The organism is Streptomyces antnestii (assembly GCF_004005495.1).
GTDB lineage: Bacteria > Actinomycetota > Actinomycetes > Streptomycetales > Streptomycetaceae > Streptomyces > Streptomyces antnestii.
In genome coordinates, this window is record NZ_RZYA01000007.1 from 113,529 (window position 1) to 226,755 (window position 113,227).

Annotated in this window: 98 protein-coding genes, 3 pseudogenes and 1 riboswitch (2 of these 102 only partly in view); of the genes and pseudogenes, 56 read left to right on the top strand and 45 right to left on the bottom strand. The window is 70.5% G+C overall.

What is annotated here, in order from left to right:
- The 4 genes from EOT10_RS16840 to EOT10_RS16855 form a co-directional block, all read right to left on the bottom strand.
- Positions 1–164 carry the start of a purine-cytosine permease family protein gene (locus EOT10_RS16840; RefSeq protein WP_127829034.1) on the bottom strand. Its footprint begins 1,282 nt before the window's first position, so only the first 164 of its 1,446 coding nucleotides appear in the window; it begins with the start codon at positions 162–164; the stop codon falls past the left edge of the window.
- Positions 161–1,666 (bottom strand): aminobutyraldehyde dehydrogenase, encoded by a 1,506-nt coding sequence (locus EOT10_RS16845; RefSeq protein ID WP_223281013.1) that lies wholly within the window; start codon positions 1,664–1,666, stop codon positions 161–163. Before EOT10_RS16845 ends, EOT10_RS16840 begins: the two co-directional genes overlap by 4 nt.
- 64 nt (positions 1,667–1,730) lie before the next feature.
- On the bottom strand, positions 1,731–2,123 hold the full coding sequence (locus EOT10_RS16850; RefSeq protein ID WP_223281014.1) for a gluconate 2-dehydrogenase subunit 3 family protein: 393 nt from the start codon (positions 2,121–2,123) through the stop codon (positions 1,731–1,733).
- Between the two features lie 19 nt (positions 2,124–2,142).
- Positions 2,143–3,738 carry a GMC family oxidoreductase gene (locus EOT10_RS16855; protein ID WP_262985415.1) on the bottom strand — a complete coding sequence of 532 codons (1,596 nt, stop codon included), beginning with the start codon at positions 3,736–3,738 and terminating at the stop codon, positions 2,143–2,145.
- A gap of 585 nt (positions 3,739–4,323) precedes the next feature.
- On the opposite strand from EOT10_RS16855, the gene EOT10_RS16860 reads away from it, so the two are divergent.
- Complete coding sequence (locus EOT10_RS16860) at positions 4,324–7,641, top strand: outer membrane protein assembly factor BamB family protein (RefSeq protein WP_223281016.1); 3,318 nt, start codon at positions 4,324–4,326, stop codon at positions 7,639–7,641.
- Between the two features lie 71 nt (positions 7,642–7,712).
- The gene (locus tag EOT10_RS16865; RefSeq protein ID WP_223281017.1) at positions 7,713–9,029 is read left to right on the top strand and encodes a hypothetical protein; all 1,317 of its coding nucleotides are present in this window, start codon (positions 7,713–7,715) and stop codon (positions 9,027–9,029) included.
- A gap of 281 nt (positions 9,030–9,310) precedes the next feature.
- On the opposite strand, the gene EOT10_RS16870 is transcribed toward EOT10_RS16865, so the two are convergent.
- Positions 9,311–9,733 carry a YjbQ family protein gene (locus EOT10_RS16870; RefSeq protein WP_127829038.1) on the bottom strand — a complete coding sequence of 141 codons (423 nt, stop codon included), beginning with the start codon at positions 9,731–9,733 and terminating at the stop codon, positions 9,311–9,313.
- 121 nt (positions 9,734–9,854) lie between these two features.
- Between EOT10_RS16870 and EOT10_RS43140 the strand changes: the two genes are divergently transcribed.
- The 5 genes from EOT10_RS43140 (at position 9,855) to EOT10_RS16890 (ending at position 14,150) form a co-directional block, all read left to right on the top strand.
- A complete protein-coding gene (locus EOT10_RS43140; protein ID WP_350495123.1) occupies positions 9,855–9,938 on the top strand; it encodes a putative leader peptide in 84 nt (27 codons plus the stop codon).
- A gap of 177 nt (positions 9,939–10,115) precedes the next feature.
- Complete coding sequence (locus tag EOT10_RS16875; protein ID WP_127829039.1) at positions 10,116–11,042, top strand: ABC transporter permease; 927 nt, start codon at positions 10,116–10,118, stop codon at positions 11,040–11,042.
- Positions 11,015–11,836, top strand: a complete 822-nt coding sequence (locus EOT10_RS16880) for an ABC transporter ATP-binding protein (RefSeq protein ID WP_127829040.1) — start codon at positions 11,015–11,017, stop codon at positions 11,834–11,836. The genes EOT10_RS16875 and EOT10_RS16880 overlap by 28 nt, the downstream gene beginning before the upstream one ends.
- 69 nt (positions 11,837–11,905) lie before the next feature.
- The gene (locus EOT10_RS16885; RefSeq protein ID WP_127829041.1) at positions 11,906–12,949 is read left to right on the top strand and encodes an ABC transporter substrate-binding protein; all 1,044 of its coding nucleotides are present in this window, start codon (positions 11,906–11,908) and stop codon (positions 12,947–12,949) included.
- A gap of 115 nt (positions 12,950–13,064) precedes the next feature.
- On the top strand, positions 13,065–14,150 hold the full coding sequence (locus tag EOT10_RS16890; protein WP_223281018.1) for an NAD(P)-binding domain-containing protein: 1,086 nt from the start codon (positions 13,065–13,067) through the stop codon (positions 14,148–14,150).
- A 58-nt stretch (positions 14,151–14,208) separates the two neighbouring features.
- Here EOT10_RS16890 and mltG read toward each other — a convergent pair whose 3' ends face one another.
- Positions 14,209–15,051: an endolytic transglycosylase MltG gene (gene mltG, locus EOT10_RS16895; RefSeq protein WP_127829043.1), complete on the bottom strand. Its 843-nt coding sequence runs from the start codon at positions 15,049–15,051 to the stop codon at positions 14,209–14,211.
- Positions 15,052–15,119: 68 nt separating this feature from the next.
- The gene (locus EOT10_RS16900) at positions 15,120–16,973 is read right to left on the bottom strand and encodes an ABC transporter ATP-binding protein (RefSeq protein ID WP_127829044.1); all 1,854 of its coding nucleotides are present in this window, start codon (positions 16,971–16,973) and stop codon (positions 15,120–15,122) included.
- Between the two features lie 108 nt (positions 16,974–17,081).
- Here EOT10_RS16900 and EOT10_RS16905 point away from each other — a divergent pair, with 108 nt between their 5' ends.
- From EOT10_RS16905 to EOT10_RS16915, 3 genes are all read left to right on the top strand, one after another.
- Positions 17,082–17,525, top strand: a complete 444-nt coding sequence (locus EOT10_RS16905) for a MarR family winged helix-turn-helix transcriptional regulator (RefSeq protein ID WP_127829045.1) — start codon at positions 17,082–17,084, stop codon at positions 17,523–17,525.
- Positions 17,526–17,565: 40 nt separating this feature from the next.
- Positions 17,566–20,502: an FAD-binding and (Fe-S)-binding domain-containing protein gene (locus EOT10_RS16910; protein WP_127829046.1), complete on the top strand. Its 2,937-nt coding sequence runs from the start codon at positions 17,566–17,568 to the stop codon at positions 20,500–20,502.
- A 272-nt stretch (positions 20,503–20,774) separates the two neighbouring features.
- Positions 20,775–22,259 carry a Gfo/Idh/MocA family protein gene (locus EOT10_RS16915; RefSeq protein ID WP_127829047.1) on the top strand — a complete coding sequence of 495 codons (1,485 nt, stop codon included), beginning with the start codon at positions 20,775–20,777 and terminating at the stop codon, positions 22,257–22,259.
- Positions 22,260–22,333: 74 nt separating this feature from the next.
- Here the strand turns inward: EOT10_RS16915 and EOT10_RS16920 are convergent, their stop codons facing one another.
- Positions 22,334–23,992 (bottom strand): peptide-N4-asparagine amidase, encoded by a 1,659-nt coding sequence (locus EOT10_RS16920; protein ID WP_223281019.1) that lies wholly within the window; start codon positions 23,990–23,992, stop codon positions 22,334–22,336.
- Positions 23,993–24,058: 66 nt separating this feature from the next.
- Positions 24,059–24,805 (bottom strand): L,D-transpeptidase family protein, encoded by a 747-nt coding sequence (locus EOT10_RS16925; RefSeq protein ID WP_127829048.1) that lies wholly within the window; start codon positions 24,803–24,805, stop codon positions 24,059–24,061.
- Positions 24,806–25,108: 303 nt separating this feature from the next.
- Here EOT10_RS16925 and EOT10_RS16930 point away from each other — a divergent pair, with 303 nt between their 5' ends.
- Positions 25,109–26,995 carry an ABC transporter transmembrane domain-containing protein gene (locus tag EOT10_RS16930; protein WP_127829049.1) on the top strand — a complete coding sequence of 629 codons (1,887 nt, stop codon included), beginning with the start codon at positions 25,109–25,111 and terminating at the stop codon, positions 26,993–26,995.
- Entirely contained in the window at positions 26,992–28,782 is a 1,791-nt protein-coding gene (locus EOT10_RS16935; RefSeq protein WP_127829050.1) for an ABC transporter ATP-binding protein, read from the top strand. The genes EOT10_RS16930 and EOT10_RS16935 overlap by 4 nt, the downstream gene beginning before the upstream one ends.
- A gap of 35 nt (positions 28,783–28,817) precedes the next feature.
- Here EOT10_RS16935 and EOT10_RS16940 read toward each other — a convergent pair whose 3' ends face one another.
- Entirely contained in the window at positions 28,818–29,612 is a 795-nt protein-coding gene (locus EOT10_RS16940) for a metal-dependent hydrolase (protein ID WP_127829051.1), read from the bottom strand.
- 157 nt (positions 29,613–29,769) lie between these two features.
- On the opposite strand from EOT10_RS16940, the gene EOT10_RS16945 reads away from it, so the two are divergent.
- From EOT10_RS16945 to EOT10_RS16960, 4 genes and pseudogenes are all read left to right on the top strand, one after another.
- A complete protein-coding gene (locus tag EOT10_RS16945; RefSeq protein ID WP_127829052.1) occupies positions 29,770–32,283 on the top strand; it encodes a DEAD/DEAH box helicase in 2,514 nt (837 codons plus the stop codon).
- A gap of 67 nt (positions 32,284–32,350) precedes the next feature.
- The gene (locus EOT10_RS16950) at positions 32,351–33,220 is read left to right on the top strand and encodes an acyl-CoA thioesterase (protein ID WP_127829053.1); all 870 of its coding nucleotides are present in this window, start codon (positions 32,351–32,353) and stop codon (positions 33,218–33,220) included.
- A 323-nt stretch (positions 33,221–33,543) separates the two neighbouring features.
- Positions 33,544–33,786: pseudogene (locus EOT10_RS41975) on the top strand (DUF4440 domain-containing protein); the annotation flags it as partial.
- A gap of 410 nt (positions 33,787–34,196) precedes the next feature.
- Positions 34,197–34,865 (top strand): protein-tyrosine phosphatase family protein, encoded by a 669-nt coding sequence (locus EOT10_RS16960; RefSeq protein WP_127829054.1) that lies wholly within the window; start codon positions 34,197–34,199, stop codon positions 34,863–34,865.
- A 70-nt stretch (positions 34,866–34,935) separates the two neighbouring features.
- Here EOT10_RS16960 and EOT10_RS16965 read toward each other — a convergent pair whose 3' ends face one another.
- From EOT10_RS16965 to EOT10_RS43145, 3 genes and pseudogenes are all read right to left on the bottom strand, one after another.
- Positions 34,936–35,667, bottom strand: coding sequence for a hypothetical protein (locus EOT10_RS16965; RefSeq protein WP_127829055.1), 732 nt, complete (start codon positions 35,665–35,667; stop codon positions 34,936–34,938).
- Positions 35,664–36,437: a hypothetical protein gene (locus EOT10_RS16970; protein ID WP_189491728.1), complete on the bottom strand. Its 774-nt coding sequence runs from the start codon at positions 36,435–36,437 to the stop codon at positions 35,664–35,666. Before EOT10_RS16970 ends, EOT10_RS16965 begins: the two co-directional genes overlap by 4 nt.
- Positions 36,407–37,331, bottom strand: a pseudogene (locus EOT10_RS43145) (IS701 family transposase); the annotation flags it as partial. The gene EOT10_RS16970 and the pseudogene EOT10_RS43145, both read right to left, overlap by 31 nt.
- A 173-nt stretch (positions 37,332–37,504) precedes the next feature.
- Here EOT10_RS43145 and EOT10_RS41325 point away from each other — a divergent pair.
- Positions 37,505–37,669: a hypothetical protein gene (locus tag EOT10_RS41325; protein WP_189491679.1), complete on the top strand. Its 165-nt coding sequence runs from the start codon at positions 37,505–37,507 to the stop codon at positions 37,667–37,669.
- 36 nt (positions 37,670–37,705) lie between these two features.
- Here the strand turns inward: EOT10_RS41325 and EOT10_RS16980 are convergent, their stop codons facing one another.
- The 4 genes from EOT10_RS16980 to EOT10_RS16995 form a co-directional block, all read right to left on the bottom strand.
- Positions 37,706–38,683, bottom strand: coding sequence for a LacI family DNA-binding transcriptional regulator (locus tag EOT10_RS16980; RefSeq protein ID WP_127829057.1), 978 nt, complete (start codon positions 38,681–38,683; stop codon positions 37,706–37,708).
- A gap of 116 nt (positions 38,684–38,799) precedes the next feature.
- Positions 38,800–39,714 carry an ROK family protein gene (locus tag EOT10_RS16985; RefSeq protein ID WP_127829058.1) on the bottom strand — a complete coding sequence of 305 codons (915 nt, stop codon included), beginning with the start codon at positions 39,712–39,714 and terminating at the stop codon, positions 38,800–38,802.
- 380 nt (positions 39,715–40,094) lie between these two features.
- Complete coding sequence (locus tag EOT10_RS16990) at positions 40,095–41,489, bottom strand: sugar porter family MFS transporter (protein WP_127829059.1); 1,395 nt, start codon at positions 41,487–41,489, stop codon at positions 40,095–40,097.
- Positions 41,490–41,618: 129 nt separating this feature from the next.
- The gene (locus EOT10_RS16995) at positions 41,619–43,343 is read right to left on the bottom strand and encodes a class I mannose-6-phosphate isomerase (protein ID WP_127829060.1); all 1,725 of its coding nucleotides are present in this window, start codon (positions 43,341–43,343) and stop codon (positions 41,619–41,621) included.
- Positions 43,344–43,986: 643 nt separating this feature from the next.
- On the opposite strand from EOT10_RS16995, the gene EOT10_RS17000 reads away from it, so the two are divergent.
- Genes EOT10_RS17000 through EOT10_RS17015 form a run of 4 tightly spaced genes read left to right on the top strand, consistent with a single transcriptional unit; the run spans position 43,987 to position 49,578 of the window.
- Positions 43,987–44,481, top strand: coding sequence for a YncE family protein (locus tag EOT10_RS17000; RefSeq protein ID WP_127829061.1), 495 nt, complete (start codon positions 43,987–43,989; stop codon positions 44,479–44,481).
- A gap of 21 nt (positions 44,482–44,502) precedes the next feature.
- Positions 44,503–45,444, top strand: a complete 942-nt coding sequence (locus EOT10_RS17005; protein ID WP_127829062.1) for an ABC transporter ATP-binding protein — start codon at positions 44,503–44,505, stop codon at positions 45,442–45,444.
- A complete protein-coding gene (locus EOT10_RS17010) occupies positions 45,441–46,817 on the top strand; it encodes an ABC transporter permease (protein WP_127829063.1) in 1,377 nt (458 codons plus the stop codon). Before EOT10_RS17005 ends, EOT10_RS17010 begins: the two co-directional genes overlap by 4 nt.
- 7 nt (positions 46,818–46,824) lie before the next feature.
- On the top strand, positions 46,825–49,578 hold the full coding sequence (locus tag EOT10_RS17015; protein WP_127829064.1) for an alkaline phosphatase family protein: 2,754 nt from the start codon (positions 46,825–46,827) through the stop codon (positions 49,576–49,578).
- A gap of 93 nt (positions 49,579–49,671) precedes the next feature.
- Here EOT10_RS17015 and EOT10_RS43150 read toward each other — a convergent pair.
- Positions 49,672–49,986: pseudogene (locus EOT10_RS43150) on the bottom strand (IS110 family transposase); the annotation flags it as partial.
- A 685-nt stretch (positions 49,987–50,671) separates the two neighbouring features.
- Here EOT10_RS43150 and EOT10_RS17025 point away from each other — a divergent pair.
- The gene (locus EOT10_RS17025) at positions 50,672–50,959 is read left to right on the top strand and encodes a helix-turn-helix transcriptional regulator (protein ID WP_223281020.1); all 288 of its coding nucleotides are present in this window, start codon (positions 50,672–50,674) and stop codon (positions 50,957–50,959) included.
- Between the two features lie 460 nt (positions 50,960–51,419).
- Here EOT10_RS17025 and EOT10_RS17030 read toward each other — a convergent pair whose 3' ends face one another.
- The 3 genes from EOT10_RS17030 to EOT10_RS17040 all read right to left on the bottom strand — a co-directional run bounded on the left by EOT10_RS17030 (position 51,420) and on the right by EOT10_RS17040 (position 58,342).
- Positions 51,420–54,962, bottom strand: a complete 3,543-nt coding sequence (locus EOT10_RS17030) for a discoidin domain-containing protein (RefSeq protein WP_127829065.1) — start codon at positions 54,960–54,962, stop codon at positions 51,420–51,422.
- A gap of 80 nt (positions 54,963–55,042) precedes the next feature.
- The gene (locus tag EOT10_RS17035; protein WP_127829066.1) at positions 55,043–55,624 is read right to left on the bottom strand and encodes a hypothetical protein; all 582 of its coding nucleotides are present in this window, start codon (positions 55,622–55,624) and stop codon (positions 55,043–55,045) included.
- A 321-nt stretch (positions 55,625–55,945) separates the two neighbouring features.
- Entirely contained in the window at positions 55,946–58,342 is a 2,397-nt protein-coding gene (locus tag EOT10_RS17040) for a ricin-type beta-trefoil lectin domain protein (protein ID WP_127829067.1), read from the bottom strand.
- Between the two features lie 494 nt (positions 58,343–58,836).
- Here EOT10_RS17040 and EOT10_RS17045 point away from each other — a divergent pair, with 494 nt between their 5' ends.
- From EOT10_RS17045 to EOT10_RS17060, 4 genes are all read left to right on the top strand, one after another.
- The gene (locus EOT10_RS17045; RefSeq protein WP_127829068.1) at positions 58,837–60,147 is read left to right on the top strand and encodes an ABC transporter substrate-binding protein; all 1,311 of its coding nucleotides are present in this window, start codon (positions 58,837–58,839) and stop codon (positions 60,145–60,147) included.
- Positions 60,147–61,169 carry a carbohydrate ABC transporter permease gene (locus tag EOT10_RS17050; RefSeq protein ID WP_127829069.1) on the top strand — a complete coding sequence of 341 codons (1,023 nt, stop codon included), beginning with the start codon at positions 60,147–60,149 and terminating at the stop codon, positions 61,167–61,169. Before EOT10_RS17045 ends, EOT10_RS17050 begins: the two co-directional genes overlap by 1 nt.
- The gene (locus EOT10_RS17055) at positions 61,166–62,050 is read left to right on the top strand and encodes a carbohydrate ABC transporter permease (RefSeq protein WP_127829070.1); all 885 of its coding nucleotides are present in this window, start codon (positions 61,166–61,168) and stop codon (positions 62,048–62,050) included. Before EOT10_RS17050 ends, EOT10_RS17055 begins: the two co-directional genes overlap by 4 nt.
- Before the next feature lie 336 nt (positions 62,051–62,386).
- The gene (locus EOT10_RS17060; RefSeq protein ID WP_262985416.1) at positions 62,387–62,578 is read left to right on the top strand and encodes an acyl-CoA thioesterase; all 192 of its coding nucleotides are present in this window, start codon (positions 62,387–62,389) and stop codon (positions 62,576–62,578) included.
- 70 nt (positions 62,579–62,648) lie between these two features.
- On the opposite strand, the gene EOT10_RS17065 is transcribed toward EOT10_RS17060, so the two are convergent.
- The 7 genes from EOT10_RS17065 to EOT10_RS17095 all read right to left on the bottom strand — a co-directional run bounded on the left by EOT10_RS17065 (position 62,649) and on the right by EOT10_RS17095 (position 69,413).
- Complete coding sequence (locus tag EOT10_RS17065) at positions 62,649–63,644, bottom strand: DUF6397 family protein (protein ID WP_127829071.1); 996 nt, start codon at positions 63,642–63,644, stop codon at positions 62,649–62,651.
- A gap of 111 nt (positions 63,645–63,755) precedes the next feature.
- Positions 63,756–64,154 (bottom strand): roadblock/LC7 domain-containing protein, encoded by a 399-nt coding sequence (locus EOT10_RS17070; RefSeq protein ID WP_127829072.1) that lies wholly within the window; start codon positions 64,152–64,154, stop codon positions 63,756–63,758.
- Between the two features lie 152 nt (positions 64,155–64,306).
- Entirely contained in the window at positions 64,307–64,912 is a 606-nt protein-coding gene (locus EOT10_RS17075; protein ID WP_127829073.1) for a GTP-binding protein, read from the bottom strand.
- Positions 64,893–65,372 carry a DUF742 domain-containing protein gene (locus EOT10_RS17080; protein WP_127829074.1) on the bottom strand — a complete coding sequence of 160 codons (480 nt, stop codon included), beginning with the start codon at positions 65,370–65,372 and terminating at the stop codon, positions 64,893–64,895. The genes EOT10_RS17075 and EOT10_RS17080 overlap by 20 nt, the downstream gene beginning before the upstream one ends.
- 16 nt (positions 65,373–65,388) lie before the next feature.
- Positions 65,389–65,826 carry a roadblock/LC7 domain-containing protein gene (locus tag EOT10_RS17085; protein WP_127829075.1) on the bottom strand — a complete coding sequence of 146 codons (438 nt, stop codon included), beginning with the start codon at positions 65,824–65,826 and terminating at the stop codon, positions 65,389–65,391.
- The gene (locus EOT10_RS17090) at positions 65,823–68,483 is read right to left on the bottom strand and encodes a sensor histidine kinase (RefSeq protein ID WP_127829076.1); all 2,661 of its coding nucleotides are present in this window, start codon (positions 68,481–68,483) and stop codon (positions 65,823–65,825) included. The genes EOT10_RS17085 and EOT10_RS17090 overlap by 4 nt, the downstream gene beginning before the upstream one ends.
- A gap of 156 nt (positions 68,484–68,639) precedes the next feature.
- A complete protein-coding gene (locus EOT10_RS17095; protein WP_127829077.1) occupies positions 68,640–69,413 on the bottom strand; it encodes an MHYT domain-containing protein in 774 nt (257 codons plus the stop codon).
- Positions 69,414–69,693: 280 nt separating this feature from the next.
- Here EOT10_RS17095 and EOT10_RS17100 point away from each other — a divergent pair, with 280 nt between their 5' ends.
- The 3 genes from EOT10_RS17100 to EOT10_RS17110 all read left to right on the top strand — a co-directional run bounded on the left by EOT10_RS17100 (position 69,694) and on the right by EOT10_RS17110 (position 71,874).
- Positions 69,694–70,293, top strand: a complete 600-nt coding sequence (locus EOT10_RS17100) for a class I SAM-dependent methyltransferase (RefSeq protein WP_127829078.1) — start codon at positions 69,694–69,696, stop codon at positions 70,291–70,293.
- A gap of 154 nt (positions 70,294–70,447) precedes the next feature.
- Positions 70,448–70,753, top strand: a complete 306-nt coding sequence (locus EOT10_RS17105; RefSeq protein WP_431313297.1) for a hypothetical protein — start codon at positions 70,448–70,450, stop codon at positions 70,751–70,753.
- A 179-nt stretch (positions 70,754–70,932) separates the two neighbouring features.
- Entirely contained in the window at positions 70,933–71,874 is a 942-nt protein-coding gene (locus EOT10_RS17110) for a hypothetical protein (protein ID WP_127829080.1), read from the top strand.
- 154 nt (positions 71,875–72,028) lie between these two features.
- Here the strand turns inward: EOT10_RS17110 and EOT10_RS17115 are convergent, their stop codons facing one another.
- The gene (locus EOT10_RS17115) at positions 72,029–72,211 is read right to left on the bottom strand and encodes a hypothetical protein (protein ID WP_127829081.1); all 183 of its coding nucleotides are present in this window, start codon (positions 72,209–72,211) and stop codon (positions 72,029–72,031) included.
- A gap of 167 nt (positions 72,212–72,378) precedes the next feature.
- Positions 72,379–73,434 (bottom strand): fatty acid desaturase family protein, encoded by a 1,056-nt coding sequence (locus EOT10_RS17120; protein WP_127829082.1) that lies wholly within the window; start codon positions 73,432–73,434, stop codon positions 72,379–72,381.
- A 214-nt stretch (positions 73,435–73,648) separates the two neighbouring features.
- Here EOT10_RS17120 and EOT10_RS17125 point away from each other — a divergent pair, with 214 nt between their 5' ends.
- The 4 genes from EOT10_RS17125 (at position 73,649) to EOT10_RS17140 (ending at position 81,516) form a co-directional block, all read left to right on the top strand.
- Entirely contained in the window at positions 73,649–76,822 is a 3,174-nt protein-coding gene (locus tag EOT10_RS17125; protein ID WP_127829083.1) for a DEAD/DEAH box helicase, read from the top strand.
- Complete coding sequence (locus EOT10_RS17130; RefSeq protein WP_223281021.1) at positions 76,819–78,234, top strand: SWIM zinc finger family protein; 1,416 nt, start codon at positions 76,819–76,821, stop codon at positions 78,232–78,234. The genes EOT10_RS17125 and EOT10_RS17130 overlap by 4 nt, the downstream gene beginning before the upstream one ends.
- 194 nt (positions 78,235–78,428) lie before the next feature.
- A complete protein-coding gene (locus EOT10_RS17135; protein WP_127829084.1) occupies positions 78,429–80,660 on the top strand; it encodes an alpha-N-acetylglucosaminidase in 2,232 nt (743 codons plus the stop codon).
- A gap of 106 nt (positions 80,661–80,766) precedes the next feature.
- Positions 80,767–81,516, top strand: coding sequence for an SDR family NAD(P)-dependent oxidoreductase (locus EOT10_RS17140; protein ID WP_127829085.1), 750 nt, complete (start codon positions 80,767–80,769; stop codon positions 81,514–81,516).
- A gap of 57 nt (positions 81,517–81,573) precedes the next feature.
- On the opposite strand, the gene EOT10_RS17145 is transcribed toward EOT10_RS17140, so the two are convergent.
- On the bottom strand, positions 81,574–82,803 hold the full coding sequence (locus tag EOT10_RS17145; protein WP_127829086.1) for an acyl-CoA dehydrogenase family protein: 1,230 nt from the start codon (positions 82,801–82,803) through the stop codon (positions 81,574–81,576).
- A 174-nt stretch (positions 82,804–82,977) separates the two neighbouring features.
- Between EOT10_RS17145 and EOT10_RS17150 the strand changes: the two genes are divergently transcribed.
- The gene (locus EOT10_RS17150; protein ID WP_127829087.1) at positions 82,978–83,646 is read left to right on the top strand and encodes a TetR/AcrR family transcriptional regulator; all 669 of its coding nucleotides are present in this window, start codon (positions 82,978–82,980) and stop codon (positions 83,644–83,646) included.
- A gap of 19 nt (positions 83,647–83,665) precedes the next feature.
- Here EOT10_RS17150 and def read toward each other — a convergent pair whose 3' ends face one another.
- A complete protein-coding gene (def, locus tag EOT10_RS17155) occupies positions 83,666–84,220 on the bottom strand; it encodes a peptide deformylase (RefSeq protein WP_127829088.1) in 555 nt (184 codons plus the stop codon).
- A gap of 141 nt (positions 84,221–84,361) precedes the next feature.
- Between def and EOT10_RS17160 the strand changes: the two genes are divergently transcribed.
- From EOT10_RS17160 to EOT10_RS17180, 5 genes are all read left to right on the top strand, one after another.
- A complete protein-coding gene (locus EOT10_RS17160) occupies positions 84,362–85,600 on the top strand; it encodes a Mur ligase family protein (RefSeq protein ID WP_127829089.1) in 1,239 nt (412 codons plus the stop codon).
- 23 nt (positions 85,601–85,623) lie between these two features.
- Complete coding sequence (locus tag EOT10_RS17165; protein WP_127829090.1) at positions 85,624–86,355, top strand: type 1 glutamine amidotransferase; 732 nt, start codon at positions 85,624–85,626, stop codon at positions 86,353–86,355.
- Positions 86,356–86,572: 217 nt separating this feature from the next.
- A complete protein-coding gene (locus tag EOT10_RS17170) occupies positions 86,573–87,598 on the top strand; it encodes a 6-phosphofructokinase (RefSeq protein WP_127829091.1) in 1,026 nt (341 codons plus the stop codon).
- Between the two features lie 166 nt (positions 87,599–87,764).
- Entirely contained in the window at positions 87,765–88,715 is a 951-nt protein-coding gene (locus tag EOT10_RS17175; RefSeq protein ID WP_127829092.1) for a cytochrome c oxidase assembly protein, read from the top strand.
- 84 nt (positions 88,716–88,799) lie between these two features.
- A complete protein-coding gene (locus tag EOT10_RS17180; protein ID WP_100597532.1) occupies positions 88,800–88,958 on the top strand; it encodes a hypothetical protein in 159 nt (52 codons plus the stop codon).
- Between the two features lie 65 nt (positions 88,959–89,023).
- On the opposite strand, the gene EOT10_RS17185 is transcribed toward EOT10_RS17180, so the two are convergent.
- Positions 89,024–89,413, bottom strand: coding sequence for an SSI family serine proteinase inhibitor (locus EOT10_RS17185; protein WP_127829093.1), 390 nt, complete (start codon positions 89,411–89,413; stop codon positions 89,024–89,026).
- 192 nt (positions 89,414–89,605) lie between these two features.
- On the opposite strand from EOT10_RS17185, the gene EOT10_RS17190 reads away from it, so the two are divergent.
- Complete coding sequence (locus EOT10_RS17190) at positions 89,606–90,343, top strand: lysophospholipid acyltransferase family protein (protein WP_127829094.1); 738 nt, start codon at positions 89,606–89,608, stop codon at positions 90,341–90,343.
- 94 nt (positions 90,344–90,437) lie between these two features.
- On the top strand, positions 90,438–91,463 hold the full coding sequence (locus tag EOT10_RS17195) for an NAD-dependent epimerase/dehydratase family protein (protein WP_127829273.1): 1,026 nt from the start codon (positions 90,438–90,440) through the stop codon (positions 91,461–91,463).
- 60 nt (positions 91,464–91,523) lie between these two features.
- Here EOT10_RS17195 and EOT10_RS17200 read toward each other — a convergent pair whose 3' ends face one another.
- From EOT10_RS17200 to EOT10_RS17235, 8 genes are all read right to left on the bottom strand, one after another.
- Positions 91,524–93,035 (bottom strand): alpha/beta hydrolase, encoded by a 1,512-nt coding sequence (locus EOT10_RS17200; protein ID WP_127829274.1) that lies wholly within the window; start codon positions 93,033–93,035, stop codon positions 91,524–91,526.
- Positions 93,036–93,321: 286 nt separating this feature from the next.
- A complete protein-coding gene (locus tag EOT10_RS17205; protein ID WP_127829095.1) occupies positions 93,322–94,077 on the bottom strand; it encodes an urease accessory protein UreD in 756 nt (251 codons plus the stop codon).
- Positions 94,074–94,751: an urease accessory protein UreG gene (ureG, locus tag EOT10_RS17210; protein ID WP_127829096.1), complete on the bottom strand. Its 678-nt coding sequence runs from the start codon at positions 94,749–94,751 to the stop codon at positions 94,074–94,076. The genes EOT10_RS17205 and ureG overlap by 4 nt, the downstream gene beginning before the upstream one ends.
- Before the next feature lie 40 nt (positions 94,752–94,791).
- A complete protein-coding gene (locus EOT10_RS17215) occupies positions 94,792–95,466 on the bottom strand; it encodes an urease accessory protein UreF (protein ID WP_127829097.1) in 675 nt (224 codons plus the stop codon).
- Positions 95,467–95,537: 71 nt separating this feature from the next.
- On the bottom strand, positions 95,538–97,259 hold the full coding sequence (locus EOT10_RS17220; protein ID WP_127829098.1) for an urease subunit alpha: 1,722 nt from the start codon (positions 97,257–97,259) through the stop codon (positions 95,538–95,540).
- Positions 97,252–97,563, bottom strand: a complete 312-nt coding sequence (locus tag EOT10_RS17225) for an urease subunit beta (RefSeq protein WP_127829099.1) — start codon at positions 97,561–97,563, stop codon at positions 97,252–97,254. The genes EOT10_RS17220 and EOT10_RS17225 overlap by 8 nt, the downstream gene beginning before the upstream one ends.
- A gap of 16 nt (positions 97,564–97,579) precedes the next feature.
- On the bottom strand, positions 97,580–97,882 hold the full coding sequence (locus EOT10_RS17230) for an urease subunit gamma (protein ID WP_127829275.1): 303 nt from the start codon (positions 97,880–97,882) through the stop codon (positions 97,580–97,582).
- A 400-nt stretch (positions 97,883–98,282) separates the two neighbouring features.
- A complete protein-coding gene (locus EOT10_RS17235; protein ID WP_127829100.1) occupies positions 98,283–98,561 on the bottom strand; it encodes a type II toxin-antitoxin system Phd/YefM family antitoxin in 279 nt (92 codons plus the stop codon).
- A gap of 284 nt (positions 98,562–98,845) precedes the next feature.
- On the opposite strand from EOT10_RS17235, the gene EOT10_RS17240 reads away from it, so the two are divergent.
- From EOT10_RS17240 to EOT10_RS17260, 5 genes are all read left to right on the top strand, one after another.
- Positions 98,846–99,205: a hypothetical protein gene (locus EOT10_RS17240; RefSeq protein WP_127829101.1), complete on the top strand. Its 360-nt coding sequence runs from the start codon at positions 98,846–98,848 to the stop codon at positions 99,203–99,205.
- Positions 99,206–99,388: 183 nt separating this feature from the next.
- Entirely contained in the window at positions 99,389–100,024 is a 636-nt protein-coding gene (locus EOT10_RS17245) for an ATP-dependent Clp protease proteolytic subunit (protein WP_127829102.1), read from the top strand.
- A gap of 7 nt (positions 100,025–100,031) precedes the next feature.
- A complete protein-coding gene (locus tag EOT10_RS17250) occupies positions 100,032–100,340 on the top strand; it encodes a hypothetical protein (protein WP_127829103.1) in 309 nt (102 codons plus the stop codon).
- A 350-nt stretch (positions 100,341–100,690) separates the two neighbouring features.
- Positions 100,691–100,867: riboswitch (cyclic di-AMP (ydaO/yuaA leader) on the top strand.
- A gap of 3 nt (positions 100,868–100,870) precedes the next feature.
- Positions 100,871–101,344 carry a C40 family peptidase gene (locus EOT10_RS17255; protein ID WP_127829104.1) on the top strand — a complete coding sequence of 158 codons (474 nt, stop codon included), beginning with the start codon at positions 100,871–100,873 and terminating at the stop codon, positions 101,342–101,344.
- An 85-nt stretch (positions 101,345–101,429) separates the two neighbouring features.
- Positions 101,430–102,008, top strand: a complete 579-nt coding sequence (locus EOT10_RS17260; RefSeq protein WP_223281022.1) for a DUF6328 family protein — start codon at positions 101,430–101,432, stop codon at positions 102,006–102,008.
- Between the two features lie 21 nt (positions 102,009–102,029).
- Here EOT10_RS17260 and EOT10_RS17265 read toward each other — a convergent pair whose 3' ends face one another.
- Entirely contained in the window at positions 102,030–102,464 is a 435-nt protein-coding gene (locus EOT10_RS17265) for an ATP-binding protein (RefSeq protein WP_127829105.1), read from the bottom strand.
- A 273-nt stretch (positions 102,465–102,737) separates the two neighbouring features.
- Here EOT10_RS17265 and EOT10_RS17270 point away from each other — a divergent pair, with 273 nt between their 5' ends.
- The gene (locus EOT10_RS17270) at positions 102,738–103,619 is read left to right on the top strand and encodes a helix-turn-helix domain-containing protein (protein ID WP_127829106.1); all 882 of its coding nucleotides are present in this window, start codon (positions 102,738–102,740) and stop codon (positions 103,617–103,619) included.
- 9 nt (positions 103,620–103,628) lie between these two features.
- On the top strand, positions 103,629–103,862 hold the full coding sequence (locus EOT10_RS17275; protein ID WP_127829107.1) for a DUF397 domain-containing protein: 234 nt from the start codon (positions 103,629–103,631) through the stop codon (positions 103,860–103,862).
- On the opposite strand, the gene EOT10_RS17280 is transcribed toward EOT10_RS17275, so the two are convergent.
- A complete protein-coding gene (locus EOT10_RS17280; protein ID WP_127829108.1) occupies positions 103,849–105,009 on the bottom strand; it encodes an 8-amino-7-oxononanoate synthase in 1,161 nt (386 codons plus the stop codon). The two genes, EOT10_RS17275 and EOT10_RS17280, sit on opposite strands and share 14 nt — an antisense overlap.
- Positions 105,010–105,209: 200 nt before the next feature.
- Here EOT10_RS17280 and bioB point away from each other — a divergent pair, with 200 nt between their 5' ends.
- The 4 genes from bioB to EOT10_RS17300 all read left to right on the top strand — a co-directional run bounded on the left by bioB (position 105,210) and on the right by EOT10_RS17300 (position 109,277).
- Positions 105,210–106,412: a biotin synthase BioB gene (gene bioB / locus EOT10_RS17285; RefSeq protein WP_127829109.1), complete on the top strand. Its 1,203-nt coding sequence runs from the start codon at positions 105,210–105,212 to the stop codon at positions 106,410–106,412.
- Positions 106,405–107,709: an adenosylmethionine--8-amino-7-oxononanoate transaminase gene (locus tag EOT10_RS17290; RefSeq protein WP_127829110.1), complete on the top strand. Its 1,305-nt coding sequence runs from the start codon at positions 106,405–106,407 to the stop codon at positions 107,707–107,709. Before bioB ends, EOT10_RS17290 begins: the two co-directional genes overlap by 8 nt.
- Before the next feature lie 6 nt (positions 107,710–107,715).
- The gene (gene bioD / locus EOT10_RS17295; protein WP_127829111.1) at positions 107,716–108,438 is read left to right on the top strand and encodes a dethiobiotin synthase; all 723 of its coding nucleotides are present in this window, start codon (positions 107,716–107,718) and stop codon (positions 108,436–108,438) included.
- A gap of 140 nt (positions 108,439–108,578) precedes the next feature.
- Positions 108,579–109,277 (top strand): class I SAM-dependent methyltransferase, encoded by a 699-nt coding sequence (locus EOT10_RS17300; protein WP_127829112.1) that lies wholly within the window; start codon positions 108,579–108,581, stop codon positions 109,275–109,277.
- 12 nt (positions 109,278–109,289) lie between these two features.
- Here the strand turns inward: EOT10_RS17300 and EOT10_RS17305 are convergent, their stop codons facing one another.
- Both EOT10_RS17305 and EOT10_RS17310 read right to left on the bottom strand, forming a co-directional pair.
- Positions 109,290–109,628 (bottom strand): fic family toxin-antitoxin system, toxin component, encoded by a 339-nt coding sequence (locus EOT10_RS17305; protein ID WP_127829277.1) that lies wholly within the window; start codon positions 109,626–109,628, stop codon positions 109,290–109,292.
- Between the two features lie 49 nt (positions 109,629–109,677).
- Positions 109,678–109,905 (bottom strand): toxin-antitoxin system HicB family antitoxin, encoded by a 228-nt coding sequence (locus tag EOT10_RS17310; RefSeq protein WP_127829113.1) that lies wholly within the window; start codon positions 109,903–109,905, stop codon positions 109,678–109,680.
- A gap of 93 nt (positions 109,906–109,998) precedes the next feature.
- On the opposite strand from EOT10_RS17310, the gene EOT10_RS17315 reads away from it, so the two are divergent.
- The 4 genes from EOT10_RS17315 to EOT10_RS17330 form a co-directional block, all read left to right on the top strand.
- A complete protein-coding gene (locus EOT10_RS17315) occupies positions 109,999–110,880 on the top strand; it encodes an LLM class F420-dependent oxidoreductase (RefSeq protein ID WP_127829114.1) in 882 nt (293 codons plus the stop codon).
- A 105-nt stretch (positions 110,881–110,985) separates the two neighbouring features.
- Entirely contained in the window at positions 110,986–111,411 is a 426-nt protein-coding gene (locus EOT10_RS17320) for a GNAT family N-acetyltransferase (RefSeq protein ID WP_127829115.1), read from the top strand.
- Between the two features lie 185 nt (positions 111,412–111,596).
- Complete coding sequence (locus tag EOT10_RS17325) at positions 111,597–112,937, top strand: hemolysin family protein (RefSeq protein WP_127829116.1); 1,341 nt, start codon at positions 111,597–111,599, stop codon at positions 112,935–112,937.
- Positions 112,934–113,227 carry the beginning of a hemolysin family protein gene (locus EOT10_RS17330; RefSeq protein WP_127829117.1) on the top strand. The gene runs 720 nt beyond the window's last position, so only the first 294 of its 1,014 coding nucleotides appear in the window; the start codon lies at positions 112,934–112,936; the stop codon falls past the right edge of the window. The genes EOT10_RS17325 and EOT10_RS17330 overlap by 4 nt, the downstream gene beginning before the upstream one ends.

Below are 113,227 nucleotides of genomic sequence, written 5' to 3' on the forward strand. Positions count from 1 at the left end.
GCGAGTCCTCCGGTGACGACGGAAAGGATCATGATGTTCGTGCCGAACCAGATCGTGAACATGTCCCGGTTCGTGCCGTGCCGCTCGTCGGGCGGGATCGGCTGGATCGTGGCCGACTCGACGCCGGCGGCGGACTCGCGCCGCCCGGCGGGTTGTTCACTCATGACTGCCCGCTCCCGTCAGCGTCCGCGGGCCGAACACGGTTGAACATGACGTGCTTGGTGCGCGAGTAGTCGTCCAGCGCGTACGCCGACAGGTCGCGGCCGTAGCCGGAGGACTTGAACCCGCCCCACGGCATTTCCGTGGCGAACGCGAGATGGTCGTTGACCCACACGGTGCCGAAGTCCAGCCGTCCGGGCAGGTCGGCGGCGCGCCGGGCGTCCTCGGTCCATACCGAGGCGGAAAGGCCGTAGGCGGTGCTGTTGGCCGCTTCGACCGCGGCGTCCTCGTCGGTGAAGGTCTCCACCGTGACCACGGGCCCGAAGATCTCCTCACGCGTGGCCTCGGCACCGTCCGGGAGGTCCACGAGGACCGTCGGGAGCACGAAGTAGCCGTCGCCTTCCGGGGCCTTCCCGCCCGTCACCGCCCGCGCTCCTTCCGCGATGGCACGGTCGAGGAAGCTGAGCACACTGTCGCGGTGGGCCTGCGAGACGACCGGCCCCATCTCGATGTGGTCCCCGGCCGCCGGGTCGCCCACGGCCAGCGACTCCACCCGGGACACGAGACGCTTCACCAACTCGTCGTGCACGGACCGCTCCACGAGGATCCGGCAGGCCGCGCCGCAGTCCTGGCCCGAGTTGCCGAAGCCGGCGAACCGGATTCCTTCCGCGACAGCGTCGAGGTCGGCGTCCGCGAACACCAACACCGGTGCCTTGCCGCCGAGTTCAAGGTGTACGCGCTTGAGCGTGGTCGCGGCCGCGCCGGCTACCGCCTGTCCGCTCCGCACGCTGCCCGTCACCGAGACCAGGGCCACGTCCGGGTGCGTCGCGAGCGCCTCGCCGACCACCGGTCCGGTACCGGTGACGACGTTGAGCACCCCTGCGGGCAGCACGTCGGCAAGGAGTTCGGCCATGCGCAGGGCTGTCAGCGGTGTCTGCTCCGAGGGCTTCAGTACGCACGTGTTGCCGGCCGCCAGGATCGGCGCGATCTTCCAGGCCGCCGTGAGCAGAGGGTAGTTCCACGGGGTGATGGCGCCCACCACCCCGACCGGCTCCCGCACGATCATCGACGTGCGGCCGGACACGTACTCCCCGGCGCTCAGACTCAGCTGCGCGCGGACCGCACCCGCCATGAACCGGAGGGTGTCGATCGTCCCGGCGACATCGTCACGGGCCAGCGGCATCGGCTTGCCGGTGTTGACCGACTCCAGGTGCGCCAGGTTCTCGGCGTTGGCTTCCAGCACGGCCGCGGCCCTGAGCAGCACGTCGGCTCGGTCCTTCGGCGTCCGCTGCCGCCAGCCGGGCAACGCCGCCTTCGCGGCAGCCACCGCCGTGTCGACATCGGCCGGCGTGCCGCACCGGGCCTGGGCGATCGGCTGTCCCGTCGCGGGATTGAACACCGGTTGCGTCTCCGTCCCGGTGCCCTCCCCGCCGGCGCCGTCGACGAAGTGCGTCAACACCGCTGTATTCGCGCCGACTTGCGCGAGGTCGCCTTCCAGGTGAGCCACTGGGACATGCGGGACATGCTTTTGCGCATCCATCATCTTGAAGTCCTTCGTTCGGGCCGCGAGCTCAACGGATCGCGAAACCGCGATCGACGACGGTGGACAGCATGTCGATGTAGGAGTCGACATCGTCGAGAGCGGAGCGCGGCGGAGGGTCGTAGGCGAGCGCGGCCTTTGTCCGGGGGCTCAGGAAATAGGCGCCGGCGGTCAGCAGGGTGAGGGCCTGGAACTGCTCGGGCTGCTGCGCGGCGAGCGTGTCCAGAGCGGCTTCCGGGTCCTTGCCCGTGCATCGGGCGACCGCCTCGGCAAACAGTTCGGCCAGGTCCGGCCGGTAGCCGAGCGCTTGGTCGAGCAGCGCATCGGGCACACCTGCGGCGGTGGCCGAGGGCATCGGACCGGACGCGGGAATCAGTACGTCGGCGAGTGCGGCGAAGGTACGCCGCTGATCGGCATCGAGCATCACGGGGTCCTTGGGGTCCTCAGTCGGCGGCGGGCTGGTTGCGGCGGTGGTCGGCAAGGTGGCGCATCGCCCGCAGCGCGACGGCCATGATGGTCGCGGTCGGGTTGACGCCGGTCGAGGTGACGAAGACGCTCCCGTCGATGACGAAGAGGTTCGGCACGTCGTGCGCGCGGCCGTACTCGTCGACGACGGAGGTGGCGGGGTCGGTGCCCATGCGCGCGGTGCCCAGGAGGTGCCAGCCGCTGTCCCGGACGACGGGGACGGTGAGCACCGAGGTCGCGCCCGCGGCCCGGTGGGCCTCGGCCGCCCGCTCGACGTGGAACTTGAGCATGCGGTCGGTGTTCTCGCTGATGGTGTAGCGCATCCTGGGCACCGGGAGACCGTCGGAGTCCGTGACGTCCGGGTCGAGTACGACCTCGTTGTGGTCCTCGGGCAGGTCCTCGGTGGTGATCCCCCACTCGGTGTACCGGCCGAAGGTCGTGCGCAGCCGGGTGTGGAAGGCAGGACCGAAGCCTGCGCGCCAATCGTCGCCCGGCTCCCACAAGGTGTGGGTGAGCGGGCCGCCGGTCGGCATCAGGTTCCATTTCGCGCCGCGCACGAACCCGCGGCTCGTGTCGGTCTCGTAGAACTGCATCGACTGCAGTGCCTGCCCGGAAGGGCCGAGCCAGGTCTCCAGTTCGTCCTCGTACGTCCCGTACACCGAGGCGTAGGGATGCACCATGAGCCGCTTGCCGACCAGGCCCGAGGAGTTCCCCAGACCGTCGGGGAACTGCTCGGAGGCCGAGTTGAGCAACAGCCGTGGTGTGCCTATCCCGTTGGCGGCCAGCACGGTCACGCCGGCGGTCTGGTGGCGCACGACTCCATCGCGGTCGACGTACTCGGCGCCGGTCACCAGGCCCCGGTTGTCGACCGTGAGCTGTCGCACCCGGGCCCCGGTCACCAGCACGGCGCCGGCGGCGATCGCGTCGCGCCAGTGCGTGAAGTCGGTGCTCGCCTTCGCTCCGGTCGGACATCCCGACTCGCAGGCGCCGTACCGCTGGCACGCGGGCCGGTTCTTGAACTTGCGCGACGCGATGGCGTTCGGGGCGGGCCACCAATGCCAGCCGAGCTTGTCCATGCCCTTCGCCGCGGCGAGGCCGTACTTGCCGATCGGCAGCGGCGGCAGCGGGAACGTGTGCGGGTCCGGGTACGCCGGGTCGCCGTCGAGTCCGGACGCGCCGATGTGGTGGGTGACCTCGTCGTAGAACGGCCGCAGGTCCTCGTAGGTGAACGGCCAGTCGTCCGCGACCCCGTCGAGGGTCCGGACCCGGAAGTCGGAGGGCAGTGCCCGGACCCAGTGTCCGGAGAACAGGATGGTGCTGCCGCCCACGCCGTTGAACATCAACGGCTCGATCGGGCTCTCCTCGGTGCCGACCGGGTAGTCGCTCTGCCGCCCGCGCACATTCGGGCTGGGGTGCCACTGCTTGAGGCGGGTCAGCTCCCACGCGGGCTTGCCGCCCGTGAAGTCATCGGGGAGAGCCCAGTCGCCCTGCTCCAGGCAGACCACGCGAAACCCACGGGTGGCCAACTCCAGGGCCGCCACCCCACCCGAGGCGCCGGCACCTACGATGAGCACATCCGCATCCCCGTGATCATGCTGCGTGTTCACCAGAAACTCTCCCGCTCGCTCAGACGACTGTGGGCACGTTCGCGCCCACATCGGGGGACTTTTCCGGTCCGGTCGCCCTCAGACGCCCACCGGACCAGGGGATCGAATGACCCGCACCCAGAATGCTTCGGCCCACCACCGACGGCACCGGGTTCATCCGCCACAAGTGCGATGGTTCGTCTTGAGCAAATGCACAACCTTCCACATCCGGGACCGTGCCCCCCCCTGGCCGGTGAAGAGCGAGTTGCGGGGACGGCGTCCATGACGAGCGCCGTGACACCTCAGGCGGCGAGGCCTTTGACGAGGTCGGGCGTGCGGGCTTTTGGCTCCTGCTGGACGCAGGCGCTGCCGAACCGGCGGGTCCAGGGCGCCCCTTGTGGCCTCGCGTGAATTCTCGCGGACCGCTCGATGACGATCACTCGGTCCTGATCGGTAACGTGTCCGATCAAGCTAGCTTCCGGGCCTATGAGATTCCTTCGCAGAGCAGCAGGTCTCGGGCTTGCGCTGCTCTCCTTGATCCTGTGCTTCTGTGCACAGCCCGCTGCGGCGCATGTGTCACCGCAGCATGCCGAACTCGTCATCGCGACCGAGGACGACGTCACCAGTGGGCGGCTGATCGTCCATCGTGACGTGGTGTCACCTCAGAAGGCAGGTGCCTGGGCGTCGCACCTGCTGAGCGCGGGCTGCCCTGCCACCGGTTCCGGGGTCGCCGGGGACAGCGGCGGCGTTCCCGGTGGTGTGGTGATCGAGCTCGCGTGGGGCTGCCACGTCGACAAGCTCGACCTGAGCGCGATGCTGCAGCAGGGCGGCCTTGTCAAGGTCGTCGTCGAGTTCGACGGCACCACGGTCAACGCCAACGCGCAGACCCCCGTCGTCGACGCGGCAGGTGCCCACGCGCTTCCCGTCTTCCCGTGGGCGACGGTGGCCCTCGGCATCGTGCTGGCCGCCACGCTGCTCCTCGCGGTGTGGCAGATCCGCACCGGGCGGCTCCGACTCGCCCGGCTGGTCGCCGGCCGCGGGCGGATCAGGCTGGCCGTCGCGGGTGCGGTGATGTTGTCCTTCCTGGCTCCCGAGCTGGCCGCGGCGGCACCGTTCGCCGGGGAAGCGACCGCGAACACGGTCACTGTCAGGGGCACGGTCTTCGAGGACTCCGACGGCAACGGCAAGCGCGACGCGGGTGAGGCTCCGATGGCCGGTGTCGATGTCACGGACGGCGCTGTCTGGACGACGACCGGTGCCGACGGCTCGTACACCCTGCAGATGGACCCCACTCTCCGGGAGACCGATCTGGTCAGTGTCACCTCCCCGAACGGCTACACCCCGGCGCTGCGCGACGACTACGTCCCGCAGTTCTTCCACAAGGTCCCGGAGGACGGCGGATCCGGCATCGACTTCGCCCTCGTCAAGGACAAGAACGCCGCCGATCCCACCGAGAAGTGGGTGATGAACTCTGACATCGAGGTGTCCAACACCTCGGACGGCGCGGCGCGTTCGACTCTGCCGCAGTGGACCGGTCAGGTCGAGACCATGTCCCAGGTCGACCGTGCCACGATGGCCATCACCACCGGTGACAACACCGTGACCGACTACGCGGCAGAGCCCCGCCGCCAGGCCGGCTACGACATCCTGCGCAAGGGCCTGGTCGACGGCAAGCTCGGGATGCCCTTCTACCCGGTCGTCGGCAACCACGACGTCGGCGGCACCGCGACTTCGAAGGGCTATGGCGGCAGCCTGGAGTACTACCGCCGCAACCTCGGCCCCGAGTGGTACAGCTTCGACCGCAACGGCCGTCACATCGTCGTCCTCGAGGACAACTACGATGCCGGCGGCCTGAAGCCGCAGCTGGAGTGGCTGCGCCAGGACCTCGAGCGTCACGCGGTCGGCAAGCAGGTGCTCGTCTTCGCGCACCGTTCCCTGTTCACCGTATGGGGGCCCGGCGCCGGCATGCAGCCGACCATCGACGAACTGTCCAAGTACGACGTGCGGTTGTTCGCCGCGGGCCACAACCAGCAGGCCGAGTACCGCCGTGGCGCCTTCGACCGCTCGGTCGAGATCAACAACCAGGGCACCTACGGCATCGACGGTTCCCACCCTGACTTCAAGATCCTCGACTTCAAGGGCATCCACGATGACCCGAACACGAAGCAGAACGAGGACACCGGCTATGTCATGGGCACCCACCGCCAGTTCGACGTCCGCAACGCGGTCGCTCTGGTCAGCCCGGCCCAGGGCAGTGTGCACGGCAACAGTGCCGGAATCCCGATCGAGCTGTACACCGAGGACGCCGGGCGCACCCCGGCCACGGCGTCGCTGACCATTCGTGACTCCCGCGGCCGCATCCGCTGGCACGAGGACCGGATGGAGTTCGGCACCAAGGTCCGCAAGACCGGTGTCGAGAACTGCTACACGCCCCCGGCCGGCACCCCCGAGCCCTGCCCGGCAGCCCGGGCCTCCTGGACCCGGGTCAGCGACAACCTTCCCGGCATGCAGCCGGACACCTACACGGCCGAGATGACCGCGGTCGACACGCGGGGCAAGGCGTGGCCGACCGTCACCAACACCTTCACGGTGGTACCCGAAGCCAAGATCGCCGCGCCGAAGACCGGCCAGGACTGGCTGCGTCAGGGCCGCGACGAGACGGGCCGCTCCGACAGCAGCGACAACCCGGGCACCGAGCTCGACCTGCAATGGGCGGCCAACACCGGCGAGCAGTTCAACCTCAACGGTTCGGTCGTCGTGGACGGAAAGGTGATCGTCTCCTCCAGGGCGTTCGACTCGCCGAACCACATGATGCTGGCCTACGACATCAAGTCCGGCCGCGAGATCTGGCGCACCTACCTGGACGGTGACGCCGAGTCGGTGCCGACCTACCACAACGGCAAGGTCTACCTGACCACCGCCGTCGGCCGGATCTACGCTCTGGATGCCGAGGACGGCCATGTCGTCTGGCAGAAGATCGAGAACGAGGAGCAGCACGGCGACAGCGTGCGCCGGTACGGCCGGGCCGGTGGTCCGGTCAGCGTCTTCGGTCTGAACGCCGAACCGCGCACCGTCGCCGTCTACCAGAACTGGGGCAAGGTCGAGTGCCGTGACGCCAAGACCGGCGAGCTGCTGGGTGGCTTCGGCGGCGCGGCGAGCTGGGGCCAGTTCCACAGCACGGCTGTGCGCCGGCCCGGCACCGACATCGCCTATCTGCACACCGGATCCAGCGACACGGTCGTCGCCATGGACCTCGTCGGCTGCCGCCAGCTGTGGGTGAAGGACACAGGCGGCGACATCGGCAGCCACTCCTCCCCGGCCCTGACCGATCCGGCCACGGGCAACCCGCAGCTGGTGACGATGACGAACAGCGGTGTCCGCGGGCACGACCTCAGCACCGGTGCGGAGCTGTGGAAGTCCGCCTTGGGCGGCGGCTGGGGCGCTTCCGGGGCGTGCGAGGCCGGCCCCGCCCCGCTGACCAGCCCCGCGATCTGGGGCAGCACCGCCTATGTCGCCAGTCGTGACGGCGTCATCCGTGCCTACGACACGAGCGCGGCCGACCCTGCCAAGCCCATCTGGGAGACCAAGGTCGGCTACCAGCCCGGCAGGAGCCCGCTGGACAACAAGTGGAACGTCGCCAAGGGATGCACCGAGGCCCCCGGATCGCCCACAGCGCACGCCCTGGTCACCAAGGACCTGGTGTACGCCGGTACCCGCGACGGCCGCCTCGTCGTCCTGGACCGCGCCACCGGCAAGCTGCTGACCGAGTACAACCTCGGCGCCAGTGTGGCCTCGGCGCTCTCCGTCAGCGGTGACTACGTGTTCGCCCTCACCGACGACGGCACACTCCACGCACTGGCCGCCCGTCACCTGCGCGGTAACGACCACTGATCAACCGCCCGCGAGTCGCCTCCCGCCAGGGAGGCGACTCGCGGCGCTCCACTCCCGACGGGACCACCACGTTGCACACCCTCCGCACGACCTGCCGCCACGCCGCCCGTCTCCTGTTGACCGGCCTGGCCGCCGCACTTGCCCTGCTCAGCGCCTCCGGCTCGGCTGAGGCACACCCTTTCGGCACCCCACCGGTCGCCCGGGTCAAGGCCGAAGGCCGCACCGTCGAGATCATCTGGTCCGCCCAGCGCAACGACCTGGCGGTCCTGCACGGGGCGTCCGGAGGGGACGACGGCGCCTATCTCGGCTCGCATGTCACCGTGCGCCAGAACGGGCGTGCGTGCCGGCTGGGCACCGTGGACATCCTGCACCTGTCGAGCAAGGGTGCCGTGATCCGCTACACCTGCCCCGAAGCCGTGGACACGGTCGACCTGACCATCACCGCGCTGACCGACATCAACCAGGCCTATCGCACGATCTCCGTGACCGATAAGGGCGGCGGCGGCCTGCACACGTCGAGCGACCCCACGCTCGCCGTCGCCGTCGGCGGAGCAGGCAACTCGGGCGCCACCACAGCCACGAGGGCGTCGGGCATATGGACCACCGACCTTGCGGCACTGCTGGACCACGGAGTCGTACTGCCACTGGCCTTGCTTGTCGCCGCAGCGGTGGGTGCTTTCCACGCCTGCGCCCCCGGGCACGGCAAGTCGCTCGCGGCCGGGTACCTGGTGGGCGGTCGAGGGAGGGCACGGGACGCGGTCTGGCTCGGCGCCATCGTGGCCATCATGCACACGGCATCCGTCGCCGTACTCGCCGTGGGCTGGTGGCTCGCCGCCCAGCACGCACCGGACGTCGGAGCGGTCACGAACTGGCTGCAGCTGATCGCAGCCCTGGTCGTGCTGACCGTGGGAATCACCCTGCTCCGGCGCCACCTGATCAACCGAAAGCACGGCCGGGGCCACGGCCACCACCACGGACACGACCACGATCACGCCCACGGACATGGCCACGATCACCACCACGAGCACAGTCACGACATCCCGACGTCCGCATCTCTGCTCACCTGGCGCGGCATCCTGCTGCTGGGCACATCCGGTGGCCTGCTCCCCTCCCCCTCGGCGTTCCTCGTCCTTCTCAGCGGACTGCTGACCGGCCGGGTGGGTGCGGCGATCGCGATGGTCGTGGCTTTCGGCGTAGGCATGGCGCTGACACTGACCGGCGTCGGCCTCGCGGTCCTACGCGGTCGTGACGCATTCCTCTCCCGAGCGACGAACTCGCCCGCGCTGCGCACCTGGAGCACCCTCGTCCCGGTCGTCGCTGCCTGGGCCGTGGTCATCGGCGGCACCGTGGCATCAGCCGTCGCCGCAGGCCGCGTCCTCGCATCGTGATCCTGGACGAGGGAAGGTGGCGAGCGTCAGTAGCCAGTGGTGACACCACGACAGCGGATCAGAGTTTGACCGAGCGAAATCCGCTCGGCACATATGCCGCAGACGCTGGGACTGGGGTCGACCGAGGAGCCGTCCATACCGCAAAACCGGTAGGCGTCATCCAGCTGCAGTGTCGCGGGAGGGCTCGCTGTACCGCTCTCGGTATCACTGAGCGTCGTCCCGTTTCGCCGGAGCGTAAGGAGAATTGACGGCCACACCCAGGACGATCTTGTTCGGCTCGATCAGCCCAGGAAGGTCAACCGCACCTGACGGTTGGCATTATCCCTGTTCGTGTCCACCAGACACACCGACTGCCACGTGCCCAGGGCCAGGGTGCCTCCGATGACCGGGAGGGTGGCGTGGGGTGGGACCAGGGCCGGGAGGACGTGGTCGCGGCCGTGGCCGGGTGAGCCATGGCGGTGTTGCCAGCGGTCGTCCGCGGGGAGCAGCGAGTGGAGGGCGGCCAGGAGGTCGTCGTCGCTGCCCGCGCCCGTCTCGATGACGGCCACGCCGGCCGTCGCGTGGGGCACGAAGATGTTGAGCAGGCCGTCGCGGCCCGCGGCGACCTCGCTCAGGAAGGTCTCGCAGTCGCGGGTCAGGTCGGCGACCCGCTCCATGGAGCCGGTGGAGACGTGCAGCATGCGCGTGGTGAAGGGGGTGGACATGTCTCCATCCTTGCCCATCGGGCATCCACCGCGCCCGATCGACGCCCGCCAGCCGGGACGGAGCGTCCATCCATCGAGACGGCATTGACCATACGTCGACAAGGTGGCTACTTTCTGCGGCATGTTGCGTTCAGTCCTGCTCACCACGCGCGGTCACATCGACCTGCTGCGGGTGGCCTCCGCCGCGTGTCGACGCGGCTGCTGACGCCCTTCTCTCGTATCTCCCGCGTCTTCCGCGCCTCCGGCTACGTCTCGTAGCCCTGTACGCCCCTGCCACGACCCCGCGTGACCGCACGCGGGGGTGCTGACGCGTACCCCCTCACCCTTCACCCGCGCACGTTCACCGTCGCGCCCTCGTGCCTTCCTTCCGCATGGAGCACCCATGAGTATCAGTCATGCCCCGCCGGACCCGGATGTCGTCGCCAAGTCGCCTGTGCCTGACCCTGACCCTGACCCTGCGGCGGACACGGATACAGATACGGAGCTGCCGGAGCCGGCCATTGCCGGCGAGCTCGAACGGATCGTCGCCTCCTCCACCCGCCGTACGCGCGTCCCGCGCTGGCTGCGCCGCACCTCCGGACCCGTCCTGCTGCTCGCCCTGTGGCAACTACTCAGCAGCACAGGGGTGTTGACTGCCGACGTGCTCGCGTCGCCCGGCACCATCGCCCGCGTCGCCGGGGACATCGTCTCCGACGGTTCACTGCCGAACGCCATGGGTGTCTCGTTGCAACGCGTGGCCGTCGGGCTGCTGTTCGGTGTCATCGTCGGCACCGGGCTCGCGCTCGTCGCAGGCCTGTTCCGGGTCGGCGAGGACCTCGTCGACGCGAGCGTGCAGATGCTGCGGACGGTGCCGTTCGTGGGGCTCATCCCGCTGTTCATCATCTGGTTCGGGATCGGCGAGGCGCCGAAGATCGCCATCATCACGCTGGGCGTCTCGTTCCCTCTGTACTTGAACGTGTACGCCGGAATCCGAGGCGTGGACGCCCAGTTGATCGAGGCCGGCGAGTCCCTCGGCCTGTCCCGCTGGGGCCTCGTACGCCATGTGGTCCTGCCCGGCGCGCTGCCCGGCGCCATGACCGGACTGCGGTACTCGCTCGGCATCGCCTGGCTGGCCCTCGTCTTCGCCGAGCAGATCAACGCGGACGCCGGCATCGGCTTCCTGATGGTGCAGGCCCGCGACTTCCTGCGGACCGACGTCATCGTGGTCTGCCTGATCGTCTACGCGTTCCTCGGCCTGCTCGCCGACTTCGTCGTCCGTACCCTCGAAAGGCTGCTGCTGCAATGGCGACCGACGTTCACCGGCCGGTGACCACCACCAAGTCCCCGTCCACACCACCCGGTTCGGCCGTGCGCGTGGCAGGACTCACCCGCTCCTTCGACGGGCGCGCCGTCATCGACCGGCTCGACCTGGACGTGCGGCCTGGCGAGTTCGTGGCGCTGCTCGGCCGCAGCGGCTGCGGCAAGTCGACCCTGCTGCGCATCCTCGCCGGGCTCGACCGCGACATCGAGGGCACCGTGCTCGTGCCGCGCCGCAAAGCCGTCGCGTTCCAGGCTCCGCGTCTCATGCCGTGGAAGCGCGTGTGGCGCAACGTGCTGCTCGGGCTGGCAGGAAGGCCCGAACGAGCTCTCGCTGAACGGGCGTTGGCCGAGGTCGGTCTCGAACACCGCGCCAACGCGTGGCCCAAGACCCTGTCCGGCGGCGAGGCCCAGCGCGCCTCACTGGCCCGCGCCCTGGTGCGCGAGCCCGATCTGCTCCTGCTCGACGAGCCGTTCGGCGCACTCGACGCGCTCACCCGTATCAAGGCGCAGCGTCTCGTCGACGAGCTGTGGCAGCGCCGCGGCTGCGCCGTCCTGCTCGTCACGCACGACGTCGAGGAGGCCGTCCTGCTCGCCGACCGCGTACTCGTGATGGACGAGGGCGTGATCGCGTACGAGACCGCGATCGATCTGGAGCGTCCGCGCGGGATAGCCGACCCGCGGTTCGCCGAGCTGCGCACCGAGTTGCTCCACCGTCTGGGGGTCGAGGCGCCCGACGCTTCCTCCCCCGCCTCCTCCCCCGCCGCTGCCGCTGCCGCTGCCGCTGCCGCTGCCGCTGCCGCCTGAGCATCACCTTTCCCCGATTCCCATCCCGCTCCCCGCTCCCCTCTCCCCTCTCCTCCGAACGGACTTCCCATGCGACGACGCCTCGCCCCCGCCCTGCTGCTCCCTCTGGCCCTGCTGCTCGCCGCCTGCTCCGGCACCTCCTCCGCCGACACGTCCACGGGCGGCGGATCCGGGGGCGGGACCGACGGCAAGGGGAACGTCACGCTCGACGTCGGTGACCAGAAGGGCGGTTCGGAAGCCGTGCTGCGGGCCGCCGGAGAGCTCGACAGCCTCGACTACAAGATCCACTGGTCGACCTTCACGTCCGGTCCCCCGCTCCTGGAGGCCGTCAACGCCAAGGCGGTCGACATCGGCGGCGTCGGCAACACCCCGCCCGTCTTCGCGGCCGGCGCCAACTCGAAGATCACCGTGGTGGCGGCCACCCACGGAACCGCGAAGGGCGACACCATCCTCGTCCCGAACAACTCCAAGCTGAAGAAGGTCGACGAGCTCAAGGGCAGGTCCATCGCCGTCGCCCAGGGGTCGTCCGCGCACTACCAATTGGTCGCGTCGCTGAAGAAGGCCGGCCTGTCCCTGAAGGACGTCCAGGTCAAGTACCTCCAGCCGGCCGACGCGCTCGCCGCGTTCACCGGCGGCAAGGTGGACGCGTGGGCGGTCTGGGACCCGTACACCTCGCAGGTCCTGCGGGGGAAGCAGGGGCGGGTGCTCACCGACGGGGATGGGCTCACCAATGGGCTCGGGTTCCAGGTCGCGGCGCCGTCCGCGCTCAAGGACGCCAAGAAGTCCGCCGCGATCAGCGACTACCTCAAGCGGCTGAGGCGCGCCCAGGAGTGGGTGTTCAAGCACCCGGAGACGTGGGCGAAGGTCTGGTCGAAGGACACCGGGCTGCCCTACGACGTCGCACTGGACGCGGTGAAGCGCACCAACGGCACCCGCGTCACCGTCGCCGTCGACAAGCCCGCCATCGCCTCCGAGCAGCAGATCGCCGACACCTTCACCGCGCTGAAGCTGATCCCCCGGAAGGTCGACTTCGCGTCGTTCGTGGACACCCGGTTCAACGCCGGTCTGCCGCCGTCGACGACCGCGCCCCGCACCTTCGGCAAGGAGTCCTGACCATGACCGAGTCCTGACCATGACCGAGTCCTGACCATGGCTCTGAGCCCGCGCACGGGGGCGCGGGAAGATCCAGGACCCCGGTGCGGTTAGTAGAAACGTGAACGATATCGGGGTGCGGGACACAGCGGACGTACGCGAGGTCGACGTGGTCGTCATAGGCGCCGGGCAGGCAGGACTGTCCAGCGCCTATCACCTGCGCCGGGCCGGCTTCGAGCCGGAGCGGGACTTCGTCGTCCTCGACCACTCCCCGCACCCCGGCGGCGCCTGGCAGTTCCGCTGGCCCTCGCTGACGTACGGAAAGGTGCACGGCATGCACGCGCTGCCGGGCATGGAGCTGACCGGCGCGGACCCCTCCCGCCCGTCGTCGGAGGTGATCGCGGCGTACTTCGCCTCGTATGAGGAGGCCTTCGACCTGCGCGTACGGCGGCCCGTCGACGTGCGGGCCGTGCGTGAGGCGGACGGGGGGCGGCTGCTTGTCGAGACGTCCGAGGGGGCGTGGTCGACGCGGGCGCTGATCAATGCGACGGGTACGTGGGACCGGCCGTTCTGGCCTCGCTACCCCGGGCAGGACACGTTCCGCGGGCGTCAGCTCCACACGGCGGTGTACCCGGGCCCGGAGGCGTTCCGCGGGCAGCGGGTGATCGTGGTGGGCGGCGGCGCCTCCGGGACGCAGCACCTGATGGAGATCGCGCCGTACGCGGCCGCGACGACCTGGGTGACGCGTCGTCCGCCCGTCTACAACGAGGGCCCCTTCGACGAGAACCGCGGGCGTGCCGCCGTCGCCCTGGTCGACGAACGGGTCCGCGCGGGGCTGCCCCCGCAGAGCGTGGTGTCGGTGACGGGGCTGCCGGTGAACGACGCGATCCGGCGGGCCCGCGCCGACGGCGTACTCGACCGGCTGCCGATGTTCGACCGGATCACACCGTCAGGCGTGGAGTGGGACGACGGCCGCCGGGTCGACGCGGACGTCATCCTGTGGGCCACCGGCTTCCGCCCCGCGATCGACCATCTGGCTCCGCTGAAGCTGCGCGGGCCGGGCGGCGGCATCCAGGCCGAGGACACCCGGGTCGTCGCCGATCCGCGGGTCCATCTGGTGGGCTACGGGCCCTCCGCCAGCACGATCGGGGCGAACCGCGCGGGGCGGGCGGCCGTACGGGACATCAGGCGCCTGCTGGCCGGGGCACCGGTCGCCGCATGACGCTCCGGGACACCGGTCGCCGTGTGACGCTCCGTGTGACGCCCCCGGCGAGGCACGCTCAGGCGGCCGGCTTGGCGGTGGCGTGCGCCTTGTTGAACTCCGCGACGTTCTTCTGCTGTTCGGTGAAGTCCGCCGTGAAGCGGGTGTCGCCGGGCTTGACCGTCACGAAGTACAGCCAGTCGCCCTGCGGCGGGCTGATGGCCGCCTTCATCGCCGCGGCCCCGGGGTTGGCGATCGGAGTGGGCGGCAGGCCCATCCGGACATAGGTGTTGTACGGGTTCTCGGACTTGGTGTCCTTGGTGCTGGTGTCGAGCGTGGAGCGGTTCAGCCCGTAGTTGATGGTCGAGTCCATCTGGAGCGGCATGCCGCGGTCGAGCCGGTTGTAGATGACGCGGGCGACCTTGCCCATGTCCTCCTTGGTGGCGGCCTCGGCCTCGACGATGCTCGCGATGGTGACGGTCTGATAGAGGTTCAACGTGTTCAGATCGGCCCCGGCCGTGACCTGCTTGCCATTGAACTTCTTGTTCGCGGTGTTGACCATGTACGACAGCAGAGACGCAGGAGTCGACTTGTCGTTGAGGGGATACGTCGCCGGGAACAAGTAGCCCTCGGGGTTGCCGCCGGCGTCCCCGGGGAGCTTGAGGCCGGCCTTGGGTACGGCCTTCTTGGTGGTGCCGGCCGGGACGCCGAGAGCCTTGTCCACGGCCTCGTAGATCTGGCCTGACCGCCAGCCTTCGGGGACGGTCAGTGCTTCGGGCTGCTGGTCGCCGCCGTCCTTGAGCAGGTGCGGCACCACGACGGCGGCGGCCGCCGCCACCACGAGGGCTCCACTCGCGATCAGGGAAGCGCGGCCCCTGCGTGTCAGTCGCATGGTGCTCCGTCTCGGAGTCTCGTTCAGCATGGCGGAACGGTAACCCGCAAAACGTTACAAACCCGGCATATCGTAATTCCGGGGGCTCCACTCGGGTGTCACCCGTACGCCTGGGCCGCCGGCTCCAGTTGTGCGTCTCTACGGACCAGGGCCGCGTAGCGTCCGTCCTGCTCCAGCAGCTCCTCATGGGTGCCGCGCTCGGCCACCTGCCCGCCGTCGAGGACGACGATCTGGTCGGCGCCGCGGATCGTCGAGAGCCGGTGGGCGATGGTCACCGTGGTGCGGTCGGCGGACAGCGCGTCGATGGCTTCCTGCACGGCGGCTTCGGTGCGGGTGTCGAGAGCGCTCGTCGCCTCGTCGAGGATGAGGATCGGCGGGTCGCGCAGGATCGTGCGGGCGATGGCAAGGCGCTGCTTCTCGCCGCCCGAGAACCGGTGACCGCGCTCGCCGACCACGGTGTCGTAACCGTCGGGCAGGGAGGCGATGTGCTCGTGGATCTGCGCGGCTCCGGCCGCCGCGTGCAGTTCTTCCTCGGTGGCGTCGGGCTTGGCGAAGCGGAGGTTCTCCGCGACCGAGGCATGGAAGAGGTACGTCTCCTGGGAGACCACGCCGACCGCGCGGGCGAGGGTGTCGAAGTCCAGGTCGCGCACGTCCACCCCGTCGAGCGTGACGCGGCCGCCCGTCACGTCGTACAGCCGCGGCACCAGATAGCTGAGCGTGGACTTGCCGGAGCCGGTGGGGCCGACGACGGCGAGGCTGCCGCCGGCGGGGACGGTGATGTCGATGCCGTCGAGTATCGCCGCACCCTTGCCGTCGGCGGCTGGTGGGTGCGTCTGCGGGCGGCCGTCGTCGTACCGGAACTCGACGTTCTCGAAGCGGACTTCGCCCTTGATGGCGTCGAGGCGGACCGGCTTCTCCGGCTCGGTGATGTCGATCGGCAGGTCGAGGTATTCGAAGATGCGCTGGAAGAGCGCGAGCGACGTCTGGATCTGGACACCGGTGGAGAGCAGGCTCACGGTGGGCCGGAACAGGCCCTGCTGGAGCGAGACGAACGCGACCAGGGTGCCGATGGAGATGGAGGGACCGCCGAGCTGGAGGGCGATGCCGGCGACCCAGTAGATGACGGCGGGCATCGCGGCCATGACGATCGTGATGACGGCCATGCGCCACCGGCCCGCCATGTTCGACCGGACCTCGAGGCCGACGAGCTGCTCGGACTCGTCCGCGAAGGACCGGGTCAGCGAATCGGCGCGGCCCATGGTGCGGCCGAGGAGAATGCCGCTCACGGAGAGGGACTCGGTGACCGTGGCCGCCATCGCTGCCATCTGCTTCTGGCGTTCCGTGGCTATCTTCTTGCGCTCGCGGCCGACGCGGCGGCTGATCCACACGAAGATGGGCAGCAGGAGCAGCGAGACGACCGTGAGCCGCCAGTCGAGCGCGACCATGGCGACGATGGTGGCGACCACACTGGTGAGGTTCGAGACCAGGGACGTGGCCGTGGAGGTGACCGTCGCCTGCATGCCGCCGATGTCGTTGGCGATGCGGGACTGGACCTCGCCCGTGCGGGTTCTGGTGAAGAAGGCGAGCGACATGCGCTGGAGCCGGCCGTACACGGCGGTGCGCAGGTCGTGCATGACGCGCTGGCCGACGGTCGTGGAGATCAGGGTCTGCAGGACGCCGAACACACTGGTCACGACGGCGCTGACGATCATGCCCAGGGCGAGCAGGCTCAGCAGGCCGGTGCGCCCCTGCGGGATGGCGGTGTCGAGGATCGCCTTGAGCAGGAAGGGCGTCGCGACGGAGACGAGCGAGGCGGCGCAGACGAGCAGGCCCACGAGGGCGAGCCGGGCGCGGTAGGGACGGAAGAGGGCCAGGATGCGGCGCATCTGCCGCGGCTCCGGCGACGAGGAGTCGGAGGGCGACGGCGTCCAGCCGGGTGCGTCGTGATGCATGAGCCTCCTATGCATGAGCCTCCCACGAGGGACGACTGTATGACTCTGGGAGCATAGATCATTGTTACCTATACTCACAATGCACAAGGTCCTGATATTGTTCCGCCCATGAGTACCCCGGACGCCGACGGCCTTCTCGCGGAACAGCTGCTCCGGCTGACCCGACGCCTTCAGCGCATCCAGAAGCGCTATCTGGAGCCGGTCGGGATCACGCCCGCCCAGTCCCGTCTCCTTCGTACCCTCGCGCACTACGACACGCCTCCGCGCATGGCCGACCTCGCCGAGCACCTGGAGGTCGTGCCCCGCGCCGTCACGACCCTGGTCGACGGCCTGGAGGCGGCCGACCGGGTGCGCCGGGTGCCCGATCCCACGAACCGCCGGGTGATCCGCATCGAGCTCACCGACCTGGGCCGCAAGGCGCTCCGGGAGCTGCGCAGCGCGCGCCGGACCGCCGCAGAGGACATCCTGGCTCCATTGAGCCCCGACCAGCGCGCCCAGCTGGGCGTCCTGCTGAACGCACTGTTCGAGACGCCGTACGAGCACCGCTGTTAGGCCCGGGGCCGGCAGCGGCCGAGGAGAGGGTGGACCGGTCATGCCCCTGCTGGAGCCGAAGCCGGAAGCGCTGCGCCCCGGACCGCACACGGGAGGCCCGGCGCCCGACCGGGTGCCGGACGCGCAGGCCGGCGGGACCCCCGAGCCGCTGCGCTCCGAGCTGACCGCGCTCCTGGGGGCGGACAAGGTCCTGACGGGCATCTCGGACCTCGTGCGGTACGCGTCGGACGCGAGTCCCTACCGCTTCGTGCCGCAGGTCGTGGTCGTCGCCGAGGACATCGACGACGTGTCGGCCGTCCTGTCGTACGCCCACGGCAGGGGCCGTGAGGTGGTGTTCCGCGCGGCGGGCACGTCGTTGAACGGGCAGGCGCAGGGCGAGGACATCCTCGTCGACGTCCGCAGGCACTGGGCGGGCGTCGAGGTCATCGGGGAGGGCGAGCGGGCCAGGATCGGCCCCGGTACGACGGTCGTGCGCGCCAACGCCACGCTCGCGCGGTACGGGCGCGTGCTCGGCCCCGACCCGGCGAGCGCCATCGCCTGCACGATCGGCGGGGTCGTCGCGAACAACGCGTCGGGCATGACGGCGGGCACCACCAGGAACTCGTACCGGACGGTCGCCTCGCTCACCTTCGTGCTGCCGTCCGGCACGGTGGTGGACACGGCCGATCCGCTCGCCGACGATCTGCTGGCGCACGCGGAACCGGCGCTGTGCGCGGGCCTGTTGGAGATCAAAAGCGAGATCGAGGCGGACGCGGCGCTGGTCGCCCGTATCCGCGCCAAGTACGAGATCAAGAACACGAACGGGTACCGCCTGGACGCCTTCCTGGACGGCGCGACTCCCGTGGAGATCCTGCGCGGTCTGATGGTGGGCTCCGAGGGGACGTTCGGCTTCATCTCCGAGGTCGTCTTCGACACCCTGCCGCTCGACCGGAAGGTGTCCACGGCCCTGCTGTTCTTCCCCTCCCTGCCGGCGGCGGCAGCGGCGGTCCCGCTGTTCAACGAGGCCGGCGCGATCGCCGTCGAGGTGATGGACGGCAACACGCTGCGGGCCTCGGTGAGCGTGCAGGGGGTGCCCGCCGACTGGGCAGGTCTTCCCAAGTCGACGACGGCGCTCCTGGTCGAGTTCCGCGCGCCGGACGAGGCGGCGCAGGAGCGTTTTGAGGCGGCGGCCGCCCAGGTCCTTGAAGGGCTCGAACTGGTCGCGCCGGTGGCGTCGGTGACCAATGAGTTCACGCGTGACCCGAAGACGATCGGCGGCTACTGGAAGGCCCGCAAGGCGTTCGTGACGGCGGTCGGCGGTTCGCGCCCGTCCGGTACGACGCTGATCACCGAGGACTTCGCGGTGCCGCCGTCGCGCCTGGCCGAGGCGTGCGAGGCGCTCCTCGAACTCCAGACCAGGCACGGCTTCGACGCGGCCGTGGCCGGTCATGCCGCGCACGGCAATCTGCACTTCCTGCTCGCCTTCGACGCGGGCAAGCCCCAGGACGTCGAGCGGTACGCGGCCTTCATGGACGACTTCTGCCGCCTCACCGTCGAGCGCTTCGACGGATCGCTCAAGGCCGAGCACGCCACCGGACGCAACATCGCGCCGTTCCTGGAGCTCGAATGGGGCGCGCAGGCCACGGAGTTGATGTGGCGTACCAAACAGGTCATCGACCCTGACGGCGTCCTCGCGCCGCGTATCGTCCTGGACCGCGACCCCCAGGCCCATCTGCGCGGCCTGAAGACGATCCCCCAGGTCGAGCCGATCGCCGACCCGTGCATCGAGTGCGGCTTCTGTGAGCCGACGTGCCCCAGCGAGGACCTGACGACCACGCCGCGCCAACGGATCGTGCTGCGCCGCGAGATGATGCGCCAGCCGTCGGGTTCGCCGGTCCAGGACGGGCTCGTCGCGGCGTACGGGTACGACGCGGTGGACACCTGTGCGGGCGACTCGACCTGCAAGCTGGCGTGCCCCGTCGGGATCGACACGGGCGCCTTCATGAAGGACTTCCGGCACGCGCGGCACACCCCTCGCGAGGAGAAGGTGGCCGCGTTCACGGCGAGGAACTTCAAGGCTGTCGAAGCGTCGGCGCGGCTCGCCGTGGCCGCCGCCGACAAGATCGGCGACCGGCTCCTGACGACCGTGACCCAGGCCGCCCGCAAGGCCGTCCGCCCCGACCTCGTACCGGAGTGGCTGCCGGAGATCCCCGGTGCCGCCGCCCGGGAGATGCCGCGCACCGCGAGCGTGGGGGCCGCCGCGGTCTACTACCCGGCCTGTGTGAACCGTATTTTCGGCACCCCTGGGGACGTGTCCCTCGCGACGGCCATGGTCGCCGTCTCCGCGCGCGCGGGACGGCCGGTATGGATTCCGGACGATGTCGCAGGCACCTGCTGCGCCACGATCTGGCACTCCAAGGGCTACGACGAGGGCAACGCCGTGATGGCGAACCGGATCGTGGAGGCGGCCTGGGGCTGGACCGCGGGCGGCAGACTGCCCCTGGTGGTCGACGCCTCGTCGTGCACGCTCGGCATCGCCCACGAGGTCGTCCCCTATCTGACCGACGACAACAGGGAGTTGCACAAGGAGCTGAACATTGTCGACTCCATCGTGTGGGCGGCCGAGGAGCTGCTGCCGCGTCTCACCGTGCGCCGGACGGTCGGCTCGGCGGTCCTTCACCCGACCTGCTCGATGGAACACCTGGGCGACGTGGGGCAGTTGCGGGCGGTCGCCGAGGCGTGCGCCGACGAGGTGGTGGTGCCGGACGACGCCGGGTGCTGCGCCTTCGCGGGCGACCGGGGCATGCTCCACAAGGAGCTCACCGAGTCGGCCACCCGCAAGGAGGCGGCCGAGGTGACCGCCCGTCACTTCGACGCGCATCTGTCGGCGAACCGGATGTGCGAGGTGGGCATGGACCACGCGACGGGCCGCAGCTACCGCTCCGTGATCGTGGAGCTGGAGCGCGCGACCCGTCCCGGGGTCACGCGGAGCAGCTGAGCTTCAGGTCGCCGCCCCAGTCCGCGTGGTCGTTGTCGTTGCCGTTGCCGTTGCCGTCATCGGCGATCCCGTGCCGCGCTGGGCTCCCATGTTCTCCTGCGAGTCGGCGACGGTCACCCGGGGCGGCACCGTTCCGACCCACGTGCGTCCAAAGAGTCCGTAAAGAAAGTCCAACTCCCTGACTACTTCGGCCCCTTGCGCCTCGCTGTACTCCCCTCCAGGGTGGCAAGCGCTTACTCGCAGCGCACGCACCCACCTTCGATGGAGGTCCGATGCACGACGACAGAGCGACACCGGCACCCGACGCGGATCCCGGGCACACAGGGCACCCCGGGCGCCCCGAGCACACGGACGGCGGGCAGTCCCGCAGATCGGTTCTGCGGACGGCGGGCATCGCCGGGGCCGGGCTCGGGCTCGGCGCGTTCAGCGGCGGCCCGGCGCAGGCGGCCGATGGGCAGGCGGCGGGCGCGCAGTCCGGGGCGAGCGCCGCGGAGGCTCCCGCCCGGCAGGGCGAGACCATGATCGGCGTGCCCTTCGAGGGCCGCTCCGCCGTGCGGGTCGGCATCATCGGGCTCGGCAACCGCGGCGGCAGCATGATCGACCTGTTCCTGGCGATCCCGGGCGTCCAGGTCGTCGCGCTCTGCGACCCGGTGAAGGACAAGACCGCGAGGGCCGCGGCCAAGGTCACGGCCGCGGGGCAGCCCGCTCCGGCGACGTACACCAAGGGCGATCACGACTTCGAGAACCTGTGCAAGCGGGGCGACATCGACTTCGTGTACGCGGCGACGCCCTGGGACTGGCACTTCGAAATGGCGAAGACGGCGATGCTGAACGGCAAGCACGTCGGCGTGGAGTGTCCTATCGCCCTCCAGCTCGACCAGCTCTGGGAGCTGGTCGACCTCTCCGAGCGCACGCGCCGGCACTGCATGCAGCTGGAGAACTGCTGCTACGGCCGGAACGAGATGCGGGTCCTGCGGATGGCGCACGCCGGCAAGTTCGGCGACCTGCTGCACGGGGCGGGCGCCTACAACCACGACCTGCGCGGCCTGATGTTCGACCCGGACTACTACGAGGGGCCGTGGCGACGCCTGTGGCACACGCGGCTGCGCGGCGACCTGTACCCCAACCACGGGTTCGGCCCGGTCGCCAACTACATGGACATCAACCGCGGTGACCGTGTCACGCACATCTCCAGCTTCGGTACGCCCTCGCTGGGCCTGGCCCAGTACCGCGAGGCCCACATGCCGAAGGGCGACCCGAGCTGGAAGGAGACGTACATCGAGTCCGACCGCACGATCAGCCTGGTCCAGACGGCGAAGGGTCGCGTCATCCGGCTCGAACACGATGTGTCCACGCCCCACCCCTACTCGCGGATCAACAACCTCGGCGGCACGAAAGGTGTGTTCGAGGACTACCCGGCACGCATCTATATAGAGCCGGACCACACCAATGACGCGTGGGGCGACTTCTCCAAGTACGCGGACTGGGACCACTGGCTGTGGAAGGAGCACTCCAATCCGCCGGGCGGCCACGGCGGCATGGACTACATCATGGTGTTCCGCCTGATGCAGTGTCTGCGGGCGGGCCTGGTACCGGACTTCGACGTGTACGACGCCGCGACGTGGACGTCGCCGGTGCCGCTGAGTCACTTGTCCATCAAGGCGAAGGGGGCGCCGCAGGAGATCCCCGACTTCACGCGCGGGATGTGGAAGAAGGCGCGGCCGGGGGTGGATTCGGCCAAGCCCGAAGGGGCGTGACGGGCCAGGTGTGAGCGGTGTGGGAGCCCGGCGGCGAGCTGCGTGCCGCCGGGCCCCCACCGTACGTCTGCCCCTCAGCAGCGCGTACGGTCCACCGTCAACGCGCCCTGTGCGGTGGCCAGTTCATGGTCGTAACAGCCGTCGGGGCCGCTGAGACGGTAGCGCTCGCGGCTGGTGCCGGTGGCATGCCGCTGGTCACGCGGCACGCCCGCCGTGTACGAGGCGTCACCCGTGTAGGTGTCGTCGAGCACCGTCCACGCCGTGCCGCCCGCGCCGGTGGACCGTCCCGTCTCGGCCCGGTCACCGAGGTCGATCACGGTCCGCAGCCGGTTGGCGGCGTCGAGCGTGGTGGCGCCGTCCATCGTGTAGGTGCGGTTCGTGCGCGTGGTGTGGTGACCGGACACGACGGTCTGGCGGTCGGTCCAGGTCCCCTTCAGCGCGTCGTCGTTCTCGCCCTCGGCCCAGCGGTGCGTGGTCGAGGCGGCGAGGTCGCGGGTCACGGTGGTGGCGACCCGGCCGTGCGAGGTGTTCACGTAACCGGACACGGTCAGCTTGTGCCCACCCTCGGCGTCGAGACGGTACTGGTTCGTACCGGGCGTGTACGTCGTCGAGTTGGCCGGCTCGCTCTCGTGGTGGCCGGTCAGCGCGCCGGTGACGTGGGAACTGCCGCCGTCCTGCCAGACCAGCACGTTGACGGGAACGCTCCAGCCGCTCTGCCCCTTCGGGACGCCCACGACGGAGACGTCGATCTGGTGCGGACGCCCGTCGTCGAGGAGCCCGGCGAACGGGGTCAGGTCGTACTGCAGGGGCCGCACGTCGAAGGCGCCGGGGGCCGGAATCACGTACCAGAGGAAGGGGTTGGACCAGCCGCCGGTCCAGACGTTCGGGAACGGCGAGGCGATGCCCGCGAGTTTGCCGTCGACGGAGATCTGCACCTCGCGGTACGGGCCGCCGTCGCCCTTGCACGAGTACGGCACTCCGTCCGGAACCGCCAGGTACCAGAACTCCTCGCAGCCGCCGCCCGATCCGGTCGCGTACACCTCGGCGACGACGCGCTCGCTGTTGCGCGGGGTGGTGAGCTTGCCGTCGTCCAGGGTGAGCACGCGGTCGGGGATGCCGGCGGACTGCTGCCGCTTCGCGTGCGGCTCGGCGGCGTAGAAGGTGAGGGTGGCCTTGACCGCGATGACACCGGTGTACGTGCTGTCGACAACGTTGCCTATGAGCATGTCGACCGGCTGGTCGGCCCGCAGGGTGTCGCTGTACCGCGTGACGTCCTTCTCGACGTTCCAGGCGATGCCGTCGGGCGAGGGCTCGGGGGTGGAGGTGCGCAGGACCTCGACGCCGCCGATGTGCAGATAGCCGAGACGGTCGAACTGCCGTCCCTTCACCTTGCCTTCGAGCCGCAGGACGACCTTGCTCCACCGGTCGCCGCAGCCCTTGGGCGGGGTGTAACTGCCCTTGTAGGGCGTGAAGTCGCGGAACTCGGTCTCCGCGAGCGTCACCTGGCAGGACTTGGTGGAGGGCTTGGTCACCGGCGGCGTGGCCGTGATCGGATCGTGCCAGTCGGTGCCGAACTCGGCGGGGACGTCGGCGGGTTGGGACGTCGCGGGCCGGGGTGTGCTCTGTTGGGGTGCGGTCTGCTGGGGTGCGGCGGAGGCTGTCGCCGCCTGGCCGACGAGGGCAGTGGCCGCCAGGGTCGCCGCGGCCAGCATGGACATGACGCGTCTTCTCATGTGGGGTGTTGTATGGGGCGGACGGGTTCCACCGCAATAGCCCCGCACCCTCGACAGGCCGTGGCGTCAGCTCTCCAGTGACACCTTGTCGCCCATCACCACGACCGGATGCCGCTTCGGGTCGATGGTGCGCAGCAGGTACTCCATGCCGGACTTGGACAGGCTCACGCATGCCGAGGTGCCGCTGCCGTGGTCCATGTGGAGCCAGATGCTGCCGCCCTTGGTCTGCCCTTCGGGCCGGGTCGGGTCGTTCGGCGCGGTGCCCTTCACGCGGTTGTAGTCGATGGCGATGACGTAGTCGAAGTCGTGCCAGTGCGACTCGGCCCAGTAGTGCGGGGCCTGGAACGAGGCCGCCTGCGTGTACGGGAGTTTCGCGCCCGGGTCGGCGAGCACGCCGCCCGCGTCGGTGAGGGTGAACACTCCTATGGGGCTTCGCTTGTCGCCCTCGTGGTGGTCGGCGGTCCAACCCTTCTTGCCGTTGTGGGCGGGCCAGCTGCGCGTCTTGTCCCAGGTGTCACCGGACTTCGAGTAGAGCACGACGGTCGAGTCACCGGAGTCCTTGCCGTCGCCGTAGACCGCGACGACCTGCCGGGCGCTCTTCGGGATCTGCGACTGGAGCCGGTCCCCGACGTCGGGGATGCGCTTGAGGTCGACGGCCGGCCGGCCCTCGTGCCGGGAACCGCCGGAGCCCGCCTCGTCCTTGTGCCCCGTCCCGTCGCCTCCGCCCGAACCGCCGCAGGCCGACAGGGTCATGAGAAGGACGCCGCAGGCCGCCGCGGCGACCGCCGTTCGAACCGCACCCCTATTACGCATGCGGTCCATGGTCGCACCACGCACCGGCTGCCCCTGACCGGCCCCACTCATCGAGCCACCCGGCGAGCCACCCGACGCGGGACCCAACGGGACGGAAGCGGGCCTGAAGCGGGCCGGACGCCGGCCGGACGCCGGCCGGGAAGTGGGCCGGGAAGTGGGCCGGGACGTGGCTGGATGCGGGCCGAAACCGTGCCCCACGGCGTAAAACCGGTTGCCTCCGGTCGCCGATTCCGGCGAACCTTTCACGGTTTGTTCCCTCCGTACCCCCGACTTTCGCTCTCCTCTTCCGAGCCCTGGGACGTCATGCAGATCCACGATCTTCCGTATCCCGACCCGGGCCTGCCGGATGCCCGCTCCGGTCCCCGCTTCCTGCTCTGGCTCGGCCGGAACCAGCTCGGCGGCCAGCTCAAGTCCCTCTCCTGGGGACTCCTGCACTTCCTGTCCGTCGCCTCCCTGCCCTACGGTGTCGGCTTCGCCGTGCAGGCCGTGGTCGAAGGCTCCGGCGCGCGGCTCGCCCTCGCGGGCGGGCTGATCCTGCTGCTCGGCGCCGCCCTCGCCCTCGGCGACACGATGCTGCACCGCACGGCGGTCACCAACTGGATCACCGCGGCGGCCCGGGTGCAGCAGCTCCTGGCCCGCAGGACGGCGGCCCTGGGCGCGGCGCTCACGCGGCGGGTGGCCGCCGGTGAGGTCGTCGCGGTCTCCACCGGTGACGTCGAGAAGATCGGCTGGTTCGTCGAGGCGCTGTCACGCTTCGCCGCCGCCGCGCTGACCGTCGTCGTGGTGTCCGTCGGCCTCGTCCTCTACCAGCCGGCGCTCGGTGTCGTCGTGGCCGTCGGCATGCCGGTCCTCGCGCTCGCCGTTCTGCCGCTCCTCCCCCGTGCCACCCGCCGCGCCGACCGGCAGCGCGAGAAGGCGGGCCGCGCCACCGAACTAGCGTCGGACACCGTCGCGGGGCTGCGTGTCCTGCGCGGCATCGGCGGCGAGGAACTCTTCCTCGACCGCTACCGCCGCGCCTCGCAGGACGTCCGCGAGGCCGCCGTGCGCAGCGCCCGCATGTGGTCACTGATCTCGGCGGTCCAGGTACTGCTGCCGGGTCTGCTCCTGATCTCGGTCGTCTGGTACGGCATCGAGCTGGCCCGCCAGGGCCGGATCACCGTCGGTGAACTCGTCACGGTGTACAGCGCCGTGATGATCCTCAACTACCCGCTGCGCCACTTCGAGGAGATCGCCATGGCGTACTCCTTCTCGCGCCCCTCGGCCCAGCGCGCGGCACGTGTCCTCTCCCTGGAGCGGGTCACGGAGCCGGGCGGGCTGCGCGCCGCGAAGGCACCTGCCGGTGATCTGTACGACCCGGTGACCGGGCTGCTGGCTCCCGCCGGCCGCCTCACGGCGGTCGTGTGCGGCGACCCGGACCTGGCGGGGCGGCTCGCGGACCGGCTCGGAGGGCATCCGACGGATGCCGGTTCGAGCGAGGCGCACGTGTCGGGCGGGGAGTCCGGCGCAGCGCACACTCCGGTCGTCGGCCCGCCGTCCGTGCTGCTCGGTGGGGTGCCGCTCGACGAGTTGCCCCTGGACACGGCCCGCGCCGCCGTCCTCGTACAGGACAAGGACCCGGTGCTGCTGTCCGGCACGCTCGCCGAACTGCTCGACGTCCCGTCCTCGGGGGCGGTGCGCGCCGAGGAGGCGCTGACCGCGGCGCAGTGCGGTGACGTGCTGGACGCGCTGGCGCAGGCGTCCCTCGACGACGACCCGATGAACGCGCGGATCACCGAGCGCGGCCGCTCCCTCTCCGGAGGCCAGCGGCAGCGGCTCGCCCTGGCGCGGTCCCTGGTCACCGACCCGGAGGCGCTGGTCCTGGACGAGCCGACGTCGGCCGTCGACTCGCACACCGAGGCCAGGATCGCCGACGGCCTCCGGGCGCTGCGCACCGGGCGCACGACCGTGGTGCTCACCTCGTCGCCGCTGCTGCTCGACCGCGCGGACCGGGTCGTCCTGGTCCACGAGGGCACGGTCGCGGCGGTCGGTGTGCATCGCGAACTCGTCGTCGCCGAGCCGCGGTACCGCGCCGTCGTCACCCGCGAGACGGACGAGGAGGCGGCGTCGGCGGCCCTGTCCCAGAACGGCGGCGCCCCTCTGCGCGACGACACCGGCATCGAAGAACTCACCGAGATCGAGGAGACGGCATGATCGGCCTGGCGCCCCCGGCCTACGACCCGGCGGCCCCGACCACGGCGAACACGCTGCCCGTCGGCGCCCCGGCGACCGTCAGGTCCTACGTCCGCGAGCTGTACCGGCGCCACCGCCGCGCGTTCCTGCTGCTCATCACCGTCAACACGATCGCCGTCGTGGCGTCGATGGTCGGTCCGTATCTGCTCGGCGCCCTGGTCCAGGACGTCTCGGACGGCACGGACCGGCTGCGCGTGGAGCATCTGGGTCCCACCATCGCCGTGTTCGTCGTCGCGCTCGTCGTCCAGGCCGTGTTCGTGCGGCAGGTACGGCTGCGGGGCGCGATGCTCGGCGAGCGGATGCTGGCGGACCTGCGCGAGGACTTCCTCGTGCGGTCCGTCGGCCTGCCGCCGGGTGTGCTCGAACGGGCCGGTACGGGCGACCTCCTGTCGCGTATCACGACGGACGTCGACCGGCTCGCCAACGCGATGCGGGAGGCCGTTCCCCAGCTGTCCATCGGCGTCGTGTGGGTGGGGCTGCTCATGGGCGGTCTCGCCGTGACCGCTCCGCCGCTGGCTCCGGCCGTCCTCGTCGCCGCTCCGGTCCTCGTCGTCGGCTGTCGCTGGTACTTCAAGCGGGCCCCGTCGGCCTACCGGTCGGAGGCCGCCGGCTACGCCGCCGTGGCCGCCGCCCTCGCGGAGACCGTGGACGCCGGGCGCACCATCGAGGCCCACCGGCTCGGCGCCCGCCGCGTGTCGCTGTCCGACCAGCGGGTCAAGGAATGGACCGCGTGGGAGCGCTACACGCTGTTCCTGCGGTCGGTCTTCTTCCCGGTCATCAACGCCACGCATGTGACGGTGCTGTGCTCGGTCCTCGTCCTCGGCGGTGTCTTCGTCCTGCAGGGCTGGATCGGCGTCGGACAGCTGACCACGGGTGCGCTGATCGCCCAGATGCTCGTCGACCCGCTGGGCCTGATCCTGCGCTGGTACGACGAGCTGCAGGTCGCGCAGGTGTCGCTGGCCCGGCTCGTCGGGGTGAGGGACATCGAGCCGGACGCGGGCGACGCCTCGGTGGCGCCGGACGGCCGGCACGTCCAGGCCGACGACGTGCACTTCGGGTACCGGGCGGGCGTCGACGTGCTGCGTCAGGTGTCCCTCGACGTGCGGCCGGGGACCCGGATCGCGCTGGTCGGGCCGTCCGGCGCGGGCAAGTCCACGCTCGGCCGTCTGCTCGCCGGGATCTACGCGCCGCGTACCGGGCAGGTCACGCTCGGGGGCGCCGAGCTCTCGCGGATGCCGGCCGAGCGGGTGCGCTCGCACGTGGCGCTGGTCAACCAGGAGCACCACGTGTTCGTCGGCTCCCTGCGCGACAATCTGCGCCTCGCCCGCACGGGGGCCGAGGACGCCGAGCTGTGGGCGGCGCTCGGCGCGGTCGACGCGGACGGCTGGGCGGGGGCGCTCGACGAGGGTCTCGACACCGAGGTCGGCTCGGGCGCGGTGGCGCTCACCCCGGCGCAGGCCCAGCAGATCGCCCTGGCCCGGCTGGTCCTCGCCGATCCGCACACCCTGGTTCTGGACGAGGCGACGTCGCTGCTCGATCCTCGGGCGGCCAGGAACCTGGAGCGTTCGCTCGGCAGGGTCCTGGACGGCCGTACGGTCGTCGCCATCGCGCACCGGCTGCACACCGCGCACGACGCGGATGTGATCGCCGTGGTCGAGGAGGGCCGGATCAGGGAGCTCGGCAGCCATGACCAGCTGGTCGCGGCCGACGGTGCGTACGCGGCGCTGTGGCGGTCCTGGCACGGGTGACCGCGCGAGGAGGGGGTTGAGGGGTGTGCGGTGGCTCAGATGACGTTGAGCGCGGCCGCGCACCCCACTCCGCCGAGCAGCATGAACACCGGCATGAGCACCTTCAGCTCGACCCAGCTGCCGGCGCGGAAGCGCATCGCCTTGGGCGGGCCGATCGGGTACCAGCGCTTGCGGCCGATGGGGATGGGCCACAGGACGGGGCAGCCGGAGACCGTGAGGGCGTCCCCGATGTCGTGCACCAGGGCGCCCAGGACGATGGGCAGGCCCAGCCACAGGTACTCCTGGCCGGGCTGGGTGAACAGCCAGTGCGAACCGTTGCCCGGCTTGTCGAGGATCCCGGCGAGGATCCAGGCGCTGGTCCCGGCGAGCAGCCAGACCAGTATGTCGCTGCTGGAACCGCGTGCCGCCCGCCACAGCAGGCCTTCGATGGCGAGCACCATGTGGACGAAGAGGAGGGCGAGGACCGCCCAGCGCCCGCCGTAGATGGCCGCCGCCGAGGCGCCGGCTCCTATGAGGACCGCCCACAGCCAGGTGTGGGTGAGGGTGCGGTGTCCGCCGTTGCGTCGCGGGTCGCCCTTCATCCGGGTCGCCTTGTAGACGGCGTACGACAGCTTGTCGACGATCTCGCACAGGGTGCGTGACACCGGCCCGAAGGCCCGCGAGATGGTGGCCGCCTTGTGGTCCAGGTCGGGGGCGAGGGCCGCGCCCGCGCAGATCAGCGCTCCGACCAGGATGACGGGCCAGGGCATGGGGTGCCCGGCGGCGGCCGCTGCCGCGCCCACCCCCAGCCAGGCCGCCGCTCCTGACAGCGAGTGTGCCGGTCCCATCATGGCTGCGTTCCGCCCCATTCCACTTGTGTCGGCGCCCAGTTGTCCCCACCGGGGCCACCGCGCCCTGACGCCCCGTCGGCGCCACAGCGTACCTTTCGTGATCTTCGTACGGGCGACCGATTCCCGGATCGGGACGGAAGGCAGGCAAGATGGGGGCGTGACCCTTATCGATCAGCTGCCGCAGACCGCCGACCCCGACGCCCTCTACGAGGCTTTCGAGTCGTGGGCCGAGGAGCGCGGGATCACCCTCTATCCCCACCAGGAGGAGGCGCTGATCGAGGTGGTGTCGGGCGCGAACGTGATCGTCTCGACGCCCACCGGGTCCGGCAAGAGCATGATCGCCGCCGGCGCGCACTTCGCGGCGCTCGCGCGGGACGAGGTCACCTTCTACACGGCACCGATCAAGGCGCTGGTCTCCGAGAAGTTCTTCGAGCTGTGCAAGCTCTTCGGCACGGAGAACGTCGGCATGCTCACGGGCGACGCCTCGGTCAACGCCGACGCCCCCGTGATCTGCTGCACCGCCGAGATCCTCGCCTCGATCGCGCTGCGCGACGGGGCGCGGGCCGACATCGGCCAGGTCGTGATGGACGAGTTCCACTTCTACGCGGAGGGCGACCGCGGCTGGGCCTGGCAGATTCCCCTGCTCGAACTGCCGCAGGCGCAGTTCATCCTGATGTCGGCGACGCTCGGTGACGTCGCGATGTTCGAGAAGGACCTGACCCGGCGCACGAACCGGCCCACGTCGGTGGTCCGCTCCGCGACGCGTCCGGTCCCCCTCTCCTACGAGTACCGGCTCACGCCGCTCACGGAGACGCTGACCGAGCTGCTGGACACCCGGCAGGCTCCCGTCTACATCGTGCACTTCACGCAGGCGCAGGCCGTCGAGCGCGCGCAGGCCCTCATGAGCATCAACATGTGCACGCGCGAGGAGAAGGAGAAGATCGCCGACCTGATCGGCAACTTCCGCTTCACCACCAAGTTCGGCCGCAATCTGTCGCGCTACGTGCGGCACGGGATCGGCGTCCACCACGCCGGCATGCTGCCCAAGTACCGGCGTCTGGTGGAGAAGCTCGCGCAGGCCGGTCTCCTGAAGGTCATCTGCGGCACGGACACGCTGGGCGTCGGCGTCAACGTGCCCATCCGCACGGTCCTGTTCACCGCGCTGACGAAGTACGACGGGACGCGCGTGCGGACGCTGCGCGCGCGGGAGTTCCACCAGATCGCGGGCCGGGCCGGGCGGGCCGGCTTCGACACGGCGGGCCTCGTCGTGGCGCAGGCGCCCGAGCACGTCATCGAGAACGAGAAGGCGCTGTCGAAGGCGGGCGACGACCCGAAGAAGCGCCGCAAGGTGGTCCGCAAGAAGGCCCCCGAGGGCTTCGTCGGCTGGACCGAGAACACCTTCGAGAAGCTGATCGCCTCCGACCCCGAGCCGCTGACGTCCCGCTTCCGGGTCACGCACATGATGCTGCTCGCGGTCATCGCCCGTCCCGGCAACGCCTTCGCGGCCATGCGCCACCTCCTCGAGGACAACCACGAGCCGCGCAAGCAGCAGTTGCGGCACATCCGGCGCGCCATCGCGATCTACCGCTCGCTCCTCGACGGCGGCATCGTCGAGAAGCTCGACGAGCCCGACGCCACGGGCCGGGTCGTGCGCCTGACGGTCGACCTGCAGCAGGACTTCGCGCTCAACCAGCCGCTGTCGACGTTCGCCCTCGCCTCCTTCGATCTGCTCGACGCCGAGTCGCCCTCGTACGCGCTCGACATGGTGTCCGTGGTCGAGTCGACGCTCGACGACCCGCGGCAGATCCTCGCGGCGCAGCAGAACAAGGCGCGTGGTGAGGCCGTCGCGGCGATGAAGTCCGACGGCGTCGAGTACGAGGACCGCATGGAGCGGCTCCAGGACGTCACCTACCCGAAGCCCCTGGAAGAGCTGCTGTCGCACGCGTACGACGTGTACCGCAGGAGCCACCCGTGGGTGGGCGACCACCCGCTGTCGCCGAAGTCCGTGATCCGCGACATGTACGAACGGGCCATGACCTTCACCGAGTTCGTGGCCTTCTACGAGCTCGCCCGCACGGAGGGCATCGTGCTGCGCTACCTCGCTGGCGCGTACAAGACCCTTGAGCACACGGTCCCGGACGACCTCAAGTCCGAGGACCTGGAGGACCTGATCGCCTGGCTGGGCGAGATGGTGCGCCAGGTCGACTCCAGCCTCCTCGACGAGTGGGAGCAGCTCGCCAACCCCGAGGTGATGACGGCGGAGGAGGCCCAGGAGAAGGCCGACCAGGTCAAGCCCGTCACGGCGAACGCGCGCGCCTTCCGCGTGCTCGTCCGCAACGCCATGTTCCGCCGGGTCGAGCTGGCCGCCCTCGACAACGTCGACGAACTGGGCGAGCTGGACGCCGAGTCGGGCTGGGACGCGGACGCCTGGGGCGAGGCCATGGACAACTACTGGGACGAGTACGAAGATCTTGGAACCGGTCCCGACGCCCGTGGGCCGAAGCTGCTGCGGATCGAGGAGGACGCCCCGCACGGCCTGTGGCGGGTGCGCCAGACGTTCGCCGACCCGAACGGTGATCATGACTGGGGCATCAGTGCCGAGGTCGATCTCGAGGCGTCCGACGCGGAGGGCCGCGCCGTCATCCGTGTCACGGACGTCGGCCAGCTGTAGGCCCTGAACCTGCCGCGCACCCAGGACAGCCCGTTCGGAGCGCGGCGCAGACGAGAGGGAACGACGCATGACGAACCCAGCCGAGCGGCTCGTCGACCTGCTCGACCTGGAGCAGATCGAGGTCAACATCTTCCGGGGCCGCAGCCCGCAGGAGTCCTTGCAGCGGGTCTTCGGCGGCCAGGTGGCCGGCCAGGCACTCGTCGCCGCGGGCCGCACCACCGAGGGTGACCGCCCGGTGCACTCGCTGCACGCGTACTTCCTGCGCCCGGGCCGCCCGGGCGTGCCCATCGTGTACCAGGTCGAACGGGTCCGCGACGGCCGGTCGTTCACCACGCGCCGCGTCACCGCCGTGCAGCAGGGCCGCACGATCTTCAATCTCACCGCCTCCTTCCACAAGCCCGAGGACGGGGCCTTCGAGCACCAGCTGCCGCCGGCGCGCGAGGTTCCCGATCCGGAGTCCCTGCCGACGGTCGCCGACGAGGTCCGTGCCCATCTGGGCGCCCTGCCCGACGCGTTGGAACGCATGGCGCGGCGCCAGCCCTTCGACATCCGGTACGTGGACCGGCTGCGCTGGACGCCCGAGGACATCGAGAGCGCCGATCCGCGCAGCGCGGTCTGGATGCGGGCGGTCGGCCCTCTCGGCGACGACCCGCTCGTGCACACCTGCGCTCTCACCTACGCGAGCGACATGACCCTCCTCGACGCCGTACGCCTGGCCGTGGAACCGCTGTGGGGGCCGCGCAGTTTCGACGTGGCCTCGCTCGACCACGCCATGTGGTTCCACCGTCCCTTCCGCGCGGACGAGTGGTTCCTGTACGACCAGGAGTCCCCGATCGCGACGGGCGGCCGTGGTCTGGCCCGCGGCCGGATCTACGACACCGACGGCCGCCTCCTCGTCTCCGTGGTACAGGAGGGCCTCTTCCGGAAGCTGGGTTGACCTGCGGTTTCACCGATCGTCGACCGGCCCGGGTCGCGTCGTGCGACGCTCCTCGGGCCGGTCGTTACGACGTTCTTGCCGAGCACGAAGCAGAGGTCGTGGCCCGAGGCGCACCCCACCGCATCTCGTCGCGTTTCGTTGCACCCCACAGCGATTGTGCCAATAGCGTGCCGGCGAAGACGTTCGGTCCAGTCCACTCCGCCTGCCGCCCCCCCCTTCCCGATCTTCACTGAGGGCATCGATGATGCGCTGCACCATCTGCTCCCGCTGGCCGTGGATGCACTTGTAGTACGTGTCCATCAGGATCGCCACGTGAGCGGGCTGTGCAAGCAGCCGTTGGTGGAGGTTGCGGCTTCTCGATCCTGAGGTGCGTGCTTCTCCGGCCCTCGTTTCGGAGCTTCTGGATCCTGAGTTCACCGAGATCGGAGCGTCCGGTCGCTGGTGGGACGCGCAGTCGATCCTCGCGGTGACAGGTGCGGGAACGGTGTCGTCGGGCATGGCGGAGTTCCTTGTGGCGCCTGACGGAGACAGGCTGGCGCATGTACTTTCACCAGGGCACCTTGGCCGGCTGGAGCAAGCCTGTCCCGTCGCCTGCGGAGCGGCGGAGCACTGATCCCCCCCCCGCCATAACCACGAGTAGGGCCAGGCACTCGCTCCCAGAACCAGTGGGACGGCCCGTCCACCGGGACGGTGGACGGGCCGTGAAGCGGTTGGGCGGTAGGGATCAGGTGACGTCCTAGTCAGCACGTATGCCAGCAGCGGGTACGTAAACGTGTGGACCTCGGGCTGGCATGAGCAGTCGACGTGGGAGGCGTTCCTGCGGGCACGGTCGGACGTACTGAAGCGGTGCGGGCGCGGCTTCGAGCTGCTGACCTGAGATCCACGCAACAAGCCGGTGGGGCCCCGCGGATCGCTGCGGGGCCCCACGGCTGACACGCTGGCGGCCGGCATCCAACGACCTCGAGGGGAACGAACCGTGACCGTGAGTGACGGCATCGCCTGGATAGGCGCAGACCTTCACAGTCCTGTATCCGCCGCCGCGCGGGGGATGCTCGGCGGCATCTCGCTCACCGCGGCCAGGGGGATGGAGGCTGACGAGTTCCTCATTGCGCTGGGCGCCGACCTGGATGAGCTCGCCGCCCGTACCCCTTACAGAGATCTCGCCGTGCCGGTGGGTCAGCCGGGCAGGCCGTCGCCCCACATCAACCCCGTCATGTACGGAATGTGCGGCGACTGGCTGTACGTACTGGAGGACTGGGGCGCGGCGACGTGGTCGACCGGCTACCGCAAGGTGCAGTCGATGTGGCCCTACCCCGGGCAGGAGATCGTCTGCGTGACGATGGACCGGTTCAGCCCGCCGTCGAAGATCCTGCATGTGCCCGGGGACGAGATCGCACGCCGGGCGGAGTTCGGGCAGGACACCGGGGAGGAGTCCGCTCTGGACGCAGCGCTCGATGCCTCGGGTGCGGTGTTCCCGTCGATCGCCGACGTCGGCGAGGCCGCTGTGGTGGCGCACTACGAGCAGCACGGGCCCCGGCTGCCCGCGTTGGTGTTCGCCGCGGTGGGCGCCTACTGCGGCCTGTCCATTGACCAGGAGGCCGTTCGCGCCGGCACCCTTCCCGGTGTCCTTCTCCCCATGCCCTGACCTGCGCACCGAACCAGGACCGTCCCCCATCCTGCTACAGGGTGGGGGCCGGTCCCGTTGTGCGTGGGTTCTACCTGGCGGTCAGCTTGCAGATGACCGGCTGTCCCCCGCCGATCCCGTAGGTGCAGGTGCCGCCGTCGTCCATCCGCGTGTCGAGCCAGTACGCGTCCTTGTCCATGATCCGGTTGTCGCGCATGAACGTCGCGAAGTGGTTGCCCATGGACTCCTGGTTGTGCATGCCCGAGATGGCCGACCGGCCGCACACCTCGGTGAAGGTGGGGTCGGCCCCGTTCAGGCTGTACAGGTGCACCAGGGTGCTGGGCTTCTTGGCGTAGGTGTTGATGCACGCGGCCCCGGTCGGCGTGGTCCCGCCGGGCAGCAGCGCCGGGTTCAGGCCGCCCTCGGCGCTGGACATGTCGCCGCTGTTGTACGTCGACGCGAACGCGAACTCGTCGCAGTTCAGCGTGTCCGACGCGTCGACCAGGGCCGAGGCGTCACCGTTGGTCGCGGCCCATCCGGTGGGGCAGATCCGGTTGCGGCTGCGCGTGTTCTGCGCGCTGTCGCCCATGTAATAGAGGGGCGTGCGGTCCTGCACCGACCCGGGGTGGTTGGGCACGGCCTTCTGGATCAGCCATCCGTGCGCGGCGGCCTGCGGGAACGCCTTGGCGTTGAAGCTGTACGTCGGGGCGTGGTTGACGAACACGCAGCCCGTGCCGGGGCCGGCGGTGGTGGTGTCGCAGCGGATCTGGTCAAGATCCTTGGTGTCGCCGCTGTAGTCCAGCGACCACTGGTAGCCGGTCATGAACGGGCGGATCTTGCCGTCCGACGGAGGATGTTCGCGTCGATCTGGATGTCCGGCTTGAACAGATACTTCTGGTCCGGGGTCGACGCGTCCCAGGTGTAGGGGGTGGTCACCGACGTGGAATGCATGTCGCCGGGGGTCCACCACGTCTTGTCGGTCCAGGCGCTGCCGTCCGGCTCGACCGGGGTACACGATCCCTGGCACAGGTGCTGGTTGATGGACATGTCGATCTCGGCGAAGTCCATCGGGATCTGCGGCGCCGGCTCGATCGTCAGGTGCTCGGTGAAGCTGTTCTGCCCGTCGAGCTGGAGCATGCGCAGGAACATGAAGTAGGCGATGGCGTCCGGGACGCCGTCCGTGCGGATGATGACCGGCACCGTCCGCACGTCGCACTCGGTGAAGCGGGTGGCGAGGATGCTGGAGAAGTCGGTGTTGCACCACTCCACGCCCGCGGTCGCTTCGGCGTTCGCCATCGCGCGGGCCACCTTCTTGGGGGCCTTGTCCTTGGACAGCTGCTTACCGAAGCACACCTGGCGGCCGCGCTTGTCCATCTTGCTGCACTGCTCGCCCGCCTTGAGGGTGCTGGCGGTCAGCGTGCTCGAGGAGCCGAGCGGCTTGGTCTGGTAGAAGTCCGGCGGGGTGTTCAGCGAGCTGGGGTCCGGTGCCGTGTAGTCCGGAGTCGGCAGCGTCAGGTCGACGGGCATCTCCACACGGAACTTCGCCCACGGCGACCATGTCGTCTGCTGATGCTGCGGCGGGCCAGCATCCATCGCTGCCGAGTCGGCTCCTCACCGTCGAACTCCCACACGGCGGGCAGACGGGCGGCAGCCCAGTCGTAGAGACGCTCGCCCTTCGCGCCGGGGCCGGCGGACAGACGCTGCCACGCTTCGGGCGGGGCCTGGGCGATGAGGTAGTCAATGCGGGGGCCGTGGACCTGCTGGGACTTGGGCACAGCAACGACATAGGAGAGCCGAGCGTCTTCGAGGAAGCGTCGGAAGTGGGAGTCCTGTCCGTAGGCGGAATCCGCGGTGACCCAGGCAATGGCGAGTGAGGAGGCCTGGACTCGTCGGATCATGTCGCGGGCGAGGTCGCCCTTGACGGCGAAAGGTGCGTTCGTCGGGAATGCGGGCGGCTCGGCAGCGCTCTCGGTCGCCTGTCCAGGACTTGGGCAGGTAGAGCTCACGGTCGACCAGGGCATGGCCACGGTCGGTGGCGTAGGCGGCGAAGACGCCGATCTGGCAGTTCTCGGTCCGGCCCGCGGTGCCGGAGTACTGGCGCTGCACTCCGGCTGAGGTGGTGCCCTTCTTGACGAAGCCGGTGTCATCGATGATCAACACACTGTCCGGTGTGCCGAGTTGCTCAGCGGCATAGGTCTGCAGGTGGTTGCGGAGGCTGTCGGCGTCCCAGCGGCTGTGGGACAGCAGGTGCTGCAGTCCGTCTGGGGTGGCGTGGCCTGCGTATTCGGCGAGTTGCCAGCCGTTCTTGCGGCCCACTGGGCCCAGCAGTCCTCGTACGTAGTCCCGCATCCGGCGTCGGGGTTCCACCCGGCCGAAGCAGGCCCCGGCCCGCAGGAAGAGCTTCTCGAGTTCATCGCCCCAGGCACTCGTGGGCACATCATTGATCACGCCTATGGACTGCTCAACCACTGTCACTACATGCGGCATGGGCACACGTTCGCGGGACGGTCCGCCAAGACCGTACCGCACCCATCCCCACCCCGCTACACTCCCCACACTCAAGCCGTTGACCAGCGGTAATGGAGAAGTCCGGCTGGAGTACTAGGTAGCCGGCCACAAGAAGGCAGATGATTCTGCCAGCCTGATTCCCGGCCCCTCTGATGAACTCCACGCCGAAGAGCCGCACCATCATGCCCGGCGTCACCTGGCGCGGAGACGACATAGGCTGGCTCACCCGGCAGATCCGAGACTCGGCGCAGCTCAACGAGGAACAGCAGCGGCGGCTGGGCGAGGTGGGCGTGAAACCAGCTGCACAGTCACAGTAGACCGCAGCGCCAACTGCCTCCTGCTGATCGGCCGTGCTACGCGCCGTAGCGCACCACCGCCGTCGGCACCACCGTCCGGCGCGCCGGGCCCGCCAACGCGTCTGGCCCCTGCTCGATCCGGTCCAGCAGCAGCCGGGCCGCCTGGCGTCCGACCTCGTCCGCGTCGTACGAGACGACGGTGACTGGTACCTGCAGCATGTCCGCCATCTCGAAGTCGTCGAAACCTGCGAGCGCGGTGCTGGTGCCGAGGCGTCGCACCGCTCGGTAAGCGCCCAGCGTGATGCGGTTGTTGGTGCAGAACAGTGCCGTCGGCGCGTCCTCGCGGTCCAACAGCTCCATGGCCGCCGCCTCTGCGGTGGAGATGTCGTGCGGGCCCCGGCGCACCCACTCCTCGCGTGGTGTCAGACCGGCTTCCTCATGCGCGGCCCAGTAGCCGCGGAAGCGCTCTGCCGCGGTGAACAGACCGGGTGGATTGCCCAGGAAACCAACGCTGCGGTGTCCTTCGGACAGCACCTGTGCGGTGGCCTCGCGGGCCCCGCCGAAGTCGTCCACGAGGACCGCGTCGGCCTCGATCCCAGAAGGTGGCCGGGAGGCGAAGACCACGGGGGTGCCCCCGAGGGTGGCAGGGCTGAGATGACGGTGTGTGGCCCCGGCCGGAACCACGATCACGCCGTCGACCCGGCGGGATATCAGGTCCTCTACCAGTTCGCGTTCGCGCTGGACCTGTGACGCCGTGTTGCCCAGCACCAGCCGAAGCCCGTACTCCTCGGCGACGCTTTCGGCGCCGAGCGCGAGACGGGAGTAGAAGGGGTTGCCGAGGTTGGTGACGACCAGGCCGATCATGCCACTGGGGCGGCCCAGACGCAGAGTGCGGGCCACTTCGTTGCGTCGGTAGCCCAGTTCGCGTACGGCGGCGAGCACCCGCTCCCTGGTCGTGGGGCTGACGCGCTCGTCCTTCAGCACCCGCGACACGGTCATGGCACTGACGCCTGCACGGGCGGCGACATCCCGCATCGTGGGCGTGGTCGCGGGTCCGGTGGATCCGGGACTGCCGGACGGGGGCACTGCGCTCGCTCTCTCTTCCAGCCGACGGTTGCGGGCGTTTCCACACCACGCCCGCAGCCTTCATCCTATGCCTCGGTCAGCGTGCTCACCCCCCACCACGCGGCCCCGAGCAGCGCTGCATCGTGGCGTTCAGCGGTGCGGAGCACCAGCTTCCCGCTGCCGCCGGCGTACGGTCCGACGCACAGTCCGGCCCTGAGCGGTCCCTCGATGAGATCCCACGACGCGGCGATCGAACCGCCGACGACCAGCGCCGTCGCCTCAAACCGTGCCAGCCACGGCGCCAGGACCACCCCCAGAACCCGGAAAGCCTGCTCCAGAACCGCGCACGCATGCCGGTCGCCGCCGCGGGCCAGCTCGGCGATGGTCTGCACGTCGGGAACGACGTGCGGGTCCAGCGCCGCTCGGGCGTAGGCGGCGCGGATGCCGCGCCGCGACACGATGTCCTCCAGCGGGCGCCCGCCATACGACAACAGATGGACGCTGCCGTCCGGAGGCACCAGCGGGCCGTCGTCGACGGGCCGCCCCTGGTCGAGGAAGGCCGATCCGACACCGCTGCCGAGAGTGATACAGACGGCTCGTGCATGGCCGACAGCCGCGCCGGCGACGGACTCACCGATGCCGAAGGCGTCGGCGTCGTTGAGGAACCGCAGCGTGGTGGGCGTCGGCCGGAGTCGCCCCATCAACTCGGCACGCACATCCACGCCGTACAGTGCGTCGAACTTGCCGACGTCCCGAAAGAGCCCGACGCCCGCCTCGTAGTCGAACGGACCGGGCACCGCCACGCCCCAGCATTCGGCGGCAGGACAGTCGATCCGCGCGGCCGTCGCGGCGATGCCACCGAGGATCTCCTCGGCCGTGCCCTGCGCGGGCAGCGGTTCACGCACCAGCTCCCCCGCCAGTTCGCCGACGGCCAGATCGACGAGCGCCGCGGTCACATGGGTGCCACCGACCTCCAGTACGGGTACAGGCGTGCTCAGCATGCGCTCATACCTTGGCGTGAGACCTCGGCCAGGCCGGTACCGCGGGGCGTGTGCGAACTATGTGGCCTGGAAGGCCTGGTAGGGGTCCGGCCTGCCGTTGTGCCAGGGCGTCCCTTGAGAGGGGCGAGCGTGCCGCGGTGCACCGGGCGGGTGGTGGCGTGCAGTTCCTGGAGGCACTCGCCGTCGGGTGCGGCGTCCACGCGGAGCCACCACAAGCCGCGTCGAGGGCCGGCGGCGCCTGCCTTGAACGGGGTGAGCGGCCTGTCCGAATCGGCGGTCGGCCGGTGGTGCTGGGGCGAGCCGGTCCAGGTGGGGCCGGAGGGTGGGATGGTGTGGTTCATGGTTGCAGTTCCTGTCTGCCTGATCCGTGGCCGTGCCGCTCAGCGCATCGCGCGGAACGTGCCGGCACGCAGGGCGCCCTCGATGTCCTCCAGGCTGCGGCCCCTGGTCTCGGGGACACAGCGGAACACGAACAGGAAGGCGAGCGCGTTGATCGCGGCGTACAGGCAGAAGGTACCGGAGACGCCGAGCCAACTGGTGAGGGAGAGTGTGGTGAGGCTGACGATGAGGTCGAAAAACCAAACGGCGAAGGTGGACACGGCCACCGCGACGGCTCGGGCCTTCAGCGGGTACATCTCGGGTCCTGCCAGCCAGAGGACGACCGAGAGGCTGCCGCCGTTGCAGGCGATGTAGCCGAGGATGCCGACGACTACGATCCAGCGGGCGCCACCCTGGGGTGCCTGGCCGCTTGTGAAGGCGACGGCGAGGACGGCGAGGCAGAGGACGGCGCCGGGCAGCAGCACCAGCAGCAGCCGACGGCGACCTATCCGGTCCACGAGCCACAGGCCAAGGGCGACCATGAGGAAGTTGACGACGCCGACTCCGACGGTGGTGAGCATCGCGGCGGAACGGCCGAAACCGGAGTTGCCGAGGATCGTCGGGGCGTAGTAGATGATCGCGTTGATGCCGGTGATCTGAGAGGCGACGGCGAGGCCGATGCCCGCGATCAGGGCCGGACGTAGCCAGCGGGCGCGCAGGGCGCGCAGGCCCCGCTCGCCTTCCTCCGCCGAGGTTCCGGCGAGCTGGTCCAGTTCGCTTTCCGCGGCAGCGGTGTCCGGGCGTACCCGGACGAGGACGGCGCGGGCAGCCTCCGGGCCGCGGTGGGTGAAGAGCCAGCGCGGGCTTTCCGGCAGGGCGGACATGCCGATCAGCAGGGCGACGGCGGGCACCAGGCCGAGGCCGAACATCCAGCGCCAGTTCTCGTCGAGCAGGTAGCCGGAGAGGTACGCGGCGAGGATGCCGAGGGTGATGGCGAGCTGGAAGGTCACCACAAGGCCACCGCGCCGCGCGGGCGGAGCGATCTCGGCCACGTACAGCGGCACGGCCTGGGAGGCGAGACCGACCGCAAGGCCCAGCACGAGCCGAGCAGTGCCCAGCGTCCAGGCATCGGCAGCGATGGCCGAGAAGGCGGCACCAGCCATGAAGATGGCGGCGGCCCAGGTAACGGCCGGGCGGCGGCCGAGGCGCTCGGCGACGGGACCCGAGAAGCAGGCGCCGATGATGGCACCGACGAGGATCGCGCTGGTGACGATCTGCTGGCCGGCGTCGGCGAGATGGAAGTCGTGCGCGATGGTGGGCAGGGCGCCAGAGATGATGCCGGTGTCGTACCCGAAGAGCAGGCCGCCGAGGGCGCTGACGACGGCAATGGTGACGACGGCGCGGCTTCCGGTCCCGGTGGCGGGCGACGGCGGGGCGGTGGCACTGGTGCGGCTCATGGGAGTCTGTCTCTTCTCTGCGCCTCGTTGAGGCGCTGTGGGCCGTGGAGACTGTGTTGTCGACAATGAGCGGGGAGGGGCTTGGGGACTGTCCCCTCCCCGTCCGGGGGTCCTTGGCCGCCCCAGGTCTCAGCGGACCAGGGACTTGACCACATGCACCGGCCGCTTGCCCAGCGGCCGCAGCCGGTAGGCGCCGACAGCTGCCGGCACGGTCAGCGTCTCGGCGAAGACAAGCTCATGGCTCTGCCCGTCGGAGGTCTCGATCACCACGCCGTCGCCGGAGGAGACGTTGAGGATGTGGAAGCGGCCCTCGGTGTCGTCCTCGGCGGGCTCCGCGTCGGCGGCGGCCGGGTCGATCACCAAGCGCCGGACCTCGTAGAACATCTCCGGCAGCGCGCCGAGGACCTCCTCGCGCCAGCCCGGACCCTCACGCAGCGTGCGCGGATCCTGGATCAGGTCGCGGATCACGTCCTCGCCCTGGCGGCGGCTGTCGAGGTTGGCGAAGCCGTGGTCGTAGGGCAGCGGGCGGGAGTTGCCCTGGGCGTCCTTGCGCAGCCAGTCGTAGAAGCGCAGGGAGTACAGATACGGGGTGGCGCTCACTTCGAGGACGAGATTGCCGGTACCCGAGGCATGCGGGGTGCCTGCCGGGATCATGTAGAGCTGACCCTCCTGCGAGGGGTGGATCTGCACGAACCGCTCGACGCCCATCTCCTCGCCGCGCTCCATCGCCGCCTCGACCTGCTTGCGCATCAGGTCAATGTCGGCGTCCTGCTGCAGCCCAAGGTAAATGCGCGGGTCATCACCGGAGTTGGCGGTCACGTAGTACGTCTCGTGCTGGGTGTACGGCCATCCGAAACAAGTCCGCATGTACTCCGCACGCGGGTGGAGGTGCAGCGAGAGGTGATCGCCCTCGACCGTGTCGAGGTAGTCGTAGCGGATCGGGAAGGACGTGCCGTACTCCTCATGCACCGCGGCGCCCAGGAACTCCACCGGGTGCAGCACGCACAGCAGCTGGAACGGCAGTTCCACCTCGGCCTGCGGACCGTCGCCGATGAGCACGCCCGCTTCGGGCGCGATCAACTCGTAGCCCAGCGCGGTGTTGCCCTTCTGCGGCTCGAAGCCCAGCTCGCGCGCTGCCCACTGGCCACCCCATGGCGTGGAGTTGAAGTACGGACGTGAGCGCACCGGGCCCGCGGCGAGCGCCGCGAGCGTGGCACGCATCGTCTCACCGTCCACGGATGCGGGGGCCTCGGGATCCTGCAGGTCGAGCCAGCGGTCGATGCGGCAGGCGAGGGCGTCGCGGTGCGCGTCGGTCATCGGCCAGTCCGCGTAGAAGAGACGGCGCAGATCGCCCGGCTCGCGGTGGCGGCCGAGGTTCACGCCGAGCGGCAGCTCCCCTGCGGCGACCGCCGCTTCCGCGTAGCGCTTGGGCAGGTCGGCGTACCAGAGCACGTCGTGCTCGACGAGCGCCGCGCCCGGGCCGTAGACGATCAGCAGGCCCTCTCGGGGGCGCTCGGCTTGCGGAAGTTCGCGGTAGACATCCGCGAGGGAGTTCTGCGCGAGCGGCAGGTAGTACGGGTCCGACTCGGGGCCGGAGCTGTCGCCGGTGCGCTTCAGGAGGGTGTCCCAGTCGGCCTCGTACTCGCGCAGATCGACCGACTGAACCGGTATACCACGGTCGGAGAGAGCGGCGGCAAGGCCCGCGGCGGCGTCAGCCCAGTTCAGGGCCGCTGGCCCGTCGAGGGCGAGCACGGCAGGGCCCGGAGGGACCGTCTTCGCGGCGGCGCCCCAGCCGCAGACGACAGTCCCGTCGACGGCTGCGTAGCGGGGGTTTCGTTCGTAGGGACGGGTCACGTCGTGTTCCAAGGGTTGGAGGTGCGATTCGTGTTAACGATAACAATCAGCGGAGTTGCCTCCGCCGTCAAGGGCCAGTGACCCGCGCCCCGTCGACCGTCATCTGTCACGCGGGAGGAAGCCGCTGCCGGGCGCGACGTAGGCGCGACCTGGTGCTCGACGTCGTTTCCGCAGATGGGGGCAGCTGCGACCATCGACGCGAGTGAGGCAGATGACGCCGGCGACTTTCACCAGCATCGCCACGTGACAGCGCCACTCTCGGGGGAAGTCACGTCGAGTCAGGTGGCGGCCAGTCCCAGCGGCGCAGGGTCGCCGCGGTACCAGGTGCCGGACGTTGATGCACTCCTCCGACAGGGTGGAGGACGTGCGCCTCCCCCAGGCCTCCGCTGGCGATGTGCGCCGTCAGCGAAGCAGGCACCGCCCGGTGTGCGAGGTGCCGTTCACCCACGGGTCAGCCTCTTTTCACCGGGCAACCCGTTGCGGCCCCTTGTTGCTTGGTGCCATCGATCCCTAGGATCCCATCCCGTTCGCCCCTTCGCGGTCCCGCTGTGCAGCGGCACCGCTCTTTCCATGCCCAGAAGAGGAAACAGGGATGCGAGGCAGCAAAAAAGTTAACGTTATCGAAATTAGTGGAGCCGCCCCGGTGGTCTCGGGCCAGATCAGGGTGGCCCTGCACCCCAACAAGTCGGTGCTCTCCGCCGACGGCAAGACGCTGCACGTCGCCAACGGCGACGCCGGCACCGTCAGCGAGGTGAACCTCGAAGCCCATACGGTCGACCGCACGCTGTCGGTCGCGCCGCACAAGAACGCCCCCGTGGGCAGTAACGCCACCAACCTGGCCCTGGACAGCGAGGGCAAGCGGCTGTTCGTCACCAACTCCGGCAACAACGACGTCGCGGTGATCGACCTCAAGCAGGGCAAGACCGACGGCCTCATCCCGACCGCCTGGTACCCGACCTCGGTGACCTGGAACAACGGCCGTCTCCACATCACCAACGGCAAGGGGCTGGGCGCGGGCCCGAACAACGGTCCCCGCCACCCGAACCCCGAATCACCCGCGAGGGTTTCCCCCGATCAGTACTCCGGCTCGGTGATCCAGGGCGCTCTGAGCAGCGTGATCACTCCCTGGGGTCCTTGAGGCTTTTGGAGGAAGGAACCCATGGACACACACATCGCCATCCGGGCTCGCGGCGTCACGAAATGTTTCGGCGACGTCGTCGCGCTCGACGGCATGGACCTCGATGTGACGCAGGGGCAGATACACGGCCTGGTCGGACCGAACGGCGCCGGGAAGACGACCTTGCTCGGCCTCCTGCTGGGGCTCGCGGTTGCCGACAGCGGTCGCCTCGAGGTCCTGGGTACGCCGGTCGGGCGGGCCCTCGACGCTCCCGACGGTGTCGCCGGCTTCGTGGACAGTCCCGCTCTGTACCCCTCGCTCACCCCCCGGCAGAACCTCGCCGCGCTGGCCGCACTCCGCGGCCACGACGCGCGCACGGCGGAAGTCGACGACGTACTCGCCGAGGTCGGCCTCACCGGCGTCGCCGACGACCGCACCCGCGGCTTCTCCCTCGGCATGCGCCAGCGGCTCGGACTCGCCGCCGCCCTGCTGACCAAGCCCCGACTGCTCGTGCTCGACGAGCCGTCCAACGGCCTCGACCCGGCAGGCAAGAAGCATGTGCACGGTGTCCTCAACCGGCTCGCGGCCGACGGAACCGCCGTCGTGCTCTCGAGCCACAACATGGACGACCTCGAGGCGCTGTGCTCCGAGGTGACCATCCTCGCCACCGGACGCGTCGTCTTCTCCGGCCCGCTGAGCAAGCTGGCCACCGACGACCGCGAACTCGACTACCGGCTGCTCGCCTCCGACCCGCAGGCCGCCCGCGGACTGGCTGTCGACACGGCCAGGATCCAGGTCGTCGACGACGCCGACGTACGGCACGACGCCCAGACGCTCGTCGTGCGCGCGCAGGTACCCGCCCTCGACGAACTGGTTGCGGAGCTGGTGCACGCGGGCATCGCGGTGCGCGAGCTCGCCCCCGTGGCGTCGCCGCTCGAAGCCGCGTTTCTCGCCCTCACCGAACAGCAGGAGGCCGGCCGATGACCGCGACCCTCACCCCGAGCCGGGAACAGGAACAGGAACAGGTGACCAGGGGCCGTCGCGTCCCCGTCACCCGCGCCTGTCGCTTCGAGCTCGTCAAACTCGTCTCCCAGTGGCGGATTCGCCTCCTGGTCCTCGCCTGCTGGATCGTTCCCGCCCTCTTCGTCGCCGGCGTGAGCGGGCAGGCCACGCTCCCCGTGGACACCCTCTTCGGGCGCTGGATGCACGCCTCCGGGTGGGCCGGGCCGCTGGTGATGCTCGGTTTCGCGGGGACCTGGACGCTCCCGCTGCTGACCTCGATCGTGGCCGGTGACGTGTTCGCCTCCGAGGACCGGCTCGGCACCTGGCGCCAGTTGCTCGTGGCGGTCCGCTCGCCCCGGCGGATCTTCGTGGCGAAGGCAGCCGCCAGCCTCACCGTCCTGCTGCTGCTCGTGGCCGGGCTCGCGGTCTCCAGCACGGTCGGCGGCCTCCTTGCGGTCGGCGACCAGCCGCTGGTCGGCCTCGACGGCCACCTCCTGGCGCCGTCGGACGCCGCCGTTCAGGTCCTGCTCTCCTGGATCTGCGCCCTCGCCCCGACCCTGGCGCTCGCCGCGCTCGGCTTCCTCGGGTCGGTCACGCTGGGACGCTCCCCGATGGGGCTCCTGGTGCCGGTACTCGTCTCGCTCGCGATGGCGGTCGCCCAGATGCTGCCGCTTCCCGCGGCCGTCCGGGTCGCCCTGCCCAGCTACGCCTTCATCTCCTGGAACGGACTGTTCACCGGCCCTCAGCAGCTCGGCCCGCTGCTGATCGGCGTCGTCGTCAGCCTCGTGTGGGCCGTTGTCGCGACGGCGCTGGCCTACGTGCTCTTCGTACGGCGCGAATTCACCAACCCGACCCACGACGGTTCGGGCCGCCGCGCCATCACCGTCGGGGTCCTGCCGCTCATCGGCGTGGCCGCCGTGTCGTTCGCGGTCGTCGCCGCGACGACCTCGGCGACGAGCTCCGGGATCGATCAGGACAAGGTGCAGCGCTCGGTCGCCACGGCGTTCGCGCACCTGTACCGCATGCAGACCGGCCAACTCCACCGACCCGGCGTCACCGAGGCCCAGTTGAAGGCAACGGCGGCGTGCAGCAAGGGAAGCACCAGCGTCGCAGCGCAAGGCCCGGGCAACGACTGGCGCTGCGTCGTGACCTGGCATCTTCCCGGCGTCGAGGCCACAGGACAGGCCATCTACCAACTCGACGTCACTCCGGACGGGCGGTTCATGGCCGATGGCGATGGACCGAAGGAAGTGAACGGCTACTTCCTGGTGCGGACCCCCGAAGGGGACGCACCGAACCCTCTGTGGCAGTTCGACGGCAACGTCGAGCTGCTCGACACCACCCTGAAGGGATAACCACTCCATGCAGGTAACTCGCCGCCGCAAGCTCGCTGAGGAAGCTCGGATCAGCCTCCTCGGCAGACTCATCGGCCGACGGATACCACTGTTCACGGCCGGCGCCACCGCCGTCGCTCTCGTGGCCGCCGGCACGGCGTTCGCGCAGACGCACCAGTTCGGCACGGACCAGGTCGGTCAGGTCACTGCCGACGGCCAGGTCGTCTCCGCCAACCAGTACATCGCCCCGTACGGCGACCGTCTCGTCATCAACGAGGGCAAGATCATGTCGTCCTCGGTCAGCCCGGACGGCACGCACATGGCCGCCTCGGTCACCGACGGTGGAATGGCGCTGGTCGTCATGGACCTCAAGACCCGGCAGGTGAAGCAGCGCGTCGGCAACAACGCGTCGGCGGATCTGCGCATCAGCGGCAACGACGTGGGCCAGGAAGGCCCCACGTACTCGCCCGACGGTTCGCAGCTGTGGCTGGGCCAGGCTGACGGCTACCGCAAGTTCACCGTGAACCCGGACGGCACCGTCGCCAACCCGACGTTCATCCCGATCCCGAAGGACGGGTCCAAGCACGCAGTGGTGGGTGCCGCGGTGTTCTCGGCCGACGGCTCCACCGTGTACTCCGCGGTCAACGGCCAGAACAGGGTGGTCGCCATCAACGCGGCGACCGGCGCCATCAAGCAGAGCTGGACCGTGGGCAACGCCCCCCGTGGCATCGCCATGGTCGGCGACAAGCTCTACGTCAGCAACGAGGGCGGGCGCCCGGCCAGGGCCGGCGACACCACGATGAACTCCTACGGCACCCAGGTGCCGGCCAGCCCTGACACCGGAGCCTCCACCACCGGCACGGTCAGCGTCATCGACCTGGCGGACCCGACCGCCGCCGTCTCGAGCATCGACGTCGGTCTGCACCCGACCGCCCTGTACGCCAAGAACGGGGCGCTGTTCGTCACCAACACCGCCGACGACAACGTCTCGGTCATCAACACCGCCAACGACAAGGTCGTGCAGACCATCGCCACCCAGCCGTGGGCCGAGGCCTCGGTGGGCTACGAGCCCAACGCGGTGACCCTCACCAACGACGGTCACCTGCTGGTGACCCTCGGCCGTGCCAACGCGGTCGCCGTCTACAAGTACACCTCCGCGCAGGAGCCGGTGAGCTACGTCGGCCTGCTCCCAACGGACTACTTCCCGTCGGAGATCACCACCGTCGGCGACCAGGTCTACGTCTCCAACACCCGTGGTATCGACGCCCGCCGCCCCACCAACAAGGCCGGGCACGGCACCCATGACACGACATCGAGCCTGACGCAGTTCACGCTGCCGGACGACGGCGTCATCAAGTCCGAGACCGGCAAGGTCTTCACCCAGAACGGCTGGCACGGCAGCTCGGTCAACCAGGGCGAGGGCGACGCGAAGCCGGTGCCGGTCCCGGTGAAGCTCGGCGACCCCTCGACGATCAAGCACGTCTTCCTGCTCATCAAGGAGAACCGGACCTACGACGGGGTCCTCGGTGACATGCCCGAGGGCAACGGGGACCCGTCGCTGACGCAGTTCGGCGAGAACGTGACGCCGAACCAGCACGTGCTGGCTCGGCAGTTCGGGCTGTACGACAACACCTACGACATCGGCACGAACTCCGCCGAGGGCCACAACTGGCTGATGCAGGCCGACAACCCGGAGTACACCGAGTCCTCGGCCGGTGAGTACCAGCGCAGCTACGCTTCCGAGGACGACGTTCTCGGCCACCAGAAGTCCGGCTTCATCTGGAGCAGTGCGCAGGCGGCTGGGAAGTCCGTCAAGGACTTCGGCGAGTTCCAGTCGTTCCAGAGCAAGCCGTCCGACGCGTCCTGGCAGAACCTGTACTGCGACGCCAAGAACATGGACGCGACCGGGCAGCAGAGCGCCTACCCCATTCAAGGGGGCTCGGCGATCCCGTCGCTCAACAAGGTGGCGGTGCCCGGCTACCCGATGGCGTCCGACATCAGCGCCCCGGACGTCTACAAGTACCAGGTCTGGAAGCAGGACTTCGAGAAGAACGGTCCGGCGAACCTGAATCTGATAGCGCTCCCGAACAACCACACCGGTGGTCCGCCGAACGCGGCCGCCCAGGTCGCGGACAACGACCTCGCGGTCGGCAAGATGGTCGACACGATCTCGCACAGCAAGTACTGGAAGGACTCGGCGATCTTCGTCGTCGAGGACGACTCCCAGTACGGCCTCGACCACGTCGACGGCCACCGCGCCCCGATCCAGATCATCAGCCCCTGGGCCCAGCACGGCAAGGTCGACAGCCACTACTACTCCCAGATCACGATAATCCGGACTATCGAGCAGATCCTCGGGATCCACCCGATGAACCAGAAGGACACCGCGGCCAGCCCGATGCGTGGGGCGTTCACCCAGAACGCGGACTACACGCCGTTCAAGGTGTTGCCCAACCGGGTCCCGCTGACCAATGGCCTGAAGACCCCGCCCGCCTGCGGTCTGGACACCCCGGCGCCGCAGAACCCCAAGGCGGCGCCCGCGCCGTCGGCGAAGGTGCCGGCGGACAAGCAGGAGCTCGCGGCGAAGTGGGAGGACTGGAAGTCGTCGCAGCGGCTGACCGGGCCCAACGCCAAGCTCGACTCCTCGAACCCCGCGCAGATGAACCACTTCACCTGGTACGAGACGCACAACTGGACCAAGCCGTACCCCGGTGAGGACAAGATCTTCGCGCCCAAGGACGTGCCGGGCGCCTACATCCCGTCGCCGGAGTCCGACGGCTGACGTCTGGCGGCAGACTGAGAGGCGGCTGCCGCCAGAACGGCCCGGACCGTGATCGGTCCGGGCCCAGCCGGTTACCCGAGGAGTACCCCGCCTGCGCCGGGCCGCACGTCCCGGCGCCAAAGCCTCAATGACATCAAACCCTTGCGCCAGCAGATACCGGGACAGTGCCGCCCCGTAGGTGCCGGTGCCTTCTACCCCAGCACTGCGGATGACGCCCCACTGCGTCGCCCACTGCACGAGTTGGGGATATCCCCTCACGTTGGCCTGGAAGGTTTCAATGGCCAGCGTCTTCCCCGTCATGGAAAGCACGGCGGCAACGTGGAAATCTCGGTGTGTATCGACCCCGACAATCACCTCGTCGGGGTTCGGAGGAGGTTGCTCTCGTCGGGGAGGACGGGTCAGGTCCATCGTTCGTCCGCTCAGATCAGTGGATACACGCTAACTCGCCGCCGGCACGAAGGAACGGTCACGGGTGACACAGGGCAGGTACCTCGCCCACGGCGCGTTTCAGACACGCTCACCCAAATCAGCCACCAAGCTCACTGTCTCGCTCTACGAGCGACATGGGGTAGTCAGGACACGTTGGTGCAAAGTTGTCAGCAGTCAGCTCGTGGTGCCGTGGCAGTCGCCGTCATCCTTTCCAGTCACGTACGTCCCTAAGCAGAAGGCCCCCGCCGGGCGACCTCCTAAAGGAGCCCTGTAACGCGCACGCGCTGCACGTTGGCTTCCGGGGACTCAACTGCGCGCCCGCGCGAGTTTCGCGCCCCGATCAATTGCGATGGGCGGAAACGGTTCCGGTTTGCCGCACCGACCTGCACGGCAAGCCCTTAGCACACGGCCAGGGCAACCTGTTCCATCCGGAGCCTTTGGAGCGAGGTCGCGCCGGACCACTTGAACAGGCACTCGTCAGCGAGCGGGACCATAGCGCGAACCTCCCGGTTACCGAAACCGGCCTTCCTTCGGATCATTGACCCTGCCCCGACCACACACCGGCGCATCCCTCGGCCTCCCACGGACGGCCTGCCGGATGGGGAGACCTGAACTCATTTCCCTTGTCCGGCAAGGACACACTCGAAAGGCCCGACCGACAGGAATGACCAGCCAGAACAGCGAAATGCAACACGACACGTTCAGCCCCGACTACATCCGCGCCACCTGGAGCGGAACCGCGAGCGTTGAGGCTGCGGCCAAGGCGTTCGGGATGTCTCGGTCAAAGGGATACGACCTCGTACGGCGAGACGAATTCCCCTGCCGCGTGCTGCTGATCGGCCGAGCATCCCGCGTCGTCACTGCGTCCCTCCTGCGCGTCCTCGAGAGCGGTGAGCCCGAGTACAACCACGCGCCCGATGCGCTCACCACGTCCCCCTGCCCCACCGCATGACGAAGCCCCGCCGGCAGCACCGGCGGGGCTTCGTCTCGTCTCAGGAGTCACATGGGAGTCACAGACCCTACGGACACCCAAGCACCAGGGACTCCAGAACCGGACAAACATGCCCGTACGAGAATGGCTGGACGCCTCTGGACGCCTTTTACAACCTGTGCCCTGTGGGACCGCAGCAGCTCCGTCGGCTGGGACCAAGTATCAAGATCCGGACCGGGTGCGGACCAACTCGGCTTCGCAGCAGCCGATTCCACTCGTTGTCGCAGCTCACAGGCAACTGGGGCCATGTCCCACCAGAGGACGAAGTACATTCTTACTTCATACTGCCCGAAGAAACTTGGGTTCTCCTAGAGCCTCAAGTCGGTTGCCTGGAGCCACCGTTGCACTCCAGGCAACCCGACCCGGCCCCTGCCTCAACGTGGGTCACCCAGTCCTCCAGGCCGGTGGAGCGGGGCTCTTCTCAGGCGGGCTCCCCGTAAAGGATCACCTCCGCGATCCCCGCGACGCTCTGCGCGCCCCCGCCGCTGACCTGGATGACGGAGATACGGACCTGGCGCACGTTAGAAGCCTTGAAAAGCTCCGGGAGGGTGTACTGGCCGCTTCTGGTCAGGCCGGAGAGTGCCGTGTCCCAGGTGCTGCCGTCCGTCGAGGTCTGCAGGTCGAAGGTGTACCAGCTACTGTCCTTGCCCCAGTGGATGCGCACTCCGGCGAGGTCGTGGGCCGCGGCCAGTTCTGCGGTGAGGGTCTGCGGGACAGCCGGGGAAGCGGCACTCCATCCGGTACCGAAGGTGATGTCGCCGTCGAAGGCCTTGTCGGCCTCGAACCCGGTGGCAGCACTGGATGCCGTGACCGTCTTGATCTGATCACGGGCGATCTTCGGCCCCGGATCGGCCGGAGGTACGCCGCCGCTGCCGCCGGGCGGGACCGCGCGGAACTCGCGGATGGAGGGCCACCAGTCACCGGCGTCGAGGATGTCGACGCGTACGTACCGCGTCGTGACCTTCACCTGATGGACCGCGGTGGTCACGGCCGCGGTGTTGTCGTGCGCGTCGACGGTCGTCTTCCAGGTGCCGCCGTCGTCGGACGTCAGGATCCGGTACTGGTACGCGGTCTCGTCGGTCTCCCACAGGATCTGGAACTGTTCCAGGGCAACCGATTCCCCGAGGTCCACCTGCCACCAGGCCGGATCGGAACCGTCTCCGACCCACTTGGACTCCGCCGCGTCGTCCACGGCGTCGCCCGGCTCGTGTCCCGACTGGGTGGTGGAGGCGGTCGCTTCCTTGAACAGGGCCAGGTTCTGGGCGCCTTGGCTCTCCAGGGTGGAGATGTTCTTCCAGGTGGGGTGGGTGCCGTCGGTGACGTGCGTACCACGGTAGGGCTCGGTCCGTACCGTGTACTCACCGTCGGCCAGACCGGTCGAGGTCGCGGTGAGTGTGAGAGATCCGCCGGCGGTGCCGGTGGCGATCAGGGCGTAGCCGATGCCGCCCTGTGCCTTCTGCGTCTGGACCGCGATCCGCGGGATGTCCGCACCGACCAGCGTGCCGCTTCCGGTCACCTTGATGTCGAGGGTGGCGGAGGAGTCGGGGACGAGGTTCCCGTCGGCGTCCACCACCTTGACGTACACGGGGATCAGGTCGGAGCCGTCGGCGACGGGCCGGATGCGGTCGAGCATTCCGGAGACCGTGCGCAGGCCGACGGCCTCCTTCGCCGACACGGCGCGGCCGCGCTTCTTGCCGGCCAGGTCGACGAGCTGGTCCACCTGGCCGGGCTGGACCTCCGCCAGGAGCTTACGGGCCGCCTTCTTCCCGTCCTGCGAACTGTCGCCCAGGGCGAGGGCCAGCAGATCGACGAGCGCGTCCCGGCCGCCCGCGTCGTCGGCGGCGACCTCCAAGTGGTGGGCTGCGCCAGGAGTGTTGACGCTGTGGGTGGCTGCGAGCACGTCTCCCAGATAGCCCTCTGCCCTGAGTTCTCCGGCGGCGAACTCCGGCAGACTGAACGTGTAGTACGGGCTGCCGCCCTTGGCCGCCACGTTCGGTGCGCTCGCGGCGTTGCCCGAACGGGTCTGCTCGTCGACGAGGTGGCCCTTCTGGTAGAGGCGTACCCGGTCGGTGTTGCTGAAGACCCGCACCGTCTGGGCGGAGTCGGCGGTGTGGGCGCTCGCGATGAAGACCATCGGGCCACCCTGGTTCAGGTTCGTGGCCGGCTGCATGGACTTGAGCCAGTAGTAGCAGTACTTGGGGTACCGGTCGATGTCGACGGCGCCGGACTTCTGGTAGGTGTCGTTGGTGCCGTAGTCCTCGAAGACCCACAGGAAGTAGCCGCCGATCCGGCCGTTGGCGTCGAGTCCGCCCCAGTCCCAGTAGCCGTCACCGTTCAAGTAGCGTTGACGGGTGACGACTTGGTCCACCATCGCGCTCTCGCCCGCGGAGCGGTCGGTGCGGCTGGGGTCCTCCCAGTCGCCCCACTCCCGGGTGAGGAAGGGCACGTTCGGCGCCGGATCCGAGCCGTCGGTGTTCACCACCTTGTAGTTGACGTCGTACGCGCTGCCCCAGATCCCGTAGTCCGCCGAGGTGAACATCTGGTCGCCCGGCATCTCGGCATGGGCGACGGAGTCGGCTTCCTTCGCCCACCACTGCGGGTACCTGGTCTCGTTGAGGGAGGTCTCCCAGAGGATCACCGAGGGGCGGTTGCGGTCGCGGCGGATCATGGTGGCGATGTCGCGGTAGGTGCGGGAGACGAAGGTCTGGTCGCCGTTCCAGTACTGCCAGCCCGGCTCGCAGGCCACGACGAGGAGACCGAGTTCGTCGCAGGCGTCGAGGAACGCGGGGTCGTGCGGGTAGTGCGCCGTGCGCACGGCGTTGAACCCGCCGAGCTTCAGGCGCAGCGCCTCCCGGTACTTCAGGGAGGCCGGGGCGGCGTCGCCGATGTAGGCGTAGTTCTGGTGGCAGTTGGCGCCGCGCAGGTACAGCTGCTCGCCGTTGAGGTGGAACCCGTCCGCCTTGAAGTCGATGCGCCGGACACCGGTCCGCGTGGTGACCGTGTCGACGAGGCGGTCGCCCATGTAGACCTCGCTGACGAGCCGGTACAGGTACGGAGAGTCGGGATGCCACAGATGCGGCCGGGCCACACTCAGCACCCCGGTGAACGTGTGCCCGTCCTTCCCGGAGACCGTCGCCTGGTCCGTGGCCCGGGCGACGACCGTGCCCTGGGCGTCGTACAAGGTGGTGGCGAGTCTGATTCGGGCGCCGTCGGCCGTCTCGTTCACCACATGTGTCTTGACCTGGGCCGTCGCCCGGAGCGTGGTCGCCTTCGGGTACGAGACGAAGACGCCGCCCCCGGCGACCAGGTCCTCCTGCAGCGGGTCGGAGATGTGCACGGGGTCGGTCACCCGGAGCGTGACACCCCGGTAGATGCCGCCGAAGGTGAGGAAGCCGAGCTGGGTGCGGGGTTTGCCGGGCGGGGTGAGCGGGTCGTCGAGGTTCGACACGCGTACGGCGAGGACGTTGTCGCCGTCGAAGCGGACCTTGCCGGTGATGTCCACGACGAAGCCCTTGTAGCCGCCCTGGTGCTCGGCGAGCTTCTCGCCGTTCAGATAGACGACGCAGTCGGTCTGGACGCCGTCGAACACCACGGTCAGGCGGCGGCTTTCGTCCTGCGGGTCGACCCGGAAGTACCGGCGGTACCAGCCGATCCCGGCGAAGGCGTCGTATACCGAGGGGTGCTTGCGCTCCAGGCGCATCGTGTGCGGCAGCGACACCGCTGCCCACTGCGCGTCGTCGAAGCCGGGATGCTGGGCACCGGCGGCGTCCTCACGCCAGAATGCCCAGCCGGTGTTGAAGTTCAGCACCCGGCGCGCGCCCTTCCCGGCGCCGTCGGACGCGGCCGTCGTCCCGGCGCCCGGCGTGGCGGCGGCCCGCCCGACGGGCACCAGTGCGGCGCCCGCACCGGCCAGGCCGGCGGCGAGCACGCCCCGGCGTCTCACACCGTCCATTGTGTTGCTCATGCGTGTGCTCCTTTCGTTCGTTGTCCACTGCTGGATGCCGCCACCGTTGCCTCCGCACGGAGGCGGCCGTCAGACGATGCTCAGCGCGAAGATGTGGGGGGCTGCTCCGGGCGGGGTGGTCGTGGGAGGGACGACCGCTTGGTACGTCTGCCGGAGGCGGGAGCGGCGAGTTTCGCTGTGCGGGGATACACGGCGAGGGCGCCGTTGGCGTTGTTCCACTTGTCGCGCACGGCGCCGAAGGAGCCGGGGACGAGGGCCTCGGCCATCCGGGGCTCGTCGAAGCCGGGCTGGGAGGCGGGCAGCGCATCGCCGCTCGGGGCGCCCTCGGGGAGCTCGGTCGACATGCCGAACAGCCGGCCACCGTCCAGAACCGTTCGACCGGCGAGTGGGGCGGGGCGCACCGTCGTCACCGGGATGGACTGGGATGCCGGGCCCGAGGGGGTGTCGGCCTCGGCGGTCAGCGTGTGGCGCCCGGGGTCGAACCAGGAGGTCGGGGCAGTCACCTCGATGTCGGTCAGGTCGGTGAGGGTGTGTTGCGCGGCGAGGTGCTGTCCACTGGGCCCGCAGTCTCGGCGTCCGACCGCGCCGGCCAGCAGGCTGCGGCGGGACACCAGCGGCAGGAGGGTCGAGGGCGACCCGTGCGGCTGCTCGGCTGCGCTCATGGTGTGCGGGCTCCTGTTTCCTCGCGAGGACTGACTCTGTGTGCGGGCAGGTGCTCGAGGGTCGGGACACCGTCGGGCATCCGCAGCGGGAACTTCGCGAATAGCGCGAAGGAGGCACCGGGTGCCGGAGCGAGAGCGCTTCAGCAGGCATACGCGAACTCGCACACATACGCATGGTGGTGTTCGTACGGAATCTCCGCCCGCCCGCTCCGCAGTTCGGCGATGAGGGACGTGTGATGGGACGACGGCCAGGGGTACGCGTCGTGGCCGTCGTCGCACCACATCGATCGGGTCAGGCACAGACGTGGGCCTCGCGGCCCGCTACGGAATGGCCCAGCGCTGGTTCGCCGCAGTGGCGTCGCAGTCCTGGATCACCAGTTGCTTCGACGTGTCGGATCCGGGCACCGCGAGGCACCGCCCGGAGGCCTGGCCCTGGAGCGTGCCGTCCGGTTGCGGCACCCACTTCTGGTTGCCGCCGCCGTTGCACGACCACAGTTCGACCGGGGAACCGTTCTCGGTGCCCGCGCCGGTGACGTCGAGGCACTTGCCGGTCGAACTGCCCAGCCGCAGCTGGCCGTTGCCCCACCACCACTGCTGTCCCGCACTGTCGTCGCAGGTGCCCGCCAGGACCCGGGTGCCGTCGCTGTCGGCGCCGCTCTCCGCTGCCAGGCAGGTGTCGGTCAGGGCCGAGGTGACTGCGCCGAGGTGCTGCGGCGAGGGTGCGCCCGGGGTCAGGGCGAAGTTGTCGAACTGCTGGGTCTGATATCCCGTGACCCCGAGCCCGGCTTGGCCGCTGCTGAGCGAGTAGTCGGTCACGCTGCCGAGTTCCTTGCCGTCGACGGAGGCGGTCAGCTTGGTGTCCTGCAGGGTGAAGGCGACCTTGTGCCACTTGTTCAGGCCGAGCGTGTCGGTCCGTCCCCCGGTGAGCTTCGTGAACTTCCACGTGGTGTCGCTCTTGTCGATGGACCAGGCGCCGTTGTTGCTCACACGCAGGTGGTAGGCGTTCAGGCCGTTGTTGTTGCGGCCCTGCTGACCGACCCGGCCTAGGAGTTCGACCGTGCCCTTCTCGCTGAACAGGGCGTCCGCGGTGACGGTGTAGTTGGTCCAGGATCCGTCGCCCATGAACGTGTACGGGGCGTTGTAGGGCTCGTCGGTCCACCGGATCGGGCTGGTTGGCGCCATCTGCCGCAGACAGGTCCCGGAGCGGCCGCCGGCGCACGCCTTGGTCTCGAAGGCGCCGTTCATGTCGGTGAAGTACCGGGGGCTCTTCGAGGCGGCCGGCTTGTCGAAGTCGTCGGAGTACGGAAGGTCCAGCGCGGCCTTCTCCGGGGAGGTCGCGGTGCCCTTGCCCTGCCCGGCGGTCGTCGTGAGGGTGTAGACGTGTCCGGGCTTGAGGGTCAGCGCGTACCTGCCGCCCACGGGCGTGATGTCCGCCCCCCGCACGAAGTCGTCGTCGGTGCCGGACGATGCCACGTCGGTCGACCAGACATGGACCCTTCCGGTCGAAAGCCCGCCCCGGACGGTGAGGTTGACGGTCTGTTCCGCGGTCGCGTCCATCGTCTCGATGACGGTGGAGTAGTCGCCGCCGTCACGTGACCTCAGCGACACATAGCTGCCGTTGGAGCGGTCGCCGCCGAGATAGCCGCTCGCCGCGTCGATGTAGCGCCAGCCGGGCCGGGTGAACTGGGCGGTGTGCGCGGTCACCCAGGTCGTGGCGCCGATGTGGTAGGCGCCGGACCAGGGCTGGTTGGCGATCGACATGCCGTCCGTGGAAAAGGAGAGGTTCGGGTAGAGCGCGGCGATCACCGGCCAGTTGACGTACGCCGTCATCCGGCCGTCGATGTAGTCGCGGTTGATGGCGCGGGCCACGGCCTTGGCTCCGCCGTCCGTGTCGAGGGACCCGTTCTCGCTGGCCCACAGCGGCTTGCCCGAAGCCTGGGCCACGTCGCTGGAGGGGCATGAGGTGAAGGCGCTCTGGTAGCCGCAGGGGTAGTGCGATCCGATGACGTCGATGGCGTCGTTCAGCTCACCGTCCTTGGCCATCGCGTCGGCGATGTCCCAGCCGAAGCTCTCGGACGCGACGACCTTGGTGCGGTAACCCTTCGCCACCAGCGTCGACTTGAGCTTCTTGAACCAGTCGGCGTCCCAGCCCCGCTCGTTCCAGCCGCCCACGTAGTCGATGGTCAGCCCGTGCTTCTTCGCACAGCCGAACCAGGACATCAGATAGTCGATCGTGTCCTGGGACCAGAAGTTCCCGTTGCCGGTCCATCCGGGCGCTCCCCAGGACAGGGCCTGGAACTTGATGTGGGGGTTGCGCGCCTTGGCCTGCTCGGCGAGCCACCACTCGTAGCCCGTATGGCAGTCCACCTTGTCGCGGGTGTGCATATGGCTGGGCTCGGCGCCATCGGTGGAGTTGGTGTCGCCGCCCACCTCCAGTTTCAGGAACTGCAGGGACGCGCCGTAGCCCGGCTTGAAGAGGTAGTCGAGGATCCGGCTGCGCTGCGGCTCGGGATAGTCGATCAGCAGCCGCGAGTTCCCGCCGCCGCCGCTGATGGCTCCGATGCCGTCGAAAGTGCGGCCGGACTGCGTGCCGTCGACGGTGATGGACGTGCTGGTCGCCGCGTGGGCGCGCGGTGCGCCCCAGCCTGTCACGGCACCGATGAGCAGTGCCAGGAGCGCGGCAAACAGCACCGGTCTCCACTTGATTGTCCAGGTCATGTCGACTCCGAGGTGGAAGAGGGAGTGCGTGATCGTTCCGACAGACACCGACTGCGATGTTCGATTGTGGTGGATTACTTGAGGCGCGGACAACGCGTTCCATACCCACGCCGGGCTACGAATCATCGGATCCCGGCCTCCGGTGAGTTCTATCCCCGCGACTCAGGTGACGCCATGGACGAATGTCCGGCGGCCTTGGACTTATGACCACCGAATCGCCAACGCCCCCTAAAACCAAGGCAATTCAAGGAAAGCGCTTTCCACTCAGACACCCAGCCGCTCTACAACCCGAAGGGCGAGACGGAACCGGCCCGCCCGATGTCTCACCTCGCCCGCCCGCCGGGAAAGTTGCGCCAGAACCCTTGACGTCCGACGCACCGAACGGCTCCTATGGGCGCTGCTGTTCGATCGCGTTCTGTTATGAGTGACCATGTGGATCCTCGATACGGACCTCTCGACGGCGCGATCACTGTTCCCTGCCTTCAGGAGCCGTCATGAGATTCCCTCCGGCCGCCACCTCCGCCCAGGGTCCCGGGCGCCGCACCATCCTGCGCGGACTGGGTGGGGCCGCCGCCCTGGGTGCCGGCATCCCGCTGCTCGCCGCGTGCGGCGGCAGCGCCTCGGGGTCGTCCGACCCGCACACGGTCACGCTCGGCTCCGGAGCCTCCGACGCCGTACCGAAGAAGGCGTTCGCCGACGTCTACGCCGAGTTCACGGTGCGCTCCAAGATCAAGGTCGAGGTCAACACCAAGGACCACAACACCTTCCAGGAGCAGATCAACTCGTATCTGCAGGGCACGCCGGACGACGTGTTCGGCTGGTTCGCCGGCTACCGGATGCAGTTCTTCGCGGCCAAGGGGCTCTCGACGCCGATCGACGACGTCTGGAAGAAGATCGGCGGCAACTTCCCCGCCGCCATGCACGACCTGAGCAAGGGCGCGGACGGGAAGTACTACTTCGTCCCCGTGTACACCTACCCCTGGGCGGTCTTCTACCGGAAGAGCGTCTTCAAGAAGTACGGGTACGACGTTCCCACCACGTGGTCCGCGCTCATCGCGCTGTGCAAGCAGATGAAGAAGGACGGGCTGGTGCCCATCGCCTTCGGCGACAAGGACAAGTGGCCCGCGCTCGGCACCTTCGACCAGATCAACGTCCGTACCAACGGCTACGACTTCCACATGTCGCTGATGCGGGGCGAGGCCTCGTGGACCGACGCGAAGACGCGCGCGGTGTTCGACAACTGGGCCGAGATCCTCCCCTACCACCAGGAGGGCGCCGTCGGACGGCTGTGGCAGGACGCGGCACAGAACCTGGTCTCCAAGAAGGCGGGCATGTATCTGCTCGGCATGTTCGTCGGCCAGCAGTTCACGAACAAGGAGGACCTGGCCGACCTCGACTTCTTCCCCTTCCCCGAGATCGACCCCTCCTACGGCCAGGACACCGTCGAGGCCCCCACCGACGGCTTCATGCTCAGCAAGAAGCCCGGGAACCATGCGGGCGCGGTGAAGCTGATGCAGTTCCTCGGTTCCCCCGAGGCCGAGGAGACGTACCTCAAGGCGGACCCGAGTGTCGTCGCCGCCTCCGCCGAGGCCGACACCTCCGCGTACAGCGCCCTGCAGAAGAAGGGCTTCGAGATGATCAGCAACGCGAAGCACCTGACGCAGTTCATGGACCGCGACAGCCGCCCGGACTTCATCTCCACCGTGATGCTCCCGGGCATCCAGAAGTTCATCCGCGACCCCAAGGGCATCGACGGGCTGCTGTCGTCCATCGAACGCCAGAAGAAGACGATCTTCGCCTCGTGATGGCCACGACAGCGAACACCGGCACCGGGTCCGAAACCACCAGCACCCCCGGAACGGCGGCCACCTCATCCCCGGCCTCCCCGGACACACCGACGGCTCCCCACCCTCGGCCCGGCCGCGAACCCCAGGGGCACCGCCGTCTGCTCACCCGCCGCGACAGGGCCACCCTTGGCCTCATGGCCGGCCTGCCGGCACTCCTGCACATCACCCTGGTCTGGGTCACCGCGCTGGCCTCCATCGCGCTCGCCTTCACCACCTGGGACGGCATCGGCTTCGGCACGATCCACTGGGCCGGCCTCGACAACTTCCGTGAACTGTTCACCCAGAACCCGCAGTTCTGGCCCGCCGTGCAGCACAACGTGATCTGGTTCGCCGTGCTGTTCCTCATCCCCACGCCGCTCGGCCTGTTCCTGGCCCTCCAGCTCGACAAGAAGATCCGGTTCAGTCGCGTCTACCAGACGGCCTTCTTCCTGCCCGTCGTCGTGTCCTTCGCCGTCATCGGGTTCGTGTGGCAGCTCATCTACAACCCCGACACAGGCCTGATCAACAGCGTCATCGGCGCCAACAGGCCCGGGCACTACATCGACTGGATCGGCGACCCCGACCTGAACCTCTGGGCCGCGCTGGTCGCCGCGTCCTGGCGGCACACCGGCTACCTCATGATCCTCTACCTGGCCGGCCTCAAGGGCGTGGACCCGACGCTGCGCGAGGCGTCCGCGATCGACGGCGCGAACGAGTGGCAGACCTTCCGCCACGTCGTCTTCCCGACGCTGAAGCCGACGAACACCATCGTCCTCGTCGTCACCATCATCGAGTCGCTGCGCGCCTTCGACCTGGTCTTCGTATTCAACGGAGGGACGGACGGCACCGAGCTGCTCTCCATCCTGGTCACCGACAACATCGTCGGTGAGTCGAGCCGGATCGGATACGGCTCCGCCATCGCGGTCGTCCTGCTGGCCATCTCACTCGCCGTCATCGTCCCGTACCTGGCGAGCACCTTCCGAAAGGAGCGCAGGTCATGACCGCCGTAAGTCCCGCCTTCCCTCGTGCCCGCGTCAGGCCCGCGCGCCTCGTCCTGCACCTGTTCCTCACCGTCACGGCGCTGGCCTGGCTCGCGCCCCTGCTGTGGGCGGTCTACTCCGCGCTGCGGCCCTACGCGGAGACGAGCACCAAGGGGTACGTGTCCTGGCCCGACAAGCTCAGCCTCGACAACTTCACCGACGCGTTCACCCAGTCCGGCATGGCGCACTATTTCGGCAACACGCTGCTGATCGCCGTACCCGCCGTGCTGCTCACGCTGTTCGCGTCGTCCTGCGTCGCGTTCTACGTCAGCCGGTTCGACTTCCGCCTCAACCTCGCGCTGCTGCTCGTCTTCACCGCCGGCAACCTGCTTCCCCAGCAGGTCGTCATCACCCCGCTGTACCGGCTCTACCTGCTGATCGACCTGCCCGGCATCACAGCATCGGGCAAGCTGTACGACTCCGCGCTCGGCCTCGTCCTCATCCACGTCGCCTTCCAGTCGGGCTTCTGCACCTTCGTCCTCAGCAACTACATGCGGATGCTGCCGCACGAACTGACCGAGGCCGCGCTCGTGGACGGTGCCTCGGTGTGGCGTCTGTACTGGCAGATCGTGCTGCCGCTGTGCCGCCCGGCCATGGCCGCTCTGGCCACACTGCTCTCCATCTGGATCTACAACGACTTCTTCTGGGCGATCGTCCTGGTGGCCACCGGCGAGAACATGCCGATCACCTCGGCGCTGCAGAACCTCTCGGGCCAGTACTTCACCGACCCCAATCTCATCGCCGCGGGAGCGCTGCTCACAGCGGTCCCGACGCTGCTGGTCTACTTCGCCCTCCAGCGCCAGTTCGTCAGCGGCCTGACGCTGGGGGCCAACAAGGGGTGAGGGACCACCGCGTCCACATGCTCAACGGTTAAGCGGGAGACCGGATGGTGCGGCACCGACACGACCAAGATCCGGACCAGGAGCGGACCAACCCCGCGTCGCGTCTGGCGATTTCACACATTGCCGCAGGCCAGGGGCAAGCAAGGCCGTGTACCACCAGCAGACGAAGAATCTGCTGGCTCCCCTCCGCGCCGCAAACCTGCGGCATTCACTCAGCACGCGTACAGCAACTCGTCGGATGCGCTGACTACCACCATCGTACGAGCGTGCGCATGGTGTGCCGAGTAAGCATCCAAGCGCTCTCTACGACAGAAACATGCAGGTCACCGAGCACTCGTGGCTTCTATCGCCGCCCATGCCATGTGGTTCCACCGTCCCTTCCGCGCGGACGAGTGGTTCCTGTACGACCAGGAGTCCCCGATCGCGACGGGCGGCCGCGGTCTCGCGCGCGGCCGGATCTACGACACCGACGGCCGCCTCCTCGTATCCGTCGTGCAAGAGGGTCTGTTCCGGAAGCTCGGGCAGTGACCGGACCGGCCGGCCGGGACGCGTCGCTGTTGTGACGGATGCCGCCGGCAGCCCCTGCCGCGGCCCTGGTTCAGGCTTCTCTGTTGCGGCGGAGCCAGTCGAGTAGTTTGCGTGAGGGACGAGGACGACGGGGTGCGTCGTCGGCCGGAGGATTCTCTTCCTCCGGTCCCGGTGAGGTGACCGGCAGCGTTTCCGGGTCCGCCGGGGCGAGCGCCTGCGCGTGCGTCAGCGGTGCGGTCGGCTCCTGATGCCCGACGGCCGGATGGCCCGTACCCGGTCGCGGTGCGGGCCGCAGGCGGCGTGCCTCGGCCATGCTGAGCAGCAGGCTCGCCCTGAGCCAGCTGATCTCGTGCGGGTCGTCCGCCGTCGTGATCCTCTCGGCGATGCGTGCCGCCGGTGAGTCGGGCGCTCCGTGCCCGCTGGGCTCGGGCCGTAGTTTGTGGAGATAGCCACGCTCGTACGGGCACCTGACCAGCTCCGCGATCTGCACCGGGTCCAGGAGGGAGGCAACGGCTGCGGCGCGCTCCCACGCGTCGGTGCACTGCCCCAGGAGGAAGCCCGCGTGCCGTGACCGCCAGTTGCGGGCCCGCAGGTCGACCCCCGCGTCCAGGCGGGCCCGCATACGGTCGGGTGCGCGGCCGGTCAGCAACGGTGCGTTGACCTCGGCCGCGGCGAACTCCCGTAGTTCTTCGGCGAGATAGAGCCAGACCACGGCCCTGTACCGATTCAAGTAGAACTTGACCGGCGTCAGTATCCCCGCACGGGCGAGCCGCGTGAACCTGGCGGTGGTGATGTCCATGAGGCCGGCGCCTTCCGTGGTCCCCACCGCCCGAACGTGCTCGCGCAGCCGGTCCGGGAAGCCCGCGGAGTCACGGACCCGCTCGATCTCCTCGCGGGCCACGCGGCGGCGCCCGCCGTCGTCGGCCGGTACGGTGCGGACGCGTCCGAGCCGCACCGCCAGCTCGAACTCGCCCCGCTTGAGCCCCAGTTCCCGAGCCGCCCTGCCCTGTGCGAGCGGGGCGGCGTGCGCCCTCGTGGCCGGTGTCGTGATGGTGTCGCCACCCATGTCCGTTCTCCCCCGTGAGTCGTGATCGCTCCCGGGAAAAACCGTAGCCCGAACCCCGCCCGCGCCGCTGAGCCTGTGGATAACTCTGACCGGCCCCGACGTTTACCCAGGTCAGGAGTGTTCTGCTCGGCGGGCTCCCACGCCTAGGTGCTCGCCGACCCCATTGACGAGCAGCGTCATCTCGTACGCGACCTGGCCGATGTCGGCCTCGGCCGAGCCCAGGACGCACAGGCAACTGCCGTCGCCTGCCGCCGTGACGAAAAGTACGGCGTCGTCGAACTCGACCATCGTCTGCCGGACGCCGCCGGCGCCGAAGTGCCGCCCCGATCCCTTGGCGAGGCTGTGCAGCCCGGACGACACGGCGGCCAGATGCTCGGCGTCCTCCCGCCTGAGGTCGCTGCTCGCCCCGGTGACCAGGCCGTCGTTGGACAGGACGAGCGCGTGACGCACATGCTCTACGCGCTTCGTCAGGTCGTCCAGCAGCCAGCCGAGCTTCTCGTTCTGCGCCATGAACCCCGTCTCCCCCATCGCTGATCGCTCCCGTACCCGGGAGTATCCGTCCCGCAAGCCTTCCCCACGCCCGGCGTCCCGGCAAGCAGGATGACAAGGTCGTGGTCCGGGACGGGAGCGCCGTCTGCGGGCGACCGGCGGCGACGTGCCGGTCAGCCCACGGAGTCGAGGAGCCGGGCGGTGTGCATCCGCCCGGCGTACTCGACGAGCCGGATCAGCACCTCCTTTCCGGAGTCGCGGTCGCGGGCGTCGCACAGCACGACCGGTGTTCCGCGGTCGAGGTCGAGAGCCCGTGACACCTCGTGAGCACCGTAAGTACGCGCGTTCGCGAAGCAGTTGACCGCCACGACGAACGGGATGCGCCGGTGCTCGAAGTAGTCCACGGCGGGGAAGCTGTCCTCGAGCCGTCGGGTGTCCGCGAGGACGACGGCGCCGAGGGCGCCCTGTGACAGTTCGTCCCAGAGGAACCAGAAACGGTCCTGTCCCGGCGTGCCGAACAGGTAGAGCGAGAGGCCGGACCGGATGGTGATGCGGCCGAAGTCCATGGCGACGGTCGTGGTGGTCTTGCGCTCCACCGCGCCGGTGTCGTCCACGGACTGGCCCAGTTCGCTGAGCAGTTCCTCGGTGCGTAGCGGCCGGATCTCGCTGACGGCGCCGACCAGGGTGGTCTTGCCGACGCCGAAACCACCCGCGACCAGGATCTTCAGCGCCAGCGCGGTGTTGTCGGCGTTCGTCTCTTCAGAGTGCTCGGAGGCCATTGATGACTTCCCTCAAGATCTTTTCGTCGGGTAGCTGTGCGGGCGGTACGGGCCGGCTGACCTTGACGCACCCCATGTCGAGAAGGTCGCCGAGGAGCACCCTGACCACCCCTACGGGGAGGTCGGTGCCCGCGGCGAGTTCGGCGACCGACTGTGTCTCGACGCGGCACAGTTCGATGAGTGCCCGGTGCTCGGGGCCGAGCGCGGTGTCGTCGTCCTTGCCGGGCGCGGCGTCGTCGAGCCGGACGAGCGCGATCAGGTCGAACCGCACGGCTCTCGGCCCGGGCGACGTGCGCCCGCCCGTCATCGCGTAGGGGCGAACCAGGGGCCCGGCCTCGTTGTCGTACCACTGGCTGCCCGACCGGTCCGGGCGGCCTCGCTCCCGGCCGTCCCTGTGCCCGTGATCGTTCCCGTTCCCGTTCCCGTGCCCGTGATCGTGATCGTGATCGTGATCGTTCATCGTCGCGGCCGTCCGGTCATCCGGCGGCGGGCGGGTGCGCGGTGAACCGGGGCGGGGTGTAGAGGTGTTCGCCCACGCGCTTGACCATGCGGGCCATCTCGTACGCGACGAGGCCGATGTCCGCGTCTGCCGTGCTCAGGACGGCGAGGCAGGAGCCGTCGCCCGCGGCCGCGACGAAGAGGCAGCCCTCGTCCATCTCGACCATGGTCTGGCGGACGCCGCCCGCGCCGAAGTGCCGGCCGGCTCCCTTGGCGAGGCTGTGGAAGCCGGAGGCGACGGCGGCCAGGTGTTCGGCGTCCTCGCGGCCGAGCCCGCTGGACGCGCCGACGGCGAGTCCGTCGTTGGAGAGCACGACGGCGTGCCGCAGTTCGGTGACGCGCAGCACCAGGTCGTCGAGGAGCCAGTCGAGTTCTCCGGACCGGGGCGCGGCGCCCGTGGTCGGGTCCTGGATCATGTGAGGTCTCCTTCGGTGCTGTCGCTGCCGGGCACGGTTCCTGAGCCGGCTCCTGGTGGGCGGCCGCCGCCGCGGACCCACCCGTCGCGGAAGGCCGCCATGCGCTGCCGTGCCTCTTCGGGCGTTCGTGCGTCGGATTCCGGGTGGTGTGCGGCGCCGCTCTGTTGCTGCTCGGTCCGCTTGCGGAGCTGGGGTGCGAGGCTCGCCTGCCGTACGCGCCTGGGCAGCCCGTCCGGCGCGTCACCGTCGGTGTCGGCGGGCGGCCTGTGCGGGCGCAGGGCGGTGACTCCCGGGGGCGTCGGGTGCGGCAGGGTGTCACGGGCCGTGCCATGGGTCGAGTCGCGGGTGGTGTCGCGGGTCGTGTCGTGGGTGGTGCCGGTGTCCGGCACGGCCTGTACGGCGGCGGCGAGTGCGGGGCGTGGCCCCTGGGCGGGCACGGAGTTGCCGTTCATGTGAAGTGCTTCCGGGTCGGGCACGCGCGCGTAGTGGTGCTTCGCTGCGTGTGCCGTCGTACTTTCCGCCCTGTCGGCCCTGTCCGCCCTGTCGGCCCTGTCCGCCCTGTCGACCCTGTCCACTCGGTCCGGGTCGGCGGCTTTGTCGGGGGCCCCGGCCTGCAGCAGTGGTGTGGGCACCAGGACGACGGTGGTGGTGCCTCCGTAGGGCGAGGTGCGCAGGTGCACCTTGATGCCGTGGCGGTGGGCGAGCCGGCTGACCACGAAGAGCCCTAGCCGGTCACTGTCGAACAGGTCGAGCGCTTCGGAGTGGGCGATGCGGTTGTTGGCCTCGGCGAGGGTCTCCTTGCCCATGCCCAGGCCACGGTCCTCGATCTCCAGGACGTAGCCGTTGCCGACCGGTTCGCCGCTGATCCGCACCTTGGTGTGCGGGGGCGAGAACTGGGCGGCGTTCTCGACGAGTTCGGCCAGGAGATGGATGAGGTCGGCCACCGCGGCGCCCTGGACGGAGGCCGCGGGCAGTTGCCGTACGTCCACGCGCGCGTAGTCCTCGACTTCGGAGACCGCCGCGCGGACCACGTTCGTCAACGGGACCGGGGTGCGCCAGGCGCGGCCGGGTGCGGCTCCGGAGAGGATGATCAGGCTCTCCGCGTGCCGCCTCATCCGGGTCGTGAGGTGGTCGAGCCGGAACAGGTCGCTGAGTTCGTTCGGGTCCTCGGCCCTGCGCTCCATGGTGTCGAGGAGGCCGAGCTGGCGGTGGACGAGGACCTGGCTGCGGCGGGCGAGGTTGACGAAGACTCCGGAGATCCCGCTGGCGAGTTCGGCGCGTTCGGCGGCGGCACGCAGGGCGGCGCGGTGCACGGTGCCGAGCGCCTCGGCCACCTGCCCGGTCTCGTCCTCGGCGGGCGGGCCCTCCGGGGCTTCCGCGTGGACGTCGATCTCCTCGCCCGCGCGCAATTTCCGCATGGCCTGCGGGAGTTTGTGGCGGGCGATCTCCAGGGCGCTGTTGCGCAGACTGACCAGTTCGATGACGAGGCCGCGGCCGATGCGTACGGAGATCACGAGCGAGGCGGCGACGGCGGCCAGGCCGAACAGGACCGCGGCGCCCGCCGGCGTGAGCAGCCCGCGGGTGACCGGATCCGCCTGGACCGCGGCCGTGCGGGCCGCGTCCGACTCGATGGAGCGGTAACGATTTTGCACGGTCGTGTGCGCGCTGTCCCAGGTGAGTGCGGGAGCCGCGGCGAGTGCCGCCCCGCCGGGCCTCGCCGCGAGCACCTTGTCCTCGACGGCGCGCACGTCGCCGTACGCGCTCCCCTCCACGAGGTGGCTCCATGCCGTCCGTTGCGGCGCCGGGAGATCGGCGACCGCCGACTCCGACAGGGTGCGCCGGGTGTCGACAGCTCCGGTGAACAGCCGCAGCCGCACACCGTCCAGCGAGCCCACGAGCCGCGAGGCGGCCAGCAGGGTGTCCTCACGGGCAAGCATCTCGCCCGAGCGCGAGAACTCGTACCGCACGCGCGCGTCGGAGCCGAGACGGTCGTCCTGGATCCCGGTCAGCGCACCGCTCACCGCGAACGCGGAGCCGATCGTCCGCGTGTACGTGCCGTACGCGCCCTGCCAGCCGGTGCGCTGGTCGAGCACCGCAGCACGCAGGGCCCGCAGCTTGTCCGCGCCCGCGACGAACACCGTCAGGCGTTCCCCGACCCGCGCGGGCAGGTCGGCGCCGTCCGCGACGGTGCTGCCGTCGCCGAGACGCATCCTGGCCACGGCCTTGTCGGTCGCCGTGGCGCGCTTCCTGAGATCGTCGCCCCGGTCGGCCGTCGGCTCGGTGGCGTACGCGACGGCCGCGGTCCGCTCGGCCTGGAGCGCGGCGACGGCGTCGGCGACGGGGGCACGCACCAGGGAGTCGGCCCGCTGCAACTGCCGCATACGCGCCACGTCCTGAGCGGTACTGACCGTCGCGTACGCCCACAGAGCGAGCAGCGAGACGACGGGCACCATCAGGAGGCACACGATCTTGGCGCGAACGGTACGGGGCCTCAGGCGTCGGCCACCCGCGCGCGTGGGCGGCGCGACGGGATCGGACGGAACGTCGGCTCCCAGGTCCTCGTCCGCGGGCGGACCAGCGTGCGCGCGTCGTCCGCGCGCAGGCGGCGCGGGCCGGGGTGGTGCGCCGGTGATGGGGGTCCTACGGGGTGTACGCATGGCCTCCTCGCTCGTGGTGCGCTCGTGGTGCGAAGGGTGACGGGACGGGTGCGGTCTTCAGCGCTCTTCAGCAGGTGCGCGCTTCAGCCGGTGTGCTCTTGAGCCGGTGCGCTCCTCGGAACGCTTCAGCCCGTGCGCTCCGCGCAGACTGCGATCTCAGCGGGCGGCGAACTCGACGGGCCGCTGGGCCGACGCGGAGGCCTCCCGCTCCCCCGTGGTGGGCGACAGCGCGACGAAGGCCGAGGTCAGGAAGAGGTAGGACCCGAGGCCGACGGCGAGGGGGAAGATGAACTGCATCGCCGTGGCCCCGGGCAGGGTGGCCGCGGAGGGCGCGACCCGCACGCTCACCGCCATCATTCCGGTGTAGTGCATGCTGCTCACGGCGCCGCCCATCACGAGGGAGGCGACGGCGACCGCCGCCGGCGACTTGATGTTGAGGCCCGCCCACAGGGCGGCCGTCGCGGCCACCACGGCGATGGCCACGGAGAGTCCCACGAGCAGCGGGTCGTAGCGCACCTGGCCGTGCAGGCGCAGCGCCGCCATGCCCAGGTAGTGCATGCTCGCGACGCCGAGCCCGGTCGTGAGCCCGCCCAGCACGAGGGCACGGGTGCGGTCGCGGCCGTAGCCGACGGCGAAGACGCCGACTCCTACGACGGCCACGGCGACGACGAGGCTGAGGACGGTGAGCGGCACGTTGTAGCGGATCTCCGTGCCGGTGACGCCGAAGCCGAGCATCGCCACGAAGTGCATCGTCCAGATGCCCGTGCCGATCGCGGACGCGGCGGTGACGAGCCAGTTGCGCCGCGAGCGGCCGGTGGCGCCCAGGGCGCGGACGGTACAGCGCAGGCCGAGCGCCGCGCCTATGGAGGCCATCACGTATGACAGCACGGGGGTAAGCCAGCCGAAAGTGGCGTGGTCCAGGTGTCCCATGGCTCCGGGACGCTAGACCTCAAGGGGGCGCACAACAGGGGCGCATTTCGAAAGCTGCTGGAATATGACAGAGAGACGCACGGGAACGATCGCGTCAGGCTCGAACGTGTGCACCGTTCGCGCATACGGAGCTTTCGGTTCGCATCGGTTCTCTTAGGCTCGCATGGGCTCTCATCGGTTGGATGAGGAGTTTTCGATCCTGCACGCCACCTTCACACGCGCGTCCTCGTACGCCTTCGCACCCGCCCGTACGCACGCGCGTGCGGGGGATCATGGGGGCATGAGCGACGACCACACACACGTGCAGGAATTCTTCTCGGCCCGCGCCGCCGACTGGGACACGCGGTTCCCGGACGACGGTCCGGCCTTCGAGGCGGCCGTGGCCGGGCTGGGGCTGCGCGCGGGCGACCGCGTTCTCGACGCCGGGTGCGGCACCGGGCGCGCCCTGCCGGCGCTCAGGGACGCCGTGGGGCCGTCCGGAACGGTACTGGGGGCCGACCTGACGCCCGCGATGCTGGAGGCCGCCGTGCGGGCGGGGCGGGACCGTGCCGGTGCGCTGGTACTCGCCGACGTGACGCGCCTGCCCGTACGGTCCGCGTCGCTCGACGCCGTGTTCGGCTCCGGGCTCGTCGCGCATCTTCCCCATCCCGAGGAGGATCTGCGGGAGTTGGCGCGAGTGGTGCGTCCGGGCGGGCTGCTCGCCCTGTTCCACCCCATCGGCCGGGCGGCCCTCGCCGCCCGGCAGGGCCGGCAAATCACACCGGACGACCTGCGCGCCGAACCCAACCTCCGCTCGCTGCTGACCCGTTCGGGCTGGCACATGACGTCTTACACGGACGAGGACGCCCGCTTCTTGGCACTGGCGGAGCGTCGAGGCTGACGCTGACCTGACGGCTCCGCCGACGCGCTGGACGACTGTCCGCCCGAACAGCACACCCCCGGATTCAACGCTTCTGATACCCGAACTCCAGCTCCGCGTCGATGAGTTGATGAAGTGACGCATCATGCGCACCGCAGAGGGGGAAGTGGCGTATATGTTCGAGATACTCCGCAAGGCCTGGCCCAGCCGGACACGAACCGGCGCGGGCGCCGCGACGGCGACGATGCCGCCACCGCGCAAACGGCCGCACAACCTCTTCGAGGCCGCGGCCGCCTACGTCTCGGCACGCGTCGAGGACGACGAGGACGGACAGGCCGAGGCGGCGACCTGGGTCTCTCCGGAGGCGTTGTCCTTCGGCGTCAACGAACTCGCCTGCCGCGCCGTCGTCGCACTCGCACGGGAGCGCGACGAGTCGCCCCAGGCAGTGGCGCGGGCGCTGCTCGGCCTGCCCGCGTCCTGACCCGCCACGTCCGGCAGCTCTCCACGCTACGCACACGAAGAACGCACGAGATCTTGGCAGGTCCGCCCGCAGGACGCCACGACCTGGGCCTCCGGGAGAATTTCCAGCTCAACGGCCTCGACGATCTCCACCGTGACTGGTTAGGGTGCGCCGACGGACGAAGCACAGGGGAGGCTGGCATGGCCGGGACGGACGACGCGGTCGCCGCCGGGGACGACGCGCTGTACGTACTGACGGCGGTGTTGCTCACCCCTGCGAAGTTCCCCAGCGTTCTCGGGGACGACTATCCGGAGGCATGCGCGGCTCTCGGGCTCGCACCCCTCGCCGACGGGTACGGGCTCGTACTCGGGCAGGACGGGGCCGGGGCGCGCTGGACCGTGATCATCGACGACGTATCTCTCGTCGCCGTGGCCATCGCGTCCTGGGACTGCGGCATGGAGTACGAACTGTCGCCCGACGAGCGCACGGTGGTCGCCGCCCTGCCCGGGTGGCCGCTCGCCCTGTCCGTGTCCGCGCCGGGCGTCCCCGCCCCGCACGACCCGGAACCCGACCCCGAGATCATGGACGGTCCGCCCCTCACCCCCCCGAACACGGAGACCTGGGGCCCCGCCCAACGACGACTCGGCGCCGACGAGATCGCCCTCCAGTGGGCGTCCTGGCGGAACCAGATAGACGACAGCGCGTTCCTGACGAACGACGCGGACGGCGGCGCAGGCAACGCGGGTACGGCCGCCCCGAGCGACGCCGCCGCCGCCGATGACGTGGCCACCTCGGAGGACGACACCACCACCGCCGGCACGGACACCGCTCCCCCCGGAAGCGACACCGCCGAGGACACCAGCCCCCGCGCCCCGCATCCCGGGATCCGGCGCGTCCTCGCGGAGGTACGCGGCTACGTGGACAGCCCGCCGCCGCTCGGCCGCGTCCGGTCGGCATTCGCGTCCGGCGAGGCCCGCACACTGCGAGCCGACGGTCCCGGCTGGTCAATGGTGGCCCGGACGGACGACATCGCGTTCGTACTCCTCGACGACGAGCCCGGCGAGGTGCTTCCGGTGGGCCGCGGCCCCGAACTCCCCGGCCTCCTGGAAGCCCTCGACAAGATGGCCGTACGCCCCTCCTGAGCCTGGGCGGGCCGCCGCTCGCCACCCACACACAGCCCGCCGTCCCCATGCGGTTTCGGCCCATGGTCTGGTGTTTGGCTGCGCCCGCACGTGCTCGGTCTCGGCCGGCGTCGGGGCAGGGGCGGTGTTGTCCGCCCCTGGCGGCGGCGGCCGCTCAGCGGCCTATCTGCCTGCGCGAGGCGCGCCGTAGCTTGCGCCGCTGGGAGGGGTCCAGCGCCATGTAGGCGGCCGCCGGCACCCCGAGCACGATCAGGAGTGCGGCCCACCAGGGCAGCCAGATCCACAGAATGAGTCCGACCGCCACAGCTCCTACGGCGATCTTCGCGTTCCTCGTCATGTCCGTCGCCTCCTTCGGGGGCTGCAAACCGCCCTCGCCATGAGAGGCGGGCCCCCGCCTCTACTCTGTGAAACGGAACCGCGGCCCGGCCGGTTCCTGGTCGCGACCCTGATGCGCCCCTGAGGCGCCACCCTGACGCATCCCTGAGGTGGTGTGCCCCCGGGCGTTCACTCCATGCGCAGCGGCTCCCCGACCTCGTACATGTGGCGCAGGGCCTGTCGGTAGGAGTCGATGAGGCCGGTTTCCGTGAAGGGGATGCCCAGGTCGCGGCAGTGGGCCCTGACGAGGGGCTGGGCCAGGCGCAGGTGGGGGCGGGGCATGCTCGGGAAGAGGTGGTGCTCGATCTGGTAGTTGAGGCCGCCGAGGAACCAGTCGGTCAGCGCGCCGCCCTTGATGTTGCGGGAGGTGAGGACCTGCCGGCGCAGGTGGCCCCAGCGTTCGCCGTCCGGGTCGGGCATCTCCATGCCCTTGTGGTTCGGCGCGAAGGCCATGCCGAGGTGCAGGCCGAAGAGGGCCTGGTGGATCGCGGCGAAGGCGAGGGCGTGGCCGAGGGGCATGGTGCCCAGGAGCAGCGCCACGTAGCCGACGACGTGGGCGACGAGGAACAGGCCCTCCACAACGCGTTCGCGCGGGGGCTGGCGGCGCAGGTCCTGGAAGCCGTACAGCTTGAGGGCGAGGCCTTCCAGGAGGGTCAGCGGGAAGAACAGCCAGGCCTGGTTGCGGGTGAGCCAGCGGCGGAAGCCGGAGCGGGTGGCGGCCTGTCCGCTCGTGAAGACGAGGACGTCGGCGGCGACGTCGGGGTCCTTGTCGATGTGGTTCGGGTTGGCGTGGTGGCGGTTGTGCTTGTCGTTCCACCAGCTGTAGCTCATGCCGAGCAGGAGATTGCCGTGGACGAGGCCGATGATCCGGCTCACGGTCCGATCGCCGGTGATCTGCGCGTGGCCGGCGTCGTGTCCGACGAAGGCGGTGCGCGCGCAGAGCACCGAGAGGACGGGCGCGAGCGCAAGGACCCACCAGGAACCGCCGATGACGGCCATGCCCGTACCGACGGCGGCCAGGGCCAGGGCGTTCACGACGATGGTGCGCACGTACCAGCCGGTGCGCCGTTCCAGGAGGTCCTGGCTCTTGACGGTGCGCAGCAGCGGGGCGAACTCGCTTCCTTGCGGCTGAGTCCCCGTCGTGCCTGGGGAGTGGTCCGCGACGGCTTCGACGGCCAGGGTCATGGCGTGGTCTCCGGTCTCTGGGGCGGGTACGGGGGTGGGGTCGGGTTGGGCTGCCCGACCTCAACAAACGTAGGAATCAGGGGCATTGGGTCGCCATGGCGCCACCACCCGGGTCCGTGCGGGGGTAGCACCGCCTCCACAGGGGGGCTAGCTACACCCCCTGCGCGCGGGCCCGGCCGACGTCACCGCGTACGTCGTCGCCTCGGCCGGGTTCATGCGGTACTCTCGGCGACTCCGTCCGGTAGTCAAATTTGAGGAATACGTCATCGCTGCCCACAGGCACCCCGTGGCAACACTCCCCGAGATCTCCGAACTGGTCCGCTGCTGCGCGGTCTTCGTGCCCGCCGATCCGGCGCGCGAGGGAACCGTCGCCTTCTGGCGCCCCGACGGCGGCCGGCCTCCCCACACCGACGCGGGCACGCCGCGGGAGCTGCGTCTCGCCGTACCCGTCGACGGCGGCGTCGAGCGCGACGCCGTGTCCGCGGTCCTGCTGCCCGTCCGTGCCGCGCTCCCGGTCCTCACGCGCGCGCGTGCCGGTGCCGTGGCCCGTCCGAGCGCGGCGTTCTGGGGCGCCGCCTCCGTGCTCGCCCTCCAGTTCGCGGCGCGCGGCCTGCTGTTGCCCGGCCTCACGCCGGACGACCACGACGCCTGGCGCGCCGGCCCGCTGCGGGCCGAGGACCTGGAGCGGGTCAGGGAACTGGCCGCCGCGATGCCCCCCGAGGCGCACGCCACGCCGCTGGAGGGACAGGAACGGCCCCATCCGCTGGAGGGACCGGAACGGCTCCGTCCGCTGGAGGGACCGGAACCGCTCCGGCTGCCCGCCCCCGAGACGCTGCTGCGCGCCTTCCTCGACGCGGTCGCCGACACCCTGCCCCGCTCCCCCGCCGCGGCCCTCGCCGCGGGCGCACCCGCGTTCGCCGCCGCCGAGCCGCGGCGGATCCCCGGACACCGCGCGTGGGCCGCCGACGTCGCCGCGGGACATGACGCGGGCGTGCGGATCTCGCTGCGCGTCGAGACACCCGGCCTCGACCGCGCCCGGGCCGAAGACGCGGACGGCGCCGGGTACGAGGACGGGGACGCTATCGGGTACGGGAACGGGAACAGGAACGGGAACAGGAACAGCACCGAGCCCGGAGACCTCACCCAGGCCGGCGGCGGCTCCGCATCCGACGTCCGGAGGACCCCCGTCACCTTCCGTGCCGTCCTTCAGATGCACAGCGTCAGCGACCCCGCGCTGGTCGTCGACGCCGCAGACGTGTGGGCGGCGCCAGGTGCCTCGGCACACGCCTTCGGGCCGCGGGCCCGCATGGACGCCCTGCTCGCCCTGCGGCGCGCCGCCCGCGCGTGGGCACCCCTCACACCTCTGCTCTCGGCGGCCGTCCCGGACGCGCTCGACCTGGCGGACGAGGAGATCACCGACCTGCTCGGCGCCGGTGCGCGGGCTCTCGCCACGGCCGGCGTCGACGTGCACTGGCCCCGGCAGATGGCACGCCGCCTGACCGCACGCGCAGTGATCGGCCCGCCGGACGACAGGGCCCCCGACGCCTACGGCTCAGGCTCAGGCTCAGACACGACCGGCGCCGACGAGGCCCCCGGAGGGACCGGCTCGGGCACGTTCGACGCCGGCACCCCGTCGTTCCTCTCCGCGGACGCCCTCCTCTCGTTCAACTGGCGGTTCGCGCTGGGCGACCTGGAGCTGAGCCGGGAAGAGCTCGACCGGCTCGCCGAGGCCAACCGGCCAGTCGTGCGGCTGCGTGATCAGTGGGTCCTCATCGACCCCGAGGAGGCCCGTCGCTTCCGCGAGCACCAGGACCGTAAGGTCACCCCGATCGACGCGCTCGGTGCCGCCCTGACGGGTTCCACGGAGGTGGACGGCCGCCGTGTCGAGGTCCGTCCGACAGGCTGGCTCGCGGAGTTGCGGGAACTGCTCGCCGATCCGGAGGGCATGGCGCCCGTCGGGCAGCCCGCCGCGCTGGCCGCCGGCCTGCGCGACTATCAGGTGCGCGGCCTGAACTGGCTGGCCCGTATGACGTCCCTCGGTCTCGGCGCCTGTCTCGCCGACGACATGGGGCTCGGCAAGACGATCACCCTGATCGCGCTGCACCTGCACCGTCAGACCGTTCCGGAGAGCGCCGCCCCGACCCTCGTCGTCTGCCCGACCTCCCTCATGGGCAACTGGCAGCGCGAGATCGAGAAGTTCGCGCCGGGCACTCCCGTGCGCCGCTTCCACGGAGGGCGTCGCAGCCTGGAGGACATCGCCGCCGGCGAGTTCGTGCTCACCACGTACGGCACGATGCGGCTCGACGCGGCGCAGCTCGCCGGGGTCGAGTGGGGCATGGTCGTCACGGACGAGGCGCAGCACGTCAAGAATCCGCACTCGGCGACCGCGAAGGAGCTGCGGACGATCGGGGCACGCGCGCGCGTGGCGCTCACCGGCACCCCGGTGGAGAACAACCTGTCCGAGCTCTGGGCGATCCTCGACTGGGCGACGCCGGGGCTGCTCGGCAGGCTCGGCACGTTCCGCACGCGGTACGCCCGCGCGGTGGAGGAGGGCAAGGACCCCGCCGCGGCCGAACGCCTGTCGCAGCTGGTGCGTCCGTTCCTGCTCAGGCGCCGTAAGTCGGACCCCGGGATCGCGCCCGAGCTCCCGCCGAAGACCGAGACCGACCGCGCCGTGTCCCTCACCGCCGAGCAGGCGGGGCTCTACGAGGCCGTGGTGCGGGAGACGCTCGCCGAGATCTCCGGGGCGGACGGTTTCGAGCGGCGCGGGCTGATCGTCAAACTCCTCACGGGCCTCAAGCAGATCTGCAACCACCCCGCCCAGTTCCTCAAGGAGGACGAGCCGCGCATTCCCGGCCGTTCGGGGAAGCTGGAACTGCTCGACGAGCTGCTCGACACGATCCTCTCCGAGGACGCGAGCGTGCTGGTGTTCACGCAGTACGTGCAGATGGGGCGCCTGATCGAACGGCATCTGGCGTCGCGCGGCGTGCCCTCGCAGTTCCTGCACGGCGGCACGCCGATCGCCTCCCGCGAGGCCATGGTCGAGCGCTTCCAGGAGGGTGAGGTGCCGGTCTTCCTGCTGTCCCTGAAGGCCGCCGGTACGGGGCTCAACCTCACCCGCGCCGAGCACGTCGTGCACTACGACCGCTGGTGGAACCCGGCGGTCGAGGCGCAGGCGACGGACCGTGCGTACCGCATCGGGCAGAGCAGGCCGGTGCAGGTCCACCGGCTGATCGCGGAGGGCACGATCGAGGACCGGATCGCCGACATGCTGGTGCGCAAGCGGGAGTTGGCCGACGCGGTGCTCGGCTCCGGCGAGGCAGCGCTGACCGAACTGACGGATTCCGAGCTGGCCGATCTGGTCGCGCTGCGAGGGGGCACACGATGACCGACCGTCACGAGTACGACGACGTGTACGACGGCGACGTGCACGACGGCGAGGGAACCGACACCCCCGCCGAGCAGGAACGTGTCTTCGCGGCGCTGGCCCCCGTCCACGGGCGCGGCTTCGCGCAGTCGTGGTGGGGGCAGGCCTGGCTCAAGGCGCTGGAGGACTCGGCTCTCGACCTGCAGCAGTTGAAGGCGGGGCGCAGGCTGGCGCGCGCGGGGGCCGTGGGGGCGGTCTCGGTGCGGCCGGGGCGGGTCACCGCGGTCGTCGAGGACCGGGGCGGCGCGAGGCACCGCGCCGACGTGCTGCTGCAGCGGCTGACCGAGGAGGAGTGGGACCGGTTCCTCGGGATGGCGGTCGAACGGGCCGGGCACATCGCGGCGCTGCTCGACCGCGAGATGCCCCCGCACCTGGTGGAGGACGCGGCGGCGGCCGGCGTGGAACTCCTGCCCGGCATCGGCGACTTGGAGCCGCGTTGCGGCTGTGACGCGTGGGACCACTGCGCGCACACGGCGGCCCTCTGCTACCAGCTGGCCCGGCTCCTCGACCAGGACCCGTTCGTGCTGCTGCTGATGCGTGGGCGTGGCGAGCGCGAGCTGCTGGACGAACTCCAGGTGCGCAGTGTGGCGTCCGCCGCGGCGGGGACCGGGTTCGAGGACGCCGACCCCGGCTCCGCCTCCGGCATCGACCTCGACCCCAGCACCGCTACCGGCACCGGCACCGCCACCGGCACTCAGGCAGGGCCTCCCCCGAACGGTGTGGACGCCGCCGAGGCTTTCGCCGTGGGGAGCATCCTGCCGCCGTTGCCGTCCGTTCCGCCGCTGCCGTCCGAGGCGGGGCGCGTGCCGTCCCTGGACACGGAGACGGAGCCGCCGCCGGGCACGGACGTGGCGGCCCTGGAGTTCCTCGGCGCCCGAGCGGCGGCCGAGGCCCACCGGATGCTGACGGAGGCCTTGACCCCCGGCCATGAACTACGCGCTCCGGAGGCGGGGTTGACGCCGGAACAGGATGCGGTACGGCTGGCGGCCGGCGCCTCCGGACCCGAGCCGTGGATCGCTGCCCGGCTCGCGGACGGGTCGGGGCGGGACCGCGAGGGGCTGGCGGCGGCCGTGCTCGCCTGGGAACACGGGGGCGCCGCCGGTCTGTCCGTCCTGGAGGAGGAGTGGTCGCCCGACGCGGAGACGGCCGCACGCGCGCGTACCGCGGTCGAGGCTGCCTGGGACGCCGGGGAGCGTCCGCCGTTGCGTGCGGCGCGCAACCGGTGGACGGCCACCGGCGCGGGCGCGCAGATACGGCTCGGCCGTGACGGGCGCTGGTGGCCGTACCGCAAGGACCGTGGCCGCTGGCTCCCCGCGGGTCCGCCGGCCCACGACCCGGCCGCGGCGCTGTCGGCGGCGGTCGGGGACGAGTGACGTCGTGAGGGGTGACCGAACACGCGCGTGCGGCACGCGTGTTCGGTCACCCCAGGATCCCCCTGTCCCGGGTCACCCCTGGCTCCCCCTATCCCGGATCACCCCGGATCCCCCGCTCCCTACCCAACCCTCCCCGCCCTCCGTAAGATCCCCGGCGCAAGTGGTCCAGTCCACTCACGCGCTGGGAGTGCCCCATGAACATCGGTCGCCGTACCGTGCTCACCGCCCTCGGGTCGTCCGCCGCGCTCGCCGCGGCCGCATCGGGAGCCGCCGCCGAGGGCGCGACGGGCTCCCGCGACCCGGACCCGGCCGGCGACGCGCTGGCCCGCCTGCTGCCGCACCACCACGACCAGGTCACCTTCCGCACCGTGCCCCGCCCCGACAGCAAGGGAGACGGCAAGGGAGACGACAGGGGAGACGGCAAGGCCGACGTCTTCAGGGTGTCGGGGCCCAGAGGCCGGATCCTCGTCGAAGGCACCACGCCCGCGGTGCAGTTGACCGGCTTCCACCAGTACCTCCGCCGCCACGCCCACGCGCACTTCTCGTGGAGCGGCGAGCAGACCGAGTCCCTGCCGGGGCAGCTGCCGGGCCTGGCCGCACCCCTGGTCCGCGAGGCGAACGTCGCCCACCGGTTCGCGTTCAACGACACCAACGACGGCTACACGGGCCCGTATCACGGCTGGGACTACTGGGAGCGTGAGCTCGACGTCCTCGCGCTGCACGGCTACAACGAGGTCCTGGTCTACCTCGGCGCGGACAGCGTCTACCACCGCACGTTCCAGGAGTTCGGCTACGGGGACGCCGAGATGCGCGCGTGGATCGCGGGTCCGGCCCACCAGCCGTGGTGGCTGCTCCAGAACATGTCCGGGTTCGGCGGGCCCCTGTCGCAGCGACTGCTCGACCGCCGCGCGGCGCTCGCCCGGAAGATCGTCGGACGGATCCGTGAGCTGGGCATGACGCCCGTGCTGCCGGGCTACTTCGGCACGGTCCCGCCCGGCTTCGCCGACCGGAACCCGGGGGCCCATGTCGTCCCGCAGGGCGGCTGGGTGGGCTTCACGCGCCCCGACTGGCTCGACCCGCGCGACCCGCACTTCGCGCGGATCGCGGAGACGTTCTACCGGGTGCAGAGCGAACTGCTCGGCGACTCCACCATGTACAAGCTCGACCTGCTGCACGAGGGCGGCAGGCCGGGTGACGTGCCGGTCGGCGAGGCCGCGAAGGCGGTCGAGAAGGCCCTGCGCACGGCCCACCCCGGCGCGATCTGGAACATCCTCGGCTGGCAGACCAACCCGCGCCGCGACATCCTCGACGCCGTCGACCGTTCGAAGATGTTCATCGTCGACGGCCTGTCCGACCGCTTCCCCTCGGTGACCGACCGCGACAAGGACTGGGCGGGCACGCCCTACGCGTTCGGCTCGATCTGGAACTTCGGCGGCCACACGACGATGGGCGCCAACACCCCCGACTGGGCCTCCCTGTACGAGAGTTGGCGAACCCGGCCGAACAGTTCCCTGGACGGCATCGCGCTCATGCCCGAAGGCGCCGACAACAATCCCGCCGCGTTCGCCCTCTTCAGCGATCTGCCGTGGACGGACGGTCCCGTCGACCTCAAGACGTGGTTCGAACAGTGGCCGGCGCAGCGCTACGGCGGCGACGACGCGCACGCGGTGGCCGCCTGGGACGTCCTGCGCCGCACCGCGTACGGCACCACGCGCGCGGACAGCTGGAGCGAGGGCCACGACGGGCTGTTCGGCGCCCGGCCCTCCCTGGGTGTGAGGAGCGGCGCGTCCTGGTCGCCGGGGGCGCTGCGCTACGACGCCGGGGAGTTCGCGCGGGCGCTGCCCGAACTGCTCGCGGTCGCCCCTCGGCTGCGCCGCAGTTCCGCGTACGCCTACGACCTGACGGACGTCACCCGGCAGACGGTCTCGCACCGCAGCCGGGCGCTGCTGCCGCGGATCAAGGCCGCGTACGACGCCAAGGACCGGGGTGCGTTCGAGGAGCTCACCGCGGAGTGGTTCGCGTGGCTGGGGCTGCTGGAGGAGACCGTCGCCACGCATCCGCGCCATCTGCTGGGGCGCTGGATCGCCGACGCGCGGGCCTGGGGCGCCGACGACGAGGAGCGGGACCGTCTCGAGTACGACGCCGTGTCCCTGGTGACCGTGTGGGGCCCGCGTTCGGGCGCCGACAGCGGCGGGCTGCACGACTACGCGAACCGCGAGTGGGCCGGACTCGTGGGCGGCCTGTACACCCTGCGCTGGCGGACCTACTTCGACACGCTGGCCACCGCACTCGCCGAGGGCACCGCCCCGAAGCCGGTCGACTGGTACGCCCTGGAGGACCACTGGGTCCGCACCCACCCGGCCTACCCGGCGCGGCCCTCCGGAGACATCGTCCGCGTCGCCCGCAAGGTCGCCGCGCGCCTGTGACCTCTACGACCCTCCGGCGGCCGCCACCCATCTGGGGTCCACTGGTTTCGGGACTCACACGCGGTACGCACACGCGGGACGCACACACAGGAAAGTGGTGGTCGGCATGTTGCTGGAGGACAAGGTCGCGCTGGTCCACGGGGCGGGTGGCGCGATCGGTGGCGCGGTGGCGCGCTCCTTCGTGCGTGAGGGCGCGACGGTGTTCCTGGCCGGGCGCACCGGCGCGAAGGTGAGCCGGCTCGCGCGGGAGATCCGTGCGGAGGGCGGTGCCGCCCACGCCTCCGAGGTGGACGCGCTGGACGAGGCGGCCGTCGACGCGTTCGTGGACGGTGTGGCCGCCCAGACGGGTCGGATCGACGTCTCGTTCAATCTGATCGGGGTCGGCGACGTGCAGCAGCCGCTCACCGAGATCGCGGTCGACGACTTCCTGGCGCCGATCGTGACCGCGACCCGCAGCCACTTCCTCACCACGCGGGCCGCCGCCCGGCACATGTCCGCGCGGGGCGGCGGTGTGGTCCTCGCCTTCGGCGGTTCCGGTACGCAGACCCTGCCGGGACTCGGCGGTTTCAAGATCGCCCTGGACGCCCTCGAGGGGCTGCGCCGCCAGTGGGCCTGCGAGCTGGGCGCGTCCGGGATCCGGGTGGTGACGCTGAAGACGGGCGGGATCCCGGAGAGCGTGCCCGCGTCCGAGGGGCGGGACGAGATCGCGGCGGAACTGACGCGGTCGACGCTTCTGGGGCGTACGGCGACGCTGTCCGATGTCGGTGATGTCGCCGCGTTCGTGGCGTCCGACCGGGCCCGCACGATGACATCGGCGACGGTGAACATCTCGTGCGGCGCGCTGGTCGACTACTGAGTCCGGGAGCCGGTGCCCTACGCCGCGCGAAGGGCACCGGCGGACTCGGCGATGGTCCTAGCGGATCGGCATGCCCGACAGGGTGCGGGCGATCACGAGGCGCTGGATCTCGCTGGTGCCTTCGAAGATGGTGTAGATCGCGGCGTCGCGGTGCATGCGCTCGACCGGGTACTCCCGGGTGAAGCCGTTGCCGCCGAGGATCTGGATGGCCTGGCCGGTGACCTTCTTGGCGGTCTCGCTCGCGAAGAGCTTCGACATGGAGCCCTCGGCGTTCTCGAACTTCTTGCCCGTGGTGGCCATCCAGGAGGCACGCCACACCAGGAGGCGGGCCGCGTCGATCTGGGTGCGCATGTCGGCGAGCTGGAAGGCCACGCCCTGGTTGTCGATGATCGGGCGGCCGAACTGCGTACGGGTCTTGGCGTACTCCAGGGCCTCCTCGTACGCGGCGCGGGCGGTGCCGACCGCCATCGCGCCGACGGCCGGGCGGGACGCCTCGAAGGTGGCCATGGCGGCGTTCTTCACGCGCTCGCCGCCGCCGGCCTTGGCCTTCTCGCGGGCGCGGGCCATGCGCTCGTCGAGCTTGTCCTTGCCGCCGAGCAGGCAGGAGCCGGGGATCCGCACGTCCTCGAGGACGACCTCGGCGGTGTGCGAGGCGCGGATGCCGTGCTTCTTGAACTTCTGGCCCTGGAACAGGCCGGGGGTGTTCGGCGGCACGATGAAGGAGGCGTGGCCCTTGGAGCCGAGCTCGGCGTCGACGACGGCGACGACGACGTGGACGTTGGCGATGCCGCCATTGGTCGCCCAGGTCTTGGTGCCGTTGAGGACCCACTCGTCCTTGGCCGCGTCGTAGACGGCGCGGGTGCGCATGGAGGCGACGTCGGAACCGGCGTCGGGCTCGGAGGAGCAGAAGGCGGCGACCTTGACGTCGTTCTGGTCGCCGTACATCTGGGGGATCCAGGTGCCGATCTGCTCCTCGGTGCCGTTGGCGAGGACGCCTACGGCGGCGAGGCCGGTGCCGACGATCGACAGGGCGATGCCCGCGTCGCCCCAGAACAGCTCCTCCATGGCCATCGGGATGCCGAGACCCGTCGGGTCGAAGAACTGCTGCGCGTAGAAGTCCAGGGAGTAGATGCCGACTTTGGCGGCTTCCTGGATGACGGGCCACGGCGTCTCTTCACGCTCGTCCCACTCGGCGGCCGCGGGACGGATCACATCGGCGGCGAACCCGTGGAGCCAGTCCCTGACTTCCTTCTGCTCGTCGTTCAGATCCATCGTGAACTCGGCCATGACCCCTCCAGCACTGCGTACACTTCACACGTTACTTGCGGTAACCGCAGTGTGTTACTCGCCAGTAGCCCCTGTCAACTCCCGAGTGCCCGTTCGATGCGATTCGGGGACTTCCCGGGAACGAGTGTTACGTTTCGCGTGCGTCAGGCCATCGCACGGGCGGGGAGACACCTCATGGAGACCACACAGCGGACCGATCAGCGGACCGATCAGCGGACGTCTGCCGAGCGACGGCGGCGGGAGCTGCTGGAGGCCGCGGACCGCGTGGTGCTGCGCGACGGCCCCGGCGCGTCGATGAACGCCATCGCGGCCGAGGCCGGCATCACCAAGCCGATCCTCTACCGGCACTTCGGCGACAAGGGCGGCCTCTACGCCGCGCTCGCCAAGCGCCACACGGACGCGCTCCTCGCCTCGCTGCGGGCCGCGCTCGACGCCCCGGCCGAGCGCCGCAGACGCGTCGAGGCGACGCTCGACACCTACCTCGCGGCGATCGAGGCAAGCCCGCAGGTGTACCGCTTCCTCATGCACCCCTCCGAGAGCGTCGCCGAGAGCGCGGCGCCGGGCGAGCAGGGCTTCTACGTCGGCAAGCACTCCGCTCCCCTGCTGCGCCGCATGGGCGAGGAGCTCGCCGAGGTCATCGAGGAGCGCGTCGACCTAGGCCCCGGCGGCCAGCAGCTCGCCCGCGTCTGGGGCCACGGGATCGTCGGCATGATGCACGCCGCCGGCGACTGGTGGCTCGGCGAGCGGCCCTGCTCGCGCGAAGACCTGGTGCGCAGCCTCGCCGACCTGCTGTGGGGCAGGCTCGCCGAAGCGGGCGACAAGGTCGGCGGGCCGGGGTTCTAGGCCACGCCACGACCCGGTCCTACGACGCCGTACCCGCCGTCGCCCACGAGGCCCGCGCCGCCTGGCGCAGGACCCTCCGGCGGCGCCACCCCGTGACGCGGTCCGGGTAGACGCGGCCTTCCAGGTGGTCGCACTCGTGCTGGAGGCAGCGCGCGAACCAGCCCGTTCCGTGCACGGTCTTCGGCTCTCCCCGCAGGTTCACGCCCTCGACGAGGACATGGTCGAAGCGGGGCGTGCCCGCCTCCAGGCCCGGCAGCGAGAGACAGCCCTCCGCGCCGCGCACGACGACACCGTCCGCCTCGACGAGGCGCGGGTTCACGATGTGGCCCAGGTGCCGGACGTCCTCGTCGTCGGGGCAGTCGTACACGAACACCCGCGCGGACTCGCCGATCTGGTTCGCCGCCAGGCCCACGCCCCGGGCGGCGTACATCGTCGCGAACATGTCCTGGATGAGGCGGCCGAGCGCGGGCCCGAAGTCGGTCACCTCCTCGCAGGGGGTGTGCAGCACGGGATCACCGAGCAGGGTCATGGGTCGTACGCGCCCGGAGGCGCCCGGGATCGAGCCGTGTCGCATGACCGTAAGGGTACGGTCATGGACAGCCCCGGATCCGGGGTGGTGCCGCGGTTCGGGCTCGTTGGTGGATCTCGATAGGCTGACTCCGGAAAGCGATGCCGGGGGCAGGCGCGGCGCCGTACGCAAGGAGGATCCAGAACGATGTCAGGCAACTCGGAGCCGCTGACTCCGCGGGCCAAGCTGGCCGTCACGGCGGGCAAGGCGGCCGCTGCGGTGTCGCGGGCGGCGGGCCGCGGCAGCGGATCGGTGATCGGCGGCAAGGTCGCGCTCAGGCTCGACCCCGAGCTGCTCGGGCGTCTCGCCCAGCATCTGGACGTGGTGCTCGTCTCGGCGACGAACGGCAAGACCACGACCACCCGGCTGATCGCGGAGGCCCTGCGCGCCAGCGGCCCCGTCGTGTCGAACGCGCTCGGCGCGAACATGCCCGCGGGCATCACGTCGGCGCTCGCCGGCGGCTCGGACGCGAAGTACGGCGTGATCGAGGTCGACGAGAAGTACCTCGCGGGTGTCGCCCGCGACACGGCCCCCAAGGCCATCGCGCTGCTCAACCTGTCGCGCGACCAGCTCGACCGCGCCGCCGAGACCCGCATGCTCGCCGAGAAGTGGCGCGAGGGCCTGTCCGGTTCGAAGGCGATCGTCATCGCGAACGCGGACGACCCGCTGGTCGTGTGGGCCGCGTCCTCCTCGCCGAACGTGGTGTGGGTGGCCGCGGGGCAGGAGTGGAAGGACGACGCCTGGTCGTGCCCGTCGTGCGGTGGCGTGATGCAGCGCCCCGGCGACGACTGGTACTGCGGCGAGTGCGGCTTCCGCCGTCCGACGCCCAGCTGGGCGCTCCAGGGCGACTACGTCCTCGACCCGCACGGCTCGGCCTGGCCGATCCACCTCCAGCTCCCCGGCCGCGCGAACAAGGCGAACGCGACCTCGTCGGCCGCCGTCGCCGCGTGCTTCGGCGTGCCGCCGCAGGTCGCCCTGGAGCGCATGTACCAGGTGCAGGCCGTCGCGGGCCGCTACGACGTCGTGCAGTTCCTCGGCCGTGACCTGCGCCTGCTGCTCGCGAAGAACCCGGCGGGCTGGCTCGAAACGTTTTCCCTGATCGACCCGCCGCCCACCCCGGTGATCCTCGCGGTCAACGCGCGGGGCGCGGACGGCACCGACACGTCCTGGCTGTGGGACGTCGACTACACGCGTCTGGCCGGTCACCCGATCTTCGTGATCGGCGACCGACGGCTCGACCTGGCGGTGCGGCTCGAGGTCGCAGGGCTCGACTTCCGGGTCTGCGACACCGTCGACGAGGCGGTGCAGTCCGCCCCGCCCGGCCGGATCGAGCTGATCGCCAACTACACCGCGTTCCAGGACGTCCGCCGCCGCGTCGGCAACTGAGACCCCGCAGAGGATTCATGAGCATGAGCGACAACGGCCTTCGTCTGGTCTGGGTCTACCCGGACCTCCTGAGCACGTACGGCGACCAGGGCAACGCCCTCGTCGTGGAGCGCCGCGCCCGTCAGCGCCGCCTCGACGTGCACCGCCTCGACGTCCGCAGCGACCAGCCGATCCCGACGTCCGGCGACATCTATCTGATCGGCGGCGGCGAAGACCGGCCGCAGCGGCTCGCCGCCGAGCGGCTGCGCCGGGACGGCGGCCTCGAACGGGCCGTGGCCAACGGCGCGATCGTCTTCTCGGTCTGCGCCGGGTACCAGATCCTCGGCCACGAGTTCATCAACGACCTGGGCGAGCGCGAGCCGGGGCTCGGGCTGCTCGACGTGGTGTCCACGCGCGGCGAGGGCGAGCGGTGCGTCGGTGACGTACTGGCCGACATCGACCCGCAGTTGGGCCTGCCGCAGCTGACCGGCTTCGAGAACCACCAGGGCGTCACGCACCTCGGCCCCTCGGCGCGCCCCTTCGCGCGCGTGCAGATCGGCCGGGGCAACGGCACGGGTGACGGCACGGAGGGCGCGTTCAACGACACCGTGTTCGGCACGTACATGCACGGTCCGGTCCTCGCCCGCAACCCGCTGATCGCGGACCTGCTCCTGAAGCTGGCCCTCGACGTGAACGCGCTGCCGCCGGTCGACGACCGCTGGTACGAGGCGCTCCGCGGTGAGCGGATCTCGGCGGCCACTGCCCAGACGGCTTAGCGTCTGCCACGCTCGGGGCGTCTGCCAGGTGCGGGTCCGCCTGGGCTGGTGGCGCAGTTCCCCGCGCCCCTTTGGGGCGCGGGAGCGCCATGTGAGCGGTCGGGTCCACCTGGCGGACGCCCTGTGCGTGAGGGCCCCCGTACGCCGATAAGGTGGCGGGGATCCAGCCGGACGACGTGGTCCGGTCATCGGCCCACGTTGCAAAGGTTTTCGGGCTATGCGTATTGGTGTCCTCACCTCCGGCGGAGACTGTCCCGGCCTGAACGCGGTGATTCGTTCGGTCGTCCACCGCGCCGTCGTCGACCACGGCGACGAGGTCATCGGCTTCCACGACGGCTGGAAAGGCCTGCTGGAGTGCGACTACCGCAAGCTCGACCTGGACGCGGTGGGCGGCATTCTCGCCCGGGGCGGCACGATCCTCGGCTCGTCGCGGGTCCAGCCCGCGCATCTGCGCGACGGCGTGGAGCGCGCCAAGGGGCATGTCGCGGAGCTCGGGCTCGACGCGATCATCCCGATCGGCGGTGAGGGCACGCTGAAGGCGGCCCGTCTCCTGTCCGACGGCGGGCTCCCGATCGTGGGCGTGCCGAAGACGATCGACAACGACATCGCGGTGACCGATGTCACCTTCGGGTTCGACACGGCCGTCGGCGTCGCGACCGAGGCGCTCGACCGCCTCAAGACGACCGCCGAGTCCCACCAGCGCGTCCTGATCGTCGAGGTCATGGGCCGTCACACCGGCTGGATCGCGCTGCACTCGGGCATGGCCGCCGGAGCGCACGCCATCGTCGTACCCGAGCGCCCCTTCGACATCGAGGAGCTGACCGCGAAGGTCGGCGAGCGGTTCTCCGCGGGCAAGAAGTTCGCCATCGTCGTCGCCGCCGAGGGCGCCAAGCCCGCGCCCGGCTCGATGGAGTTCGACGAGGGCGTCAAGGACATGTACGGCCACGAGCGCTTCGCGGGGATCGCGACGCGGCTCTCCGGTGAGCTGGAGCACCGCCTCGGCAAGGAGGCCCGCCCGGTGATCCTCGGGCACGTCCAGCGCGGCGGCACCCCGACGGCGTACGACCGTGTGCTCGCCACGCGGTTCGGGTGGCACGCCGTCGAGGCCGTGCACCGGGGCGAGTTCGGCATGATGACGGCGCTGCGCGGCACGGACATCGTGATGGTGTCGCTCGCCGAGGCCGTGGAGACGCTGAAGACGGTCCCGCAGGAGCGGTACGCCGAGGCGGAGTGCGTCCTGTAGTCCGGTCTTGTCGTTCGGTCTTGTCGTTCGGTCTTGTCGTTCGGTCTTGTCGTTCGGTCTTGTCGTTCGGTCTTGAAGAGTCTGCCCCCGGTCGTGGTCGCGGCCGGGGGCAGTTCTACTCTGGTGCGGACAGACAGCGCAACAGGTACTAATCAGGAGCCGGCGGATGGATCACAGCGGGCACGGCATGACCATGGATCTGCCGCCGTTCACGCTGGGGCGGGGCCTCGAATGGTCGGCGGACCCCTTTTTCCTGATCGGGTGCCTGGTGGCCCTCGGCCTGTACGGCTGGGGTGTCGTGCGGCTCGCGCGGCGCGGTGACAGCTGGCAGGTCGGCCGCACGCTGTCGTTCGTCATCGGTGTACTGACCGTGATGCTCGTGATGTGCACCAAGCTGAACGACTACGGCATGGTCATGTTCTCCGTGCACATGGTGCAGCACATGGTGATCAGCATGCTGTCGCCGATCCTGCTCCTGATGGGCGCGCCGATCACGCTGGCGCTGCGGGCGATGCCGGTGGCGCAGCGCGGCACCAAGGGGCCGCGCGAGCTGCTCCTGATGCTGCTGCACAGCCGGTACATGCGGATCATCACGCACCCCGCGTTCACGATCCCGCTCTTCATCGCGAGCCTGTACGCGCTCTATTTCTCGCCGCTCTTCGACTTCCTGATGGGCTCGAAGGTCGGGCACATCGGCATGATGGTCCACTTCCTCGCCGTCGGCCTGGTCTTCTTCTGGCCGATCATGGGCGTGGACCCGGGCCCCCACCGGCCCGGCTATGTGATGCGGATGCTGGAACTCTTCGCGGGCATGCCCTTCCACGCGTTCTTCGGCATCGCGCTGATGATGGCGTCGGGGCCGATGGTCGGCACGTACATGCATCCGCCGGCCTCGCTCGGGATCGACGCGCTCGCGGACCAGACGGCGGCGGGCGGCATCGCGTGGGCGTTCAGCGAGGTGCCCTCGGTACTTGTGCTGCTCGCGCTGCTGTTCCAGTGGAAGAAGTCCGAGGACCGGCAGGCCCGGCGCAAGGACCGGGCGGCGGACCGCGACGGCGACCAGGAGCTGGCCGCGTACAACGCGTATCTGGCCTCTCTGAACACCCGCGGCCAGTAGCGCCGGGCACCCCCGCGGGGTGACGATGGTCTCCAGCCGCGGTTCGGGCGCTGCGCCGTCCGGGCTGCCGGGAGGAGGCGGGTCATGCCCGGATCGATGAAGACGATGGGGGTGCTCACCGTCGGCGCCCTGGTCGCGGTGACGGCCTACACGGTGGCGCTGGGGAGCAACGGCTGGCTGTGGTTCGGCTGGGTCGTGCTGGGTCTGCTCACGCTCGGGATGGCCGCGTCGCGCAGCACCTGACGGCGGGCGTCGCGCAACACCTGACGGCAGGCGGGCATGGCGCCGCGCGAGGCGGGGCCCGGGGGTCAGAAGCGGAAGACGTCGCCGGTCGAGGCGGACATCGTGCAGGCGTTGGCGAAGGTCTTGTGCCAGTTGACCGCGCGGCCGCGGTAGGTGCCGGTCGCGCTCACGGTGACAGGTGCGTAGACCTGGGTGCACATCTCCTGGGCCGGGGGGAGCGCGTCCAGATCTCCTTGTGCGGCGTCGAGGGCGGCGCATGCCCCGGCGGCGTGCGCATGGTGCCCCCACGGCGCGGGATCGCAGCGAAGCAGCTCACCCCGCATCCATCCGCCCTGGTCCCCGGAGACGGTGAGGAAGAGTGCGTCGGGCGCGGGCGGGTCGGTGTCGGCGGCTCGGGCGGGACCGGCCGCGGCGAGGGCGGTGAGGGCTGCGGCGGCGAGGACGAGGGAACGCATACGGGACCTCCGGTGTCGCGTGCGGGACGATCGGAGGCAAGGGCACCGCTCCCCCGAGGCGCCCGTCGAGCCGACACGCCGCGCGTTCCCCCGGACGGAGACGCGACCGGCCCCGGACGGGCTCTCGCGCGGGGCCCGGCGATTGGTTACTGTGCGCAACGCACCTGGATCCACGGGGGAAGGCGGCCCAGCATGTTCTACCGACTGCTCAAGTACGTGATTCTGGGGCCGCTGCTGCGGTTGGTGTTCCGGCCCCGGATCGAGGGCCTGGAGCATGTGCCGGATGCGGGCGCCGCGATCGTCGCGGGCAATCACCTGTCGTTCTCCGACCACTTCCTGATGCCGGCCATCCTGAAGCGCCGGATCACCTTCCTGGCGAAGGCGGAATACTTCACCGGGCCGGGCGTCAAGGGACGGCTCACCGCCGCGTTCTTCCGCAGCGCCGGGCAGATCCCCGTGGACCGCTCCGGCAAGGAGGCGGGCCAGGCCGCGATCCGTGAGGGCCTCGGTGTGCTGAGCAAGGGGCAGCTGCTCGGGATCTACCCGGAGGGCACGCGCTCGCACGACGGGCGGCTCTACAAGGGCAAGGTCGGCGTGGCCGCGATGGCGCTCAAGGGGCGGGTCCCGGTGATCCCCTGCGCGATGATCGGCACGTTCGAGGCGCAGCCTCCGGGGCAGGTCATCCCGAACCTCCACCGGGTGACGATCCGTTTCGGGGAGCCCCTGGACTTCTCGCGCTACGCGGGCATGGAGCACGAGAAGGCGGTTCTCCGCGCGGTCACGGACGAGATCATGTACGCGATCCTCGGTCTGTCCGGCCAGGAGTACGTCGACCGGTACGCGGCCGACGTGAAGGCGGCCGAGGCGGAGCAGGCCAAGGAGAAGGCGCGGGAGAAGGCGCGCAGGTTTCCGCGCATGCCGCTGAGCTGAGCGGGACCCCGGCCGGCCGGGGTTTCTGCGCTGCGCGTAACCCCCTGGGAGCGGCGCCCGCGCCCGGCGTACGGTCCCGGTCATGAAGACAGCGGTGGTGATCGGGGCGACAGGGCAGATCGGGCGCGCGGCCGTGCGGGCGCTCGCGGAGGACGGCTGGGCGGTGACGGCGGTCTCGCGCGGCGGCGGGCGGCACGGCGACCTGCCGGGTGGGGTGCGGGAGCTGCGCGCCGACCGGGAGGACGACGCCGCCCTTGGGGCGGTGCTCGGGGACGGCGTCGACGTGGTCGTGGACACGGTGGCCTACGGGCAGGCTCACGCGCGGCAGCTGGCCTCGTTCGCGGACCGGATCGGTTCGGCGGTGGTGATCTCCAGCGGGGCGGTCTACGAGGACGCCGAGGGCCGGGGTTTCGACACCCAGGGCGAGCCGGACGGGGCACCCCGGTACCCGGTGCCGATCGCGGAGTCGCAGCGTACGGTCGCGCCGGGCGACGCGACGTACAGCACGCGGAAGGTGGGGCTCGAGCGGGAGCTGCTCGCGCTCGGTGGCCGGCTGCCGGTGACGCTGCTGCGGGCGGGGGCCGTGCACGGGCCGCATTGCCGCACGCCGCGTGAGCTGTACTTCGTGAAGCGGAATCTGGACGGGCGGCGTACGCGCGTGCTCGCGTACGGCGGGCGCAGCCGGTTCCATCCGGTCGGTGTGCGCAACCTCGCCGAGCTGGTGCGGCTCGCGGCGGCGCGGCCCGGCTCGCGTGCCCTGAACGCCGGGGATCCCGAGGCGCCGACGATCGCGGAGATCGGGGCGGAGATCGACGCGGTGATGGGTGTCGAGACGGAGACGGTCCTGGTGGAGGGTGCTCCCCCGGCGCCGAACGTGGGTGACACCCCGTGGTCCATCGAGCATCCCGTCGTGTACGACATGGCCGCCGCGGAGCGGGAGTTGGGCTACCGGCCCGTCATGACGTACGCCGACTCCCTTCCGGAGACGGTCGGTTGGCTGACGGACCGGCTGCGCGAGGGACGCGGGTGGGAAGAGGCGTTCCCGGCGATGGTGCGGAGCTACACGACCGGCCTGTTCGACTACCCGGCCGAGGACGCGTGGCTGGCGGGGCGGGGATGACGGCGTGACGATGCCCGGCCCCGGATCCGGGGCCGGGCATCGTCATCGGTCAGGTGCCGGTTACGGCTTGGGCGTGGCGTGCGGGGCGCAGGTCACGTCCTGGCTGTCCGTCTTGCCGGTGAGCAGGTAGGTGTCGACCCGGTCGTTGATGCACGGGTTGGTCAGGCCGGTGACACCGTGCGAGCCCGCGTCCTTCTCGGTGATCAGGCGCGAGCCCGCGAAGCGCTGGTGCAGCGTGACGGCGCCCTGGTAGGGGGTGGCCGCGTCGCGGGTGGACTGGACGATGAGGACGGCGGGCAGGCCCTTGCCGGTCTTCACGTTCACGGGGGTCTGCTGCTTGGTGGGCCAGGTGGCGCACGGCAGGTTCATCCACGCGTTCGCCCACGTCATGAACGGATAGTCCTTGTTCAGACGGGTGTTGTCGCGGTCCCACGTGTTCCAGTCGGTGGGCCACTGGGCGTCGGCACACTCGACGGCGGTGTAGACGGCGTTGCCGTTCTCCGCCTTGGCGTTGCCCGCGGTGTCCGACATGTCGGGGCCCGCGGCGTCGACGAGGGCCTGGGTGTCGCCCGCGACGTACTTGCTCCACACCTGCGCGACCGGCACCCACGACGAGTCGTAGTACGGGGCGCTCTGGAAGAAGCCGATGAGCTCGGCGGGGCCGACGACGCCGCCGATGGGGTTCTTCTTGGCGGCGGCGCGCAGGGTCTCCCACTGCTGCTGGACCTTGGCACGGGTGTCGCCGAGGTGGAAGGTCCCGTCGTTCTTGGCGACCCAGTCCTGCCAGTCCTTCCAGCGGCCCTCGAAGGCGATGTCCTGGTTCAGGTTGGCCTGGTACCAGATGTTGTCCTTCGCCGGGTCGACGACGCTGTCGACGACCATGCGGCGGACGTGGCCCGGGAAGAGGGTGCCGTAGACGGCGCCCAGGTAGGTGCCGTAGGAGACGCCCAGGTAGTTGAGCTTCTTCTCGCCGAGGGCGGCGCGGATCACGTCGAGGTCGCGCGCGGTGTTCGGGGTGGTCATCTGCGGCAGCATGTCGCCGCTGCGCTCGGCGCAGCCGTCCGCGTACTCCTTGGCGAGCTTGCGCTGGGCGAGCTTGTCGGCCTCGGAGCCGGGGACCGGGTCGGCCTTCGGGGCCTTGACGTACTCCTGCGGGTCGATGCAGGAGATGGGCGCGGAGTGCCCGACGCCGCGCGGGTCGAAGCCGACGAAGTCGTACGCCTTCGACGTCTTGGCCCACAGCGGGTTCTTGCTGGTGACGCGGGTGGGGAAGCGCATGCCCGAGCCGCCGGGGCCACCGGGGTTGTAGACGAGGGCGCCCTGGCGCTCGTCCGTGGTGCCGGTGGAGCCGATGCGGTCGAGGGCGAGCTTGATCTGCTTGCCGTACGGCTTCGCGTAGTCGAGCGGCACCGTGACCCAACCGCACTGGATGGGCTTGGCTATGCCCCAGTCGGCGGGGCAGTCCTTCCAGTCGATACCCGCCTTGGCGGCGCGGGCCGCGGCGACGGCCGCGCCGCGGGCCTCACGGTCCTGGCCGGTCCGGGAGTCCGCGCTGGCGACCGGCGCCGCCATGGCTCCCGCTATCAGGGTCGCCGCCACCAGGGTTCCGGCGGAGCCGATCACCGCCGTCCGGCTGCTTCGACTGGTAAGTCGAGTCCGTCTCAACTGAGGCCTCCGTACATCGATTCGACCAATACTTCGATCGGGTTCTCGATCAGTACGGGGATCCTTGCGCCTGCGGGGTCCCTGACAACAGAGACGGCTGACGTTCTTTACCAATCCGATAAACGGTATAACTCGTCCCGGTGAGCGGAATGGCCGCCTACGGTCGTTTGGTTCGGGCCGCGGGGGCCCTCGCTCAGGCCAGGCGGCGCAGGGCGTCGTCGAGCGTGGCACGCAGCCGCAGCGCGTCCGGCGCGAGGGCCGTGACCAGAACCGCGGGCCCGGCGAGCGGCGTCAGGGCGGCGTTCTCCCCGAGAAGCGCGGGCTGCGGCTTGTCCGTCTCGAACTCGGGCCGTACGACGATGAGTTGGCCGAGCGCCCGGTGTCCCGCGAGCACGGCGGGGCCGTCCCAGCCGCCGGGCGAGCCGGGGCCGCAGGCGAGTTCCTGGTCGAGCAGGGGCCGGCCCGCGCGGTGGACGGTGAGCCTGCTGGTCAGCCGGCCGGGGTCCTCCCCCGTGCGGCCGAGCACCTGCTCCTCGCGCAGCACGAGACGGGCGTCCGGGGCGAGTTCGGCGCGCGTGGTGACCCGCAGGTCGCTCTCACAGGCGGAGATCAACTGCTTCGGCAGCCACAGCAGTTCGGCCCCGTCGTCGACCGTGAGGCGGACGTCGTAGTACGCCTCGCCCTTGGCCTGTCCGGGCAGGGCGATCGTCGCGGCGACGGACCCGATACGCAGCCGGGCACCGGTCTGCGCCCGGGCCTCGACGGTCACGTGGTCGCCGCCGAGCGGCCCGCCCATGGTCCCGACGAGCAGCACGTGCGCGTCGGGACCGGTGGAGCGGACGCGGCGCAGGGCCAGCGAGCCCTCACCCTCCAGGACGGGCAGGGCGGTGCCGCCCCGGCCGTTGTCGCTCGCCGTGATGCGGACCGTGGAGCGTACGCCTGCGGTCATGCCGTCCACGCGGTGAGCTGTGCGCGCACCCAGTCGGCGACCTGGCGCACCCCGTCCTCGGAGCGCAGGGACTGCAGGACGACGGGGAGTTCGGCGCGCTGCGCCTTGGCGTCGGCGGCCATCCGGGCGAGGTCGGAGCCGACGTGCGGGGCGAGGTCCGTCTTGTTGATGACGAGCAGGTCGGCGGTGGTGACACCGGGGCCGCCCTTGCGCGGGATGTCGTCGCCGCCGGCGACGTCGATGACGAAGACCTGGGCGTCGACGAGGCCGCGCGAGAACGTGGCGGTGAGGTTGTCGCCCCCGGACTCGACGAGGATCAGGTCGAGGGGGCCGACTTCGTCCTCGAGGTCCTCGACGGCCTCCAGGTTGGCGGAGATGTCGTCGCGGATGGCGGTGTGCGGGCAGGCGCCGGTCTCCACGGCAGTGATCCGCTCGGGCGGCAGCACGGCCTCGCGGAGCAGGAACTCGGCGTCCTCCCGCGTGTAGATGTCGTTCGTGACGACGGCGAGGGACAGCTCGTCGCGCAGCGCGCGGCACAGGGCGGCGACGGTCGCGGTCTTGCCGGAGCCGACGGGGCCGCCGAGGCCGATGCGCAGGGCGCGGCGGGTTCCGTCGGGGCGGTGGGCGTCGGCGCTGACGGCGGCGGGGCCGTCGTGCGAGTGATCGAGGTGCATGGTGAAACTCCAGATAGGTGGGGGCGGAGGGCGGGGCGCCTTACGACGCGAACAGGCGCACGGCCCACGCGGCGTGGGCCTCGGCTCCGACCTCCAGAAGCGGTGCGGACGCGGCGGGCAGCGCGTCGACGCCGTCGGTGACGGCGCGTGCCGCCGCCTCGGCGGCCTCGGACGCGACGCGGTCGATGTCGTCCGCGAGCCGCGCGAGCCCCGCCGTCGCGTCGAACGGGTCGAGGCTCAGCAGCCGGACCGTCGCGGTCGCGGGCCCGCTCACGCTCTCGTACGCGGAGCAGTACGCGGCGTCGGCGGCCCCGAGGCCCGCCGCCCGCGCGGCGAGACCGAGGACCACCGGCTGGTGGGCTCCCTTGGGGAACCGCCGTGCGAGCGCGTCGAGTTCGGGGTGCGGCCAGGCGGCGCGCGCGGCGCGCATGAGCTGTCTGCCGAGCCTGCGCGCGGCGACGCGCAGGGCGGGCGACGGGGTACGGGCGTCCGCCGCCTCGTCCAGGGCGACCGGGTCGGCCCCGAGCGCGGCGGCGGCCGCCAGGGACGCCGACACCAGCCCTGTGGTGTACAGACGTCCCCGGCAGAAGTCCTCCAGGCTCGCCGCCCCGGTGATGCGTCCCGCCTTGACGGCGGCCTCCGCCCCGCCGGAGTGGGCATGCCCTCCGGCGGGGAAGCGGCCGTCGGCCAGGACGAGAAGTGCGGCTCGTGTCATGACTCTTCTTCTCGGCTCAACTTCCGGGCTTGGCTTCCCGGATCAACTTCTCGGCTTGACTTCTCGGTCCGTCAGAACAGGAAGTACCGCTGGGCGAGCGGCAGTTCGGCGGCGGGCGCGGGCTCGACGAGTTCGCCGTCGATGGTGACGGCGAAGCTGTCGGGGGCGACCTCGACGCGCGGGAGCGCGTCGTTCTGCCGCATGTCGGCCTTGGTGCGCCCGCGTGTCGACAGGATCGGCACGAACCGGCGGCCGAGGCCGAGCCGCTCGGGGAGCCCGTCGTCGATCGCCGCCTGGGCCACGAAGTTCAGCGAGTTCGAGGCGGGGGCGCGGCCGTGGGCGCCGTACATCCGGCGCGGCAGCACCGGCTGCGGCGTGGGGATGGAGGCGTTGGCGTCGCCCATCTGCGCGTAGGCGATCTGGCCGCCCTTGATCACGGTGAGCGGCTTGACGCCGAAGAACTGCGGGTCCCACACCACGAGGTCGGCGAGCTTGCCGGGCTCGACGGAGCCGACCTCGTGCTCGATGCCCTGCGCCACGGCCGGGTTGATCGTGTACTTGGCGACGTAGCGGCGGGCGCGCAGGTTGTCGGCGCGGGTGTCACCGGGGAGGAAGCCGCGGCGGCGCTTCATGACGTGCGCGGTCTGCCAGGTCCGCATGATCACCTCGCCGATACGTCCCATGGCCTGGGAGTCGGACGACATGATCGAGATCGCGCCGAGGTCGTGGAGGACGTCCTCGGCCGCGATGGTGGTGGGCCGGATCCGCGACTCGGCGAAGGCGAGGTCCTCGGGGACGGCCGGGTTGAGGTGGTGGCAGACCATCAGCATGTCGAGGTGTTCCTCGATGGTGTTGACGGTGTGCGGCCGGGTCGGGTTGGTGGACGCCGGGAGGAAGTTCGGCTGCGACACCGCGGTGATCATGTCGGGGGCGTGGCCGCCGCCCGCGCCCTCGACGTGGAAGGCGTGGATGGTGCGTCCGCCGACGGCGGCGAAGGTGTCGCCGACGAATCCGGCCTCGTTGAGGGTGTCCGTGTGGATGGCGAGCTGGGCGCCGGACTCCTCACAGACGCCGAGGCAGGCGTCGATGACGGCGGGGGTGGCACCCCAGTCCTCGTGGATCTTGAAGCCGAGGACGCCGCCGCGGAGCTGGGCGTGCATCGACTCGGTGGACATGGTGGCGCCCTGCCCTAGGAAGCCGATGTTGACCGCGCTGTCCTCCAGCGCCTCGAACATCCGGGCGAGATGCCACGAACCGGGGGTGACGGTGGTCGCCTTGGAGCCCTCGGCGGGGCCGGTGCCGCCGCCGATGAGCGTGGTGACACCGGAGGCGAGCGCCTCGTCGACGATGGTCGGCGAGATGAAGTGGATGTGGGTGTCGATGCCGCCCGCGGTGACGATCTTGCCGTTGCCCGCGATGATCTCGGTCTCCGGGCCGATGACGAGGTCCGGGTGGACGCCGTCCATCGTGTCCGGGTTGCCGGACTTGCCGATCGCGGTGATACGGCCGTCCCGGATGCCGATGTCGGCCTTGACGATGCCCCAGTGGTCGACGATCACGGCACCGGTGATGACGGTGTCGGGGGCGCCGTCCGCGCGCGTGGCGCACGACTGGCCCATGGACTCGCGGAGGACCTTGCCGCCGCCGAAGACGGACTCGTCACCCGAGCGCCCGGGACCGCCGGAGCGGTCCTCCTCGATCTCGATCAGCAGGTCGGTGTCCGCGAGGCGGATGCGGTCGCCGGTGGTGGGGCCGAACAGGTCGGCGTAGGCGGCGCGGGAGAGTTCAGCCATCGAGGGCACCTCCGGTCTCGCCCCGCAGGCCGGGGACGATGCGCCGGCCGGCCAGGGGCACGAGTTCGATGTCGACAGGGATTCCGGGTTCGAAGCGCACGGCGGTGCCCGCGGCGACGTTGAGCCGCTGCCCGTGCGCGGCGGCACGGTCGAACTCCAGACCGGGGTTGGCCTCGGCGAAGTGGTAGTGGGAGCCGACCTGGACGGGCCGGTCGGCGGCGTTGAGCACGGTCAGGCGGGTGACCTCGCGGCCCTCGTTGAACACGACGGGCTCGTCCGCGAACAGGATCTCTCCGGGAATCATGGAAGCGCTCCCCCCGTCAGACGATCGGGTCGTGGACGGTGACGAGCTTGGTGCCGTCCGGGAAGGTCGCCTCGACCTGCACGTCGTGGATCATCTCGGGGATGCCCTCCATGACGTCGTCACGCGTGAGCACCTTGCGGCCGGAGGACATCAGTTCCGCGACGGTCCGCCCGTCGCGGGCGCCTTCGAGGATGTGCGTCGTGATGAGGGCGATCGCTTCCGGATGGTTGAGCTTCAGACCCCGGGCCCGGCGCTTCTCGGCCACGTCCGCGGCCACATGAATGAGCAGTCTCTCCTGCTCGTGCGGGGTCAGTTGCACGGCTCCCACCTCACAGTCCTTCGCTCCGGACCGTGCGGGGTCCGGCTGCCGCGGCCACCGCGACGGATATAGATGTAACACACAAGAAATGCGCACGATCGTGCGCACCCCGGCTACGAAAACCCCTGGTGGCGTACGTCGCAGGCTAGTTGTGAGGAGTTTCAACGAGGTTAACCACCCCTTGACCGGTCCATGACTTGCAGCTGGTCTGCCCCATACCTGGAAGGGACAAATGATCACTGTGCAAAGTCTCGACCGGGACGCGCGGGACACGGGGCGGCGACGCCTGTCCGGAAGCGGTGGATCACGCTGCGCTACGTGGCGCGGGGCGAATGGGGCGCGGATGCACGGAGAGGGGGCGACCGCACCAACTCCCCGCGCTTCGGGCGCGCTTCGGGCGCTACCTGACCTCGGGGCCCCTGTGCTCCGCCGCGAGGCCGAAGCGGTGGTGGCCGCCCGCGGTGGACGGCGCCGAGCCGATGCCGGAGACGGAGCTGACCACCTGCTCGTCCGCCGGCTCGTCCATGCCTTCGAGGCGCTCGAGATCGGCGGCGGACACCAGTGCGACGAGTGGCTTTCCGTGCCGCGTCACGACGACGCGCTCGCCGCCGTAGACGACGCGGTTGATCAGATCGGCGAGCTCAGCGCGGGCTTGCGTCACCGGAATCTCGTAGGCCATGTGCTCCAGCTTAGACCGGGGCCCCGAATCGGACACGATCTGTGACGGGGGGCGACCACGGGTGACGGGGCGACGCGCGGATGACGGGCGGCGCCGCGGAATCCGTCGCGGTCAGTGGCCACCGGATCCGCGGCCACTCGTGACCGCGGAAGCCGCCGTTGTCAGTGCCCGCGCGTAACGTCGAGACGTCAACTGTTCGTGCTGCACGGCTGCTTGCGCGGATCCGACACCGCCCCGCCCGGAACAGCGCCCGCGGCGGGGCACGTCGCGCCTAGGCTCCCCGCATGGAACAGAGCGAGATCATCTTGCGCGCGATCGGCGTCCTGACCGAGACCCAGGAAATGGTGCGCAGGCTCAGCAAGGACGCCGAGCCCGACATCGACAGCGGCGAGTCCCAGCTCGGGCGGCTCGTGACGGAGGTGTTCCCCTCCATCGAGATTCCGGCGGAGTCGAGCGTTCAGGAGGCGGCGGAGGCGACCATCGCGGCGCTGATGCCGGTGACGATCTCCCTCGTGGGCGCGTTCGCCTTCCTCTTCTCGGAGCTCGCCGAGGTGCACGACTCGGGGCGCACCGACATCAAGACCGCCGACCTTCTGCAGCACCTTGCGCTGCGCCTGTCGAGGGCGGAGGGCGAGGACCGCTAGGGCGTGTCCGGCCGTGATCCGCCGGACACGCCCCAGGAGCCGGGGAGGGGGCCGGCCACGCGTTCGCGGACGCGTGGCCGGCCCCCTTTCTCGTGCCCGCGCCACCCCACACCTCGTACGTCCTGTACATTTTGTACAGAACAGCGTCAGCGACAGAGTTCCGCGCTCACGGAGGCATGTGCCATGAACCGACCTTCCGCCCGCTACGTCCTGCCCGAGTTCACCGAGCGCACCGCGGCCGGGCACCGCACCCTCGACCCGTACTCCAAGCTCCTCGAGGAACGGATCGTCTTCCTGGGGACCCCGATCGACGACACCTCGGCGAACGACGTGATGGCACAGTTCATGCATCTCGAATACGCCGCGCCGGACCGGGACATCGCGCTCTACATCAACTCCCCCGGCGGCTCGTTCAGCGCGATGACGGCGATCTACGACACGATCCAGTACGTCTCCTGCGAGGTCGAGACCGTCTGCCTCGGGCAGGCCGCCTCCGCAGCCGCCGTCCTCCTCGCCGCGGGGACGCCGGGGAAGCGGGCCGTGCTGCCCGGGGCACGCGTGCTGCTCGATCAGCCCGCGCTGCCAGAGCCCGCGCAGGGCCAGCCGACCGATCTGGAGATCCAGGCCCGTGAACTGGCGCGCATGCGGGCCCAGCTGGAGGAACTGCTCGCCCGGCACACCGGCCGCAGCCGCGAGCGCATCAGCGCCGACATCGAGCGGGACAAGATCCTGCGGGCCCAGGACGCGGTGGAGTACGGGCTCGTGGACCGCGTCATCGAGAACCGCAAGACGTCCGGCACGACTCCCGGCGCCCGGTGAGCCGGCGATGCTGCCGCCCGAACCGCCCCCGCTGCCCGCGCTGACCCGAGCCGAGTGCGAACTCCTCGACAGCTACCTGGAGGTGGTCGACCTGCTCGGCCGGATCAACCCGGCCAGGGGCGGCCACACGTACGGCGGCCTGCGCGCCGCGCAGGCCCTGGTGAGCAGGGCGACGGCCCTCAGGGACGCCCTGACGCTGATGCACCAGCGGGGCGAGAGCGAGGTCCACGCGACCACGCTGGCGCAGGCCCTGCGGGTCCTCGACGGAGAAAGAAGGACACAACGCGTCACGCTGCCGCCCGAGCCGGTCATGTGACGGCGCGCTCAGGACGGGTTCGATCGTTCACGGTGTCCGGCCGCGGCTCAAACGGACCAGAAGAGGTACCCACGTACGGCGTATCCCGGGCTCGCACTTGGAGGCGGGAAGAGTTGCGCGGCACGCGTACGAGGAGCCCGGATTTTTGCCTTCCACCGCTGGTACGGGCGTTGTTGGGACCCCCTCGGCGGGGTGGAAAGGTGTGCTGTCCACCCGAACAGGTCAGTGATGAAGAACCTCACATGACGCCGATTCCGCTCGGCGTTCGCGCTCTTCGTGCGTGAAGATCCCTGCGACGACAAGCCCCCGCCGCCGCGGCGGGGCGGTCCGTGCGGACGCCGAGTCCTGCCGCCGCGCGGATGCCAGGTCGACAGAAGTGGATCGGCAGGAGTGGAGGACCCGAGCACGACGGGCCGCCGGAGCAGTTTTCCGGGCCGGCCCTTGGGGTGAAGCCGCGTACGCGGCCGGGCAACTTCGCCAGCCCGAATCCGACAGGTCATCCTTCACAGGCGGCTGACGAAGGGTTGCGCATGACTGCGCTCAATCGTGTCCCGTCGCTGCTGACCCGGGCCGGGACCGCCTCGGCCCTCACGCTCGCCGTAGCGGGCGGCAGCCTGATGGCCCCGGGAGCCGCGACCGAAGCGGCGGCCTCTCCACCGGGGATGGAGGCACTCCAGATCGCGGCCTCCAAACAGGGAAGCCCCTACCAATGGGGCGCTTCAGGGCCGCACCGGTTCGACTGCTCGGGCCTGACGCTCTACTCGTTCAAGCGTGCGGGCAAGAAGCTGCCCCGCACCGCCGCACAGCAGTACAACCACACCCGCCATGTCTCCGCCTCCCATCGCCAACGCGGTGACCTGGTGTTCTTCCATGCGGGCCGCAGCGTCTACCACGTCGGCATCTACGCCGGGAAGGGAAGGATCTGGCACTCGCCGAAGACCGGTGCCGTGGTGCGGCTGGAGCGGATCTGGACGAACAGCGTCTGGTACGGGCGCGTGCGTTAGCGCCTGCCCTTGGTGGTGGGCCGGGACAGGCGCCCCGGCCCACCATGGGCCGCCTGAAACCGCACGATGGGGTACTCGTGGTCGTATGGACCAGGACCGACCCCCGGGCGACGAGGACGCGCCGCGCGAGCCGGGCCCCGGGAGCGGAGGCCAGGACCGCCACGAGACGCCGCTGGAGCGCGCGGACCGGAACTTCATCGAGCTGCTGCAGGAGTTGAGGGTCACCCAGACGGGCGTGCAGATCCTGTTCGCCTTTCTGCTGACGCTGGCGTTCACGCCGCGGTTCCCGTCGCTCGACGGGGTGCAGCGCGCCACGTACATCGCGACGCTGCTGCTCGCGGTGCTGGCCGCCGCGCTGTTCACGGCGCCCGCGGCCCTGCACCGGGTGCTGTTCCGGCGGCACGCGAAGCCGCTGATCGTCGAGATGTCGTCGCGGCTCGCCGGCGTCGGCCTGGCCGTGCTGATGTTCGCCCTGGCGGGCTCGGTGCTGCTCGTCGTGGACGTCACCGCAGGGCGGGCGGCGGGCATCGCGGCCGGGGTGGGCACCTTCATGGTCTGTGCGGGCCTGTGGGGGGTGCTGCCGCGCCTCGTGCGCCGCTCGCTGACGCGTGCCCAGGACGACCTGGTGCAGGGGCGGCGTGACGCGGAGTCCCGCTCCCCGTAGCGGGCTCACACCTGCTGTAGCTCACACCTGCTGTACGGGGGCCGTCCAGGGCAGGGCGATCCACACGGTCTTGCCGCCTTCGGAGGTGGGCCTGACCGACAGGCTTCCGCCGCACTCGGCGGCCAGACAGCGGATGATCACCATGCCGCGCCCGTTGTCCTGCTGGACGGCGGCCGGCAGCCGCTTGGGGTAGCGCGGGTGGCTGTCGGTGACACCGATGCGCAGCTGCTCGTCGCGCTCCAGGCTCATGTCGACGGTGAAGGTGGGCGACTGGCCGCGGGTGTGCATCACCGCGTTGGTGGCGAGTTCGGAGACGATGAGACGGACGGTGTCGGTCGTTTCCGCGTCGCGCGGCATGCCCCATTCGGCGAGTACGTCACTGACGTAGCGGCGGGCGGAGGAGACCGAGGCGGGATCGCTCGGCAGAGTGACGGATGCTTCCTGGTGATCTGCCATGGCGACGTCGTCCCTTTTTTCTGCCGGGGCCTGAATCCGACACATCGCGGATGACCTGAGGCGCCCCCGGACCGGTGCTTCGCGCCAGAGTGCCACTCCCGGGGGTCCGCTGGTGCCGATCCCCCGAGATATGCATATATCTGTCGCTCGAAGCGGTGAACTCTGCACCGGTGGACCGCATTTGGGCGTACGCGGCCGGCTTCCTCTACCGTCGCTTCAGAACACCGATCCGCCGGGCCGGAGGGAGCCGGGCCCCAGGGCCGAGGAGACGCGATGAAACACGGTCCGGCGGTGCGCCGCCGCAGGCTCGGCGCCGAACTGCGCGCGCTGCGCGCCCGCGCGGGGCTCACCAGTGGCGAGACCGCCCGGCTCGTCGGCTGGCACCAGTCGAAGGTGAGCCGTATCGAGACGGGGCGCAGCGGTGTGAAACCGGCGGACGTCCGTCTTCTGCTCGACGCGTTCGAGGTCTCGGACGACGCTCTGCGCGATCTGCTGGTCTCACTGGCCGGGTCGGAGGACGGCGGCGGCCGGCACTGGTGGCATGCCTACCGGAGTCTTCTGCCGCCCGCCTACCGGGACTTCATCAGCCTGGAGGCGCAGGCGTGCCGGGTCAGGACGGTCGAGACGTCGGTCGTGCCAGGTCTCCTCCAGACCCCGGACTACGCCCGCGCGGTGACCCGGGCCGCGGTCGGCGGGCTGCCGGACGGCCAGGTGGACGCCCTGGTCGAGGTGCGGATCGCCCGTCAGGACGTGCTGCGTTCGCCGTCGCCGGTCCGGCTCAGCGCGGTGCTCGACGAGGCGGTGCTGCGGCGCCGGGTGGGGGGTCCACGGGTGATGGCGGAGCAGCTGCGTCATCTCGCCGCGGTGGCGCGGCTGCCTCATGTGCGGCTCCAGGTCCTGCCGTTCGCGTCGGGCGAGCATGTCGGACTGACCGGCCCTTTCGTTGTGTTCTCATTTCCGAACACATCCGATCTGGACGTGGTAGTTCTCGACCATTTGACGAGTAGCCTCTACCTCGAGCGGAAAGAAGACCTCAAGGCGTACACGGACGCCTTCACGTCACTTCAACGTCACGCTCTTTCACCCGAGGACTCGTTGGACTTCATCGCCGGGATCGCCGGAGTGCACCGCCCTCCGGACAGTGAACGCACGTAAGGAGGCACCATGTCAGCACTGCCTCGGTACGTACCATCCGCCACGGTTCCCAGCACTGCCCTGCACGACGCGCCATGGCGGCGAAGCAGTCGAAGTACCGGAATGAACAACTGTGTCGAGACGGCCCCGCTGCGGTCGGGCCCTTCGGCCGGGCTGCTCGCCGTCCGCGACTCCAAGCGCACGGCGGGGCCCGCCCTGCTCTTCTCGCCCTCCGCCTGGGAGGGGTTCCTCAACTCCCTGTGATGAACGCCGAGTCGGGGGCGTTGCGGCTGATCACCCGTACGGCCTGGGCGATCTGATCGTCGCTCAGGTCGGCACGGGCGGTCAGCCGCAACCGCGAGATGCCGTCCGGCACCGACGGGGGCCGGAAGCAGCCGACCGCGAGGCCCGCCTCGCGGCAGTCCGCCGCCCACCGCACGGCCTCGTCCGGGGACGGCGCGCGCACGGAGACGACCGCCGCGTCGGGCCGTACGGCCTGGAGGCCCTCGGCCGTGAGGAGATCGTGCAGGGCGGCCGCCACCGCGCGGGCCCGCGCGGCGCGCTCCGGCTCGCGGCGCAGCAGGCGCAGGGCCGCGAGCGCGGCTCCGGCCGCGGCGGGCGCGAGACCGGTGTCGAAGATGAACGTCCGCGCGGTGTTGACGAGGTGGTCGATCACCCGGGCCGGGCCGAGCACGGCGCCGCCCTGGCTGCCGAACGACTTCGAGAGGGTGACCGTGACGACGGTGTCGTCGGCGCCGGAGAGACCCGCCGCCTGCGGCGCGCCCCGGCCGCCGTCACCGAGCACCCCGAGCCCGTGTGCGTCGTCGATGATCAGGCCGGCGCCGAACTCCCTTGCCGCTCCCGCGAGTTCGGCCAGTGGAGCCGCGTCGCCGTCCACCGAGAAGACGGAGTCCGACACAACGACCGCCTGCCCCTGCTGCGCGTCGAGCGCCTTGCGTACGGCCTCGGGGTCGGCGTGCGGGACGACCTGTGTCGCGCCTCGGGCGAGCCGGCAGCCGTCGATGAGGGAGGCGTGGTTGCTCGCGTCCGAGACGATCAGGGAGCCGTGCGGGGCGAGCGCCGTCACGGCGGCGAGGTTGGCCGCGTACCCGGACGACAGGACGAGGGCCGCCTCGAAGCCGCAGAACGCGGCGAGTTCGCGTTCCAGTTCGGCGTGCAGTTGCGTGGTGCCCGTGACGAGCCGGGAGCCGGTGGCGCCGCCGCCCCAGCGCAGCGCCGCGTCGGCCGCTCCCGCGGTGATCTCGGGGTGGCGGGTGAGGCCGAGGTAGTCGTTGCTCGCGAGGTCGAGGAGAGGGCTCGAGGCGGGGCGGGGGCGCAAGGTGCGGACGAGTCCGGCGCTGCGGCGCACGCGCTCCTGCTCGTCGATCCAGCCGAACGGCGATCCCGCCATGTGAGTCCCTCCGACGGCCGAGTCGCGACCGGTTCTCGAGTGGGGTGTGCTGTCCCGTGCCCGCTGCGTCTTTGTAGGCAGTGCACAGACATTAGCCGGACATCCAGCCGCCCAGGGTGTGGCAATACCCACACCTCGAACGGGCAGAGTTGTCCGAAGCCTCCTTGGCCTGAGCAGGGCACGTAGGCCAGGATCAGGCCATGGACCTGCTGAACACGCTGGTGGACAAGGGGCTGCGGCGCGAGCTGCCGAGCCGCGAAGAAGCGCTCGCCGTTCTGGCGACTTCCGACGACGAACTCCTCGATGTGGTGGCCGCGGCCGGCAAGGTGCGGCGGCAGTGGTTCGGGCGCCGGGTGAAACTCAACTACCTGGTGAACCTGAAGTCGGGCCTGTGCCCCGAGGACTGCTCGTACTGCTCGCAGCGGCTCGGGTCCAAGGCGGAGATCCTCAAGTACACGTGGCTGAAGCCCGACGAGGCGTCGAAGGCCGCGGCGGCGGGTGTCGCGGGCGGCGCGAAGCGCGTCTGCCTGGTGGCGTCCGGGCGCGGCCCGACCGACCGGGACGTCGACCGTGTCTCGGAGACGATCGGCGCGATCAAGGAACAGAACGAGGGCGTCGAGGTGTGCGCCTGCCTCGGACTGCTCTCCGACGGCCAGGCCGAGAGGCTGCGCGGAGCGGGCGCCGACGCGTACAACCACAACCTCAACACCTCCGAGGCGACGTACGCCGGCATCACCAAGACGCACACGTACGCGGACCGTGTCGACACCGTGCAGAAGGCCCACGCGGCCGGCCTGTCCGCCTGTTCCGGGCTGATCGCGGGCATGGGCGAGAGCGACGAGGACCTGGTCGACGTCGTCTACGCGCTGCGCGAACTGGACCCGGACTCGGTGCCGGTCAACTTCCTGATCCCCTTCGAGGGGACGCCGCTCGCCAAGGAGTGGAACCTCACCCCGCAGCGCTGCCTGCGGATCCTCGCGATGGTCCGGTTCGTCTGCCCGGACGTCGAGGTGCGGATCGCCGGCGGCCGCGAGGTGCACCTGCGCTCGATGCAGCCGCTGGCGCTGCATCTGGCCAACTCCATCTTCCTCGGCGACTACCTCACGAGTGAGGGCCAGGCCGGCAAGGCGGACCTGGACATGATCGCGGACGCCGGCTTCGAGGTCGAGGGCGCCGGCCAGGTCACGCTGCCCGAGCACCGGGCGGGTGGTGTCTGCGGTTCCGAGGCGGCGGCCTGCGGGTCTGCTGCGGATGCCTGTGGGTCGGCGGCGGAGGCCTGTGGGTCCGGTGGGGCGTGCGGGTCGCACGCGGCCCCGGAGCCGGCCGAGGCTTCCGAGGCGCGCACCGACCTGGTGGCCGTGCGCCGCCGCGGCGCCGGGACGGACCTCGCCCCCAATGCCTGACGTCTCCGAGGCGGGTCTGCCCGTGGCGGACCTGCTCGACCTGGACCGGCGGCACGTCTGGCATCCGTACGGTCCGATGCCGGGGCGGCAGGAGCCGCTGGTCGTGGAGTCGGCGGCCGGGGTGCGGCTGCGCATCGCCGGCGAGAGCGGTGCGGGCGGCGAGCTGGTCGACGGCATGTCGTCGTGGTGGTCGGCGATCCACGGCTACAACCACCCCGTGCTCAACGAGGCGGTGCGTGACCAGCTGGGCCGGATGAGCCATGTCATGTTCGGCGGGCTCACGCACGAGCCCGCCGTCGGACTCGCGAAGCGCCTTGTCGACATGTCACCGGAGGGTCTCGAGCATGTCTTCCTCGCCGACTCGGGCTCCGTCTCCGTCGAGGTCGCCGTCAAGATGTGTCTCCAGCACTGGCGCTCCCTCGGCCGGCCCGAGAAGCGCCGCCTGCTGACGTGGCGCGGCGGCTATCACGGCGACACCTGGCAGCCGATGTCGGTGTGCGACCCCGAGGGCGGCATGCACGAGCTGTGGTCGGGCTCGCTGCCGGTACAGGTGTTCGCGGACGCGCCCCCGACCGAGTACGACCAGGCTTACGCGGATCATCTGCACGACCTGATCGGGCAGCACGCCCATGAGCTCGCCGCCGTGATCGTGGAGCCCGTGGTGCAGGGCGCGGGCGGGATGCGGTTCCACTCCCCCGCGTATCTGCGGGTCCTGCGCGAGGCCTGCGACGCGCACGGCGTCCTCCTCGTGTTCGACGAGATCGCGACGGGCTTCGGGCGGACCGGGGCGCTGTTCGCGGCGGAGCACGCCGGGGTGACGCCGGACGTGATGTGTGTCGGCAAGGCGCTGACCGGCGGCTATATGACGATGGCGGCGACGCTGTGCACGGCGCGCGTGGCGGACGGGATCTCGCGGGGCGAGGTGCCGGTGCTCGCGCACGGGCCCACGTTCATGGGGAACCCGCTCGCCGCCGCGGTGGCCTGCGCCTCGATCGATCTCCTTCTGGGGCAGGACTGGGTCACGGAGGTCAAGCGGATCGAGGCGGGCCTGCGGGAGTCGCTCGCTGCGGCCTCGGAACTGCCCGGGGTGCGTGACGTACGGGTGCTCGGCGCAATCGGCGTCGTCCAGCTGGACCACGAGATCGACATGGCGGCGGCCACGCGGGCCGCGGTGCGCGAGGGCGTGTGGCTGCGGCCGTTCCGCGACCTCGTGTACACGATGCCCCCGTACATCACGGGGGACGAGGATCTGGCACGGATCGGCCGCGCGGTGTGCGCGGCCGCGCGGGAGGGCTGAACGGGCATGACGGTACTGGTGGTCACGGGGACCGGAACCGAGATCGGCAAGACGGTCACGACGGCGGCCGTGGCCGCCGCCGCGCTCGCTGCGGGGCGCTCGGTGGCTGTTCTCAAGCCGGCGCAGACGGGTCTCGCGCCCGGTGAGCTCAGCGATGTGGAAGAGGTGACGCGCCTGGTCGGCGGCGGGGTGACCGCCGTCGAACTGGCGCGGTACCCCGAGCCGTTGGCCCCGGCGACGGCCGCGCTGCGCGCCGGACTCCCCCCGGTGCGCCCGCACGAGGTGGCGGACGCCGCCGCGAAGCTGGCCGCCGAGCACGATCTCGTCCTCGTCGAGGGCGCGGGCGGTCTGCTCGTGCGCTTCGACGCGGACGGCGGCACCCTCGCGGACGCGGCCCGGCTGCTCGGAGCGCCGGTCCTCGTCGTCGCGGCGGCGGGGCTCGGCACGCTGAACACGACGGCCCTGACGACGGAGGCCCTGCGCGCGCGGGATCTGACGCCGTTCGGTGTGGTCGTCGGCAGTTGGCCGGAGCGTCCCGGCCTCGCGGCCCGCTGCAACCTCGCGGATCTTCCGGAGGTCTCGGGGGCGCCGTTGCTGGGCACGGTCCCCGAGGGAGCGGGCGCCCTCGCGCATCCCGCCTTCCGCACGTCCGCGCCGGGGTGGCTGGACCCGGAGCTGGGCGGGACGTGGGACGGGGCGGCGTTCGTGGCGGGGGCGTCGGCCTCGTAGGCCGCTGTTTCCCGGAGGGACGGGGCCGCTGTTTCCCGGAGGGACGGGGCCTCCCGGCGCGGCGAAGTGGTGTGTGCGCGGGTCCGGGCGGTGGTGCGGGGGAACAATCCCCGTACCACTCGTCCTCCGGAGGAGGTTCCATGGAGCGTCGCCCCGTTCGCGGCAAGGTGGCCCGCGATGCCGTGCAGCACCCCCTGTTCGCCCGCTTCTACGCCCGCGCCAGCGTGTCGGCCGAGACCACGATGGCGCCGGTGCGCACGGAACTGCTCGCCGGGCTCTCGGGCCGGGTCATCGAGGTCGGCGCCGGCAACGGTCTGAACTTCTCGTACTACCCGGGGACGGTCGCCGAGGTCGTCGCGATCGAACCGGAGCGCTCCCTGCGCCAGTTGGCGCTGACCGCCGCCCAGCGCGCCGACGTGCCCGTGGACGTCGTGCCGGGCGCGGCGGAGGCGCTGCCGGTGAAGAGCGAGGCGTACGACGCGGCGGTCCTGTCGATCGTGCTGTGCAGCGTGCGGGACGTGTCGCGGGCCCTGGCCGAGGTGCGGCGTGTGCTGCGTCCGGGCGGTGAGATCCGGTTCTTCGAGCATGTGCGGGCGCCCGGCCGGGCCATGCGGACGGTGCAGACGGGTCTGGACCGCACGGTGTGGCCGCGCCTTTTCGGCGGCTGCCATGTGGGGCGCGACGCGCTGGGCGCGCTGCGGGAGGCCGGGTTCGAACTCGGGGTGCACCGTGGCGTGATGATGCCGGACCACGGCCCTCGCCTGCCCACGTCGTACTGCGTTCTGGGGAGCGCCCGACGGCCCCCTGTCGAGGGACCCGAGCTCAGCGGGCTGGCGTAGGCCGGCGAGTGGTCACAGGCTCCATCGGCGCAGTTCGTCCGCGATGTCCTCCACGGTCGCGTCACCGTCCTTGACCAGGCGGGCGAGCTCGCGGACCTGGTCGGGCGAGGTGACGACCTTCAGACCGCTGGCGACGAGATAGGCGTAGGCGACGGCCGACGCGAACATCGCGTTCGACCGTTCCAGGGCCGGGACGTGGAGGAGCAGCTGGAGCAGCGCGGCGGCCCGCGCGTGCGGGCTGTCGTAGACGGCGGTCCCGAATATCTCCGCCTCGTGCCGGCTGACGGCGGCGACGAGCGCCCCCCAGTCGGTCACCTGAGGGTCTCCGGGTGTCTTCTGTTCGGCGATCATGAGCAGCCAGGCAAGGTCGATACGCACGTTCTTCGATTCGCTCAAGGGTTCAGCGTCGGCCTTCGCGGCCCGTGCCGAACTCCTCGGCGAACACGGACTCGTACTGCTTCATGAAGTCGGCGGCGGCCTCGACGAAGGTTCCGCCCAGCTCGCCCGCGTCCTGTCTGACCAGCTCCTCGATGTACCTGTTCACACTCACCCCACGTGCGAGCGCGCGCTCACGCGCGGCCCGGGCGGTGTCCTCGTCCACCCGTACATTCAGCTGAGTCTTCGCCATGACTTCAAGCTAGCGCCGATGCGCTAGTACCGGCAAGCGCACCGGTTCCAAGACCTCGGGTACGGTCAACTCTCCCGAGATCAAGGAGAGTTCATGAACCGCCCCTTCCGGTTCGGCGTCAACATGCTCACCCCCGCGTCGGGCGACGAGTGGCGCAAGCGGTGCCGCCGGGCCGAGGAGCTCGGCTACGACGTGATCCTCGTGGCCGACCATCTGGGCATGCCCTCGCCGTTCCCCTCTCTGGTCGCCGCGGCCGAGGCGACGGAGCGCCCGCGCGTGGGGACGTTCGTCCTCAACGCCGGTTTCTGGAACCCGACGCTGCTCGCCCGCGAGGTGGCCACGACGGACGCGCTGACCGGCGGCAGGCTCGAACTCGGCCTCGGCGCCGGGTACGTGCAGGCGGAGCACGACGCGGCCGGGCTGCCGTGGGGGTCACCCGGTGAGCGCGTGGACCATCTGCGGCGCGTCGTCGAGGAGTTGGACCGGCTGCTCGGATCGGACGAGCACCTGCCGCGGCCCGCGCAGCACCCCCGCCCGCCGCTGCTGATCGGCGGCAACGGCGACCGGATGCTGAAGCTGACGGCCGAACACGCGGAGATCGCGGCGTTCACCGGCGCGCGGTCCGTCGCCGGCGGGGCGCTCCGGCACCTCACCCCCGAGGAGCTGGACGAGCGCGTCGCCGCGTACCACCGCTTCGCCGCGGGCCGCGCGGAGCCGGCCGAGCTCAATCTGCTGATCCAGCTGGTCGAGGTGACGGCCGACCGGCGGGCCGCGGTCCGGCCCGCCCTCCAGCACATCCCGCACCTCACCGAGGACCAGGCGCTCGACCTGCCGCTGCTGCTCCTCGGCACGGTCGGCGAGATCGCCGACCAGCTCCGCGCCCAGCGCGAGCGCTACGGGTTCAGCTACATCACGGTCCTCGAGCAGTACGCGGAGGCGTTCGGGCCGGTCATCGAGGAGCTGCGCGGGGAGTGAGGCGGGCGGGCCGACTCCTAGGGGGCAGCCCCTATTTTCCGAGGGGCCGGCGTCCGCATCATGAAATTGCGCGCGGGTGCGGTCGCCGGGTGATGGGATCCGCTCATGAGTGATCTGCGCATACGGGCCGCGGCGCCCGACGATCTCGATGCCGTCCTCGCCTTCTGGAAGGTGGCGGCCGAGGGGACGAGCATCAGTGACGACCGCGCGGGCGTGGAGCGGCTCGTCGCCCGCGACCCCGGGTCGCTGCTGCTCGCCGAGCGCGAGGGTGAGCTGGTGGGGACGGTGATCGCCGGGTTCGACGGGTGGCGGTGTCATCTGTACCGGCTCGCGGTGCGGCCGGACGCGCGCCGGCAGGGCGTGGGGTCGGCGCTGCTCGCCGCGGCGGAGGAGCGGTTCGTCCGGCTCGGCGGGCGCAGGGGGGACGCGATGGTCCTCGACCGCAACGAACGGGCGCAGCACGCGTGGCGCGCCGGGGGCTATGCGCCGGAGCCGCAGTGGACCCGCTGGGTCAAGCACCTCACGGACTGACCGCTCCTCGGCCGCCCGGCCGCCGGACCGCCACCGCTTTGCCGGTCCTTTACCATGGTTGCTCCACCAGTCCCTCTGTCCGAAAGGTGTGAGCGTCCGCCCATGGGCGAGCCTCCCAGTACCCGGCACCCGCGACATCGCGCGATACCCACCGCCCTGCCCGATCATGGGACGGAGGTGACCCGATGACCGAAGTGCTCCTGCTCGCCGTGGCGGTACTGCTCGCGCTGGCCTGCGGTGCCTTCGTCGCGGCCGAGTTCTCCCTCACCACCGTGGAGCGGTCCAGCCTCGAGCGCGCCGTCGAGCGCGGTGACCGGGGTGCCGCCGGCGCCCTCAAGGCCGTACGGAACCTGACCTTCCAGCTGTCCGGCGCCCAGCTCGGCATCACCGTGACCAACCTGGTCGTCGGCATGCTCGCCGAGCCGTCCATCGGCAAGCTGATCGCGGGTCCCCTGGAGAGCCTCGGGCTCTCCCGCTCCACCGCCTCCTCGGTCGCGCTGGTCATCGGCACGGCCCTGTCGACCGTCTTCCTGATGGTCGTCGGCGAACTCGTCCCGAAGAACTGGGCGATCTCGTCCCCGCTGGCCGTCGCCCGGCACGTCGCGACGCCGCAGCGCTGGTTCAGCGCCGCGTTCCGCCCCTTCATCACCCACCTCAACAACACGGCGAACCGGTCGGTGCGCCGCCTCGGCATCGAGCCCGCCGAGGAACTGGCCTCCGCGCGCGGCCCGCAGGAGCTGGTGGCGCTCGCCCGTCACTCCGCCAAGGAGGGCGCGCTCGAGGCGGACACCGCGGAACTGTTCATGCGGACCCTGAACCTCGCGGACCTCACCGCGGAGAACGTGATGACGCCGCGGGTGCAGGTCGTCGCGCTCGACGCGCAGGCGACCTGCGAGGACGTGGCGAACGCGACGCGGGCCACGGGCCTGTCCCGCTTCCCCGTCTACCGCGGCAACCTCGACTCGGTGGTCGGTGTCGCGCACATCAAGGACATCCTGGCGGTGCCCGCCGAGCTCCGGGGCCGCCGTCCCGTGTCCGATCTGATGCGCGAGCCGCTGCTAGTCCCCGAGACCCTGACCGTCGACCGGCTCCTCGACCGGCTCTCCGGGAAGCGCACGATGGCCGTCGTCATCGACGAGTACGGCGGCACCGCGGGCGTCGCCACCCTGGAGGACATCGTCGAGGAGGTCGTCGGCGAGGTGCGGGACGAGCACGATCCGCACGAGACGCCGGACCTGGCCCCGGCCGGTACGGACGACGAGGGCCGCGCCCTGTACTCGGCCGACGGCGCCGCCCGCACCGACCAGCTCCAGCGCGTCGGCCTGCGCGTCCCGCACGGCCCCTACGAGACGCTCGCCGGCCTGGTCGCCACCGAGCTCGGCCGGATCCCGGTCGTCGGCGACAGCGTCGAGGTGGCCGGATGGCGCCTCGACGTCGTGGACGCCGCCGGTCACCGCGCGGCCCGCGTGCTGATGCACGCGCCGCACGCCGATCCGTCCGACGACACCCGGGAGGGGAACCGATGACCGCGGTCCAGCTGCTGATCGGCCTGTTGACCCTGGTCGTCAACGCCTTCTTCGTGGGTGGCGAGTTCGCCATGATCTCCGTACGCCGCAGCCAGATCGAGCCGCACGCGGACGACGGCGACCGGCGCGCGAAGAGCGTCCTGTGGGGTCTCAAGCACGTGTCGGACCTGCTGGCCGCCGCCCAGCTCGGCATCACGCTGTGCACCCTGGTCCTCGGCATCGTCGCCGAACCCGCCATCGCCCACATCCTGGAGCCGCTGTTCAACGTGGTCGGGTTGCCGCACGGCCTG

What these genes read in the sequence shown, in the direction of transcription:
- EOT10_RS16850 (WP_223281014.1), bottom strand. Translation starts at nt 2,123, where the DNA reads ATGCTCGATGCCGATCAGCGGCGTACCTTCGCCGCACTCGCCGACGTA.
- EOT10_RS16870 (WP_127829038.1), bottom strand. Translation starts at nt 9,733, where the DNA reads ATGTCCACCCCCTTCACCACGCGCATGCTGCACGTCTCCACCGGCTCC.
- EOT10_RS43140 (WP_350495123.1), top strand. Translation starts at nt 9,855, where the DNA reads ATGTTGCGTTCAGTCCTGCTCACCACGCGCGGTCACATCGACCTGCTG.
- EOT10_RS16875 (WP_127829039.1), top strand. Translation starts at nt 10,116, where the DNA reads ATGAGTATCAGTCATGCCCCGCCGGACCCGGATGTCGTCGCCAAGTCG.
- EOT10_RS16880 (WP_127829040.1), top strand. Translation starts at nt 11,015, where the DNA reads ATGGCGACCGACGTTCACCGGCCGGTGACCACCACCAAGTCCCCGTCC.
- EOT10_RS16885 (WP_127829041.1), top strand. Translation starts at nt 11,906, where the DNA reads ATGCGACGACGCCTCGCCCCCGCCCTGCTGCTCCCTCTGGCCCTGCTG.
- mltG (WP_127829043.1), bottom strand. Translation starts at nt 15,051, where the DNA reads ATGCTGAACGAGACTCCGAGACGGAGCACCATGCGACTGACACGCAGG.
- EOT10_RS16900 (WP_127829044.1), bottom strand. Translation starts at nt 16,973, where the DNA reads ATGCATCACGACGCACCCGGCTGGACGCCGTCGCCCTCCGACTCCTCG.
- EOT10_RS16905 (WP_127829045.1), top strand. Translation starts at nt 17,082, where the DNA reads ATGAGTACCCCGGACGCCGACGGCCTTCTCGCGGAACAGCTGCTCCGG.
- EOT10_RS16910 (WP_127829046.1), top strand. Translation starts at nt 17,566, where the DNA reads ATGCCCCTGCTGGAGCCGAAGCCGGAAGCGCTGCGCCCCGGACCGCAC.
- EOT10_RS16915 (WP_127829047.1), top strand. Translation starts at nt 20,775, where the DNA reads ATGCACGACGACAGAGCGACACCGGCACCCGACGCGGATCCCGGGCAC.
- EOT10_RS16920 (WP_223281019.1), bottom strand. Translation starts at nt 23,992, where the DNA reads ATGAGAAGACGCGTCATGTCCATGCTGGCCGCGGCGACCCTGGCGGCC.
- EOT10_RS16925 (WP_127829048.1), bottom strand. Translation starts at nt 24,805, where the DNA reads ATGCGTAATAGGGGTGCGGTTCGAACGGCGGTCGCCGCGGCGGCCTGC.
- EOT10_RS16930 (WP_127829049.1), top strand. Translation starts at nt 25,109, where the DNA reads ATGCAGATCCACGATCTTCCGTATCCCGACCCGGGCCTGCCGGATGCC.
- EOT10_RS16935 (WP_127829050.1), top strand. Translation starts at nt 26,992, where the DNA reads ATGATCGGCCTGGCGCCCCCGGCCTACGACCCGGCGGCCCCGACCACG.
- EOT10_RS16940 (WP_127829051.1), bottom strand. Translation starts at nt 29,612, where the DNA reads ATGATGGGACCGGCACACTCGCTGTCAGGAGCGGCGGCCTGGCTGGGG.
- EOT10_RS16950 (WP_127829053.1), top strand. Translation starts at nt 32,351, where the DNA reads ATGACGAACCCAGCCGAGCGGCTCGTCGACCTGCTCGACCTGGAGCAG.
- EOT10_RS16965 (WP_127829055.1), bottom strand. Translation starts at nt 35,667, where the DNA reads ATGACCGGCTACCAGTGGTCGCTGGACTACAGCGGCGACACCAAGGAT.
- EOT10_RS16970 (WP_189491728.1), bottom strand. Translation starts at nt 36,437, where the DNA reads ATGGATGCTGGCCCGCCGCAGCATCAGCAGACGACATGGTCGCCGTGG.
- EOT10_RS41325 (WP_189491679.1), top strand. Translation starts at nt 37,505, where the DNA reads ATGAACTCCACGCCGAAGAGCCGCACCATCATGCCCGGCGTCACCTGG.
- EOT10_RS16980 (WP_127829057.1), bottom strand. Translation starts at nt 38,683, where the DNA reads ATGCGGGATGTCGCCGCCCGTGCAGGCGTCAGTGCCATGACCGTGTCG.
- EOT10_RS16985 (WP_127829058.1), bottom strand. Translation starts at nt 39,714, where the DNA reads ATGCTGAGCACGCCTGTACCCGTACTGGAGGTCGGTGGCACCCATGTG.
- EOT10_RS16990 (WP_127829059.1), bottom strand. Translation starts at nt 41,489, where the DNA reads ATGAGCCGCACCAGTGCCACCGCCCCGCCGTCGCCCGCCACCGGGACC.
- EOT10_RS17005 (WP_127829062.1), top strand. Translation starts at nt 44,503, where the DNA reads ATGGACACACACATCGCCATCCGGGCTCGCGGCGTCACGAAATGTTTC.
- EOT10_RS17010 (WP_127829063.1), top strand. Translation starts at nt 45,441, where the DNA reads ATGACCGCGACCCTCACCCCGAGCCGGGAACAGGAACAGGAACAGGTG.
- EOT10_RS17015 (WP_127829064.1), top strand. Translation starts at nt 46,825, where the DNA reads ATGCAGGTAACTCGCCGCCGCAAGCTCGCTGAGGAAGCTCGGATCAGC.
- EOT10_RS17025 (WP_223281020.1), top strand. Translation starts at nt 50,672, where the DNA reads ATGACCAGCCAGAACAGCGAAATGCAACACGACACGTTCAGCCCCGAC.
- EOT10_RS17030 (WP_127829065.1), bottom strand. Translation starts at nt 54,962, where the DNA reads ATGAGCAACACAATGGACGGTGTGAGACGCCGGGGCGTGCTCGCCGCC.
- EOT10_RS17035 (WP_127829066.1), bottom strand. Translation starts at nt 55,624, where the DNA reads ATGAGCGCAGCCGAGCAGCCGCACGGGTCGCCCTCGACCCTCCTGCCG.
- EOT10_RS17040 (WP_127829067.1), bottom strand. Translation starts at nt 58,342, where the DNA reads ATGACCTGGACAATCAAGTGGAGACCGGTGCTGTTTGCCGCGCTCCTG.
- EOT10_RS17045 (WP_127829068.1), top strand. Translation starts at nt 58,837, where the DNA reads ATGAGATTCCCTCCGGCCGCCACCTCCGCCCAGGGTCCCGGGCGCCGC.
- EOT10_RS17050 (WP_127829069.1), top strand. Translation starts at nt 60,147, where the DNA reads ATGGCCACGACAGCGAACACCGGCACCGGGTCCGAAACCACCAGCACC.
- EOT10_RS17055 (WP_127829070.1), top strand. Translation starts at nt 61,166, where the DNA reads ATGACCGCCGTAAGTCCCGCCTTCCCTCGTGCCCGCGTCAGGCCCGCG.
- EOT10_RS17065 (WP_127829071.1), bottom strand. Translation starts at nt 63,644, where the DNA reads ATGGGTGGCGACACCATCACGACACCGGCCACGAGGGCGCACGCCGCC.
- EOT10_RS17070 (WP_127829072.1), bottom strand. Translation starts at nt 64,154, where the DNA reads ATGGCGCAGAACGAGAAGCTCGGCTGGCTGCTGGACGACCTGACGAAG.
- EOT10_RS17075 (WP_127829073.1), bottom strand. Translation starts at nt 64,912, where the DNA reads ATGGCCTCCGAGCACTCTGAAGAGACGAACGCCGACAACACCGCGCTG.
- EOT10_RS17080 (WP_127829074.1), bottom strand. Translation starts at nt 65,372, where the DNA reads ATGAACGATCACGATCACGATCACGATCACGGGCACGGGAACGGGAAC.
- EOT10_RS17085 (WP_127829075.1), bottom strand. Translation starts at nt 65,826, where the DNA reads ATGATCCAGGACCCGACCACGGGCGCCGCGCCCCGGTCCGGAGAACTC.
- EOT10_RS17090 (WP_127829076.1), bottom strand. Translation starts at nt 68,483, where the DNA reads ATGCGTACACCCCGTAGGACCCCCATCACCGGCGCACCACCCCGGCCC.
- EOT10_RS17095 (WP_127829077.1), bottom strand. Translation starts at nt 69,413, where the DNA reads ATGGGACACCTGGACCACGCCACTTTCGGCTGGCTTACCCCCGTGCTG.
- EOT10_RS17100 (WP_127829078.1), top strand. Translation starts at nt 69,694, where the DNA reads ATGAGCGACGACCACACACACGTGCAGGAATTCTTCTCGGCCCGCGCC.
- EOT10_RS17105 (WP_431313297.1), top strand. Translation starts at nt 70,448, where the DNA reads ATGTTCGAGATACTCCGCAAGGCCTGGCCCAGCCGGACACGAACCGGC.
- EOT10_RS17110 (WP_127829080.1), top strand. Translation starts at nt 70,933, where the DNA reads ATGGCCGGGACGGACGACGCGGTCGCCGCCGGGGACGACGCGCTGTAC.
- EOT10_RS17115 (WP_127829081.1), bottom strand. Translation starts at nt 72,211, where the DNA reads ATGACGAGGAACGCGAAGATCGCCGTAGGAGCTGTGGCGGTCGGACTC.
- EOT10_RS17120 (WP_127829082.1), bottom strand. Translation starts at nt 73,434, where the DNA reads ATGACCCTGGCCGTCGAAGCCGTCGCGGACCACTCCCCAGGCACGACG.
- EOT10_RS17125 (WP_127829083.1), top strand. Translation starts at nt 73,649, where the DNA reads ATGCGGTACTCTCGGCGACTCCGTCCGGTAGTCAAATTTGAGGAATAC.
- EOT10_RS17130 (WP_223281021.1), top strand. Translation starts at nt 76,819, where the DNA reads ATGACCGACCGTCACGAGTACGACGACGTGTACGACGGCGACGTGCAC.
- EOT10_RS17135 (WP_127829084.1), top strand. Translation starts at nt 78,429, where the DNA reads ATGAACATCGGTCGCCGTACCGTGCTCACCGCCCTCGGGTCGTCCGCC.
- EOT10_RS17140 (WP_127829085.1), top strand. Translation starts at nt 80,767, where the DNA reads ATGTTGCTGGAGGACAAGGTCGCGCTGGTCCACGGGGCGGGTGGCGCG.
- EOT10_RS17145 (WP_127829086.1), bottom strand. Translation starts at nt 82,803, where the DNA reads ATGGCCGAGTTCACGATGGATCTGAACGACGAGCAGAAGGAAGTCAGG.
- EOT10_RS17150 (WP_127829087.1), top strand. Translation starts at nt 82,978, where the DNA reads ATGGAGACCACACAGCGGACCGATCAGCGGACCGATCAGCGGACGTCT.
- def (WP_127829088.1), bottom strand. Translation starts at nt 84,220, where the DNA reads ATGCGACACGGCTCGATCCCGGGCGCCTCCGGGCGCGTACGACCCATG.
- EOT10_RS17160 (WP_127829089.1), top strand. Translation starts at nt 84,362, where the DNA reads ATGTCAGGCAACTCGGAGCCGCTGACTCCGCGGGCCAAGCTGGCCGTC.
- EOT10_RS17165 (WP_127829090.1), top strand. Translation starts at nt 85,624, where the DNA reads ATGAGCGACAACGGCCTTCGTCTGGTCTGGGTCTACCCGGACCTCCTG.
- EOT10_RS17170 (WP_127829091.1), top strand. Translation starts at nt 86,573, where the DNA reads ATGCGTATTGGTGTCCTCACCTCCGGCGGAGACTGTCCCGGCCTGAAC.
- EOT10_RS17175 (WP_127829092.1), top strand. Translation starts at nt 87,765, where the DNA reads ATGGATCACAGCGGGCACGGCATGACCATGGATCTGCCGCCGTTCACG.
- EOT10_RS17180 (WP_100597532.1), top strand. Translation starts at nt 88,800, where the DNA reads ATGCCCGGATCGATGAAGACGATGGGGGTGCTCACCGTCGGCGCCCTG.
- EOT10_RS17185 (WP_127829093.1), bottom strand. Translation starts at nt 89,413, where the DNA reads ATGCGTTCCCTCGTCCTCGCCGCCGCAGCCCTCACCGCCCTCGCCGCG.
- EOT10_RS17190 (WP_127829094.1), top strand. Translation starts at nt 89,606, where the DNA reads ATGTTCTACCGACTGCTCAAGTACGTGATTCTGGGGCCGCTGCTGCGG.
- EOT10_RS17200 (WP_127829274.1), bottom strand. Translation starts at nt 93,035, where the DNA reads ATGGCGGCGCCGGTCGCCAGCGCGGACTCCCGGACCGGCCAGGACCGT.
- EOT10_RS17205 (WP_127829095.1), bottom strand. Translation starts at nt 94,077, where the DNA reads ATGACCGCAGGCGTACGCTCCACGGTCCGCATCACGGCGAGCGACAAC.
- ureG (WP_127829096.1), bottom strand. Translation starts at nt 94,751, where the DNA reads ATGCACCTCGATCACTCGCACGACGGCCCCGCCGCCGTCAGCGCCGAC.
- EOT10_RS17215 (WP_127829097.1), bottom strand. Translation starts at nt 95,466, where the DNA reads ATGACACGAGCCGCACTTCTCGTCCTGGCCGACGGCCGCTTCCCCGCC.
- EOT10_RS17220 (WP_127829098.1), bottom strand. Translation starts at nt 97,259, where the DNA reads ATGGCTGAACTCTCCCGCGCCGCCTACGCCGACCTGTTCGGCCCCACC.
- EOT10_RS17225 (WP_127829099.1), bottom strand. Translation starts at nt 97,563, where the DNA reads ATGATTCCCGGAGAGATCCTGTTCGCGGACGAGCCCGTCGTGTTCAAC.
- EOT10_RS17235 (WP_127829100.1), bottom strand. Translation starts at nt 98,561, where the DNA reads ATGGCCTACGAGATTCCGGTGACGCAAGCCCGCGCTGAGCTCGCCGAT.
- EOT10_RS17240 (WP_127829101.1), top strand. Translation starts at nt 98,846, where the DNA reads ATGGAACAGAGCGAGATCATCTTGCGCGCGATCGGCGTCCTGACCGAG.
- EOT10_RS17245 (WP_127829102.1), top strand. Translation starts at nt 99,389, where the DNA reads ATGAACCGACCTTCCGCCCGCTACGTCCTGCCCGAGTTCACCGAGCGC.
- EOT10_RS17250 (WP_127829103.1), top strand. Translation starts at nt 100,032, where the DNA reads ATGCTGCCGCCCGAACCGCCCCCGCTGCCCGCGCTGACCCGAGCCGAG.
- EOT10_RS17255 (WP_127829104.1), top strand. Translation starts at nt 100,871, where the DNA reads ATGACTGCGCTCAATCGTGTCCCGTCGCTGCTGACCCGGGCCGGGACC.
- EOT10_RS17260 (WP_223281022.1), top strand. Translation starts at nt 101,430, where the DNA reads ATGGACCAGGACCGACCCCCGGGCGACGAGGACGCGCCGCGCGAGCCG.
- EOT10_RS17265 (WP_127829105.1), bottom strand. Translation starts at nt 102,464, where the DNA reads ATGGCAGATCACCAGGAAGCATCCGTCACTCTGCCGAGCGATCCCGCC.
- EOT10_RS17270 (WP_127829106.1), top strand. Translation starts at nt 102,738, where the DNA reads ATGAAACACGGTCCGGCGGTGCGCCGCCGCAGGCTCGGCGCCGAACTG.
- EOT10_RS17275 (WP_127829107.1), top strand. Translation starts at nt 103,629, where the DNA reads ATGTCAGCACTGCCTCGGTACGTACCATCCGCCACGGTTCCCAGCACT.
- EOT10_RS17280 (WP_127829108.1), bottom strand. Translation starts at nt 105,009, where the DNA reads ATGGCGGGATCGCCGTTCGGCTGGATCGACGAGCAGGAGCGCGTGCGC.
- bioB (WP_127829109.1), top strand. Translation starts at nt 105,210, where the DNA reads ATGGACCTGCTGAACACGCTGGTGGACAAGGGGCTGCGGCGCGAGCTG.
- EOT10_RS17290 (WP_127829110.1), top strand. Translation starts at nt 106,405, where the DNA reads ATGCCTGACGTCTCCGAGGCGGGTCTGCCCGTGGCGGACCTGCTCGAC.
- bioD (WP_127829111.1), top strand. Translation starts at nt 107,716, where the DNA reads ATGACGGTACTGGTGGTCACGGGGACCGGAACCGAGATCGGCAAGACG.
- EOT10_RS17300 (WP_127829112.1), top strand. Translation starts at nt 108,579, where the DNA reads ATGGAGCGTCGCCCCGTTCGCGGCAAGGTGGCCCGCGATGCCGTGCAG.
- EOT10_RS17305 (WP_127829277.1), bottom strand. Translation starts at nt 109,628, where the DNA reads ATGATCGCCGAACAGAAGACACCCGGAGACCCTCAGGTGACCGACTGG.
- EOT10_RS17310 (WP_127829113.1), bottom strand. Translation starts at nt 109,905, where the DNA reads ATGGCGAAGACTCAGCTGAATGTACGGGTGGACGAGGACACCGCCCGG.
- EOT10_RS17315 (WP_127829114.1), top strand. Translation starts at nt 109,999, where the DNA reads ATGAACCGCCCCTTCCGGTTCGGCGTCAACATGCTCACCCCCGCGTCG.
- EOT10_RS17320 (WP_127829115.1), top strand. Translation starts at nt 110,986, where the DNA reads ATGAGTGATCTGCGCATACGGGCCGCGGCGCCCGACGATCTCGATGCC.
- EOT10_RS17325 (WP_127829116.1), top strand. Translation starts at nt 111,597, where the DNA reads ATGACCGAAGTGCTCCTGCTCGCCGTGGCGGTACTGCTCGCGCTGGCC.